At 64.8% G+C, this 114,692-nt stretch carries 97 protein-coding genes and 6 pseudogenes (2 of these 103 only partly in view); 40 read left to right on the plus strand and 63 right to left on the minus strand.

The window, feature by feature from the left end; genetic code table 11:
- Positions 1 to 86: the beginning of a M20/M25/M40 family metallo-hydrolase gene (locus tag NWE53_RS23295; protein WP_265051705.1), read on the minus strand. It extends 1,189 nt beyond the left edge of the window; 86 of the gene's 1,275 nt are visible here — the first part of the coding sequence; the start codon lies at positions 84 to 86; its stop codon lies beyond the left edge, outside the window.
- Between the two features lie 48 nt (positions 87 to 134).
- On the minus strand, positions 135 to 1,067 hold the full coding sequence (locus NWE53_RS23300) for an acetamidase/formamidase family protein (protein ID WP_265051706.1): 933 nt from the start codon (positions 1,065 to 1,067) through the stop codon (positions 135 to 137).
- Between the two features lie 260 nt (positions 1,068 to 1,327).
- Between NWE53_RS23300 and NWE53_RS23305 the strand changes: the two are divergent.
- Positions 1,328 to 2,487, plus strand: a pseudogene (locus NWE53_RS23305) (IS30 family transposase).
- Positions 2,488 to 2,659: 172 nt separating this feature from the next.
- On the opposite strand, the gene NWE53_RS23310 reads toward NWE53_RS23305, so the two are convergent.
- From NWE53_RS23310 to NWE53_RS23350, 9 genes and pseudogenes are all read right to left on the minus strand, one after another.
- Positions 2,660 to 3,958: an ABC transporter permease gene (locus NWE53_RS23310; RefSeq protein WP_265051707.1), complete on the minus strand. Its 1,299-nt coding sequence runs from the start codon at positions 3,956 to 3,958 to the stop codon at positions 2,660 to 2,662.
- The gene (locus NWE53_RS23315; protein WP_265051708.1) at positions 3,955 to 4,656 is read right to left on the minus strand and encodes an ABC transporter ATP-binding protein; all 702 of its coding nucleotides are present in this window, start codon (positions 4,654 to 4,656) and stop codon (positions 3,955 to 3,957) included. Before NWE53_RS23315 ends, NWE53_RS23310 begins: the two co-directional genes overlap by 4 nt.
- Entirely contained in the window at positions 4,634 to 5,095 is a 462-nt protein-coding gene (locus NWE53_RS23320) for a hypothetical protein (RefSeq protein WP_265051709.1), read from the minus strand. Before NWE53_RS23320 ends, NWE53_RS23315 begins: the two co-directional genes overlap by 23 nt.
- 133 nt (positions 5,096 to 5,228) lie before the next feature.
- Positions 5,229 to 6,971 carry an alkaline phosphatase gene (locus tag NWE53_RS23325; protein WP_265051710.1) on the minus strand — a complete coding sequence of 581 codons (1,743 nt, stop codon included), beginning with the start codon at positions 6,969 to 6,971 and terminating at the stop codon, positions 5,229 to 5,231.
- 366 nt (positions 6,972 to 7,337) lie between these two features.
- Positions 7,338 to 8,265, minus strand: a pseudogene (locus NWE53_RS23330) (2-hydroxyacid dehydrogenase).
- A gap of 11 nt (positions 8,266 to 8,276) precedes the next feature.
- The gene (locus NWE53_RS23335; protein WP_265051711.1) at positions 8,277 to 9,605 is read right to left on the minus strand and encodes an NAD(P)/FAD-dependent oxidoreductase; all 1,329 of its coding nucleotides are present in this window, start codon (positions 9,603 to 9,605) and stop codon (positions 8,277 to 8,279) included.
- 55 nt (positions 9,606 to 9,660) lie between these two features.
- Positions 9,661 to 10,548 (minus strand): ABC transporter permease, encoded by an 888-nt coding sequence (locus tag NWE53_RS23340; RefSeq protein WP_265051712.1) that lies wholly within the window; start codon positions 10,546 to 10,548, stop codon positions 9,661 to 9,663.
- Positions 10,549 to 10,552: 4 nt separating this feature from the next.
- Entirely contained in the window at positions 10,553 to 11,503 is a 951-nt protein-coding gene (locus tag NWE53_RS23345) for an ABC transporter permease (protein WP_265051713.1), read from the minus strand.
- A 22-nt stretch (positions 11,504 to 11,525) separates the two neighbouring features.
- Positions 11,526 to 13,178, minus strand: a complete 1,653-nt coding sequence (locus NWE53_RS23350) for a peptide ABC transporter substrate-binding protein (RefSeq protein ID WP_442864888.1) — start codon at positions 13,176 to 13,178, stop codon at positions 11,526 to 11,528.
- Positions 13,179 to 13,389: 211 nt separating this feature from the next.
- Between NWE53_RS23350 and NWE53_RS23355 the strand changes: the two genes are divergently transcribed.
- Positions 13,390 to 14,034 carry a cupin domain-containing protein gene (locus NWE53_RS23355; protein ID WP_265051714.1) on the plus strand — a complete coding sequence of 215 codons (645 nt, stop codon included), beginning with the start codon at positions 13,390 to 13,392 and terminating at the stop codon, positions 14,032 to 14,034.
- A gap of 15 nt (positions 14,035 to 14,049) precedes the next feature.
- On the opposite strand, the gene NWE53_RS23360 is transcribed toward NWE53_RS23355, so the two are convergent.
- From NWE53_RS23360 to NWE53_RS23385, 6 genes are all read right to left on the minus strand, one after another.
- Positions 14,050 to 15,105: an NAD(P)H-dependent flavin oxidoreductase gene (locus NWE53_RS23360; RefSeq protein ID WP_265051715.1), complete on the minus strand. Its 1,056-nt coding sequence runs from the start codon at positions 15,103 to 15,105 to the stop codon at positions 14,050 to 14,052.
- A gap of 58 nt (positions 15,106 to 15,163) precedes the next feature.
- A complete protein-coding gene (locus NWE53_RS23365; protein WP_265051716.1) occupies positions 15,164 to 16,360 on the minus strand; it encodes a YbfB/YjiJ family MFS transporter in 1,197 nt (398 codons plus the stop codon).
- A gap of 83 nt (positions 16,361 to 16,443) precedes the next feature.
- Positions 16,444 to 16,695, minus strand: coding sequence for a tautomerase family protein (locus NWE53_RS23370; protein ID WP_265051717.1), 252 nt, complete (start codon positions 16,693 to 16,695; stop codon positions 16,444 to 16,446).
- An 11-nt stretch (positions 16,696 to 16,706) separates the two neighbouring features.
- Complete coding sequence (locus NWE53_RS23375) at positions 16,707 to 17,417, minus strand: SDR family NAD(P)-dependent oxidoreductase (protein WP_265051718.1); 711 nt, start codon at positions 17,415 to 17,417, stop codon at positions 16,707 to 16,709.
- 145 nt (positions 17,418 to 17,562) lie between these two features.
- Positions 17,563 to 18,498, minus strand: a complete 936-nt coding sequence (locus NWE53_RS23380; protein WP_265051719.1) for a LysR family transcriptional regulator — start codon at positions 18,496 to 18,498, stop codon at positions 17,563 to 17,565.
- A 258-nt stretch (positions 18,499 to 18,756) separates the two neighbouring features.
- Positions 18,757 to 19,677 carry a LysR substrate-binding domain-containing protein gene (locus NWE53_RS23385; protein WP_265051720.1) on the minus strand — a complete coding sequence of 307 codons (921 nt, stop codon included), beginning with the start codon at positions 19,675 to 19,677 and terminating at the stop codon, positions 18,757 to 18,759.
- A gap of 109 nt (positions 19,678 to 19,786) precedes the next feature.
- Here NWE53_RS23385 and psrA point away from each other — a divergent pair, with 109 nt between their 5' ends.
- From psrA to phnE, 4 genes are all read left to right on the plus strand, one after another.
- Positions 19,787 to 20,878: an iron-containing alcohol dehydrogenase PsrA gene (gene psrA, locus NWE53_RS23390; protein WP_265051721.1), complete on the plus strand. Its 1,092-nt coding sequence runs from the start codon at positions 19,787 to 19,789 to the stop codon at positions 20,876 to 20,878.
- 77 nt (positions 20,879 to 20,955) lie between these two features.
- Positions 20,956 to 21,834: a phosphonate ABC transporter substrate-binding protein gene (gene phnD / locus NWE53_RS23395; RefSeq protein WP_265051722.1), complete on the plus strand. Its 879-nt coding sequence runs from the start codon at positions 20,956 to 20,958 to the stop codon at positions 21,832 to 21,834.
- A 30-nt stretch (positions 21,835 to 21,864) separates the two neighbouring features.
- The gene (gene phnC / locus NWE53_RS23400) at positions 21,865 to 22,677 is read left to right on the plus strand and encodes a phosphonate ABC transporter ATP-binding protein (RefSeq protein WP_265051723.1); all 813 of its coding nucleotides are present in this window, start codon (positions 21,865 to 21,867) and stop codon (positions 22,675 to 22,677) included.
- An 18-nt stretch (positions 22,678 to 22,695) separates the two neighbouring features.
- Positions 22,696 to 23,499 carry a phosphonate ABC transporter, permease protein PhnE gene (gene phnE / locus NWE53_RS23405; RefSeq protein ID WP_265051724.1) on the plus strand — a complete coding sequence of 268 codons (804 nt, stop codon included), beginning with the start codon at positions 22,696 to 22,698 and terminating at the stop codon, positions 23,497 to 23,499.
- A gap of 177 nt (positions 23,500 to 23,676) precedes the next feature.
- On the opposite strand, the gene NWE53_RS23410 is transcribed toward phnE, so the two are convergent.
- Positions 23,677 to 24,555 carry a LysR substrate-binding domain-containing protein gene (locus tag NWE53_RS23410; protein ID WP_265051725.1) on the minus strand — a complete coding sequence of 293 codons (879 nt, stop codon included), beginning with the start codon at positions 24,553 to 24,555 and terminating at the stop codon, positions 23,677 to 23,679.
- 108 nt (positions 24,556 to 24,663) lie between these two features.
- On the opposite strand from NWE53_RS23410, the gene NWE53_RS23415 reads away from it, so the two are divergent.
- The 7 genes from NWE53_RS23415 to NWE53_RS23445 all read left to right on the plus strand — a co-directional run bounded on the left by NWE53_RS23415 (position 24,664) and on the right by NWE53_RS23445 (position 33,402).
- On the plus strand, positions 24,664 to 25,809 hold the full coding sequence (locus tag NWE53_RS23415) for a 2-aminoethylphosphonate--pyruvate transaminase (protein WP_265051726.1): 1,146 nt from the start codon (positions 24,664 to 24,666) through the stop codon (positions 25,807 to 25,809).
- Positions 25,810 to 25,820: 11 nt separating this feature from the next.
- On the plus strand, positions 25,821 to 27,074 hold the full coding sequence (gene phnA, locus NWE53_RS23420) for a phosphonoacetate hydrolase (RefSeq protein WP_265051727.1): 1,254 nt from the start codon (positions 25,821 to 25,823) through the stop codon (positions 27,072 to 27,074).
- A gap of 1 nt (position 27,075) precedes the next feature.
- Positions 27,076 to 28,527 (plus strand): phosphonoacetaldehyde dehydrogenase, encoded by a 1,452-nt coding sequence (gene phnY / locus NWE53_RS23425; protein WP_265051728.1) that lies wholly within the window; start codon positions 27,076 to 27,078, stop codon positions 28,525 to 28,527.
- A gap of 109 nt (positions 28,528 to 28,636) precedes the next feature.
- Complete coding sequence (locus tag NWE53_RS23430) at positions 28,637 to 29,656, plus strand: putative 2-aminoethylphosphonate ABC transporter substrate-binding protein (protein WP_265051729.1); 1,020 nt, start codon at positions 28,637 to 28,639, stop codon at positions 29,654 to 29,656.
- Positions 29,657 to 29,787: 131 nt separating this feature from the next.
- Positions 29,788 to 30,879 (plus strand): putative 2-aminoethylphosphonate ABC transporter ATP-binding protein, encoded by a 1,092-nt coding sequence (locus NWE53_RS23435; protein ID WP_265051730.1) that lies wholly within the window; start codon positions 29,788 to 29,790, stop codon positions 30,877 to 30,879.
- Positions 30,876 to 32,591: a putative 2-aminoethylphosphonate ABC transporter permease subunit gene (locus tag NWE53_RS23440; RefSeq protein ID WP_265051731.1), complete on the plus strand. Its 1,716-nt coding sequence runs from the start codon at positions 30,876 to 30,878 to the stop codon at positions 32,589 to 32,591. Before NWE53_RS23435 ends, NWE53_RS23440 begins: the two co-directional genes overlap by 4 nt.
- A gap of 73 nt (positions 32,592 to 32,664) precedes the next feature.
- Complete coding sequence (locus NWE53_RS23445; protein ID WP_265051732.1) at positions 32,665 to 33,402, plus strand: metallophosphoesterase family protein; 738 nt, start codon at positions 32,665 to 32,667, stop codon at positions 33,400 to 33,402.
- 16 nt (positions 33,403 to 33,418) lie between these two features.
- Here NWE53_RS23445 and NWE53_RS23450 read toward each other — a convergent pair whose 3' ends face one another.
- A complete protein-coding gene (locus tag NWE53_RS23450; RefSeq protein ID WP_265051733.1) occupies positions 33,419 to 34,288 on the minus strand; it encodes a LysR substrate-binding domain-containing protein in 870 nt (289 codons plus the stop codon).
- 129 nt (positions 34,289 to 34,417) lie between these two features.
- Here NWE53_RS23450 and pbfA point away from each other — a divergent pair, with 129 nt between their 5' ends.
- Entirely contained in the window at positions 34,418 to 35,779 is a 1,362-nt protein-coding gene (pbfA, locus tag NWE53_RS23455) for a (R)-1-hydroxy-2-aminoethylphosphonate ammonia-lyase (RefSeq protein WP_265051734.1), read from the plus strand.
- Positions 35,780 to 35,790: 11 nt separating this feature from the next.
- The gene (locus NWE53_RS23460; protein ID WP_265051735.1) at positions 35,791 to 36,801 is read left to right on the plus strand and encodes a 2-hydroxyacid dehydrogenase; all 1,011 of its coding nucleotides are present in this window, start codon (positions 35,791 to 35,793) and stop codon (positions 36,799 to 36,801) included.
- On the opposite strand, the gene NWE53_RS29920 is transcribed toward NWE53_RS23460, so the two are convergent.
- The 11 genes and pseudogenes from NWE53_RS29920 to NWE53_RS23515 all read right to left on the minus strand — a co-directional run bounded on the left by NWE53_RS29920 (position 36,751) and on the right by NWE53_RS23515 (position 50,091).
- Positions 36,751 to 37,251 carry a Rossmann-fold NAD(P)-binding domain-containing protein gene (locus tag NWE53_RS29920; RefSeq protein WP_265051736.1) on the minus strand — a complete coding sequence of 167 codons (501 nt, stop codon included), beginning with the start codon at positions 37,249 to 37,251 and terminating at the stop codon, positions 36,751 to 36,753. The two genes, NWE53_RS23460 and NWE53_RS29920, sit on opposite strands and share 51 nt — an antisense overlap.
- A 142-nt stretch (positions 37,252 to 37,393) precedes the next feature.
- Positions 37,394 to 37,696 (minus strand): annotated as a pseudogene (locus tag NWE53_RS29925) (tetrahydrofolate dehydrogenase/cyclohydrolase catalytic domain-containing protein); the annotation flags it as partial.
- A 67-nt stretch (positions 37,697 to 37,763) separates the two neighbouring features.
- A complete protein-coding gene (gene purU / locus NWE53_RS23475; protein WP_265054998.1) occupies positions 37,764 to 38,636 on the minus strand; it encodes a formyltetrahydrofolate deformylase in 873 nt (290 codons plus the stop codon).
- 26 nt (positions 38,637 to 38,662) lie between these two features.
- Positions 38,663 to 41,098, minus strand: a complete 2,436-nt coding sequence (locus NWE53_RS23480) for a GcvT family protein (RefSeq protein ID WP_265051737.1) — start codon at positions 41,096 to 41,098, stop codon at positions 38,663 to 38,665.
- Positions 41,099 to 41,171: 73 nt separating this feature from the next.
- Positions 41,172 to 41,942: a DeoR/GlpR family DNA-binding transcription regulator gene (locus NWE53_RS23485; RefSeq protein ID WP_265051738.1), complete on the minus strand. Its 771-nt coding sequence runs from the start codon at positions 41,940 to 41,942 to the stop codon at positions 41,172 to 41,174.
- Positions 41,943 to 42,278: 336 nt separating this feature from the next.
- Positions 42,279 to 43,247, minus strand: coding sequence for a M14 family metallopeptidase (locus NWE53_RS23490; protein ID WP_265051739.1), 969 nt, complete (start codon positions 43,245 to 43,247; stop codon positions 42,279 to 42,281).
- Between the two features lie 76 nt (positions 43,248 to 43,323).
- A complete protein-coding gene (locus NWE53_RS23495; RefSeq protein WP_265051740.1) occupies positions 43,324 to 44,529 on the minus strand; it encodes an NAD(P)/FAD-dependent oxidoreductase in 1,206 nt (401 codons plus the stop codon).
- Positions 44,530 to 44,548: 19 nt separating this feature from the next.
- Entirely contained in the window at positions 44,549 to 45,646 is a 1,098-nt protein-coding gene (locus NWE53_RS23500; RefSeq protein ID WP_265051741.1) for an ABC transporter ATP-binding protein, read from the minus strand.
- Entirely contained in the window at positions 45,643 to 47,613 is a 1,971-nt protein-coding gene (locus NWE53_RS23505) for a dipeptide/oligopeptide/nickel ABC transporter permease/ATP-binding protein (RefSeq protein WP_265051742.1), read from the minus strand. The genes NWE53_RS23500 and NWE53_RS23505 overlap by 4 nt, the downstream gene beginning before the upstream one ends.
- The gene (locus NWE53_RS23510) at positions 47,610 to 48,536 is read right to left on the minus strand and encodes an ABC transporter permease (RefSeq protein WP_265051743.1); all 927 of its coding nucleotides are present in this window, start codon (positions 48,534 to 48,536) and stop codon (positions 47,610 to 47,612) included. The genes NWE53_RS23505 and NWE53_RS23510 overlap by 4 nt, the downstream gene beginning before the upstream one ends.
- Before the next feature lie 22 nt (positions 48,537 to 48,558).
- Complete coding sequence (locus NWE53_RS23515) at positions 48,559 to 50,091, minus strand: ABC transporter substrate-binding protein (protein ID WP_265051744.1); 1,533 nt, start codon at positions 50,089 to 50,091, stop codon at positions 48,559 to 48,561.
- A gap of 227 nt (positions 50,092 to 50,318) precedes the next feature.
- Between NWE53_RS23515 and NWE53_RS23520 the strand changes: the two genes are divergently transcribed.
- From NWE53_RS23520 to NWE53_RS23585, 14 genes are all read left to right on the plus strand, one after another.
- Positions 50,319 to 51,215 (plus strand): LysR family transcriptional regulator, encoded by an 897-nt coding sequence (locus NWE53_RS23520; RefSeq protein WP_265051745.1) that lies wholly within the window; start codon positions 50,319 to 50,321, stop codon positions 51,213 to 51,215.
- Positions 51,216 to 51,311: 96 nt separating this feature from the next.
- Positions 51,312 to 52,217 (plus strand): LysR substrate-binding domain-containing protein, encoded by a 906-nt coding sequence (locus NWE53_RS23525; protein WP_265051746.1) that lies wholly within the window; start codon positions 51,312 to 51,314, stop codon positions 52,215 to 52,217.
- Between the two features lie 255 nt (positions 52,218 to 52,472).
- Entirely contained in the window at positions 52,473 to 53,390 is a 918-nt protein-coding gene (locus NWE53_RS23530) for an ABC transporter permease (protein ID WP_265051747.1), read from the plus strand.
- Between the two features lie 5 nt (positions 53,391 to 53,395).
- Positions 53,396 to 54,340, plus strand: coding sequence for an ABC transporter permease (locus NWE53_RS23535; protein WP_265051748.1), 945 nt, complete (start codon positions 53,396 to 53,398; stop codon positions 54,338 to 54,340).
- Complete coding sequence (locus NWE53_RS23540; protein ID WP_265051749.1) at positions 54,340 to 55,422, plus strand: ABC transporter ATP-binding protein; 1,083 nt, start codon at positions 54,340 to 54,342, stop codon at positions 55,420 to 55,422. Before NWE53_RS23535 ends, NWE53_RS23540 begins: the two co-directional genes overlap by 1 nt.
- Complete coding sequence (locus tag NWE53_RS23545) at positions 55,415 to 56,449, plus strand: ABC transporter ATP-binding protein (protein WP_265051750.1); 1,035 nt, start codon at positions 55,415 to 55,417, stop codon at positions 56,447 to 56,449. Before NWE53_RS23540 ends, NWE53_RS23545 begins: the two co-directional genes overlap by 8 nt.
- A 25-nt stretch (positions 56,450 to 56,474) precedes the next feature.
- Positions 56,475 to 57,587: an NAD(P)/FAD-dependent oxidoreductase gene (locus tag NWE53_RS23550; protein ID WP_265051751.1), complete on the plus strand. Its 1,113-nt coding sequence runs from the start codon at positions 56,475 to 56,477 to the stop codon at positions 57,585 to 57,587.
- A gap of 47 nt (positions 57,588 to 57,634) precedes the next feature.
- Positions 57,635 to 59,377 (plus strand): ABC transporter substrate-binding protein, encoded by a 1,743-nt coding sequence (locus NWE53_RS23555; protein ID WP_265051752.1) that lies wholly within the window; start codon positions 57,635 to 57,637, stop codon positions 59,375 to 59,377.
- Positions 59,378 to 59,459: 82 nt separating this feature from the next.
- The gene (locus NWE53_RS23560; protein ID WP_265051753.1) at positions 59,460 to 60,548 is read left to right on the plus strand and encodes an NAD/NADP octopine/nopaline dehydrogenase family protein; all 1,089 of its coding nucleotides are present in this window, start codon (positions 59,460 to 59,462) and stop codon (positions 60,546 to 60,548) included.
- A 35-nt stretch (positions 60,549 to 60,583) separates the two neighbouring features.
- On the plus strand, positions 60,584 to 61,687 hold the full coding sequence (locus NWE53_RS23565) for an NAD(P)/FAD-dependent oxidoreductase (protein WP_265051754.1): 1,104 nt from the start codon (positions 60,584 to 60,586) through the stop codon (positions 61,685 to 61,687).
- A 566-nt stretch (positions 61,688 to 62,253) separates the two neighbouring features.
- Entirely contained in the window at positions 62,254 to 64,068 is a 1,815-nt protein-coding gene (locus NWE53_RS23570) for a coiled-coil domain-containing protein (protein WP_265051755.1), read from the plus strand.
- Between the two features lie 65 nt (positions 64,069 to 64,133).
- Positions 64,134 to 65,174: a TAXI family TRAP transporter solute-binding subunit gene (locus tag NWE53_RS23575; RefSeq protein ID WP_265051756.1), complete on the plus strand. Its 1,041-nt coding sequence runs from the start codon at positions 64,134 to 64,136 to the stop codon at positions 65,172 to 65,174.
- Positions 65,171 to 65,698 (plus strand): hypothetical protein, encoded by a 528-nt coding sequence (locus NWE53_RS23580; RefSeq protein WP_265051757.1) that lies wholly within the window; start codon positions 65,171 to 65,173, stop codon positions 65,696 to 65,698. Before NWE53_RS23575 ends, NWE53_RS23580 begins: the two co-directional genes overlap by 4 nt.
- A 25-nt stretch (positions 65,699 to 65,723) precedes the next feature.
- On the plus strand, positions 65,724 to 66,230 hold the full coding sequence (locus tag NWE53_RS23585; protein WP_320109529.1) for a DsrE family protein: 507 nt from the start codon (positions 65,724 to 65,726) through the stop codon (positions 66,228 to 66,230).
- 129 nt (positions 66,231 to 66,359) lie between these two features.
- Here NWE53_RS23585 and NWE53_RS23590 read toward each other — a convergent pair whose 3' ends face one another.
- The 15 genes from NWE53_RS23590 to NWE53_RS23660 all read right to left on the minus strand — a co-directional run bounded on the left by NWE53_RS23590 (position 66,360) and on the right by NWE53_RS23660 (position 84,952).
- Entirely contained in the window at positions 66,360 to 68,009 is a 1,650-nt protein-coding gene (locus tag NWE53_RS23590; protein ID WP_265051759.1) for a dipeptide ABC transporter ATP-binding protein, read from the minus strand.
- A gap of 26 nt (positions 68,010 to 68,035) precedes the next feature.
- A complete protein-coding gene (locus NWE53_RS23595; RefSeq protein WP_265051760.1) occupies positions 68,036 to 68,902 on the minus strand; it encodes an ABC transporter permease in 867 nt (288 codons plus the stop codon).
- On the minus strand, positions 68,899 to 69,849 hold the full coding sequence (locus NWE53_RS23600; RefSeq protein WP_265051761.1) for an ABC transporter permease: 951 nt from the start codon (positions 69,847 to 69,849) through the stop codon (positions 68,899 to 68,901). The genes NWE53_RS23595 and NWE53_RS23600 overlap by 4 nt, the downstream gene beginning before the upstream one ends.
- Complete coding sequence (locus NWE53_RS23605; RefSeq protein WP_265051762.1) at positions 69,830 to 71,503, minus strand: ABC transporter substrate-binding protein; 1,674 nt, start codon at positions 71,501 to 71,503, stop codon at positions 69,830 to 69,832. The genes NWE53_RS23600 and NWE53_RS23605 overlap by 20 nt, the downstream gene beginning before the upstream one ends.
- A 493-nt stretch (positions 71,504 to 71,996) precedes the next feature.
- Positions 71,997 to 73,328: an LLM class flavin-dependent oxidoreductase gene (locus NWE53_RS23610; protein WP_265051763.1), complete on the minus strand. Its 1,332-nt coding sequence runs from the start codon at positions 73,326 to 73,328 to the stop codon at positions 71,997 to 71,999.
- Between the two features lie 250 nt (positions 73,329 to 73,578).
- A complete protein-coding gene (locus NWE53_RS23615) occupies positions 73,579 to 74,169 on the minus strand; it encodes an RBBP9/YdeN family alpha/beta hydrolase (protein WP_265051764.1) in 591 nt (196 codons plus the stop codon).
- A 239-nt stretch (positions 74,170 to 74,408) separates the two neighbouring features.
- Positions 74,409 to 74,951, minus strand: a complete 543-nt coding sequence (locus NWE53_RS23620) for a flavin reductase family protein (RefSeq protein WP_265051765.1) — start codon at positions 74,949 to 74,951, stop codon at positions 74,409 to 74,411.
- Between the two features lie 87 nt (positions 74,952 to 75,038).
- Entirely contained in the window at positions 75,039 to 75,491 is a 453-nt protein-coding gene (locus NWE53_RS23625; RefSeq protein ID WP_265051766.1) for an RrF2 family transcriptional regulator, read from the minus strand.
- 151 nt (positions 75,492 to 75,642) lie between these two features.
- On the minus strand, positions 75,643 to 76,968 hold the full coding sequence (locus tag NWE53_RS23630) for an NtaA/DmoA family FMN-dependent monooxygenase (protein ID WP_265051767.1): 1,326 nt from the start codon (positions 76,966 to 76,968) through the stop codon (positions 75,643 to 75,645).
- A 46-nt stretch (positions 76,969 to 77,014) separates the two neighbouring features.
- Positions 77,015 to 78,670, minus strand: coding sequence for a dipeptide ABC transporter ATP-binding protein (locus NWE53_RS23635; RefSeq protein WP_265051768.1), 1,656 nt, complete (start codon positions 78,668 to 78,670; stop codon positions 77,015 to 77,017).
- Positions 78,667 to 79,539 carry an ABC transporter permease gene (locus NWE53_RS23640; protein ID WP_265051769.1) on the minus strand — a complete coding sequence of 291 codons (873 nt, stop codon included), beginning with the start codon at positions 79,537 to 79,539 and terminating at the stop codon, positions 78,667 to 78,669. Before NWE53_RS23640 ends, NWE53_RS23635 begins: the two co-directional genes overlap by 4 nt.
- Positions 79,536 to 80,552, minus strand: a complete 1,017-nt coding sequence (locus NWE53_RS23645; RefSeq protein WP_265051770.1) for an ABC transporter permease — start codon at positions 80,550 to 80,552, stop codon at positions 79,536 to 79,538. Before NWE53_RS23645 ends, NWE53_RS23640 begins: the two co-directional genes overlap by 4 nt.
- A gap of 62 nt (positions 80,553 to 80,614) precedes the next feature.
- Positions 80,615 to 82,237, minus strand: a complete 1,623-nt coding sequence (locus NWE53_RS23650; protein ID WP_265051771.1) for an ABC transporter substrate-binding protein — start codon at positions 82,235 to 82,237, stop codon at positions 80,615 to 80,617.
- Between the two features lie 55 nt (positions 82,238 to 82,292).
- Positions 82,293 to 83,924, minus strand: a complete 1,632-nt coding sequence (locus tag NWE53_RS23655; RefSeq protein WP_265051772.1) for an ABC transporter substrate-binding protein — start codon at positions 83,922 to 83,924, stop codon at positions 82,293 to 82,295.
- Between the two features lie 23 nt (positions 83,925 to 83,947).
- On the minus strand, positions 83,948 to 84,952 hold the full coding sequence (locus NWE53_RS23660; protein WP_265051773.1) for an MsnO8 family LLM class oxidoreductase: 1,005 nt from the start codon (positions 84,950 to 84,952) through the stop codon (positions 83,948 to 83,950).
- Between the two features lie 116 nt (positions 84,953 to 85,068).
- Here NWE53_RS23660 and NWE53_RS23665 point away from each other — a divergent pair, with 116 nt between their 5' ends.
- Genes NWE53_RS23665 through NWE53_RS23675 form a run of 3 tightly spaced genes read left to right on the plus strand, consistent with a single transcriptional unit; the run spans position 85,069 to position 88,020 of the window.
- Positions 85,069 to 85,695 carry a GNAT family N-acetyltransferase gene (locus NWE53_RS23665; protein ID WP_265051774.1) on the plus strand — a complete coding sequence of 209 codons (627 nt, stop codon included), beginning with the start codon at positions 85,069 to 85,071 and terminating at the stop codon, positions 85,693 to 85,695.
- 18 nt (positions 85,696 to 85,713) lie between these two features.
- Positions 85,714 to 86,715 carry an LLM class flavin-dependent oxidoreductase gene (locus NWE53_RS23670; protein ID WP_265051775.1) on the plus strand — a complete coding sequence of 334 codons (1,002 nt, stop codon included), beginning with the start codon at positions 85,714 to 85,716 and terminating at the stop codon, positions 86,713 to 86,715.
- A 15-nt stretch (positions 86,716 to 86,730) separates the two neighbouring features.
- Entirely contained in the window at positions 86,731 to 88,020 is a 1,290-nt protein-coding gene (locus NWE53_RS23675) for an LLM class flavin-dependent oxidoreductase (RefSeq protein WP_265051776.1), read from the plus strand.
- 27 nt (positions 88,021 to 88,047) lie between these two features.
- On the opposite strand, the gene NWE53_RS23680 is transcribed toward NWE53_RS23675, so the two are convergent.
- From NWE53_RS23680 to napE, 7 genes are all read right to left on the minus strand, one after another.
- Positions 88,048 to 89,154 (minus strand): LLM class flavin-dependent oxidoreductase, encoded by a 1,107-nt coding sequence (locus NWE53_RS23680; protein WP_265051777.1) that lies wholly within the window; start codon positions 89,152 to 89,154, stop codon positions 88,048 to 88,050.
- A gap of 411 nt (positions 89,155 to 89,565) precedes the next feature.
- Complete coding sequence (locus tag NWE53_RS23685; protein WP_320109530.1) at positions 89,566 to 90,288, minus strand: cytochrome c3 family protein; 723 nt, start codon at positions 90,286 to 90,288, stop codon at positions 89,566 to 89,568.
- A gap of 12 nt (positions 90,289 to 90,300) precedes the next feature.
- Positions 90,301 to 90,804 (minus strand): nitrate reductase cytochrome c-type subunit, encoded by a 504-nt coding sequence (locus NWE53_RS23690; protein ID WP_265051778.1) that lies wholly within the window; start codon positions 90,802 to 90,804, stop codon positions 90,301 to 90,303.
- Entirely contained in the window at positions 90,777 to 93,272 is a 2,496-nt protein-coding gene (gene napA / locus NWE53_RS23695; RefSeq protein WP_265051779.1) for a periplasmic nitrate reductase subunit alpha, read from the minus strand. The genes NWE53_RS23690 and napA overlap by 28 nt, the downstream gene beginning before the upstream one ends.
- Entirely contained in the window at positions 93,269 to 93,556 is a 288-nt protein-coding gene (locus NWE53_RS23700; protein ID WP_265051780.1) for a chaperone NapD, read from the minus strand. The genes napA and NWE53_RS23700 overlap by 4 nt, the downstream gene beginning before the upstream one ends.
- On the minus strand, positions 93,549 to 94,058 hold the full coding sequence (gene napF, locus NWE53_RS23705; RefSeq protein WP_265051781.1) for a ferredoxin-type protein NapF: 510 nt from the start codon (positions 94,056 to 94,058) through the stop codon (positions 93,549 to 93,551). The genes NWE53_RS23700 and napF overlap by 8 nt, the downstream gene beginning before the upstream one ends.
- A 10-nt stretch (positions 94,059 to 94,068) precedes the next feature.
- Positions 94,069 to 94,263 (minus strand): periplasmic nitrate reductase, NapE protein, encoded by a 195-nt coding sequence (gene napE / locus NWE53_RS23710; protein ID WP_265051782.1) that lies wholly within the window; start codon positions 94,261 to 94,263, stop codon positions 94,069 to 94,071.
- 397 nt (positions 94,264 to 94,660) lie between these two features.
- On the opposite strand from napE, the gene NWE53_RS23715 reads away from it, so the two are divergent.
- Positions 94,661 to 96,046, plus strand: a complete 1,386-nt coding sequence (locus NWE53_RS23715; protein ID WP_265051783.1) for an IS1182 family transposase — start codon at positions 94,661 to 94,663, stop codon at positions 96,044 to 96,046.
- Between the two features lie 657 nt (positions 96,047 to 96,703).
- Here the strand turns inward: NWE53_RS23715 and NWE53_RS23720 are convergent.
- On the minus strand, positions 96,704 to 97,198 hold the full coding sequence (locus NWE53_RS23720) for a terminase small subunit-like protein (RefSeq protein WP_265051784.1): 495 nt from the start codon (positions 97,196 to 97,198) through the stop codon (positions 96,704 to 96,706).
- 98 nt (positions 97,199 to 97,296) lie between these two features.
- Here NWE53_RS23720 and NWE53_RS23725 point away from each other — a divergent pair, with 98 nt between their 5' ends.
- On the plus strand, positions 97,297 to 97,653 hold the full coding sequence (locus tag NWE53_RS23725) for a hypothetical protein (protein ID WP_265055063.1): 357 nt from the start codon (positions 97,297 to 97,299) through the stop codon (positions 97,651 to 97,653).
- Positions 97,614 to 97,826, plus strand: a pseudogene (locus NWE53_RS23730) (transposase); the annotation flags it as partial. The gene NWE53_RS23725 and the pseudogene NWE53_RS23730, both read left to right, overlap by 40 nt.
- Positions 97,827 to 97,842: 16 nt before the next feature.
- Here NWE53_RS23730 and NWE53_RS23735 read toward each other — a convergent pair.
- Both NWE53_RS23735 and NWE53_RS23740 read right to left on the minus strand, forming a co-directional pair.
- Positions 97,843 to 98,103, minus strand: coding sequence for a hypothetical protein (locus NWE53_RS23735; protein WP_265051785.1), 261 nt, complete (start codon positions 98,101 to 98,103; stop codon positions 97,843 to 97,845).
- An 8-nt stretch (positions 98,104 to 98,111) separates the two neighbouring features.
- Entirely contained in the window at positions 98,112 to 98,876 is a 765-nt protein-coding gene (locus tag NWE53_RS23740; RefSeq protein WP_265051786.1) for a hypothetical protein, read from the minus strand.
- A 424-nt stretch (positions 98,877 to 99,300) separates the two neighbouring features.
- Between NWE53_RS23740 and NWE53_RS23745 the strand changes: the two are divergent.
- From NWE53_RS23745 to NWE53_RS23765, 5 genes and pseudogenes are all read left to right on the plus strand, one after another.
- Positions 99,301 to 99,462, plus strand: a pseudogene (locus NWE53_RS23745) (IS5/IS1182 family transposase); the annotation flags it as partial.
- A 176-nt stretch (positions 99,463 to 99,638) separates the two neighbouring features.
- Positions 99,639 to 100,007, plus strand: a complete 369-nt coding sequence (locus NWE53_RS23750; RefSeq protein ID WP_265051787.1) for a hypothetical protein — start codon at positions 99,639 to 99,641, stop codon at positions 100,005 to 100,007.
- 195 nt (positions 100,008 to 100,202) lie between these two features.
- Complete coding sequence (locus NWE53_RS23755; RefSeq protein WP_265051788.1) at positions 100,203 to 102,230, plus strand: AIM24 family protein; 2,028 nt, start codon at positions 100,203 to 100,205, stop codon at positions 102,228 to 102,230.
- Positions 102,231 to 102,310: 80 nt separating this feature from the next.
- Positions 102,311 to 102,850 (plus strand): hypothetical protein, encoded by a 540-nt coding sequence (locus NWE53_RS23760; RefSeq protein WP_265051789.1) that lies wholly within the window; start codon positions 102,311 to 102,313, stop codon positions 102,848 to 102,850.
- Between the two features lie 65 nt (positions 102,851 to 102,915).
- Positions 102,916 to 104,601: a hypothetical protein gene (locus NWE53_RS23765; RefSeq protein ID WP_265051790.1), complete on the plus strand. Its 1,686-nt coding sequence runs from the start codon at positions 102,916 to 102,918 to the stop codon at positions 104,599 to 104,601.
- 122 nt (positions 104,602 to 104,723) lie between these two features.
- Here NWE53_RS23765 and NWE53_RS23770 read toward each other — a convergent pair.
- From NWE53_RS23770 to NWE53_RS23805, 8 genes and pseudogenes are all read right to left on the minus strand, one after another.
- Positions 104,724 to 104,997 (minus strand): annotated as a pseudogene (locus tag NWE53_RS23770) (integrase core domain-containing protein); the annotation flags it as partial.
- A 2,038-nt stretch (positions 104,998 to 107,035) separates the two neighbouring features.
- Entirely contained in the window at positions 107,036 to 107,554 is a 519-nt protein-coding gene (locus NWE53_RS23775; RefSeq protein ID WP_265051791.1) for a hypothetical protein, read from the minus strand.
- 1,029 nt (positions 107,555 to 108,583) lie between these two features.
- The gene (locus NWE53_RS23780) at positions 108,584 to 109,768 is read right to left on the minus strand and encodes an MT-A70 family methyltransferase (RefSeq protein ID WP_265051792.1); all 1,185 of its coding nucleotides are present in this window, start codon (positions 109,766 to 109,768) and stop codon (positions 108,584 to 108,586) included.
- Positions 109,769 to 110,152: 384 nt separating this feature from the next.
- Positions 110,153 to 112,660, minus strand: a complete 2,508-nt coding sequence (locus tag NWE53_RS23785) for a DUF927 domain-containing protein (protein ID WP_265051793.1) — start codon at positions 112,658 to 112,660, stop codon at positions 110,153 to 110,155.
- Complete coding sequence (locus tag NWE53_RS23790; protein WP_265051794.1) at positions 112,653 to 112,988, minus strand: hypothetical protein; 336 nt, start codon at positions 112,986 to 112,988, stop codon at positions 112,653 to 112,655. The genes NWE53_RS23785 and NWE53_RS23790 overlap by 8 nt, the downstream gene beginning before the upstream one ends.
- 159 nt (positions 112,989 to 113,147) lie before the next feature.
- Positions 113,148 to 113,423 (minus strand): helix-turn-helix domain-containing protein, encoded by a 276-nt coding sequence (locus NWE53_RS23795; protein WP_265051795.1) that lies wholly within the window; start codon positions 113,421 to 113,423, stop codon positions 113,148 to 113,150.
- Positions 113,424 to 113,491: 68 nt separating this feature from the next.
- Positions 113,492 to 114,106, minus strand: a complete 615-nt coding sequence (locus NWE53_RS23800) for a hypothetical protein (RefSeq protein WP_265051796.1) — start codon at positions 114,104 to 114,106, stop codon at positions 113,492 to 113,494.
- Positions 114,096 to 114,692 carry the 3' portion of a tyrosine-type recombinase/integrase gene (locus tag NWE53_RS23805; RefSeq protein WP_320109531.1) on the minus strand. It continues 675 nt past the right edge of the window, so 597 of the gene's 1,272 nt are visible here — the last part of the coding sequence; the start codon falls outside the window, past its right edge; the stop codon is at positions 114,096 to 114,098. Before NWE53_RS23805 ends, NWE53_RS23800 begins: the two co-directional genes overlap by 11 nt.

A 114,692-nucleotide genomic window follows, 5' to 3' on the forward strand; every position in this document is an offset into this window, starting at 1 on the left:
CGGCGCAGCAACTCGACGATTTCGTCGCGACGGTCGTCGATCGCCTGAAGCAGCTCGGCCTTCAGGGCGGCGGTATCCTTGGACATGACTCGATCTTCTTCGTAGCGGAGCAATAGCGGGGAGGGGGATGAGGTTCAGGCGCGGGCGAGCAGCGACATCGGGCGCGTCAACTCCGTCTTCTCCAGCCGGGCGGCGACGCAATAGGCCGGGTTGAAGACGTTGGCGATGTCGTAGCGCACGGCCTGCCCGAGCAGATGGCTCGCCTCGACCGGATCGACACCGAGATCCTCGCCGACCCAGCGCAGCATCTCCGTGGTGGCGAATTGCAAGGGCTGGTCGAGCGGGCGTCCGCTGGCGATCACCAGCAGGTCGGTCGCGGTTTCGCAGCGCGGCCAGCGCAGGCCGAGCTTCTTCACGAGCTTCACCGAGAACTCGACCTCGAAGCTGGTCTCGACGCCGGTGCCGGCGATCTCGCCATCGCCCTGGCAGGCATGGCCGTCGCCGAGGAAAAACAGCGCGCCGGCCTCGAAGACCGGGAAGGCGATGGTCGCCCCTGGGCCGAACAGCCGGTAGTCCATATTGCCGCCATAGGTGCCGCTGGTCGCGGTCGAGATCGCCTGGCCGCGCTCCGGCGCCACGCCGAAGCAACCGAGCATCGGCGCCAGCGGAAAGCTCCAATCCTTGATGCGCGCGGAGGGCTCCAGCAGCTTCACCGTGCCGGCAGCAGCGTCGATTGCCCATTCATGGCGCTCGCGCTTCGGCAGCTCGGCCAGGATCGACGGGTCGAGCACGGCCGGTGCAAGCGGCGAATAGGTCCAGCCGGTCTTCCGGTTCGGCGTCATCCGCTCGATGGTGACGAGCAGCGCATCGCCGGGCTCGGCCCCGGTGACGAAGAACGGGCCGGTCATCGGGTTGCCGCGCGGCGCATGCTGCACGCCGTCGCCGCCGAAGCCGGCGGCATCGAGCGTTGTGGTGACGACGCTGTCGCCTCCGGCTATCTCCAGCACCGGCGGCAGCGTGCCGATCACGTTCGAATAGCTTGTCGGAACGAAGTGATGGCGCGCCATGAAAGCCTTCCAGAGCCGGGGTTTTGCCGATGCGGAGCGAGGCGATGCAGGTCCGCTCGGGCATCGGACCGTAGGGGCTCGCCCCTCGCGTGAGAAGCGCTGGCCGGCGAGGGGGCGCTCTGCATCAGGCTCGCGCCCTGTCGATCAGCGCGATTGCAGGGCAGGTCGAGTCGCCAGCAGGATCACCTGCCGGAATTCAGGGGTGGTCTCAATCGGTAATCGCAACACGCTACTTTTCCTTTGGAGATGGAGCGTGGGTGATGATGCAGCGGCGGCGGATCTACTATTCGGCGGCCCAGCGGGCTGAGATCTGGGATCGCTGGAAGGCCGGCGAGTCGATGAGTTCGATTGGGCGGCGGTTCGATCGGGGTCCTCTTCGGTGTTCTCGGTGCTTTCGCCGACGGGCGGCATTCGGCCTCCAGACCGGCGGCGGGCGCCGCGGGCGCTCACTCTCAGCGAGCGGGAGGAAATCTCCCGAGGGCTCAGCACCCGCCGGTCGCTGCGCGTGATCGCTCGGCAATTGGGCCGATCACCGTCCACGGTCAGTCGCGAGGTTCAGCGCAACGGCGGGCCGGATCGCTACCGCGCGGCGCGCTCCGATCAGGCGGCCTGGGACCGGGCCTTGCGTCCCAAGCCGTGCAAGCTGGCTTGCCGACCCGGTCTGGCCCGGACAGTATCCGGCAAGCTGCAGCGGAACTGGTCGCCCGAGCAGATCGCCGGCTGGCTCAAGCGCACCTGCCCCCGGGAGCCACACAATCAAGTGTCGCACGAGACGATCTACCGCAGCCTGTTCATCCAGACCCGTGGGGTGCTGAAGAAGGAACTGCTGGACCACCTGAGGGCCCGGCGAACGATCCGCCGCTCCCGGCACGCCAGCCTGAAGCGGAACGGCCTGGGCCAGATCAGGGACGCCGTCTCCATCAGCGAAAGGCCGGCCTCCGTCGAGGATCGTGCGGTCCCTGGTCACTGGGAAGGCGACCTGATCGGCGGCTCCCGGAACAGCTACGTCGCCACGCTGGTCGAGCGGCATTCGCGCTACGTGATGCTGGTCAAGGTCGCCAACAAAGACACCGGGAGCGTCATCACCGCCCTGATCAAACAGTCGAAGAAACTGCCCGGCGAACTCTATCAGTCCCTGACCTGGGACCGAGGCAAGGAGTTGGCCGACCACAAGCGGCTGGCCCTCGCTTCGAACGTCGAGGTCTACTTCTGCGATCCCAGGTCACCCTGGCAACGTGGCTCGAACGAGAACACCAACCGGCTCCTGCGCCAGTATCTTCCCCACGGAACCGACCTGTCCCTGCAAAGCCAGGCCCAGCTCAGCGCCATCGCCCGTCAGCTCAACGAACGGCCCAGAAAGACCTTGCTCTATCAAACCCCAGCCGAGAGGTTCGCCGAGTGTGTTGCGGCGATCAGTTGAGCCCGCCGGGTAAACTGGACGATCAGCACGCTCAGGATGTTCGGCAGGATGTGGCGCAGATAGACATGAGGCGGGCGCCCCAGCCGATCACGTGGTGTCAGGACCGTCACGCGCCCGCTCCATATGTGACCACAAACGAGAAGCCCGGGCCGAAACGGGGCCTCCGGGCGTCTCAGTCTCTCAGGCCCTGGATGATCGGGCTGCGGTAGGAAATCAGCGCGGGCAGCAGCGCCAGCAGACTTCCGACGAGACAGAGCAGGCCCGCCTGAGCCAGCTCGCCCGCTCCGATGGCGGGGGAGAGCGAAAGCCCGGTGCGGGCCGAGACGATGCCGGAGATCGCATGGGTCGCGATCACACCCAGCAGCAGCCCGGCGAGGCAGCCGGTGGCGATCAGGACGATCGTGCCGATCCAGGTCACCAGCAGCACATAGGATCGCGGCGCGCCGAGCGCTCTCAGCGTCGCGTAGCGCCGACGGCGCAGCCCGTTCACGGCGATCAGCAGGAGCACCACGCTCGCCAGGATCAGCACGGCGTTGGAGGCCGAGGCGACGACGAGGATGTCCCGCATGTCCCCGAGCGCCCCGTAGAGCGAGACGAGAACCTCGGCCGGGAAAAAGGCCATGGTTCCGCCCTGCCGGTACTGCGCGCGCAGCGCATAGGCGCCGGCGACGCTCTTGGGCTTCACCACGATCGCCGGCACGCCCGGCACGCGCTTGCCGTCGAAGGGCGGGCCGATCCGTGCTTCCTCGGGGCGGCGGCTGTCGCCCACGCTCGATCCCGTACGCCAGAACGGAGAATCGCTGCGCGCTTCTTCGGCATGGCCGTTGCCGAGGCCGTGGATGTCCCAGACGCTTTCGATCGGCACGAGGATGGCGCGGTCCCAGGGAGAGCCGAGGCGCGGCAGCCGGCCGACGGCCGTGTAGCCATGGCCTTCATGCTTGTGGCCGAGCTCTTCCTCATCGACCTGGCCGGGCTTGGGCGCATGGCCCGCGACGCCGTGAGAGGGCGCGATCGTATCGCCCAGCCCGTAGACGACGTCGGCGCCGAGCACGGCTTCGCCCTCTGCCGCGAAGAGCCGACCCTCGCTTGGCTGGACCCGGCCCCAGCGGCCGGCGAAACCGGTGGTCGTGCCGATGACCGGATAGCCGCGGCTGACATCGCCGAAGGCGACCGGCGCGAAATTCCCGACCCGCTCATCCTGCGCGAGTGCCTTGAGGACCCGGCCGTCGACCAGCGGCAGCGCTTCGAGCTGCAGGTAGACCGCGGACATCAGGAGTTGCGTCTGGCTGCCCGGCGCGCCGATGAGCAGATCGAAATCGTCGGCGGCCCTGGCCGAACCCTGCCGCAGCGCCCGCTCCTGCGCGCCGATCGCGATCCCGGTCGCGATCGCGAGAGCGACGAGCAGCACGATCGCCGGCGCCGTCCAGCGCAGCGCCCGCAGATCGGCCAGAATCATCGGCCAGGGATTCATACCGCATGTCCCGCGCTGAGATCGATCCGGCGCGTCATCCGTGCGAGCAGGCGCGGATCATGCGAAGCGCAGATGAGGGTTGCGCCGGTTTGCTCGGCGGCCTCGACGAGCAGTTCGGAGACGCCATCGGCATGATCGGCGTCGAGGCTGGCCGTCGGCTCGTCGGCCAGGATCAGGCGCGGCTGTTTGAAGAGCGCACGCGCGATCGCGACGCGCTGCTGCTCGCCGCGTGACAGAACCGCCGCCCTGCGATGGGGATCCTTCAGTCCCACGCGGGACGCCAGTGCAAGGGCGCGGTCACGGCCGGAGGAACTCAGCCGCCAGGAGGAGAAGCTCGCCGGCAAGGCGATATTGCCGGCGACATCGAGCTCCGGCACCAGATGGAAATCCTGGAAGACGAAGCCGAGGTTCTGCCGGCGCCAGTGGTCGCGCCGGGCCTCGGGCAGGGCGGAGATTTCGGTTTCGCCCCAGCGGATCGAACCGGCGCTCGGCCGCAGGAGGCCGGCGATCAGATGGAGTAGAGTGCTCTTGCCGCAGCCGGAGGGCCCGCTGACGCCAAGCGCTGTGCCGTGCTCCAGGACCAGCGTGGGAACGTCGAGAGCGCGGAAGACCTGACCATCGCCGTCGCGATGGTCGAGCGCGATATCGCTGAGAACGAGCCGCCGCCCGCTCGCTTCAGGCGAGGGAGAAGCCGGCATCGGCAATCCTGATCTGGCTGACGAAGCCGGTATCGGCATCGGTCGCGGAACCGATCTCGAGCCGACCGGCCACCACCACCTTGCGGCCGGCGCTGACCATCGCCGTCTCGTTCTTCATGAACACGACGACGATGTCGACCGGCCAGTCGGCATCGGACTGGCAGAAGGGGCAGATGGCGAGCGGCTCGCGCGTCAGCACGAAGAAACGGCTTTCCGGCTTCAGCGGCGGCGCCATGTAGCCGACCATGCGCACGGGCTTGCCGCGCAGCACCGTCACCCTGTCGGAGAATTCGAAGCCGAGCACGCCGAAGGATTTGTAGAGGCTGTCGAAGGCGATCGTCTCGACATCGGCCGCGGCGGCGCGGTCGAAAAGGCTCGCCGCCGCGAGGCCGAGCACGGCTCCGCGGCGGGTGATGGTCGCCAGAGCATTTTCAAGCAAAGTGGATGCCGGTTCGCGTGAAGAAAATGCGGGGAGGCAAGAAGTTGGAGGATTTTCGCGCTTCGAAGAAACGCTGAAATCCTCCACGGGGGCCTGTCGGCGCATCGATGCCTCCGTTGCCCCGATCATCGGCTCACTTGCCGCCGAGCGCCAGCGCTTCGGTCATGACGCGGAACACGAAGGTGTTCGGCTTGTGGCCGCGGAAGCGCTCGGCGCCGGGGCCCATCGCTGTCAGGATGACGTCGTCGGCCGCATGGACGCCGTTATTGGCATCGAACGGAAGGTTGCCGACCTTGCGCGCCACCAGCGGGCCCGTGCAGTCCTTCTCGTTGGCGATGTTGGTCTTGCCGTCGGGGCCCTTCACGGCCGGAACGCGCTCGCCGCCCATGTTGGGGCGGCCGGTGTCGCAGGTGTCGGGATAGGAGCCGTAGACGACGGCGAGACGGCGCGAGGTGTCGACCTTGGTGGGGTAGCCCTCGACGTCGACCGGGCCGTAATTCGGCGGGGTCGACTCGTTGTAGACGCCGAGCTTGTCGCGCAGCAGCTGGCCCGGACGATCGTCGTCATAGGTGCCGATGATCGACATCGGATGGGCGTGGTCGGGGACGACAATGATCAGCGTGTCGTTGCGGTCGCCGGCGAAGTCCTTCGCGACCTTGACTGCGTTGTCGAGCATGATCGTGTCGAACACCGAGCGCTCCCAGTCGAGCGAGTGGCTGTACTTGTCGATGCGGGCGGACTCGACCATCAGCAGGAAGCCCTCGGGATTGCCCTTGAGCATGTCGAGCGCGGCCCTGGTCTGCTCGACGACATCCGGCTGGTCCGGGAACTTGGAGATCGAGCCCTTCTTGGCGAGACGCAGGTCGAAGGCGCCGTCGATGTTGCCGGTGTTGTAGAGGCCGAGCAGCTTCTTCGAGCCGGCGGCGACCGCCGCGTTCATCTCGGTCTTCGTGGTGGCGAGCGTGTAGCCGGCCTCCTTGAACTTGGCGATGAAGTCCTGCTCGTCCGTGCGCTTCGAGCCGGGGGTGGCCTTGCTCAGGAAGTTCGGCGAGCCGCCACCCATAATCACGTCCGGCTTCACCGCATAGAACATCTCGACGATGTCGTTGAAGTCCGAGCGGCGGCGGGTGTGGGCGACCATCGAGGCCGGGGTCGCATCCTCGATCTCGGAGTTGGTGACGACGCCGACAGCCATGCCGGTCTTGCGCTTCACCAGCTCTGCGATGGTCTCGACCTTCGGATGGTCGAGGGTGAGCGCGTTCTTGGCGCAGTAGACGCCGAGCGCGTTCACGCAGGATTTGTGGCCGGTGGTGTAGGCATGCGCGGCATTGGCGCTGTCGGTAACGATCGAGTCTGTGCCGGAGGTCGAGATCAGCGCCATGTTGGACATGTCGTCCATGGCGAGCTCGCCGTCATATTTGCCTTCCTTCCAGCCCTTGGAGAGGATGCGGGCCGCCGTGCGGTTGGCGACCGTCATGCCGTCGCCGATGAAGAGGATGACGTTCTTGGCGCGGCGCGGCGTCGCCGTCGCGAAGACGTCCCAGTTCACGGTCGACTTGTTGCCGCCTTGGGTGGCTTCCACCACGTAGCGGCCGGCCGGGAGCGAAGCGCCGCGCAGCCACAGCGCCGAATGCTTCTGGCCTTCCTCGCTCTGGATGAAGTTCGTCGGCCGTCCGAAGGCCTCGGCGGCGGGCTTGCCGTTGATGGTGACGTTCACGTCGCCCGAGGTCGGCGCATTCGGGAACTCGACCTTGAAGTCGAACCGCGAGCCTTCGAGGATCTCGGCACGGTCGATCGGATAGATCGTCTGTGCGGTGGCGGATCCCCCCGCCACGCCTGCCGCCAGGACCGCCGCCAACCAGTGATATGCGCGCATTGTCGTTCTCCGCCGGAAAGGGCTCGTGCCGGTGGCCTTCGCCTAAGACCGGAACATGACAGTTTCATCAAACCCGTCCGGACCCGGCGCGACTTCGGGACCTTGGAACGGATCGTCAGACATGCCGAAGGGCCGCCTCTCGGCGGCGCTTCGCGAGTTGCTGTCTATGAAGAAGAGACGACCGGCTAGCGGAGAATGGCCGGCGCGGCTCGGAGATGCCTTGCAACGACGAGCAGCCGGTCCGGTCGCGTTTCCTGCCGCCGGCTCGCCAAGTGGAGCCTTCTCCCTTTCATCGACAATCGAAGGATGAAAGGGGATGCGTGAAGCGCGCCCTGAGCGGCTCGGCAGGCGGCGCCGCCGTCGCGGTCAGTATTCCCGACCGCGCGGGACGAGCCCCTCGATGGGGAGCCCTTTGCGGTGGCGCTCGATCGTCTCGAGCACAAAGGCGGCGCCGCTTTCCGGGCGCGTCATGCTGGCGATGTGAGGTGTCATCACGATGCGCGGGTGGTTCCAGAACGGATGATCCGGCGCCGGGGGCTCGCTTTCGAGCACATCGATCATCGCGCCCGAAAGCTGTCCTGTATCCAATGCGTCCAGCAGGTCGGTTTCGACGAGATGCCCGCCTCGCCCGACATTGATCAGGCCCGCCCCGCGCGGCAGCTGCGAGAACAACCGTGCATCGAGGATGCCTTGCGTGGCCTCGATCAGCGGCAGCAGGCAGATCAGGATATCCGTCTGCGCCAGGAAGGCGGGGAGTTCTGCTGCGCCGGTAAAGCAGGTGACACCCTCGATCTGCCGCGGTGAGCGGTTCCAGCCCGACAAGGGAAAACCGAAGGAACGCAGCTTCGCCAGGCTCGCCTGGCCGAGCTGTCCCAGCCCCAGAATGCCGACACGCCGACCTGCGGGGGGACGGACCTGGATCTCTCGCCAATGCCGCTGGCGCTGCTGGTCGATGAAATCGACCATGTTGCGGTGAAGCATCAGCGTGGCCATGCAAACGAATTCGGCCATGCTTTCGGCGATGCCTGGCTCAAGCATGCGCACGACCGGCAATTCGGGCGGCAATTTGCTGAAATCGAGCTGATCGATGCCGGCACCTACCGAGAAGACCATCTTGAGGTTCGGGAAGGTCTCGGCGATCCGCTCCGGCGGCTGCCAGAGCAGGAGGTTATTCGATGGCCAGCGGATCGCCGATATCCGGCCAGATCCGGAAGGGCGTCTCGGGCGCCTGTCGGGCGAAGGCCGCGGCCCATTGGTCCGCCCGCTCGGCGCTCGCCTTGTAGAGGATGGTCACGGCGGCGCTCCCTAGAACAGCCCGACCGGCGCCAGCGGCCGCCCGTCGACCAGCCGCTCGTAGCTATAGGCGGCGGGATCGACGAAGGACGGGTCACCGCGCACGACATCGGCTGCGAGCTTGCCGGCGGCCGGGCCGATGCCGAAGCCATGGCCCGAGAAGCCGGTGGCGAGGAAGAAGCCCTTCAGGCTGGCGACCGGCGAGATCACCGGCACGGTATCGGGCGTGGAATCGATCGTCCCGCCCCAGGCCTCGGCGATGCGGATGTCCTTGAGCGCGGGGTTGCCGGCGATCAGCGCGGCCAGCGCCGAATTGACCAGCTCCATGTCGGGCGCGGGGTCCTGCACGCGCACTGCCTCGAACGGGGAGGGCTGATCGAACTGCCAGTTGGCGCTGCCGAAAAGCTGCTTGAAGAAATCCGCTCCCAGCCGCAGCTTCAGCCCGGCCCGGCGTTGCTTGAAGGTCGGCCAGAACATCTTGGCGTAGCGCAGGATGTCGGGTGTCAGGTTGACCGTGCCGCGCCCGCGCAGCGCCAGCGTGAAGCCGCCGTCGAGCCGGCGGCGGACGCAATATTCGGTGGTGCCCAGCGCCCCGGCGGTGATCTCGGGCGCCGGCGTGGTGCGGCAGGCGGTGGCGTCGACCAGTCCGATCGGCAGGTCGATTCCGTGGCGCCGGCAGAACAGCGAGGACCAGGCGCCGCCCGCCAGCAGCACGGCCTGGGTGCGGATCGTGCCCTTCTCGGTCACGACTGCGCTGACGGCACCGGCCGTCGTCTCTAGGCCGCGCGCTGCGCAGCCCTGATGGATGGTGACGCCCCGCTTGCGTGCTGCCAGGGCGAGCGCCGGCACGGCCATCGAAGGCTCCGCCCGCCCGTCGCTCGGCGTATGCAGGCCGGCCACCCACTTCTGCGAATTGCCGGGCAGCCTCTCTGCGACCTCGGCCGGGCTCAGCAAGGTGGAGTGGACCTGAAGCTCGCGCGCGATCACGGCCCAGCGTTCCCAATCGGCGGCTTCCTTGGGGTCCTTGGTCAGGAAGAGCACGCCGGTGCGCCGAAAGCCGGTATCGGCCCCGGCCTCTTCCTGCAGCTCTTCCCAGAGGCGCAGAGCTTCGCGCGCAAGCGGAATCTCGGCCCGGGCGCGGCCCTGCTGGCGGCACCAGCCCCAGTTGCGGCTCGACTGCTCGCCCGCGACATGCCCTTTCTCGACCAGCGCGACCGACAAACCCTTGCGGGCGAGATGATAGGCGCTGGATACGCCGATCACGCCGCCCCCGATGACCACCACGTCGACGGCCTCCGGCAGGCGCTCGTCGCTGGGAATGCGGTTGACCGGCGGGGACATGGACGGTGCTCCTGAGGAATGGAGTGGGTAGCCGAGGCGGCGGGAAGGGGTGGCGTCAGTTGATGTCCATGCGCGGATCGAGCGCATCGCGCAGGCCGTCGCCGATGAAGTTGAAGCTGGTCACCGCGAGCGTGATCGCGATGCCGGGGAGGAGCGCAAGCCAGGGCGCGCTCGTCAGGTAGATCTGGGCGTTGTTGAGCATGTTGCCCCAGCTCGAGGCCGGCGGCTGGATGCCATAGCCGAGGAAGCTGATGTAGGATTCGAGCAGGATCGCCTTCGCGACGTTGAGCGTAGCCGCCACCACGATCGGCGCCATCGCGTTGGGCAAAAGGCTCCGGAACATGATGTAGAAATCGCTGGCTCCCACGGCGCGGGCCGCGGCTGCGAAGTCGCGCTCGCGCAGGGAGCGGATCTGCGCCTCGACGATGCGCGCGACATTCATCCAGGACGTCGCGGCGATCAGCAGCGTGGTGGCCAGAATGCCGGGTTCGGTAAGTGCGGCCAGCGCCAGCAGCAGGAAGATCGCCGGGAAGCACAGAACCGCATCGACGAAGCGCATCAGCACCGCGCCGAGCCAGCCGCCGTAGAAGCCCGCGATCACGCCGACCGCGATGCCGATCGCCATCGCCACGGCCATGGCGAGGAAGCCGATCGCCAGCGAGATGCGCCCGCCCATCATCAGCCGGGCGAGGATATCGCGGCCGAGCTCGTCCGTTCCCAGCACATGGACGCCGGAGAACGGCGGCGCGAAGCGCTGCATGATGTCGATATAGGTGTCGTCGAATGGCAGGAGATAGGGCCCGACGACGGAGCCAAGCGCCAGGATGAGGATCGTCACGGAGCCGGCCATGGCGAGCCGATGCCGGCGGAAGCGGCGCCAGGCGGTGTTTCCGGTCGAGGCGGCCACGGGTTCGAGCGAGACGGATGCGGCTTGTGCGCTCATGGCCTCACTCCATCCTGATCCGTGGATCGACCAGCGCGTAGAGCAGGTCGGCGAGCAGCGAGCCGAGCATCACCATCGCGGCCGAGAGCATCAGGATGCCCATCACGACGGGATAGTCGCGATAGGCGATGGAATCGAGGAAGAGCCGGCCCATGCCGGGCCAGGTGAATACGGTTTCCGCGACCAGCGCGCCGCCGAGCAGGGTCGGGAATTGCAGGCCGGCGACGGTGATCATCGGCAGCAGCGCGTTGCGCAGCGCGTGCCGCGACAGCACGTTCCACTCCGGCAGGCCCTTGGCCCGCGCCGTGCGGATGTAGTCCTGGCCGATCACGTCGAGCATGGAGGAGCGCATGAAGCGCGCCCAGATCGCCATCTCGACGAGAGCCAGAACCAGCGCCGGCGCGATCAGGTGATGCAGCAGGTCGAGCACGGAGTCGTCGCCGACCGTGTGGCGGTTGCCGGCCGGCAGCCAGCCGAGCGTGACCGAGAAGACGTAGATCGTGACCAGCCCGAACCAGAAGGTGGGTATCGAGAGCGCGATCATCGCGCCGACGGTCGCGAGCGTGTCGAACAGCGAATAGCGGCGGATCGCACCGAGGATGCCGATCCAGCAGCCGAGCAGGCAGGCGATCAGCGTTGCCGTCGCCATCAGCTCGAAGGTGGCCCGCAGATGCGAGCCTATGGTGACAAGCACGGCCCCGCCGTCGCGATAGGACGTGCCCCAATCTCCCTGCAGCATGCGCCAGAGCCAGTCGGCGTACTGGACCGGCAAGGGCCGGTCCAGGCCGAGCTGGCGCGAGATCCGCGCGATGTCCTCGGGCGACATCTGCGACGACAGCGCGAACTGCGACAGCGGGCCGCCCGGCGCCAGATGCAGGATGGCGAAGCCGAGCATCGAGACGATGAGCAGGAGCACCAGCGCCTGCCCAAGCCGGCGAATGAGATAGGGAACCATCGCAGCGCGACCCGTCCGGCGCTCAGGCCCAGTACCACTCCCGCATGTTCCAGCAATTGGACGAGGTGTTGATGTTGGGCGCGAAGCCCTGCAGCCCGTCCTTGGTGCCTTCGGCGATCACCGACTGGAACAGCGGCAGGATGGCGAGATCGTCGCGGATCAGTTTCTGCAGCGCGCCATAGGTCGCCTTGCGCTCGGCGAGGTCGAACTGCGCCGCGCCTTGGGCCAGCAGCCGGTCGGCCTCCTTGTTCTGGTACTGGTAGGTGTTGTAGCCGCGCCCGCCCTTGGCCGGGATCGCGCTGGAGCCGAAGCGCGGCGTCACGTCGGGGTCGCTGCCCAGCATGAAGTTGACGCCGACGATGACCGACTGGAATTTCGACTGCTGCCAGAAGTCGCCCCAGATCACGGCGGCCGGCATGTTGTTGATGCGCAGCGAGGCACCGATCGCCTTCCAGTCCTGCATCAGGAGCTGCTGCGTCTGCTCGCGCACGGCGTTGCCGCTGGTGGTCGAGTTGGCGAATTCCAGCCGGACGCCGCTCTTCTCGCGGATGCCGCCGGAGCCGCGCTTCCAGCCGGCGGCATCGAGGATGGCGTTGGCCTTGGCGGGATCATAGGCATGGGCCGGCAGGTCCTTGGTGAAGGACCAGGCCTGTTGCGGCACGAAGGATTCCGTCGGCATCGGCAGCCCGTAGTTGAGCGCGTCGATCAACCCCTTCTTGTTGATGCCGAGATAAAGCGCCTCCCGCACCGCCCGGTCGGCGAGCGGGCCGAATTCGAGATTGGGCGCGATATGCTCGATCGATGCCATCGGCGAGACCGTGATCTTGCGGCCCGGCAGGGTCTTCGCCTCCTTGACGAAGTTCGGCAGCACGCCCTGGATGCCGGTGTAGTCGATCTGGCCGGTGCGGAACTGGGTGTAGAGCACGGTCAGATCGGGGACGTATTTGAAGACGATCCGCTCCAGGAACGGGCCGCGCCCGTGATAGCTCTTGTTGGCGAGGAGCTGGATGTGATCGCCCGGCACCCTCTCGCCCCAGCGGAACGGGCCGGTCCCGATCGGCGCATTGTTGAAGGGCGAGGCATTGGGGTCGGACGCCTTCTCCAGCGCGTGCCTGGGCACGATGAAGAACAGCGACAGGATCGACATATAGGGCGAATAGGCGCTCTCCATGCGCCAGTGGATCTCGTCGGGAGCCACCACCTTGATGTCGTGGACGAGGCTGTGCCCGACCCGGTTGCGGGCGCGGAAGGCGGTGTTGTTGACGAGGTCGATGCTGAACTTGACGTCCTCGGCCGTGAAGGGCGTGCCGTCATGCCATTTGGCGTCGTTGCGCAGCTTGACCTTCCAGGTCAGGCCGTCGGCGGAAAGCCCGCCATTCTCGACGGTGGGAACCTCCTTGGCGAGGTCGGCCTGGAAGCGGCCTTCAGGGTCGATGTACCAGAGCGTGCTGAAAAGCTGCCACCAGACGCCCTGATCGACCTCGATGCCGGGCATCAGCGGATGGAAGACCGTCGGCTCCTGCGACAGGCCGGCGACGACCTGGCCCTTCGGCTCGGACGGTGGCTGCGCGGCTCGCAGCGGCAAGGGCACGCTGATGCCCGCCGCCAGCCCCATGCCCATCGCCAGAGCGCCGCGGCGCGTCGGGGCCGTGACTCCAGAATATCCGTCAGACATGATGTGCCTCCTCCTGCGAACCCGGTTCCCGCACTTCGCAACGTGTTTGACACGTTTCCTGCGAACGGAATTTCAATCCCTCTAACTTTTGTTATGCTGACTTCAACATGGCTGAAAAAACCTGTCAATCTTGCCAACGCACTCCGTCGCCGTCATCTCGGGATCGAGCGGCTGTGCTAGGCGTTTCAGGAAACATGCTGAGAGGCGATCGATGAGCAGGCATGATGCTGGACCGGATTCCCTGGACAAGGTGACCAACGAGCCGATCGTCGTTCCCGAGGACGCCGAGCACCGGCTCGGCGAGACGGTCCGGCTTTTGCGCCAGCGCGCCGGCTTGTCGATTCAGGAGGTCTCGCAGCGCACGGGCCTGTCCACCGGCATGATCAGCCAGCTCGAGCGTGCGCTGGCCTCACCCTCGATCAGGAGCCTGCGGCTGCTGAGCATCGCATTGGGCGTGCCGATCTCCTATTTCTTCGAGCCGCATGCCCCCGACCCGTCGTCGCGATACGTCGTGCGCCGGAACGACCGACGCCTCCTCCGCCTCACGGCGAGCGGCGTGCTCAAGGAATCGCTGACGCCGGCCCAGGGCGGCGCGCTCGAGATCTACGAGCTGACGCTCAATCCCGGCGCGTCGTCGGGTGCCGATTTCGTCCAGCATGTCGGAGAGAAGGCGGTCTACGTTCTCGCAGGCCGTATCCGGATCTGGCTCGACCATGAACCCCATGTGCTGGATGCGGGCGACAGCGTCTGCTTCCCCAGCACGGTTCCCCACATGTTCGACAACCCCGAACAGACCGTGGCCCGCGCGATCTGGGTCACGACCTTGCATTCCGGCACGCCGTCGCGGGGCAGCTAAGATCGCAGGCGGATATCAACCGCTCTCGCCCATCAGTATCCTCGTCAAGACGGAAGCCAGCATGGGCTGCGCCAGGGGGAAGGACTGGCCGGCCCAGATCGGGCTGAAATCATCGCTGCCGGCCTTCTCGGCCGCGCTGCGCAGCGGGCCGATCGCACCGCCCGCGGTCGGAAAAGCCGGGGCGTCCTTCGACAACGGCCCAAGCTCGGACATCAGGCGATTGACGATGCCCCGCGCCGGCCGGCCCGTGAACAGATTCGTGACGGCTGTCGGCCGGTCGGGCGAGCCGAGCGCCTGCCGATGGACGTCGGATATGCTGGCCTCGGGCGTCACCAGATAGGCTGTCCCGACCTGCACGCCCGCCGCCCCCAGCGCGAATGCGGCCTCGACGCCGCGCCTGTCGGAAATGCCGCCCGCGGCGATCACCGGCACCGAGACGGCATCGACGATCTGGGGGACCAGCGCGAAGGTTCCGATCTGTTCGGACATCCTGTCAGTCAGGAAGCTGCCCCGATGGCCACCCGCTTCCGCGCCCATCGCGATGACGGCGTCGACCCCGCGCTCGACGAGCCAGCGCGCCTCGGCCACCGTGGTGGCGGAGGCGATCACCACGGCACCCGTGCGCTTCACCCTGTCGAGCAGATCTGCCGGCGGCAGGCCGAAATGAAAGCTGACCACCTCCGGCCGATAGTCCTCCACGACGGCCGCACCCGTCGCGTCGAACGGTGTTCTCCCGCCCGGCGCCTTCGGCATGTCCGGATCGAGGCCGGCTTCGGCATAGTAGCCGGTGAGCTGCGAGAGCCATGCGGCCTGACGCGCAGGGTCGTCGGCGGGGTTGGTGTGGCAGAAGAAGTTCAGGTTGATCGGGCGCGACGTGCCCGCCCGGACCCGGTCCAATGCCGCCCGCAGGCCGCGCTCGTCATATTGCGCGCTCGGCAGCGAGCCCAGCCCACCCACCTCGCTGACGGCTATGACCATCTCCGGCGTCGTCGCGCCCGCCATCGGCGCCTGGATGATCGGCAGCTCGACGCCGAGAAGCGCAGTCAGCCTGGATTGATATGATGTGGTCATCGTCTTTCCTTTCGCGGTTCCTGCCGATTGTCGGGCCTGTTCGGACACATCCATGATCTCAGGCGGGGCTCGATGTCGCCCGCATCGCAGCCTCCCGAGCGGCCGTCTCCGCCAGGTCGACCCGTCGAGGCTCCATCTTGGGCAGGCTCAGTGCAGCCGCAGTCAACAGGACGAGGCCGGCCAGGAGAAGCGAAGCGTCGAAGGAACCGGTCGAAAGATAGAGGGCATTCGCAACGAAGGGGCCGGCGATCTGCCCTGCACCATAGGCGAGCGTCATCACGGCGATCATGTCGAACCGGACGAGCGCTGCGACCTTGCGGGCCGCCGGCAGCGCGATCGTGACGGTGCCGACGAAGGTTCCGCCGACGATGAGGGCGCTGGCGACATAGGCCACGGGATGATGCAGCACCGGCAGGACAACGCCGACAGCCTGCACGCCCAGGTTCGCCGCGAGGCTGATGTTGCTGCCCCAGCGCCGATGCAGCGCGTGCCAGAGGAAGCAGGACGGCACGGCGCCCAGGCCGAAGAGCGCCCAGATATGCGCCGGATCGACCGAGCCCAGCGCATTCCGCACGAGCAACGGCAGGTAGGTTGCAGTGACGATGTAGCCGAAGCCCGCCAGGCCATAGACGATTGTCAGCCGGTAGGGCCCGAGCAGGCCGCCGATCGCGGTCGCATGGGAGGTCGGCGGCGGCTCGTCCCGTTCCGCCCGGGACTGAAGCCACAAGGCGACCGATCCTAGAACAAGCGACACCCCGCCCAGCAGGAGCCAGACCCATCGGCTTGGCAGCGCCGCGGCGTGCCCGGCTGCAATGATTTCCGCGGAAAGCAGGATGCCGATTCCGACGCCTGCGAAAAGTGTCGCGGCCTGATGGGAAAGGCCGCGATCGTGAAGGAGCCACTGCGCCGCCGCGACCATGGCGATCGCGCTCGAGACGCCTGCCAGGCCGCGAACCAGGATAACGAGCGGAGAAGACAAGGGCAGGCCGAGCGGGGCGAGCAAGGCGGCCGTCGTCAGCACCGCCAGCGCACACATCGCCCGGCTCGAGCGGGTCGGCCACAGGCTCAGCAGCAATGCGCCGATCAGATAGCCGGCGTAGTTGGCCGAGGCGGCATATGAGCCTGCCTCGACGCTGATCTGCCGCTCGGCGACCATCAGGGGATAGAGGCCGGTGAACGCAAAGCGCCCGAAACCCATGCCGATCGCCAGCACCAGCGCACCGGCCAGGGCGGTTGTCCGGTCATTGCGAGACATCGATACTCTCCGTGATGGTCAGCTCCGCAAGTCGCCGCCCGGCGGCTCGGCCGTTCGATGCCGAGCCGCGCGGGTAGGGGCGTTCAAGCCCCGGTAGGGCGAGTCTGGCTCGCTGCGCGCCGCTTGCGGTATTCCGGGACAGGCAAGCCGCCCCAGCCCCAGTTATCGAGCTCGACCTCCTCGATCACGACGAAGGTCGAGTCGAGCGGCTTGTTCAGTACGTCGAGCAGAAGCTGGCTGACGCCGGCGATGAGCTGCGCCTTCTCCTCGGCCGTGACAGAGGCGCGGCCGGGGCTGGAGCCTTCCTGCGTGACCTGTATGGTGACGATCGGCATGGCCGTCTCCCTCAGTGCCCGGCGCTCTGGCCGCCATCGACATGCAGGATCTCGCCTGTGACGAAGCCGGCGCCCTCCAGGAACAGCACGGCCTCGACGACGTCCCGAATGTCGCCCATCCGCTTCACTGGATGGAGGTTGGCCAGAAATTCATACGTCTGCGGCGCGTGCATCGGCGTCTTGATCACGCCCGGAGAGACCGCATTCACGCGGATGCCCCTGCCGGCGTATTCGATCGCCAGCGCCTTCGTCGCCGCGTTGATCCCGCCCTTGGTCAGGTTGGCCAGCACGGTCGGGACGCCGGCGATCGCATGGTCGGTGAGGCTGGTGGTGATGTTGACGATATGGCCCGAGCCCTGCTTCAGCATGATGCCCGCGGCCTGCTGCGTGATGTGAAAGAAGCCGGCGAGATTGGTCGCGATCTTGCTCTCGAAATCCGCGAGCGTGTAGTCGGTGAAGGGCTTGGCGATGAAGAGGCCGGCATTGTTGACCAGCGTGTCGACGCGCCCGAAGCGGGCCAGCGCCTCGCGGATCACGGCCTCGGCCGTCGCGGGATCGGCGATATCTCCGGGGATGGCCAGGATATCCTCGTCGCCGCTTTGCTTGATCGAGCGCGACGTTGCGACGACGCGATAGTTGCGGTCACGAAATCCCTTGACCAGCCCGGCGCCGATGCCCTGCGAGGCACCGGTGACGATGGCGACTTTCCGTTCGTTGCTCATGATGATCCTCTGGCCTCCGCCTGTGAAGGAGATGGCTGGTGCCCAGCCCATCTCGTTCGGTGAGGATCATTTTGGAGGTTTCGCGGATCGTTTGAATGCCCGCCGTACGGTAGACATTCTTCCCTGAAGTGGAAGAATGTCCGGGTCAGTCGTCCAGCGCGACCGCTTCTGCCGTGAGCCGTGCAAAATCCGCCCGCAGTCGCGGTACCGCGAAATCCAGGAACGCCCGGACTTTGGGAACCGTCGAGCGCCCCTGCGGCAGCAGCAGATTCACGGGTCTGGCTGGTGGTTCGGTCCCCCGCAGCAGGAGCTGCAACGAGCCGTCCTGAACGCGTTCGGCGACCTGATAGGTGAGGAGACGGGTGACACCCAGCCCGCCGACGGCGGCGCCGAGAGCCGCCCGCACGCTGTTGACGATCAAGCGTGGCTTGAACTGAACGGAACGCGCTATGGATCCGCCCTTGGGCGGCGAGAAGACCCAGCTATCTCGCCCGAAATCGGTGCAGGCGATGATGCTGTGCCGGGTCAGGTCACCCGGCTCGTCGATGCGGGGATGCTGACTCAGATAGCGCGGAGCGGCCACGATCACCGGCCTCACCTCACCGCCGATGCGGATGGCCGTCATCGAGGAATCCGGCAGTTCCAGCACGCGCAAGGCGATGTCGATGCCCTCCTCGATCAGGTTCGCGCTGCGCGCGAACAGGACGAGATTGACCGATACGGCCGGGTAAGCCTCGATATAGGCGTCGATGATCGGGCGCAGGATCTCCTCGCCGCTGACCGTAGGCGCCGTGATCGTCAAGGTTCCGCGCGGCGCGGCCCGTTCGCCGGCCCCTATGGCCTCGGCCTCCTGCAGGTCGACGAGGATGCGGCGGCAGGCGGCGGCGTAGCGCTCGCCGATCTCGCTGAGCTTGATGGCGCGCGTGGTGCGGTGGAGCAGCGTCGCTCCCACCTGCCGCTCCAGAAAGGCGATCGCCCGGCTCACGGCCGCCGGCGACCTGCCGAGCTGACGCCCCGCACCGGCGAGGCTTCCCTCATCCAGGGCGGCAACGAAGACCTTCATCGCCTCTATGCGATCCATGCGGTGTCAGAAGCCTCGTGAGATCAAGCCGAGTCAATTTAGGCGATCGAAGACGCGCTGGGTATGAGCTCTGCTGCAGTCATCGGCAGCAAAGGCGGTGCAACTCCGAGGCGATGAGGAAGGCACGGTCGCCAGCAGCGCGTTGAGGCCTGCGAAACGCTGCCCGAGATCCACTCCACATCGATGTGCACCGGCCCCCCAACGACCGTTGCAGAGGACCGCGATGGCCATCGCTGGAGCGCGCGGTCGTCTGAGCGATCATGGCAGCCGATCGGCGCGTGCCTGTCGATTGATGCGCGCGGCGGCGTCGAACATCTCTCTCATTCCGCGGACAACGGTGAGGAAGGCGGTAATGACCCGGCTGGCTTCCCGCTGCTTCAGCACGACGACATGCGCATAGGTGTAGACTTCGGCCCCCTCGATCGGGATCAGCCGCAAGTTCTCATCGGGCACGAACTCCGCTTCCGAGACGTAGCTGATGCCAAGTCCGCGAATGACCGCCTCCCTCACCGCCTCGCGGCTGCCGATCTCCATCACGAGTCGTGGTTTCGTGTTCGTCCTGGCAAGGGCGTTCTCGAAGGCGCGGCGGGTCGTCGAACCCAGTTCCCGGACGATCATCGGCTCACTTTCCAGCTCCGTCAGTCGGATACTGCTGCGGTCGGCAAAGCGATGATCGCGCCTGACGAAGAGCGCCACCGGATGGCGCCGATACGGAATGGTCAGCAGCCGGTCGTCCTCGTCGATATAGGCGAGGACCGCGACGTCGCATCGGTAGCTGGCGAGGTCATCCAGGACTTCGGTCGAATTGCCGATCTTTACCGCAAGCTCGATGCCCGGATAGGCCTGATTGAAGGCGGCCAGCATCTCCGTGACGTGAAACGGGCCGACGGCGCTGATCGAGAGACGGCCCGTCCGGAGTTCGCGCGTTTCCGACAGGAAGGCGAGCGCCTCGGCCTCCTCGGCGAAGAGGCGGGTGGTGATGGCGAGAAGCTGGCGGCCGGTGTCGCTGAGTTCCCGCCGTCGGCCGCGCTTGACGAAGAGCTCGACGCCGAACTCATCCTCCAGCGCGCCGACCTGCGCGGTCAGGGTCGGCTGGCTGATGTTGAACGTCTCGGCTGCTGCATTGAAGCCTCCGGCGTTCGCGACATTGTGGAAGGAGCGCAGCTGGGTATAACGCATAGCAAATTTCTATCTATAGAGATCAAAAAATCAATTTGTTATGATGGATGAGCTCTGTGAGCATCCTCGAAACGGTGTCGGCAAGGCACCTGTAGCGAGGGCGGAAGGCATGAGCTGGGCGTACTGGAATCCCGTGAAGATCCGGTTCGGGTCTGGCCTCTTCGATGAGGTCGCGAAGCTTGTCGGCACCCGGCGCTGGGCGCTCGTTACCTATGACCAGCCGATCTTCCACGAATTGTCCGCCCGCCTCGCGAAGGCTGCCGGCGCTCCGGTGGTCACGATCAGCAACATCGAGACCAACCCGGACTGCGCGGATCTGGTCGAATCCTGCCGGCAATTCGGCGCGGCTTCGCAGGTGCCCGAGGTCATCGTCGCGCTCGGCGGCGGCTCGATGATCGATGCGGCCAAGGTGCTGGCCGCCAGCGGCGGCGACTTCGAAACGGTGCGGCGCCATCTCGTCGACAAGGTGCCCCTCGACGCCGACACGATCGTCCCGATCATCGCCGTGCCGACGACGGCGGGAACCGGAAGCGAGGTCACCTCCTGGGCGACCGTTTGGGATTCGGCCAACGGCAGCAAGTACTCGCTCGCCCATCCGCGGCTCTACCCCGAGACGGCGGTGCTCGATCCGGTCCTGACTGTCGGCGCACCCCGCGGCCTGACGCTGGCGACCGGGCTCGACGCCCTGTCGCATGCGCTCGAAAGCATCTGGAACGTCAACGGCAATCCGGTTTCAGCCAACTACGCGGTCGAGGCCGCGCGCGAGATCATCGATACCCTGCCGCGCCTGCTGGAGCGGCTCGACGACGTCGAGCTCAGGGCGCGACAGATGCGTGCCAGCCTGCTGGCGGGCCTCGCCTTCTCGAACACCAAGACGGCGCTCGCCCACAACATCTCCTACGACATTACGCTGAAGAGCGGCACGATCCACGGCATCGCCTGCTCCTTCTCGCTGCCGATCGTGATGCGCTGGGCGACCGGCGTGCAGCCGCAATGCGATGCGGCGCTGCGCCGTGTCTTCGGGGCCGATCTGGAGCAGGGCGCCGAGCGGCTCGATGCTTTCCTGCAAGGTCTGGGCGTCAGGACGGACCCCGCCGCCTACGGTGTCTCGCCGGCCGAATGGGACCGTCTGGTCGACAAGGCCATGCAAGGCGAGCGCGGGCGCAACTTCATCGGGAAACTGGCCGCCAAAGCAGCCTGACATTTCGCAGATCCGGGCAATCGCGCCCTTCGTTCACCGGCAAGGTCAAAGACCACCGGCTCATCTGGGAGGATGACATGAACATATCGCGTCGGAAGATCATCACGAGCGCTCTCGCCGGAGCAGGCGCTGCGCTGGCCATGCCGAACATCGGCCGTGCCCAGACGAAACTGATCAAGGTCGGCCTGATTCCCTCCGAGGATTCGCGCGCCATGCTCGAATCCAGCCAGCAGCTTCTGGACGCGCTGGAGAAGAATCTCGGCATCAAGGTCCAGGGCTTCGTCGCCTCGGACTATAACGGCGTCATCGAGGCGATGCGCTCGAGCCATGTCGACGTCGCCTATCTCGGACCGTTCTCCTATGTGCTCGGCACGACGGTGGCGCCGATCGAGGCTTTCGCCACGGCGGAAACGGCGAAATCCGGGCGGACCTTCTACCACAGCCAGATCATCACCCGGAAAGACAGCGGCATCAAAGAGGTCAAGGACCTGAAGGGCCGCACCTTCGCCTTCGTCGATCCGTCCTCGACCTCGGGGCACCTCTTCCCCAAGGCCGGGCTGATGAAGATCGGCTTCGATCCCGAGAAGGATTTCGGGCGCGTGCTCTTCACCGGTTCGCATGATGCGAATGCGCTCGCCGTCGCGAACAAGCGGGTCGACGCCGCGACGATCGCGGACCGCATCTTCGATGCGGCCGTACAGAAGAAGCTGGTCGATCCTGCCGACATCCACGTCGTCTGGCGTTCCGATCCGATTCCGGAGTCGCCGACCTGCTGGCGCAAGAACCTGCCCGATGATCTGAAGCAGCAGATCAAGGGCGCCTTCCTGAACATCCGGGACATCACCTGGGCCGATCAGGGCAAGCTCAACCGCTTCGTCGAGACCAACGACCAAGCCTACGACATCATTCGAGACACGGCCAAGGTGCTGAAGCTCGACCTGGTCAAGATGAAGTAGTCGCCCAGCGCGACCGGCGGAGGATCTCGGATGATCAAGATCGAAGGCCTGAAGAAGTCGTATGCCGGGCGCCCCGTTCTGCAGGGTATCGACCTCACCGTGAAGGCCGGGGAATTCCTCGTCGTTCTCGGCCCGAGCGGCGCCGGCAAATCGACGCTGCTGCGCTGTATCAACGGCCTCGCGCAGCCCGATGCGGGGCGAACCGTGATCGACGGCATGGTGTTCGATGCGAAGCGCCGCGCACGGGGCTCGCGCCCCGTCGCGATGATCTTTCAGCACCATAATCTGGTGAAGCGCCTGTCCGTGCTGAAGAACGTGCTGGTCGGCCGCATGGCCGGCCTGTCGTCCATCCTCACCATGCTGCAGCTCTTCCCCAAACGGGACGTCGAGATCGCGATGGAGGCGCTGGCGCGCGTCGAGCTGCCGCATAAGGCGAATTCGCGCGGCGACCAGCTCTCGGGCGGCGAGCAACAGCGCGTCGGCATCGCCCGCGCGCTGGCGCAGCAGCCGGCGGTGATCCTCTGCGACGAGCCCGTCGCCAGCCTCGATCCGAAGACCTCCCGCGTCGTCCTCGGTTACCTCAAGGCGATCTGCAAGGAGGAGGGCATCGCGGTGATCTGCAACCTCCATCAGGTCGATTACGCCGTCGAATTCGGCGAACGCATCGTCGGCCTGAGCGGCGGCAAGGTGATCTTCGACGACACGCCGGACCAGCTGACGACGGAGATCGTGCACAAGATCTACCCCGGGCTGGAGGATCCCGGCATCAGCCGCGTGCTGAAGCCGCGGCCCGCACCGCAGCCCGCAGTCATCACCCCCATGGTCGCCGTCGCGACGGCTTGAACGAGACAGGATCCGGCCATGTCATTCGGTAGCTTGCAACTCGTCATGCGTCCGCCCCAAGGCCGTTTCGGCTGGTGGGGCGTCGCGCTCGCATCCCTCGCGATCGTCGCCTTCCTCTGGTGGGCGGCGATCGGTTCGCAGATCAACGCGACCAATCTCTGGAACGGAATCCCCTATATGTGGGACTTCCTGGTCCGGATGACGCCGCCCAATCCCGAGTTCCTCGAACGGCTCTGGAAACCGGCCCTCGAAAGCCTGCAGGTCGCCGTCTGGGGCACCCTGCTCGGGGTCGTCCTGGCGCTGCCGATCTGCTTCTTCGCAGCGCGCAACCTGACCCCGAGCCCGGCCGTCTTCCATGCGACGCGGCAATTGCTCAACTGCATGCGCGGCATCAACGAGATCATCCTGGCGCTGATCTTCGTGGCGGCTATCGGATTGGGCCCCTTCGCCGGCGTGCTCGCGCTCGCCATCCACGGTGCCGGCATGCTCGGCAAGTTCTTCGCCGAGGCGATGGAGGATATCGACGAAGGGCCGCTGGAGGCCTTCCGCTCGGCCGGAGTCGGCCCGTTCCAGACCTTCTTCTTCGGCGTGTTGCCGCAGGTCCTGCCGACCTGGCTCGGCACCATCTTCTACCGGCTGGAGACCAATGTCCGGCAGTCGACGGTGCTCGGCATGGTCGGCGCCGGCGGCATCGGCTTCGAGCTGGTATCCTCGATGAAGCTCTTCAAGTACCAGGACACCGCCACCTGCATCCTCGTCATCCTCGCGATGGTGCTGGTGGCCGACCTGGTCTCGTCTCGCGTCCGGGCGCTGATCCGCTGACCGGCGCGGCAGGGATTTCGATCTGAGCCTGCATCCGAGGGTTGGGCGCAAGCGGGCGGACTTATGCCCGTCCGCAGTGCGACGGCCAGCCGCTGCTCGGGCCTCGTGATCGGAATGAGCGGCAGCTTGCCGATCATGGCGCAAACCCGCTGCCGCCGCAGCGGGTTTGAACGTCGCCTAGACCCCATCGATGATTTGCGGGACCGTCTCGAAGAAGCTCCGGACCAGCGGGAGGCGCCGCCGCTCCGCCCGGCAGGCGACATATTCGCCGACGCTGAAATCGGCGCCCGTCAGGATCAGCCGCTTCAGATTCGGCTCGGGCCTGAACTCGGCTTCGAAGACGACACCGATGCCGAAGCCGGCCGCGACGGCCTCCCGGACGGCTTCGCGGGACTGCACTTCGAGCAGGTTCATCGGCTTGACCCCGGCCATCGAAAGCCGGTTCTCGAAAACCTCCCGGGTGATGGATCCCCGCTCGCGCAGGACGATATCCTGGCCGGCAAAGGCCTCGATCGGGATGCTGTCGTGCCGCGCCAGCTCGTGATCCGCCGCGATGAACGCGACCAGATGATCCGATCGCAGCTTGATGCTGTAGATGCGCGGGTCGGAGTTCGGGCGGGCCGTTATGGCGACATCGGCCGCGAAATCCATGATCTGGTCGACCACTTCGGACGAGTTGCCGATGGTGAGGGAAAAGGTCAGGCCGGGGTAATTCGCGCGCATCCTGGCCAGGGCCGGCATGACATGCGTCGCGCTATCGGCCGCGATGCGCAGGTGACCGCGCTGCAGGGTTCGCGTGCCCGCCAGGAGCGCCTGCGCCTCGTCCTGCGCGGTGAACAGCCGTGCGGTAATCACGAAGAGGCTTTGGCCGAGCGGCGTCAGCCTGACGTGCCGCCCCATCCGGTCGAAAAGGCGCACGCCATACGCATCCTCGAGCGCCTTCACCTGCGCCGACAGCGTCGGCTGGCTGAGATTGCGGGCCTTTGCCGCGCCGGTGAAGCTCTCGGCTTCGGCCACGGCATGGAACGCGGCAAGGCCGGAATAACTGACGATCATTGCTATAGATCCTGTCTATAGATGACATGCAAACGATGTATTGGACCTATGTCAAGGCGGCGTTCTAGCGTGGGCCATCCGCTGAAGAAACAAGAGCGAGACCGCGCCATGGCCCAAGTCCGACGCCCCGCAACCTCCGAGACCGGCGATCCGCTGCTTCTGACGCCGGGGCCGCTGACGACCAGCAAGGCCATCAAGGAGGCGATGGTCCATGACTGGGGCTCCCGCGACGCCACATTCGTCGGAATCAACAAGGCCGTCATGGACGAGCTGCCCAAGGTCATCCATGGCGAAGCGGATTTCGTCACCGTGCCGATGCAGGGTTCGGGCACCTTCGCCGTCGAGGCGATGCTGACCACTTTCGTGCCCCGTGACGGCAAGATCCTGGTCCTGATCAACGGCGCCTATGGCCAGCGCGCCAAGCGCATCCTGGAGATCGCGGGTCGCTCGGTGGTCGCTCATGAGACGGCCGAGGACACGCCGCCGGATCTGGCGGAGATCGACCGCATGCTGGTCACCGATACCGGCATCACCCATCTCTTCGCGGTTCACTGCGAGACGACGAGCGGCATCCGAAACCCGATCGAGGCCATCGCGGCGCTGGCCAAGCGCCATGGCCGCCGGCTGCTGGTCGACTCGATGAGCGCCTTCGGAGCCCTGCCGCTCGACAGCCGCGAGATATATTTCGACGCGGTCGCGGCGTCGTCGAACAAGTGCATTCAGGGCGTGCCCGGGCTCGGCTTCGTCATCGCCCGCAAGAACGCCCTCGCCGAGACCCAGGGCAACGCCACCACGCTCGTGCTCGATCTTCACGACCAGCATGCCGGTTTCGAGCGCACCGGCCAGTACCGCTTCACCCCGCCGATCCACGTCATCGTCGCCTTCCACGCGGCGCTGCAGGAGTTCTGGGCCGAGGGCGGCGTTGCCGGGCGCGGCGAGCGCTATGCCGAGAACGCCCGCATCCTGATCGAAGGCATGGAGGGGCTCGGTTTCCGCACGCTGCTGCCGGCCGCGCGGCAGGCGCCGATCATCGTCACCTTCCACATGCCGGAGGACAAGCGCTTCGTCTTCCAGCGCTTCTACGACGCGCTGAAGGACGCCGGCTACGTGATCTATCCCGGCAAGCTCACTGTGGCCGACAGCTTCCGTATCGGCTGCATCGGGGCGCTCGGCGCTCAGGACATGCGGGCCTTCGTCGCCACCGTGTCGGATGTGCTCGCCGAGATGGGCGTCGGCCTGAAGTCGGCCGCTTGAGGGAGGTGATGATGAACATGCATTCGAAGGTCGGATCGGATGTCGTCGCGAACGGCCGGGGCTATGCCCGCCCGCAGCGTCCGACAGTGGTGATCTGCATGGACGGCTCGGAGCCGGCCTATATAGAGGCTGCCAGCGCGAAGGGGCTGACGCCCAACCTCGACCGGATCATGCGGACGGGCGCGAGCACGCATGCCTATTCGGTGATCCCGAGCTTCACCAACCCGAACAACCTCTCGATCATCACCGGCCGTCCGCCGGCGGTCCACGGCATCGCCGGAAACTTCTTCTACGACCGCGAGGCGAAGGAGGAGGTGATGATGAACGAGGCCCGCTTCCTGCGCGCGCCGACCATCCTCGCCGAGTTCCAGAAGTCTGGCCTCAAGGTCGCGATGGTCACCGCCAAGGACAAGCTGCGCACCTTGCTCGGCAAGGGCCTCGACTTCACGGCCGGCACCGCCATCGCCTTCTCCTCGGAGAAGGCCGACAAGGCCAACAAGGCCGAGAACGGCATCGAGAGCGTGCTCGACTTCGTCGGGATGCCCGTGCCGTCGGTCTATTCGGCCGATCTCTCGGAGTTCGTCTTCGCCGCCGGCGTCAAGCTGCTGGAGACCTTCAAGCCTGACCTGATGTACCTCTCGACCACCGACTATGTGCAGCATAAGGCGGCGCCCGGTTCGGAGATGGCTGATGCCTTCTACGCCATGTTCGACGGTTATGTCGGCAGGCTCGACGCGCTCGGCTGCACGCTCGTGATCACAGCCGACCACGGCATGAACGACAAGCATCTGCCCAATGGCGAGCCGGACGTCGTCTACCTGCAGAGCCTGATGGATGAATGGTATGGCAAGGGCACGATGCGCGTGATCCTGCCGATCACCGACCCTTACGTGGTCCATCATGGCGCGCTCGGCTCCTTCGCCACGGTCTACCTGCCTGATGGCGCTGACCAGGTGGAGGTCGCGGCCCGCATCTCCGGCCTCGACGGCATCGCGCTGGCGGTGACGTCCGCCGAGGCTTGCGAGCGCTTCGAACTGCCGGCCGACCGGATCGGCGATGTCGTAGTCGTCTCGACGCGACAGAAGGTCATCGGCACCTCGCCTGACAGGCACGATCTCTCCGGCCTGACCGAGCCGCTGCGCTCGCATGGCGGCATCACCGAGCAGCGTGTGCCGATGATCGCCAACCGGCCGATCACCGTCCCCGAAGGACGGGTCCTGCGCAATTTCGACGTCTTCGACGTCGCCCTGAACCTGGTGAACTGAGATGAACGCGACGGTGAGGCCGCCGGTGCGGCGCGAGGCGATGCGCATCGCCGGCAAGCTGGTCACGACCGACGACATGCTCGAGGTCAAGAACCCCTATGACGACAGCGTGGTCGGGCTGATCCCGGCCGCCCGTCCCGAGCATGTGCGCGAGGCCTTCGCCCAGGCGAAGGCGTTCAAGCCGAAGCTGACCCGCTACGAGCGCCAGCAGATCCTGCAGAAGACGGCCGAATTGCTGCGCGACCGCAAGGAGCTGTTCGCCAAGCTGATCACGGCGGAAGCCGGCCTGTGCTGGAAGGATTCGCTCTATGAGGCCAGCCGTGCGTATGACGTCTGGTCCTTCGCGGCCCAACTCACCATCAAGGACGATGGCGAGATGTTCTCCTGCGACATCTCGCCGAACGGCAAGGCGCGCAAGATCTTCACCACGCGCCAGCCGCTGCTCGGCGTGATCTCGGCGATCACCCCGTTCAACCATCCGCTCAACATGGTCAGCCACAAGCTGGCCCCGGCAATCGCGACCAACAACCGCCTCGTGCTGAAGCCGACCGAGCTGACGCCGCTGACCGCATTGGCGCTAGCCGACGTGCTCTACGAGGCCGGCCTGCCGCCGGAGATGCTCTCGGTCGTCACCGGCAACCCCTCGACCATGGGCGACGCGATGATCACCGATCCCGACGCCGACCTGGTGACCTTCACCGGCTCGGTCAGGGTCGGCAAGCACATCGCCGCCCATGCCGGCTACAAGCGCATCGTGCTGGAACTTGGCGGCAACGACCCGCTGATCGTCATGGAGGATGCCGACCTCGACAAGGCGGCCGAGCTCGCCGTCACCGGCGCGACCAAGAACTCGGGCCAGCGCTGCACCGCGGTCAAGCGCATCCTCGTCGTCGAGAGCGTCGCCGACGCCTTCTCCAAGCTGGTGGTCGAGAAGGCCAGGAAGCTGAAATGCGGCGACCCGATGGACCCCGAGACCGATGTCGGCTGCGTCATCAACGCCCGCTCGGCCACGCTTTTCCAGGCTCGCGTCGACGATGCGGTGAGCAAGGGCGCGCAGGTGCTCCACGGCGAGCGCGCGCAGGGTGCGCTGTTCCATCCGACGGTGGTCGACCACATTCCTTATGACTGCGAACTTGTGCACGAAGAGACTTTCGGCCCGGTGATCCCGATCATCCGGGTGCCCGACGACATCGCGGAAGTCATCCGGATCTCGAACTCGACCGCCTATGGCCTGTCCTCCGGCGTCTGCACCAACCGCTTCGACTACATCCAGCGCTTCATCGCCGAGCTCGAGGTCGGCACGGTCAATGTCTGGGAAGTGCCGGGCTACCGGATCGAGATGTCCCCGTTCGGCGGCATCAAGGATTCCGGCCTCGGCTACAAGGAAGGCGTCGTCGAAGCCATGAAGAGCTTCACCAACGTCAAGACCTGGTCCCAGCCCTGGACCGCCTGAAGGCGAAGAACGACCGAAGCCGGCGGCTCGACCCGCCGGCTTTTCCAAATCCAGGGGAATGAAGCGCCGGAAGAGTGCCCAAACTGAACGTAATGAGGGGATGAGAACAATGAAGAGCTGGCTTGCTTCCTGTGTTATCGGCGCTTTCGCACTCGCACTTCCGGGCGCTGCGCAGGCACAAAAGACGAAGGTGACGATCTACACCGCGCTGGAGAACGACCAGCTCGGGCCGTTCAAGGCTTCCATCGAGAAGGCCGTGCCCGACGCGGAAGTGGTCTGGGTTCGCGATTCCACCGGCGTCATCACGGCCCGTTTCCTGGCCGAGAAGGACAATCCGCGTTCCGACATGGTGATGGGCCTCGCCGCGTCGAGCCTGCTGATGTTCGAGAAGGCCGGCCTGCTCGAAACCTACAAGCCTGCCGGCGCCGATGCGCTGAAGCCGGTCTTCCGGGACGGCAACGCTCCCTACACGTGGACCGGCATGGACGCCTATCTCGGCGTCGTCTGCTACAACACCGCCGAAGCCAAGGGCGTCGCGGTACCGAGCTCGTGGAAGGACCTGCTCAACCCGGCATTCAAGGGCAAGATCGTGATGCCCCATCCGGCGTCCTCCGGCACCGGCTATCTGATGGTCGCGGGCTGGCTGCAGAGCATGGGCGAGGCCGAGGGCTGGAAGTTCATGGACGGGCTGCACGAGAACATCGCGGCCTATCTGCATTCGGGTTCGGCGCCCTGCGTCCAGGCGGCGCGCGGCGAGCGCACCATCGGCCTGGCTCTCGACATGCGCGGCGCCGCCGAGAAGACCAAGGGCGCGCCGATCGAGGTCGTGATCCCGAAAGAGGGCGTAGGCTGGGAGATGGAAGCGAGCGCCATCGTCAAGGGCTCGAAGAACCTCGCCGTCGCGAAGAAGATCGCCGACTGGTCGACGACCAAGCAAGCGAACGAGCTCTACTCGAAGACCTATGCCATCGTGGCTGCGCCGGGCGTCGAGAACAAGCCGACGAACTACCCCGCCAACGCCGAAGCCGGGATGATCAAGAACGACCTGTCCTGGATGGCGGATAATCGTGAGCGTGTGCTCGCCGAATGGTCCAAGCGCTACGAATCCAAGGCCGCGCCAAAGAACTGAAGGCTGCCAAACCGCCCCGACCCGCTGAAGCGGGCGGGGCGGTACGGCTTATGCAAGCGCGGGGGTGACGGACTCAAGCCCTTGCTGGCCCTCCAGGCATAGTGCCGGGCGTTCAGAGGAAGGTCTTTACGATGACCACGAACACGAACCCTTTTCTCTCGATCCGCAAGGTAGCGAAGAGCTTCGGCGCCTTCCAGGCCCTGCGCAGCATCGATCTCGACATCCGTCGTGGCGAATTCGTCTGCTTCCTCGGCCCTTCCGGCTGCGGCAAGACGACCCTGTTGCGGGCGATTGCCGGCCTCGATCTTCAGGACAGCGGCAGCATCCATATGGGCGGGCGCGATGTGTCCCGCGCGAGCCCGGCGGAACGCGATTTCGGGATCGTCTTCCAGTCCTACGCGCTGTTTCCCAATCTGACGGTCACGGACAATGTCGGCTACGGCCTCGTCAACCGCCGCCGTCCTGCGCGTGATATCGCCCGCCGCGCCGACGAGCTTCTGGAACTGGTCGGCCTCACGGATCAGGGGAAGAAATATCCCATCCAGCTTTCGGGCGGGCAGCAGCAGCGCGTGGCCCTCGCCCGCGCGCTCGCGACCTCGCCGGAGCTTCTCCTGCTCGACGAGCCGCTCTCGGCGCTCGACGCCAAGGTCAGGGTGAGGCTCCGCGACGAGATGCGTTCGCTGCAGCAGCGTCTCAGCGTGACCACGATCATGGTCACGCACGACCAGGAGGAAGCGCTCGCCATGGCCGACCGCATCGTCGTGATGAGCAACGGCGCCGTCGAGCAGGTGGGCACCCCCGAGGAAATCTACCGCCGTCCGGCGACGCCCTTCGTCGCGGACTTCGTCGGCCACATGACATTTCTCGATGCGATCGTCACCGGCCCGGGCCGTGTGCGTGTCGATGAGCTCGATCTTCTCGTCGCCAATGCCGCGCCCTTCGCGGTGGGCACGCCGGTGCGGCTCGCCATGCGCCCCGAGGAGGTCCGCACCCGCAGCATCACCGCCGACACGCCCAACAGCTTCGAGGCGCGCATTGGCGATCTCGCCTTCCTCGGTTCGTATTGCCGGGCGCATCTGGAGCCGACCGGTTCCCGCACGACGCGCATCGCGGCCGATTTCTCGACCAATGCGATGCGTGATCTCGGCATCTCGCCCGGGCAGGTGCGCGCGGTCGCCTTCCCGCCGGAAGCCCTGCATGTCTTTGCGGGGAGCGGACGATGAGCGACGCCGCTCGCCCGCTCGCCATGACCGCGCCGGCCGTGAAGGTGTCGCCGCCTCGCATCATCGAGCGTCAGGTCGCCGGGGCGCTGATCCTGGCGCTCTGTGCCGTGCTGGTCCTCATTATCGCCCTGCCGCTCTGGGCGCTGCTGTCCAAGAGCCTCGAGGATGTCGACGGCCGCTTCGTCGGGCTGGCGAACTTCGTCAGCTATGCGACGACGCCGACGCTGCTCTCCTCGCTCACTAACAGCCTGTTCGTTGCCAGCATAACCACGGCGATCGTGGTCCCCGTCGCCTTTCTCTATGCCTATGCCCTGCGGCGGAGCTGCATCCCCGGCAAGGGCCTGTTCTATGCCGCGGCGATGATCCCGGTCTTCGCGCCCTCGCTCCTGTCGGGCCTGGCGCTGATCTACATCTTCGGCAATCAGGGCATCCTCAAATCCTGGATGATGGGCGCCTCGCTCTACGGACCCGTCGGCATCATCGCCGCGGAGGCGCTCTACAGCTTTCCCCACGCCATGCTGATCCTCGTCACGGCGCTCGCATTGTCCGACGGGCGGCTGCGCGAGGCGGCCGAGGCGATGGGCACCACGCGCTGGCGGATCTTCCGCACGATCACCCTACCGGGTGCGCGCTACGGCGTGATCAGCGCCGCGTTCGTGGTATTCACCCTCGTCATCACCGATTTCGGTATTCCCAAGGTTATCGGCGGGCAGTTCAGCGTGCTCGCGACGGACGCCTATCGGCAGGTCGTCGGCCAGCAGAACTTCCCGATGGGCGCCGTCGTCGGCATCATCCTGCTGGTCCCGGCCGTGCTCGCCTTCTTCGCAGACCGCGTGGTCCAGCGGCGGCAGAGCGCAATGCTCTCGGCCCGGGCCGTGCCCTATGCGCCGCGCCCGGACCGGCGCCGGGACCTCACCTTGCTCGGTTTCGTCGCGGTGATGGCGCTCGCCATCGTCGGGCCCTATGCGATCGCGTTCTGGGGCTCCTTCGTCAAATACTGGCCCTACAACCTCTCGCTGACGCTGGGCAATTACGACTTCGCGGCGGTGGAGCCCGACGGCTGGGCCACCTATGGCAACTCGCTGCTGCTCGCCTCGCTGACGGCGGTGATCGGCACGGCGCTGATCTTCACCGGCGCCTATCTGATCGAGAAGGTGAAGCTGTTCCCGCAATTGCGCGCCTTCGCCCAGTTCCTGGCGATGCTGCCGATGGCGGTGCCCGGCCTCGTGCTCGGCCTCGGCTACGTCTTCTTCTTCAACGCGAACTGGAACCCGCTCGGCTTTCTCTATGGGACGCTGACGATCCTCGTGATCAACACCATCGCGCATTTCTACACGGTGGGGCACATCACGGCGCTGACGAGCCTGAAGCAGCTCGACGGCGAGTTCGAGTCGGTCTCCGCCTCGCTGAAGGTGCCGTTCTGGTCGACCTTTCGACGGGTGACCGCGCCGATTTGCCTGCCGGCGATCCTCGACATCGCGGTCTATGTCTTCGTCAACGCCCTGACCACGGTCTCCGCCGTGATCTTCCTCTATGGCGCGGATACCAAGCTCGCCTCGATCGCGATCGTGCATATGGACGAAGCCGGGGCGATGGCCTCCGCCGCTGGCATGGCGAGCGTCATCATGCTCACCGCCATCGCCGTCAAGCTCGCCCATGCCGGCCTCGACCGGCTTGTCTTCGGCCGCCTGCAGCGCTGGCGCGACCGCTAGCGGTGCCGGCGTGACAGGGCGGACGGCGAGATAGATCCTTCGTTTTCTCGACTGTCCAGCTAAGGATCCAAACATGCGCCTTGGCGTCATCGCCGACATTCACGGAAACCTGCTGGCGCTTGAGGCCGTCCTTGCGAAGCTGGATGATCTCGGCGTCGACCGGATCGTCAATCTCGGCGACTGCGCCTCCGGCCCGCTCTGGCCGGCCGAAACCGTGGCGCTGCTCCGGTCGCGCGGGATGAGCCATGTCCGCGGCAATCATGATCGTGCCCTCGGTGCTCCATCGCCCGAGGGGCTCGGAGCGTCCGACGGTTTCGCATGGCGCGCGCTCGACGCCGATGCACGCAGCTGGCTCGCCGGGCTGCCCGTCGAGCTTAGGCTCGGAGAGGCATTCTGCTTTCATGCCGGCCCGGGCTGCGACGACACTTATCTGATGGAGGAGGTCCGGGACGGCCGCCTCCTGCCGGCCCCGATCGCCACCATCGAGGAACGGCTGGCAGGGCAGGCGGCGCCCTTGATGCTCTGCGCCCACAGCCATCTCGCCCGCACGGTGCGGCTGGGCTCGGGAACCATCGTCCTCAACCCCGGCAGCGTCGGAAACCCGGCCTACCACTCGCTGGGGCCGGCCCATGTCGCCGAGAGCGGCATGCCCCATGCCCGTTGCGCCGTGGTCACGACCGGGGCGGGCATCGCGGCGGAACTGCATCTCGTCGGCTATGATTGGGAAAGGGCGGCGCGCCAGGCGGATGCGAACGGCCGCCGGGACTGGGCCTACGCCCTGCGGACGGGCCAGGCGCTGCCTGGGGGCTGAAACCGGCGCGGCGCCGTCAGGTCCGCGTCGCACGCGCCATGTCGAAGAACGCCTTGATGGTCTTGCTGTTGCGGCGCTCGTGCAGGCAGATCAACTTCTCCTGCATCGCGAGCGGAGGGCCGTCGAGCGGGAGCCGGACCAGCGCAGGATCGTCGTCGCCGAACTCGGCAGCCGACACGAAGCCTATGCCTCCACCCGCCGCGACGATCGCCCGCACGGCCTCCCGCCCTTCCGCTTCGACGGCGCAGTGCAATGCGACTCCGCGCTCCGCCGCGCGCTGCTCAAGCAGTTGGCGTGTGCGCGAGCCCGGCTCGCGCAGCACCAGCGGCCAGGCTTCGAGCTCTTCGAGCGAAAGGCTTTTCCGGCCGGCGGCCGGATGGCTGCGGGCGGCGAAGGCGATGATCGGCGAGACGTTGAGCGGCAGCACCTCGAACGGCCTGTCATCGGCCAGCTCTCCGAGGACGCCGACCTCGGCATCGTAGCCGATCAGCGTATCGACGACGCTGCCGGTATTGCCGCGCGAGATGCTGATCTGGATGCCCGGATGGCGCTCGCGGAACGCCGTCAGCACGTCGAGCACGTGATGGACGGAGTCGGCGACGATGCGCAGCGCGCCGGACCGCAGCGAGCGCTCTTCCTGCAACATGTCGAGCGCCTCGGCTTCCGCTCCGAACAGCCGGTGCGTCAGGGCCAGCAATCGCCGGCCGGCCGCCGTGAGCACGACCTGCCGGTGACTCCTGCTGAACAAGGCGACGTCGTACTCCTCCTCCAGCCGCCTGACCTGGTCGGAGATTGCCGGCTGCGTGAGGTGCAGGGCTTGCGCCGCCTTCGAGAAGCCGCCGGCCATCGCGACATGATGGAAGGCGCGGAGCTGGACGTAGCGCATGGAAAATGTCCGGAAGCGATGTATCGTCAAAATTTATAATAGCATCTGAATTAACGATTTTTCAGATCGAAGGGAAATCGGCCATCTTCACCCTCGACCGGCCGCGAGAGCCGCGACAAGGGACACGTCATGCAGGCCGGAACCGCCACGATCATCCATACCGAAGGCGAGTCGAATACCTCTGTTGCGCGCAGCGGCTGGACGGCGGCCATCACCGATACCGGAACGCGGGACCTGCTGGCGCGGGACGCGAACGCCTTCCTGCATCAGAGCCTGTCGAGCCCCTGCCTGACCGCCATCGCGAAGGCGGAGGGCATCTGGATCGAGGATACCAATGGCCGCCGCTACATGGATTTTCACGGCAACAGCGTCCACCATATCGGCTACGGGCATCCGCGCCTGAAAGAGGCGATCAAGGCGCAGCTCGATGCGCTGAGCTTCGCGCCGCGGCGCTTCACCTGCGAGCCGGCAGTCGAGCTCGCCGAGACGCTCGGGCGGCTGGCGCCGGGCAGTCTCGGCAAGGTGCTCTTCACCACCGGCGGCTCGGACGCGATCGAGGTGGCGCTGCGGCTCGCCCGCGCCGCGACCGGCCGGTTCAAGACGCTGTCCTTCTGGGATGCGTTCCACGGCGCCGGCTTCGGAGCTTCCAGCGTCGGTGGCGAGGCGACCTTCCGCTCCGGCATCGCCGGCCCCCTCCTGCCGGGCGCCGAGCATGTCGCGCCCTGGGGCAGCCGCAACTGCGCCTATGGTCATGACAGCCTGGAGGAATCGGCCCGCGCCTGCGCCCGGATGATCTCCTATGTGCTGGCAAAGGAGGGCGATATTGCCGCGGTCGTCGCCGAGCCGATGCGCGCCACGCCGTCGCCGCCGGCACCCGGCTTCTGGAAAAGCGTGCGCGAGGCCTGCGACCGGCACGGCACGCTGCTGATCTTCGACGAAATCCCCACCGGGCTCGGCAAGACCGGGCGCTTCTTCGCCCATGAACATGACGAGGCCGAGCCCGACATGGTCGTCCTCGGCAAGGCGCTGGGCGGCGGCATCCTGCCGATTGCCGCCGTCATCGCCCGGCGCGAGCTCGATGTCGCCGGAGGCTACGCCATCGGCCACTACACCCATGAGAAGAACCCGGTCACCACCCGCGCGGCCCTGACGACGATCAACATCATCCGTGAGGAGGGGCTGACGGAGCGGGCCGCGGAACTCGGCGCATATGCAATGGCGCGGCTGCGGGCTTTCGGTGAAGGCTGCCCGGCCGTCGGCGACGTTCGCGGGCGCGGGCTGCTGTTCGGCGTGGAACTCGTCTCCGACCGTAACGACTTCACGCCGGACAATGGCCTGGCCGAGCGCGCCTATTATCGCTGCCTCGAAGCCGGCCTGAGCTTCAAGATCAGCCAGGGCAACGTGCTGACCCTGTCCCCGCCGATGGTGATTACCCGCGCCGAGCTCGACTGGGCGCTCGGCATCGTCGAGCAGGCTATCCTGGCGGGCTGAGGAGCATGGCGATGAAGGCGGTCCGCACCGACCGGGAACTCGAATGCCCTGAGATCGACGAGGGCCTGCGCGCCCGCGGCGTCGAGCTCGTGACGCTGCCCGACGGCATATCCGAGGAGGCGTTGATCGCGGCGGTTGCCGACGCCGACCTGCTGCTGATGTGCTACACGCCGGTCACGGCCAGGGTGATCGCCGCGGCGAAGCGGCTGAAGGGAATCGTCAAATACGGCGTCGGCATCGACGCGATCGATATCCCCGCCGCGATCGCGCGGGGCATCCCCGTCGTCAACGTACCCGAATATGCCGAGGAGACGGTGGCCGAGGGCGCTTTCGCCCTGATGATCGCGCTGGCGAAGCGGATGCCGGCGATCAGCCGCGCCGTGCAGGAGGATGGCTGGGTCTGGCCGTCCGGGCGTTGGCTCGGCTGCGATCTCACCGGCAAGACGCTTGGCATCGTAGGCGCAGGCAAGATCGGCAGCAGCATGGCCCGCATGGCGGGGCTGGGCTTCCGCGCCCGGGTACTCGGCTACGACCCGCACGTCGATGCGGCGGCCATGGCCATGCGGGGCATGGCGAAGGTCGACGATCTCCACACGATGCTGAGGCAATGCGATGTCGTTTCGCTGCATTGCGTCCTCAACGACGCGACGCGCCATCTTCTCGGCCGCGAAGAACTCGCCTGCCTCAGGCCCGGAGCTATTCTCGTCAATGTCTCGCGCGGCGGGCTGATCGACGAAGCCGCTCTGGTCGAAACCGTCCTCGCCGGCCGTCTCGGCGGGGTCGGGCTCGACGTCTACGGCCAGGAGCCGCTCGCCCGGGAGGGGCATCCGCTCAGCCCGCTGTTCGGGCGCGACGACGTGATCCTGTTCCCGCACCTGACCTTCTTCACCGCCGAGGCAATGCAGCGATTGACGGAAGATACGCTCGCGCGCTGCTTCGAGATTCTCGATGGGCGCACGGTGCGGGTCCGCTCACGCGATCCGCGCCTGCTGGCTCAGGCGGGCAATATTGTCTTTGCCTGAACCGTCGGCTGGCCGTCCGGGCATCGGGCGCGCAGCCGCGCTTGCTGCGATCCGCTCTGCCGCCGAGACCGTGTTGACCAGCAGCATGGTCACCGTCATCGGGCCGACGCCGCCGGGAACGGGCGTGATGTAGGACGCCTTGGCTCTGACGGCGTCGAAGTCGACATCGCCCTGCAGCTTGCCCTGCGGGTCGCGGTTGATGCCGACATCGATCACGACGGCTCCGGTGCGGACCATCTGCGCTCCGATCAGCCCGGCGACGCCGGCCGCCACGACCAATATGTCTGCCAGGATGGTGTACTGAGCGAGATCGCGCGTCTTGGCGTGGCACACCGAGACGGTAGCGTCGCTCGCCATCATCATCAGCGCCATCGGCTTGCCGACGATGTTGCTGGCTCCGACGATCGTGACGTTGCGGCCCTCGACCGGAATCGCAGCGTGATCGAGCATGCGCATCACGCCCATAGGGCGTGCAGGGCGAGAAGACCGTCCTGCCGACGACGAGGCCGCCGACATTGTAGAGATGGAAGCCGTCCACATCCTTGTCGACCGAGATCGCCCGCAGCACGGCGTGGATATCGTGATGGGGTGGCAGAGGGAGCTGGACGAGGATGCCGTGAACATCGGCGGCAGCGTTCAGGCGCTCGATCTCGGCAATGAGCTCGTCGGCCGAAATTCCCGCATCGAATGCGACGAGCGTGGATTGGATGCCGATTTCGGCGCAGGCGCGGATCTTGTTCGCCACATAGACGCGCGAGGCGGCATTGTCGCCGACGAGGATCACCACCAGATGCGGGACAACGCCGGCTCTGGCGGCGAGCGCGGAGACCCGCGCGGCGGTTTCGGCACGGATGTCGCGCGCGATCTCGCGGCCGTCGAGGATCCTGGCGCTCAAGTGAACCTCCGATGGTGGATGGCACTGCGCTGCGGTCGGCGGCGAATTTCACCGGCACGCGCGGCTCCTAGCGGAAGATGACCGTGCGTCGGCCGGCCAGCATCACCCGCCGTTCGATGTGCAGGCGTAGCGCACGCGCTAGGACCACGGCCTCGATGTCACGCCCGACGCTGACGAGATCGTCAGGCGCGAGCGAATGATCGGCGCGGGCGACGTCCTGGTCGATGATCGTGCCTTCGTCGAGATCGGGCGTCACGTAATGCGCCGTCGCCCCGATCAGCTTCACGCCGCGCTCATAAGCCTGATGGTAGGGCTTGGCGCCCTTGAAGCTCGGCAGGAACGAATGGTGGATGTTGATCGCCCGCCCGTCGAGCGCGCGGCAGAGGTCGTTGGACAGCACCTGCATGTAGCGGGCGAGCACGACCAGCGACGCCTCGGTCTGCGCGACGATCTGCAGCAGCTTTGCCTCCTGCTCCGCCTTGGTCGCCGCCGTGACGGGCAGGTGGTGGAACGGGATGCCGTAGTTCTTCGCCAATGGCTCGAAATCGCGGTGGTTCGAGACGATCGCCGGAATCGTGATGTTGAGGTTCCCCGTCGCCTGGCGGAAGAGCAGGTCGTTCAGGCAATGGCCGAAGCGCGAGACCATCAGGACGACCCGCTGCGGGCGCGTTGCGTCGATGGCGTCCCAATTCATGCGGAAGGTGCCGGCGACGCCGTCGAATTCGCGCCGGAAGGCGGCCTCGTCGAAGCGCTCGCCCGCAGCAAAGGCGACGCGCATGAAGAAGCGGCCGTCGCGCGGATCGCTGAACTGCGCGCTCTCCAGGATGTTGCAGCCGTGCCGGTAGAGCACCCCGCTGACGGCGTGCACGATGCCGGGCCGGTCCTCGCAGGACAGGGTTAGGATACGGGCTGGCTTCTGCACGACGATGTCCCGGGGCATGGCGGGCGAGAGCGGCGTGAGATCGGTCATGCCCGCGCTCCGCGTGCCGGCTTGCGATCGAGCGGCGCCGCAAGACTGGCGGTGACGGGTATTGCCGTGCCCGCGAGGTCGATCGCCCATTTGCGCGCGTTGAGCCAGGCCTGGTCGATCGGCCCATCGCTCTCGGCCCAGCCGAGCGCAACGATACCGTCGAGGGTCGCGCCGAACGCCGCCGAGGTGATCTCGCCGACCGGCTTGCCATCGGCCAGGATCGCCTCGCCGCCCCAGGCCATCTGGCCGTCCGGACGAGGGCCGACGAGTGCAATCAGCCGCTTGGTACGCGGCGCGGCGCGGGCGGCGACGAGAGCATCGCGGCCAAGGAAATCGCCCTTGTCCAGCTTCACGGCGAAGCCGAGACCGGCCTCGTAGGGATTGACGTCCGGCGTCAGCTCGCGGCCCCAGGCACGGAAGCCCTTCTCGATGCGCAGCGAGTCGACGGCATAGTATCCGACATCGACCAGGCCGAGATCGGCGCCGGCCTCGTGCAGCGCATCGTAGATGGCGGGCGCGAATTCGATGGGAACATAAAGTTCGAAGCCATCCCCCAGATAGGAGCGGCGGCAGGCCCAGCTTGTGGCATAGCCGATCGTGATCTGCCGGATCGCGTTGGCCGGGAAATCGGCGAGGTCGAAGGAGGCCGGCGAGACGCGGCGGAGTATCTCCCCGACCTTGGGGCCGGCGAGCGACAGCACGGCATAGGCCGAGGTCACATCCGTCAGCGTCACGCCCTCCGGGAGCTGGCGCCTGATCCAGTGCGCGTCGCGGGTCGCCTGGGCCGTGCCGGTCAGAAGGAGATAGGTGTCGGGCCCGATGCGGGCGGCGGTGAGATCGCTCTCGAAGGTGCCGCGCGCGTTGAGCAGGGCGGTGTAGACCGAGGTGCCCACCGGCACGGCGACATCGTTGGCCGCCAGCCGCTGCAGCGCAGCTTCGGCCTGCGGCCCCTGCAGCAGGAACTTGGCGAAGCTGCTCATGTCGACGAGCCCGGCCGCCTCGCGGCAGGCGCGATGCTCGGCCGCGACCGTATCAAACCAGTTCTGCTGCCCGAAGGAATAGCGGATCGTGCGCTCGTCCTCGTCGCGGGCAAAATAGTTCGCGCGTTCCCAGCCCATCTTGGATCCGAAGACGGCCCGCTTGGCCGCGAGGCGCTCATAGAGCGGCGAGCGCCGGAAGGGCCGGGCGGTATCGAGCTCGCGGTTCGGCCAGGGCATGGCGTAGTGGAGGCCGAGCGTCTCCTTGATCCGGTCCTTCAGCCAGGCCGGGTTGTTGTTGAAATCGGCGAAGCGGCGGATGTCGACGGGCCAGAGATCGCTTGTCGCTTCGCCCTCGACGATCCATTCGGCGAGCGCCTTCCCGGCACCGCCGGCCGAGGCGATGCCCATCGAGTTGAAGCCGGCGCCGACATAGATGCCGGCGACCTCAGGGGCCTCGCCAAGAAGGAAGTTGTTGTCGGGCGTGAAGCTCTCGGGGCCGTTGAGGAACGTCTTGATCTCCGCCGTCTCCAGCGCCGGCACCCGCTGCAGCGCGTTCTCCATCAGGATCGAGAACTGGTCCCAGTCATCCGGCAGGAGCTGGAATTCGAACGGATAGGGAATGCCGGCCATGCCCCAGGGCTTCGCATCCGGCTCGAAGCCGCCCATGACGAGGCCGCCGACCTCCTCCTTGTAGTAGGTGTAGCCGTCGGGATCGCGCATCACCGGCAGGTCCGGCGTCACGCCCTCGATCTTGCCGGTGACGATGTACATGTGCTCGGCCGAGTGCAGCGGCACCGACACGCCGCACATCTGCCCGACCGCACGCGACCATTGCCCGGCGCAGATGGCGAGGACCTCGCATTCGACCCGGCCCTGGTCGGTGAGAACCGCCTTGACCCGCCCCTTCTCGGTCTCGACGCCAAGGACGCGCACGCCCTCCCGCACGATCGCGCCGCCTTTGCGCGCGCCGCGCGCCAGCGCCTGGGTGATGTCGGCCGGGTTCGCCTTGCCGTCGCCGGGGAGCCAGACGCCGCCGACGAGATCGTCGGTGCGCATCACAGGCCATTTGTCGCCGGCCTCCTTCGGGCTGAGCTCCTCGATGTCGACACCCTGCGCGCGCGCCGCCGAGATCGTCCGGCGCAATTGCGTCATGCGCTCGGGCGTGCGGGCGACGGAGACCGAGCCGCAGCGCTTCCAGCCGGTGGCGAGTTCGGTCTCCTGCTCCAGCGAGGCGTAGAGCTCGGTCGAGTAGCGGATCAGCCGCGTCATGCTCGACTGGCTGCGCAACTGCCCGACAAGACCGGCCGCATGCCAGGTGGTGCCCGAGGACAGGCGCCCCTGCTCGAGCAGCAGCACGTCGCGCCAGCCGAGCTTGGTCAGGTGATAGGCGACCGAACAGCCGATGATGCCGCCGCCGATGATGACGACGCGAGATTGGGTGGGAATGGACATGAGGGCCTCCACGATAGAGGCACGCTAATGCATCGAGTCACATAAAACAACAAAAACCACAAAAACGGGCAAATTATCCAGCGAGCACGCGGACCCCGTTTTCGGCGAGCTTCGCGGCGATGGAATCGGGCGGAAGCCGGTCGACCAGCAACCCCGCGCAAGCCTCCTCGCCGGCGATCCGGCTGGGCAGGACAAGCCCGAACTTGCTGCTGTCGGCCATCAGGAAGCCCTGTTCGGCGGCGTTCAGCAGGGCGCTTCGGGTAGCGGCTCCGGCGCGGGTGTAGTCGGTGAGCCGCCCTTCCGCATCGACGCCGCCGACGCTGACGAAAGAGAGATCGGCCGAGAGGCGGGCGATCGCCCGCAGGGCCTCGGCGCCCGAGGTTGCATCCTCGTTGCGGTCGAACTCGCCGCCGATCAGGAAGACCCGGGCGTCCGGCAAGCGGCTGATAAGGCGCGCATTCTCGAGCGACGTCGTGTGGACGATCAGCCGCTTGTGGTCCGAGCGCGCCAGCGCGCGCGCCACCGCTTCGGTCGTGGTGCCGGAATCGAGCAGGATCGTCATGCCGTCGCCCAGCATCGAGACCGCCACACTGGCGATCCGCTCCTTGCCCTCGCGGTTCACCGACCGGCGGCTGGCGAAGGATGCTTCCGAACGCTCGTTTCGAATGGCCCCGCCATGGACGACCGACAGCAGACCGTCCGCCGACAAGACCTTGAGGTCGCGCCGGATGGTCTCTCGCGAGACGTCGAGGGCCCGGGCCAGCTCCTCGACGGTGACGGATTCCAGCCTGTCGAGATTGTCGAGGATGGCGCGATGCCGTCGCGCTGCGATGTCGCGTGTCATGGAAACGAGACCAGGGATCTTAGCCGACGGGGGAAACCCCGACTGCCTTATGTCGTTGGCGGGCCCTTGGCAATCGAACGACCATGGCGGGTGCAACACTGGTCTGGCGTGCGAAACCCGCTTCGGCTTTCAAAAGCCGCTCGCATCCGGAAGATCGGATATTCGGAAACAAGATGCTGATGTTGGAGGCCGATGCGTCGCCCGTCCATCGAACGCACCGCCGGTTGCGCTGCGTTCGAGGATCGGTTGCGCGATGAAATGCGCCCGGCCACCTGTCCTTAGGCAGGACGCCGGACGACCCAATAGTGCGTCGCAGTCATCGTGAAGGATAGTGGCTCAGCCCTGTAGGAGACTTCCGATATTCCCTACCAGCTGGCCCTTGGCAGCGAATGCGTGTTCGGTCTGACGCAAAATATAACCTGACGCCGGAGCTGCGATCTCCACTGCAACTGCCGATTGCCCCGCGGTCCGGTGCAATCGAGCGACGCATTGGCCCTTCTCGACCCGGTCCCCGAGCGCCACGCAATGCTCCACAAGGGCGGCAAACGGCGCCAGATACTGCCCTTCGGCGCCCGCAGTGAAATGCACCCCGGTAAACGCGGTCGGCTCCAGCTGCGGCTTGATCGCGCCGAAATCGGCCAGAGCGCGCAAGAGCCCTTCCTCCATGATCGCCAATTCCGCGGACTTCATCCGCCCGCCGCCACCCTCGACCTCGATCGAGGCGAGGCCGGCGAGCTTGGCAGCGCCGCAAGCCGTCTCGTCGATGCCGTCGACATGCTGGACGAAACGATAGCCCCAGGCCTCCATCAGCCGATTGAGCCGGGCATCGTCGACCACGCTTTTATCCGTCGCGAACCCGAACACCATCGGCACAACCGAGACGTCGCCACCTCCGGCATGGACATCGATCAGCAGGTCGACGGCCGGAAAGAGGCGCTTCGTCACGAACGCGCAGAGCCGTTCCGTCGGCGTGCCGTCCTCCTTGCCGGGGAAGTAGCGGTTCATGTTCTGGCCGTCGAAGGGAGAGAGGCGCTTGCCCTTCTGCGCCGCCGGGAAGTTGAGCGAGGGAATGATGATGACGCGTCCGGTGACGTCGGCCGGCTCCAGACGCTCGGCCAGCCGGCGCAGCACGATCTGGGCCTCGTATTCATCGCCATGGATGCCGCCGAGAAGCAGGACCGAAGGCCCTTCGCCATTGTTGATGCAGCAGAGGATTTCACCCTCGATCCCATCCAACGAACCCGCGACCGGGCCGAGATCGTAAACGGATTTGCCGGGGCGGGCGGCGTCGAAGTCGGTGAGCATGAAGTCCAATTCCTGTCCTGCGGGAGATGCGGACAGCGCCGCATCTCCCGGTCTGACGTTGACGATGTGGGAAAGTTCAGGCCGCGGCGCGGCCGAGTGCGGCGGCCTTGAGCAGTTCGGCCGGCTTGTGGAAGCGCAACGGCGAGAACGGCTCAAGCGCTTCCGGCTTCTCGCCCGTCTTGATCCAATCGGCGAACAGCTTGGTGAAGCCGAGCGAGATCGCGAAACCATGGCCCGACCAGCCATAGCCATAGATCAGATTCGACACCGCCTCCGCCTGCCCGATCAGCGGAATCTGATCGACGGCGACGGTCTCCACCCGCGATGCATCGACACTCAGGAAACTGGAATTGTCGATGAAGGGCAGCGTGTGAAGCGCGTCGGTGACGTTCTGCGTCATCGAGCTCAGCGAGCCCTTCCACAGCCCTTCCGGCGTGTAGCCGACATGCGCTCCGCCCGAGAGCATGATCACGCCGTCGGGAAGCTGCTTCACGGCGAGCCGGCGATGCGCGTGGGAGAGCAGATGGTTGACCGTCTTGTTCAGCGGGTTCGAAACGAAATGCATCTGCGGCATGAGGTTCCAGACCGGGCCGAGTTCATGCGGCTTCAGAACCGGCTTCAGCAGGGCCTCGGCACCGGCATTGGCGACCACGACCAGCCGCGAGCCGACGGGAATCGTCTCCCCACTCGCGAGCTTCACGGCCGTTGCGATGCCGCGCGTCTGCACGATCTCGGCGACCTTGGCGCCCGTGCGGATGACGGCACCAGCCTTGGCGGCCTCCTTGGCGAACTGGCGCGTGGCAACGGTGTGGTCGCCGACGCCGTCATGGGGGCACCAGATCGCGCCCAGGATGCCGGGCGCGAGCTCTGGCTCGCGCGCCAGCGTCTCATCGCGCGAAAGAACTTCGGATGGCGAGCCCAGGCTCGACTGGGCAGCCGCCGTCGCCTCCATGCGCCCGCGCACCTCGTGCTCGCGATGGCCGTAGGACACGTCATAGATCTTGAGACCGCCGACGCGCCGATAGCCGACTCCGCCCTCGAACTTCGCCTGATAATCCGCCCAGAGCTGCTGGGCGATGGCGCAGACCGGCAACTCGCGCAGATCGCGACCATTGGCGCGCACGCCGCGCTCGCCAGGGCCGCCCGAGGCGCCACCGGCGATCTCGCCAGCCTCGAGCAGGGTGACGCTGCGGCCGGATTTCGCGAGCTGGTAGGCCAGGCTCGTCCCGTAGATGCCGCCGCCGACGATGACGACCTCGGAGGCGCTATGATGATCGGACATCGATCCTATCCTTCGTCTTTCAGCTATCTTGGATATGAGGGCGTTGATCCGCGAAATGGCAGCTCGCGGCACTGCGGCCCCCGGGCGCAGGGTGGAGGGCAGGGGTGTCTTCTACGCAGATGCGTGGCAGGAGTCCGTCCGGAGTAGCCACGCTCGGCAGCCCCTCGGCGGCACGCTGCCTGGCGAGCGGGCAGCGCGTGTGGAAACTGCAGCCGCTCGGGATGGCGAGTGGACTCGGGATCGAGCCTTCCAGCATGGCGAGCGATTGGCCCCGACCCGACGGCGTTGCGGGCGCGGCGATTGCCATGAGGCTGCGCGTGTAGGGATGACGCGGCGCGCCGCAGACCTCCTCGACATCGCCCTGTTCGACGAAGCGGCCGAGATACATGACCCCGACCGCATCGGCCATGTGGGCAACCAGGGCGAGGTCGTGAGTGATGACGATGTAGGTCAGGGCGAGCCGCGCCTGGAGCTCTGCGAGCAGGTTGATGATCTGCGCCTGGACCGAGACGTCGAGCGCGCTCACCGGTTCGTCCAGGACGAGGATGTCAGGCTCGCAGATGATGGCGCGGGCGATGGCGACGCGCTGACGCTGACCACCAGACAATTCATGCGGATAGCGGGCGAGATGCGCCGCATTCAGCCCCACCATCGCGATGACGGCGTTGATGCGTTCGGACCGGGCGACACGTTCGCGGTGCAGGCCATGCACGGTCAACGCCTCCGCAAGCGTGTCGGACACGGTCATCCGGGGATCGAGCGACGCGCGCGGGTCCTGCAGCACCAGTTGAACCTTGCGCCGAAGCGCGCGCAGGCCCGGCTTGTCGAGGCTCGAGAGACGCGTGCCATCGACGACGACCTCACCGGCGGTCGGCCTCAGCAATCCGACGATCAACCGAGCGAGCGAACTCTTGCCGGAACCCGATTCCCCCACGATGGCGAAACAGCTTCCCCGTCGGACGCTGAAAGACACGCCGTCGACAGCGCGCACCACCGGCGCCGCGACACGGCTCAGAATCGCCTTCCGGCCACCAAAATGCCGGCTGACGCCGTCGACAACGACGACGTCGTCGACCTCGGCGGCCGGGCGGCGCGGCGGGCGGACAGCCGCGTTCATTGCAGGCCCTCCTCGGCGAAAGCGCAAGCGACGATCCGGCCCGCCAATGGACGCGGCTCCGGCTCCTGGCCCGCGCATGCGGGCCGCCCCTGTGTGCGCGGGCAGCGCGGACGGAAGGTGCAGCCATCGGGAAAGCGGCCGACCAGCGGCGGCTCGCCGGGAATGCTGCGCAGGGGTTGGCCACGGCTCTCGCCGCTGCCCGGAGCAGAGGTGCGCAGCGCCACTGTGTAAGGGTGCAGCGGCCGCTCCAGCATGGTTGCGACTTCGCCGCTCTCGACGATGCGGCCGGCGTACATCACGGCCACGTCGTCGGCGAAGCGAGCGACGAGGCCAAGATCGTGCGTGACCAGCAGCACGGCCATCCCGCGTTGCGCCTGGATCTCGCGCAGCAGGACGAGAATCTGCTGCTGGATCGTGACGTCCAGCGCACTGGTGGGCTCGTCGGCGAGCAGAACCTGCGGGTCCTGGGCAAGCGCGATCGCGATAACGATGCGTTGCTTCATGCCGCCCGAGAACTGATGCGGGTACATGTCGAGACGCCGCTCGGGATCGGCGATCTTGACGTCCTTCAACAGCGCGATGCAGCGCTGCCTGACGGTTTGCTCATCGAGACGCGTTCCCGTGCGCACCGCTTCGGCGAGCTGGTCCCCGATCGTCAGCACCGGGTTCAGCGCGCTCGCCGCGTCCTGGAAGACGACACCGATCTTGAGTCGTCGCAATTCGCGCAACGCCTTGGCGGAAAGTCCGAGCGTCGGCTCGCCACCGAGGCTGATGCTGCCTTGGGTGATCGCGATCTCCTGCGGATTGGCGAGGGTGCCGATCGCACGCAGCAAAGTCGATTTGCCGGAGCCGGATTCGCCGACCAGCGCGAGCGTCCGGCCGGATTGGATCGCCAGGTCGACGCCGCGAACGACGTCGAGCAACCCGTCGCCGGTCCGGAACGCCATGCGCAGGGCCTTGACGGAAACAGCGCTCTCATCGGCTGCAGGCTTGTCGCGGATGATGCTGGGTGCCGCGGCAGGTCGGCGGCGCAGGAACGCGAACAGGGGCGCCCGGCGGCCGCTCCGCCGGCTGGTCGGGTCGTAGATCACGCGCAGCGCCTCGCCGAGAAGATTGAAGGCGAGCGCCGAGACGGCGAGGAACAGCCCCGGAAAAGTCGCCAGATAAGGGTGGCTGCGAATGTAGGAACGGCTTTCGCCGAGCATCGTGCCCCATTCCGGGAAAGGCGGCTGCGTGCCGAGCCCGAGAAATCCGAGGCCCGAGGCCGAGAGCAAGGTCGATGCGAAGAGCAGCGTCGAGAGCGTCAACAGCGTGCCGGCGATGTTCGGCAGCACATGGCGCAGAATGATGCGCATCGGACTCGCACCAAGGGCCGCGGAGCCCTCGATATAGGGCTCGGCCAGGATGCTGAGCGTCACGGCGCGGGCCGTACGTGCGAAGACGGGGATCGAGACCACGCCAACCGCGATGATCACGTTCTGCGTGTTGGCGCCGAGTATCGCCACGACCGCCAGCGCGAAGACGATGTCGGGAAAGCTCAGCATGATGTCGATGACGCGCATCAGCAGTGCCTCGATCCAGCCGCGCCGCCAGGCCGCGAGGATGCCGAGCGGCACGCCGATGAGGAACGCGACGGTAACGCCGCCGACGCCGATACCGAGCGTCGCGCGCGCTCCGATCAGCACACGGCTGAAGACGTCCCGCCCGAGCTGGTCCGTGCCGAACCAATGCGCTGCAGAAGGCGGGCGAAGCGTCTGCGCGAAGTTCTGGCGGAAAGCATCCTGCGGAGCCAGCATGGGCCCGAAGATCGCGAGCAGCAGATAAAGCACGACCAATGTCAGGCCGATCGCGCCCTTTGGCTGGGCGAGGATGCGCCGCAACAACGTCCAATGCGGGCGTGGCGCGAGCGCCGCAGGGGCCGGGGGACGGTGGAGGGCGGCAGGCGCCATGTCCTGGACCACGCTCATGCCGGCCTCTCTTGCTCACGCGTGCGCGGGTCGAGCCATTGCGTCAGCAGGTCGGTGACGAGGTTGATGAGGACGAAGAAGACCGCGAACATCAGGATCGCGTACTGTATGACCGGATAGTCCGCGCGCGACACCGCATCGACGAGCAGCCGCCCGACGCCGGGGATGCCGAAGACGGTTTCGGTCACGACCGAGCCGCCGAGCATGCCGCCGAACTGCACGCCGGCGACGCTGACCGCCGCGATCAGCGAATTGCGCAGCGCGTGGGCGAGCACGACACGGGTTTCGCTCAGCCCCTTGGCGCGGGCCGTATCGAGATAGTCCTTGCCCATCGCCTCGGTCAGGCTCGCCGCGACAAGGCGACTGAACATGGCGGCGGGGCGTGTGGCGATCACGAGGATCGGCAGGACGAAATGCGCGGGCGTCGAGGCTCCGGCTGCCGGCAGCCAGCCGAGATTGACCGCGAACAGCCAGATGCAGAGCAGCCCGAGCCAGTAGATCGGCATCGAGATGCCGGCGAGCGTCAGCACGGTGATCGCCGCATCCGCCGCCCCGCCCGGACGCATGGCGCTGACGATGCCGGCGAGCGTGCCGACGAGGACACCGATCGCCAGGCCGCCGATCGAGACGATCAGCGTGTTGGGCAAACGCTCCGCCAGCTCGACGACGACCGGGCGATGGGTGCGGAAGGAGGTCGCGGCAGCCGGATCCCAGATGCCGCGGATGAAATGCCCGTAGCGTGTGAGCAGCGGCTCGTTGAGACCGAGGAACTTGCGAATGCTCTCGATCTCTTCGTTCGACGCGGTCGGCCCGGCAAGGATCTGCGCCGGGTCGCCCGGAATGAGGTCAACGAAGAAAAAGACGAGCAGCGAGACCGCAAACAGCGTCGGCAGCGCTCCGCCCAGGCGTCTGAGGACGAACATCGTTCCGCCTCCGCTTCCGGCGCTACTTGAGGGTGACCTTGTCGAAGACCAGCGTTTCGTTGGGCTGGACGGCGAAGCCCTGCACGCGGTTCGCCACGCCGATCGCCTGGGTTTGGTACCAGAGGAAGAGGAAGGGCTGATCCTTCCACACGATCTCCTGGATCTCCCCGTAGATCTCCTTCTGTTTGGCCGGGTCGGTCGCAGCGCGGCCTTCCTTCAGAAGCCCGTCCACGCGCGGATTGGAATAGCCCGTGCGGTTGGCGCCGACGCCGGTGAAGAAGAGCCGATAGAGCGTGTAGTCCATCCCCGCCGTGGCGCGCCCGACCATGCCCATGTTGTCCGTGCGCTGCGCGGGCTCCATGCCGACGACCTTGGTCCAGGTGCCGCGATCAACGACAAGCGGCGTCGCCTTGATGCCGACATTCCCTAAGGACCCCGCCAGCGCCTGGCAGACCTGGACGTCCTTGATGTAGCGCCCGGTCGGACAGGTGAAGCTGAGCGCGAGCTGGCCCGGCTTGTAGCCGGCCTCCGCCAGCAGCTTCTTTGCGCCTTCGGGATCGAACTGGAGCAAGGGGAAGGTCTTGCGCAATTCATCCTGCGTGCCCGGGCCGACCATGCCGACCGATGGCGTGCCCAGCCCGCCCAGAACGCCCTTGGCGATGCCGTCGCGATCAATCGCGAGGTTCAGAGCCTTCCGGACCTTCGCATCGGCGAGCGGACCGCGCAGGACCATCTCCATGTTGACGGAGAACATGCTCGGCGGCGTCACGACCTTCGCGCTCTTCAGAGCGTTGATCGCGTCGATCGACTCCGGCGGCACACGCTCGACGATGTCGGCCGCGCCGGTTTCCATCAAAGCCATGCGCGAGCCGTCTTCGGGCACGACGCTGAAGTCGATCGCTTTGAGCGTCGCGGGATAGTCGCCCGCATATTTCGGGTTCGGCACGAGCCTGAAACCTTCGCCGCCGACGAAGCGCTCCACCATGTACGGACCGGAGCCGACCGGCTTGCGGCCGTACTCGGCCCCCATCTCCTTGAGCGCCTTGACGTTGACGATGCTCGCTGCCGTGTTGGCGAGCAGCATCAGGATATGGCCGTTGGGTTCGGCGAGATGAAACTCGACGGTGTCTTCCCCGACGGCCTTGATCGTGCCGAGCGAAGCGTAAAGGCCGCGATAGATCGAGCCCGTCTTCTCGTCCAGCATGCGATTGAAGCTGGCGGCGACGGCCTCGGCATTCAGCGGATCGCCGTTGCTGAAGGTCCTGCCGGGCTTGATCTTGACGGTGAACACCTTGCCGTCGGGCGAGAAGGACGAGTCGGTGGCCAGGCTCTTCTGGACGTTGTTCTGCGGGTCGAGCCGATAGAGCCCTTCGAGCACGGCCAGGTCGACCGCGTTGCCCACGGGAAGATCGTTGAAGGCGGGATCGAAGGTCGCGGGATCGGCACCCACCGCCACGCGCAAGACGCCCGCAGGCTGGGCGAAGGCTTGCACGGCGGCCAGAGACAGACCGGCAACGAGTGCCGCCACGGTGGAGGAATGACGAAGGCTGCGCATGTTCTGCTGTTCCCCAAGCTGGCAATTTCGGCGGTCGCGCGAGTGTGGGCGAACGGCTAGGCGTCCACCGCTTTCACGATGCGAAGTCAGTCTTTGGTTTCTTGGTCGCCTTCCTGCTCATCCTGTCGAGATACGGATGGCGGCGACGAAAGCCAGCAGATCACAGCTTTTGATCTATCTCAAATTCATAAATTTACGATCTATATGAATTGAGGTTATGCTCTCCCATGCATTACCGCCAGGTCGAAGTCTTCAAGGCCATCATGGATTCCGGCTCGATCACCGAGGCGGCCAACATCCTCCACATCTCCCAGCCGGCGGTCAGCAAGGCTCTCAAGCTGCTGGAGGCCGAACTCGGCCTGCGCCTCTTCGCCCGCACGACCAAGGGCATCGCAGCTACCGAGGAGGCTCGCCTGCTCTATACCGAGGTTGAGCGAACCTATTTTGGCATGCAGAACCTGTCGCGTTTCGCCGCCAGCCTTGGAGACCGCAAGCAGGGCCGTATCGTCGTCAGCACGATCCCCGCGCTCGGCATCGGCTGGCTTCCAGCGATGGTCGCCCGTTTCTCTGCAGCGCATCCGGACGTGGCGATCACGCTGCATTCGAGCAATTCGGTTGATGCCGCGCGCCTGGTCGGAAGCGGCGAGATCGATCTCGGCATCGCCCAGCTCCGAAGTGAGGAATACAACCTCTCCCGGCGCAAGCTCTTCGATCTCGAAGGCATCATCGCGCTGCCCGAGGGACATCCGCTCGCGCGCAAGCCTGCCATCGAGGCCCACGACCTCGATGGCGAGACGATCGTCGCCCTCGGTCCGGACGACGAATTCCGCCGCAAACTGACCCAGGCCCTCGAAACGGCGGGCCAGCACCCGCGGACCATCATCGATGCGAGTCTCGGCCTTACGGTCTGTGCACTTGTCGCCGCCGGATGCGGAGTCGGCATCGTCGACAGCGAGGCCGCCCGAGAACGCGACAATCGCGGCCTTGTATTTCGCAGCTTCCGGCCTGCTATACGCGTCCCGATCTTCCTTTTCCGCCAGCGCGGCCGGCCCACCAGCAGGCTCGTCGAGGCCTTCAGCGCCGGACTCAAGCCTCCGCCGCCTTTCTCCAATGCTCCGGTCTAGGTCATCGCATTGCGAGACGGCCGCGAATATTCACTGCGCCGAACCGCCTAATCCTGATCACAAATACGCGGCGGACGCATTCCTGCGAGGGGACGGATGGCGATAAATCTCAGGCACGTCGAACTCTTCCGCCACATCATGCGCTTCGGCACGCTGACCCAGGCAGCCGAGATGATGTCCGTTTCGCAGCCCGCCGCCAGCAAGATGCTGTACCAACTCGAACGCGGCACCGGCATCATCCTTTTCCAGCGGACGAAAGGACGGCTCAAGCCGACGCGGGATGGCGAATTGTATTTCGCCGAGGTTCAGCGGACCTGGGAAAGCGTCGAGCGTCTCGAGCGGATGACGAAGGACATCCGCGAGCTCCAATTCGGACGTCTCAATCTCGGCGTCATGCCGATGCTGGCCGGGACGATCGTGCCGCCCTTGCTGACGCGCTTCTGCCGGAAGCACGAAAAGACGGCGGTCAAGCTGCATTCGCGCAGCTCCGATCGCATTATCGAATGGGCCATCGCCGGGCAGATCGATCTCGGTATCACCGAGCATTCCACCCCGCATCCGAACGTGATCTGCCGCATGATCGCGCGCATTCCCAATGCCTGCGTCTTCCCCGACGGCCATCGTCTGGCGAGCCGGGAGAGAATCCGGCCGGAGGACCTCGACGGCGAAAGCTTCGTATCGATCGGGTCGGCCGACCGCCGCGCAGCAATCGAGAAGGTGTTCGAGCAAGCAGGCATCCTGCCGCGCATGTTCATCGATGCGCCGATGGCCAACGTCGCTTGCGCGATGGTGGCTAGCGGAGCCGGGATTGCCCTCGTCGACGAGGTCAATGCGCAGCAATTCGTCGGCCGAGGCCTCGTCGTGAGGCCTTTCGCTCCGGAGATCTTTTCGCCCGTCTGGCATGTGCGCCCCAACAGCCTGATCAGCTCCTCCCTGGCCGAGGCGCTGATGCGGGACATCGAGGACGAATTCGAGCGGCTCGGCTATCGCGTCGATCCATGAGGTGCATGGCCGCGGCGCCGGCGGAGATCATAACCTCAGGGAATGAACTGGCAAAATCATATTCTTTGACGCCCTGATTTTGCGTCCATACGCTGACCTTCATTGACATAGATCAAATAAACCGACCCGGTTTTGGGCGTGCCGAACAGCATGTCTGGAACACAGGAGATCTATGTCAAAAATAAACTGAGGGTGTTGTTCCGGATGCGAATCGCCGTCTTTCTAGCGAGAAGGCTGATCTTTGCGATCTTGCTGATGCTCGGAGTCAGCGCGGCGATCTTCTTCCTGGTCAACGCCATCGGCAATCCGATCGAGTTGATGATGGCCGAGACGCCGGGCATGACTGGCGAGGTGATCGAGCGGATGAAGGCCTATTACGGGCTCGACCATCCCCCGCTCACCCGCTACCTGCTCTGGCTCGGGCGGCTGGCGCGCCTCGATTTCGGCACCAGCATCGTCTACAACCAGCCCGTCGGATCGCTGATCCTGACGTGGGGCTGGGAAACGCTAAAGATCCAGCTACCCGCGATCCTGATCGCTCTCGCTGTCGCAATTCTCTTCGGAATCACGGCCGCGCGCCGCCAGCATTCGCGCTCGGATTTCGCGGTGATGGGCACCGCGCTGCTCGGCCAATCACTGCCGGCCTTTTTCCTCGGCATCCTGCTGATCTTCGTCTTCTCGTACACGCTCGACTGGCTGCCTAGCTACGGCGCCTATTCGACGCGAAACCCGCTGTGGGGCAGCCCCGTGTTCGATGCGCTCTGGCACATGGTGCTGCCAGTGGCGATGCTGACATTCTTCAACACCGCGACGCTGACGCTGCTGATGCGTTCCAACATGGTGGACGTGTTGAAGAGCGACTTCATCGCGGCAATGCGCGCCAGCGGCATTCCCGAACGACGCGTCATCTTCGTTCATGCGCTGCGTGCGGCCTTCATCCCGATGCTGACCTATCTCGGTCTGCTGATCGGCCTGATGCTCGGCACGGCGCCGGTAACCGAATCCGTCTTCACCTGGCCCGGGCTCGGCTACCTCTACATCTCGGCGATCCACCAGCTCGACTACCCCGTGATCATGGGCGCGAGCGCGGTCATCGCCTTCATGCTGATCTGCACGACGCTGCTGACGGACGTCATCTACGTCCTCATCGATCCCCGCATCAGCCTGGAGTGAGCTGCGTGACCGACCAGACGATCACGAGTCAGCCGCCTGTCGCGAAGTGCATCGCCAAGCCGGCCAAGGGCATCTGGCGACAGGGTTGGCAGCGCTTCAGCAGAAGTCGCACCGGCATGCTGGGGCTGGTTCTCGTGATGCTTGTCATCGCAACCGCCGTCGTCGGCCCGTTCCTCGCACCCTTCGATCCGCAGGACCAGAGCCCGATGATCGACCCCGGCGCCAAGGCACCGCCCAGCTGGACGCATCTGCTCGGGACCGATCGCATGGGCTACGATGTGCTGAGCCGCCTGATCTACGGCGCCCCGACAGCTCTCGCGGTCGGCCTCGGCGCCATGTCGATCGCCTCATTGATCGGCGTGCTGGTTGGTGGATTCGCCGGCTATCGTGGGGGCACGACGGATGAAGTGCTGATGCGCTTCACCGACTTCTTCCTGGTCATCCCGGTCTTCGTGGTCATTCTTGCGGTGGTGCGGCTGCTCGGGGTCACGGTCGTCAACACGCCGCTCGAGAGCGTGCCCTATCTCAACCTGAGCGTGATCATCCTGCTGATCGGCGTCTTTTCCTGGGCGCCGATCGCACGGATGACCCGCGCGGAATTCCTGCGGCTCAAGAACCAGGAGTTCGTCGAGGCGGCGCGATGCATCGGCGCGACATCCGGTGACATCCTGTTCCGCCATATCCTGCCCAATGCCTTGCCTTCGCTTGTCGTCATCATCGCGCTTGGCATCGGCGGCGCCGTGCTGTCGGAGGCGATGATCGGCTTCCTCGGCTTCGGGGATCCGGCCGCCGTGAGCTGGGGCCAGCTTCTCTACTTCAACTACGAGGCTTTGAAGGTCGCGCCCTGGGCCTCGCTCAGCCCCGGTGCGGCGATCTTCCTCACCGTTCTCGGATTCAATCTCCTGGCTGACGGCCTGACCGACGCCTTCAACCCGCGGGCGAAAAGCTGATGACGAGCCTCGCTGCCGAAAGACAGGCTGAAGCCGCTTCGCCGGGACGGTCCGAAGCTGCAAAAACACCGGCGCCGGTGCTCGTCTCCGTCGAAAACCTGCGTATCCAGTTCCCGCCCTGGAGCGCGCCGGTGCGGATCGTCGACGACGTCAGCTACCAGGTTCGTGCCGGCGAAACGATGGGCATCGTCGGCGAGTCCGGCAGCGGCAAGACGCTCTCCAGCCTGGCGATTCTCAACCTGCTTCCGCCTCCAGGGCGGATCGCGGGCGGGCGCATCGTCTTCGAAGGCGAGGATCTGGCGGCCAAGTCGCAGCGAGAGATGCAGAAGCTGCGTGGCCGGCGCCTGGCCATGATCTTCCAGAACCCCGGCTATTCGCTCAACCCGCTGTTGACGGTCGGCGCCCAGCTCGCGGAGATCTTGAAGGTCCACGAAAAGCTGCCGCGTGCTGTTGCACTCCAACGGGTAGAGGAGCTGTTCCGCCTCGTCGGAATCACCGATCCGGGCCCGCGCCTGTCGCAATATCCGCACGAGATGAGCGGAGGCATGAAGCAGCGGGTCTGCATCGCACGTGCGCTGCTGTGCAATCCGGCTCTGGTGTTGGCCGACGAGCCGACGACCGCCCTCGACGTCACCATCCAGGCGCAGATCCTCGATCTGCTCGAGGAGCTGAAGCAGCGCCTGGGCATGTCGATGATCTTCGTCACGCACGACATGGGCGTGGTCGCGCGCATCGCCGATCACATCACCGTGATGTATGCGGGGCAGGTCTGCGAGACCGGCGACAAGCACGCCGTTTTCGCCCGCCCGTCCCACCCCTATACGCAGGCCTTGCTCGCCTCGACGCCGCGGATCGACAAGCGCTACGCCATCGACGCCGCGGGGCGCCGCGAAAGGCTACCGACAGTCGGCCTCGCTGCGACTCCGGGGCAAACGCTCAGCGGCGGCTGCCGTTTCGCCGGTCGCTGCCCGGAAGCGATGCCGGAATGCTCCCGTCTCGTGCCACAGGCCGCGGCGATCGAGTCCGGCCGCGTCGTCCACTGCCTGAAGCGCGGCAGCACGGGGGTGCCCGGCCATGGTTGAGACCTTGATCGAACCGATGGCCGAAGCGCGTCAGCGGGTCGCGCAAAAGCCGCTTCTCAGCGTCGACGGGCTGGTGAAAAGCTACCCGCTGCATCGGCGAGGGCTCTTCCGCCAGAAGGTCACGGGCGAGATTCGTGCCGTCAACGACATCAGCTTCGACCTCGGCATCGGCGAGACGCTGAGCATCGTCGGTGAGAGCGGTTGCGGCAAGACGACGGCCGCACGCTCGATCCTGCATCTGGTCGCGCCGACATCCGGGTCGATCCGTCTCGGCGACACCGATGTATGCGAGACGTTCGGCCGGGATCGCCGGCCTGATGTCCTCGCGCTACGCCGGCAGATGCAATATGTTTTCCAGGATCCCTATCTCTCGCTCAATCCGCGCTGGAGCGTCCGGCAGATTCTCTCCGAGCCGCTGCGGGTCCATAGCCTTCTGCCGCAGTCGCAATGGGAGAGCGCGGTCGACGCCCTGCTGGAGCGCGTCGGCCTTCCGGCTGAGCATGCCGACCGCTATCCGCACGAATTTTCCGGCGGCCAGCGCCAGCGCATCGGCATCGCCCGCGCACTGGCGGTCGAGCCGCGTCTATTGATCTGCGACGAACCGGTTTCCTCGCTCGATGTCTCGGTGCGTGCCCAGATCCTCAACCTTCTGGCCGAACTGCAGGAGGAGCTGAAGCTCTCCTATCTCTACATCTCTCACGATCTGAGCTCGGTACGCTTCCTGAGCAACCGCATTGCCGTGATGTATCTCGGCAATCTGGTCGAGGTCGGAGACGTCGACGAGATCTTCGCGCGTCCGCGCCATCACTATACCGCTGCCCTCATCTCGGCGATCCCGGTGCCGGATCCGGTACGGCAGAAGCCACGCGACGCGATCAGCGGCGAAATCCCCAGTGTCGTGAAACGCCCGCCCGGCTGCGTCTTCCATACCCGCTGCCCGGCTGCCTTGCCGGTCTGCTCCCAGCAGGTTCCGCCGCTGTCCGCGCCGGACGGCACCCACGCCTTTGCTTGCCACAATCCGCGCTGAACGCGGACCACCACAGGACCATGCCATGATGAACGTCATCGTCGTCGGAGCCGGAATCGTCGGCAGCTCGGTTGCCTATCGCATCGCGCAAGGCGGCGCGAAGGTCACGGTGCTGGAGGCTGACCGCATCGGCGGCGGTACCTCCGGCGTCAGCTTCGCCTGGACGAATTCCAACAATAAGACGCCGCGTCCCTATCACGACCTCAACGTCGCCGGCATGCGTGCCCATGCCGCGCTGAAGGAGGAATTCGGTGCGACGCCGTGGTTCCATCAGAGCGGCAGTCTCGAATGGCGCGTCGATCCGGCAGATGTCGCGGCGCAAGCCGAAAAGGTCGTGCGGCTGCTCGAATGGGGCTACGACGTCCAGATTATCGACAAGAAGCGGCTCGGCGAGCTGGAGCCCGAGATTGCGCTGGACGCTGTCCCTGATGCCGCGCAGATCGTCTTCTGCCCTGAGGAGGGCTGGGTCGACCCGGTTCTCTATGCCGGCACGATGCTGCGAGCCGCACGCCAGCGCTACGGCGCCGCCATCAGGACAGGGGTCAGGATTACCGGCCTGGAGACGCGCAACGGCCGTGTGATCGGCGCGCGAGACGATAGCGGCGCGCTCCATGAAGCCGATCTGGTCATCAACTGCACCGGGCGCTGGTCGAACGAGACGGTCAGCCAGACCGTGCCGAACATTCCGCTGGCGCCCACGGTCGGTTTCCTGGTCTTCACCCCGCCGGTCGGCGTCGAGCTGCGGCGGCCGTTCCATGCCCCCGATGTCGATGTTCGTCCGGACGGCGCCGGCCGGCTGATGGTGCGCAAGGACTCGCTCGACGACCGCTTCGCGGCGCTCGAAAGCCGCACGCCGGACTGCGAGGAGGCCCGGATCGCCATGGAAAGCGCCGCTGAAATCCTGCCGGGCCTGAAAGGCGTCAAGGCAGAGGCGGTGCGGACGACGGTGCGGCCGATTCCGGCAGACGGGCTCTCGACCGTCGGGCCGGCGCGCGGTGTCGATGGCTATTACGTGGTCGTGACCCATAGCGGCGTCACGCTTTCGCCCTTCCTAGCGCAGGCCGTGGCGGACGAGGTGCTGCACGGGCGCCAGAGAGCCGAACTCGACCAGTTCCGCCCGGCGCGCTTCCAGGCCTGAAGACACCGGGGCTCCGGTTTCCAATCACACAAAAGAAGGGGAAAGCGATGACTGAGAAATCGACGCGACGTGATGTTCTCAAATGGACCGGGGCCGGAGCGGCGGCGCTCGCGGCTGGCGGGCTGCCGGAGCCTGCCTTGGCCAAGCCGCCCTTCTTCAAGCTCTATCTGATGATCTTCAACAACCTGCAGTCGCGCATGATCTGGACCGACCTGATCGGCAAGCAGTTTGCGCGGCTCGGCATCGACGTCAACGCCAGCTACCAGCCTCCTTCCGTCGTGATCGCCAGGCGCGCAAACGACAGCGGCAAGACCCATGTCGAAGGCGGCTTCGACATGTATTCCGAGAGAATCTACTATAGTGGCTTGTCCCCGAGCCCCGAAACGCTGTTTCACAGCAAGAACATTCCGCCCAACGGACAGAATTATTATCGCGTCGCGGACAAGCAGATCGACGAGTCGATTGAGAGATATTCTCGCGCCGTGACGGCGGAAGACCGCAAGGCGGCGATGAATGCGTTCGTGAAGCGCTGGTACGAGATCGAGCCGCTCCATATGGTCTTCTATCCGGAGGAGGTGATCATCACCAACCCCAAGCTGAAGGGCCTGGAATCGACGACCTACAACCCGGTCTTCTATCCGCGCCCCGAGGACTGGACGATCGAGGGCGCCACCGGCGACGTCACCGCCACTTTCGCATCCTGGCAGCCGCCGAGCCAGCTCATCCCGATGTATGGCAGCGGCTACAACGAGGCCAACATCTTCGGCCCCGCCTACAACGCGCTGATGGAATACGACAGCTGGGCCAACAAGAAGCTGGTTCCGGCACTGGCGGAATCGGTCAAGGGCTCGGAAGACGGCAAGACCTGGGTGCTGAGCCTGCGCAAGGGCGTGAAGTGGCATTCCGGCGAGGAGTTCACGGCCGAAGACGTGAAGTTCACCTGGGATACCATCATCGATAAGGCCTATGCGAGCCTGTTCCAGGCGCCGCTCAGCACGGTGATGGGCTCGTCGGACGCATACAAGATCACCGGCACCCACGAGATCACGGTCACGCTGCCGCAGCCGAACGCGATGTTCCTCGACTTCCTGATGCCGGTCATCGCGATCATGCCGAAGCATGCCTACAAGGGCCTGAAGCCGGAGGAGCTGCGTGGCCATGTAATCAGCACCTGGCTGGGCACCTTCCCGGTTAAGACCTCAGACGGCAAGGTCTTCGAAGCCAAAGGCGCCGTCGGCACCGGGCCGTGGATCCCGCAGGGTTTCGATCCTTCCCGCAAGGCCTACAAATACAGCAGGAACGAGAACTACTGGAAAAAGACCGAAGGCAACGTCAAGACCTTCTATGTCGTCAACATCCAGGGTGCGGATGCCCTGCTCAGCGCCATCAAATCCGGCGCCATCGATGCTCACGACCCGATGTATGACGTCGGCGGCCTGCTCGACACGGTCGATGCGTCCTGGGGCAAGGTCAATCGCTTCGACTCGTTCAAGTGGATGCAGACCTGCCTCAACATGGACCATCCGGTGTTCGGAACCGGTGTGGAGACGCCGCTCGGCAAGCAGGATCCCAGCCGCGCTGCCGAGGCCGCCGTGTATGTCCGCAAGGCGATGAGCCACATGATCCCGCGCGAGCAGATCATCAAGAACGTGGTCTCGGGGTTCGGCAAACCAGGCACGGTGCCAATGCCCTTCACCTCCGAATACTACGATCATGATGCGCTGAAGCCGATCTCCTACGACTTCAACCTGGCCAAGCAGTATATGGAAAAGGCCGGCTACAAGTATTGACGCCAGCGGCGTCCAGCAGGCAGGCCGGACATTGATGCCCGGCCTGCCCCGAAACCACCAACAACTCCCAAGGATCAGGACGATGCGTGTCGCAGTGCTCGGTGCGGGCTCGATTGCCTATGGCAATGCCGCTCTTCTTTCTTCTCTCGGCCACGAGCCGGTTCTGTGGTCGCCGTCCGGCAAGAGCGGCCAGAGCATCGCCAAGGGCGAAGCGCTGACCGCGACGGGCAGCCTGTCCGGCAGCTTCAAGGTCGCCATGGCCGCGAGCGCGGCCGAGGCTGTAGCCGGTGCCGGCGCCGTGCTCTTCGCCCTGCCGGCGAACGGCCACCGCAAGGCCATGGACGCCGCGGCCGCCCATCTCGTCTCCGGGCAGGTCGTCATCATCAGCTCCCATACGTCGTTCAGCGGTCTCTACATAGCGCGCAGGATCGCCGAGCGCGGCCTGGACGTACCCGTCGTCGTCTGGGGAACGACCGTGACCGCGGGCCGCAGAACCGGCGATGCCAGCGTCAACGTTTCGACGATCCGCTCGAAGGTCGACATCGCCACAATCCCCGTCTCGGCTTCCGAGCGCGGCATGAAAACCTGCCAGGAGCTGTTCGGCGATCGTTTCGTCCAACGCGACGACGCGCTTGCGATCTCGCTGTCGAATCTCAATCCGCAGAACCATCTCGGCATCGCGTTGTGCAACTTCACGCGCATGGAGCATGGCGAGACCTGGGGCCAGAACGAAAACAACACCGATTCCGTCGGCCGCCTCCTCGAAGCCCTCGACGCTGAGCGCCTCGCGATTGCGGAGGCCGCAGGCTACAAGGTGCGCACCATTCGCGAGCACTATAACCTCTCCTTCCATGTCGAGCCCGGCCCCGTGGGCGAGATGGCCCGTCAGCTTGCCGCGCGCGGCAATGGCGGCAACGGGCCCAGCAACATCGATACGCGCTATGTCCTGGAAGACGCACCCTTCGGCCTGCATCCGACAGTCCTTCTCGGCAAGATGGCTGGCCGCCCCGCGACGCTGCATCAAGCCGGCGTCGACATCTTCTCGGCGCTCTACGGCAGGGATTTCGCGGCGGAGAACGACCTGCTCGCCGATATCGGCCTGGAAGACATGTCGCTGGGCGATCTGAAATCGCTTGTCCGCGATGGCTGGACCAGCAAGCGCGCGGCCTGAGGGCCGACCGCGGCATTCTTGAACGGATAGGGATCATGACTGAGATCATTGTAGTCGGTGCCGGCGTCCTCGGGACGTCGGTCGCCTATCGGCTCGCGCGCGCCGGCGCCAAGGTCACCGTGCTGGAAGCGACCCGCGTCGGCGGGGGCACGTCGGGCATTTCCTTCGCGTGGACGAACTCCAGCAACAAGTCGCCGCGCGCCTATCACGACCTCAACGTCGCCGGCATGAAGGCGCACGCCGCCCTGAAAGACGAATTCGGCGCGACGCCCTGGTGGCATGGCGGTGGCCGTGTCGAATGGAGAGCTGAACCGGAGCAGGCTGCCCTTAAAGCCAAGGTCGAGCGTTTGCAGAGCTGGGATTATGCGGTCGAGTGGATCGATCGCAAGCAGTTGCTCGAACTGGAGCCGGACATCGCGCCCGAGGCGATCGGCGATGCGCCGATCGCCTGGTGCCCGAATGATGGCTGGCTCGATCCCGTGGTCTATGCCCACGCGATGATGAGCGCTGCCCGGCGGCACGGCGCAACCCTGCGCACCCAGACGAGGATTTCCGGTTTGATCGTCGAGAGCGGCAAGGTTAAGGGCGTGCGCAGCGAAGGTGGCGAAAGCTTTTATGCCGATCTCGTTGTGAACTGCACCGGCCGTTGGTCGAACGACACCATCGGCTCGGACCTCCCGAACATACCGCTGGCACCGACCGTTGGCTTTCTCGTTTTCACCCCGCCCGTACCAGCGAGCATCCAACGTGTCGTCGCATCACCGGTCTGCGATTTTCGCCCGGATGGAGCCGGTCGTTTGATGCTGCACTGGGGCGCTGCCGATGCGACCGTCACGCCCGAGATCGGGGTCAACCCCGGAATGGAACAGGCCGCGGATCTCGTCGATCGCCTCACCCGCATCCTGCCGGGCATCGCACCCGTGAAGCCGGAAGCTGCGCGCGTTACTGTGAGGCCGATTCCGAAGGACGGCCTGTCAGCCATCGGACCCGTCCCGGGCGTGGAGAACTATTACGTCATGGTGACGCATAGCGGTGCGACGCTCTCCCCCGCGCTCGGCGCCATGGCCGCAGACGAAATCATCAACGCCACAGAGCGGCCCGAACTCGAGAGCTTCCGGCCCGCCCGCTTCTTTGCCTAGACCCGACGGGTTTTCGACAAGGCTGGCGTAGAGCGCGACGGTTGCGTGCGCTCTGCGCCAAACTTCTTTCGGGGAGACGCGGCCGGTGAAGAATGCCTTGCGACTGGCGGGCTCTGAACGCCGAGATGAGGAGCGGCCTGGCATCGGATTTGAGCAGGAGGTCGCGCCCCGCCTCCACGTCACGAGCCAGCATTGCAAGATGATGAGGATTTCGCCCCCCACAGGACGCGCCGAATCTGCCTCCTGACCCCGCCGCGCTCCGGCGGCCAACTTTCGGGTGATGAGCCGGAATCCGCTCATGGCGCGAGGCTGAACGATCGGCAGATTCGGGCCGAGCGTCGCAACCGGACAAATGGGGTACCTCGTCAGTTCAACGCCTGCCCCGATGCGCGACTTCTAGACTTGGCTGATCTGCGCTCAGGTTTATCGGCAGGAGGCGGATTCGAACGCTCGTCGACTGGCCGGATGTAGATGCCGTTCCCCGACTCTTGGAGCACCAGCTTGCCCCCGGCCCAGCGTGTCGCCGGGCAGTCCCCGGGGCCGCCGACCGAATAGGCACCCGTTAAATGCGCAATACGATCGACAGTGCACGAAACGTTGAGAAAGCAGTCGTCGTCGAGGGCACTGCGGGCTTGGCTGGCGGTGACGTGCACTGGGCTCGCGACTGGGTCGAGGACAACAGGCGGATAGCGCGCCATCAGGCCGAGGCTTCGGCGGGTAACAGCGCCCGACAGGCGGCGGGCGCTAGCCGCGGCTTCTCAAGCAAACACGCCCGTAAGGCCGGGCAGCCGGCGGCGGGGTGGGGTCATGGCGTCGCCTTTCTCGGCGGTGCCGCTGCAGCAATGGTCGTGGCGGTGCTTCTTGCCCCGGGAGACATCGAAAGATCCGGCTCCGCGAAGGGCAGCGCACAACGCAGTACGAGCGCTATCCGGTTGCCGAGTCGCAGCTCCGATATCGCCATCGCGTCGAGCCTGCGAGCCGGCGCCGATCATGCGGACACGCCAGCGCAGGGAAGATCCACTGAACAGGTGCCGGAGATCGCGAAGCTGCCGCAGCCGGACGCGCAACAACTCTGGAACGCACAGCGCGTCGGAATGGAGCAGGAACTGACCGAAGCCCGACGCACCATCAACATGCTGGACGCGCGCATGCGGAATGCGGCAGCAGACAGTGAATCGTCTCTGGCGCAGGAACGCGAGAAAGCGGCGGCTCTGATGCAAGAGGCGGCTGCCGCGCGACAGGGCCTGGCTGCACTGACGGCGCAACAGCAGCAGGCGAGCGCCGAGGAGCGCGGCCGCGGAGCCGGTCTGGCGAGCGAGCTGGCGGCAGCACGGCGAGACATCGAATTGAAGACGGCACAGCTGCGCAAAGCCAATGAAGAGGCGGAGCGATTCAAGCAGGCCGAAGCCGCAAAGGGCGCCGTGGCGCTCGAACAGGAGCGACAGAAGACGGCGGCGCTCGCCGACGTCGCAACAGCGCGCAAGGACCTGAACGCGACCAAAGAGCAGCAGCGCCAATCGCTTGAAGAGGAACGGGCGCGAAGCGCCGGATTGGCGAGCCAGCTGGCAACGGCGCAGCGTGCGATCGAGACGCAGACGGCACAGCTACGCAAAGCCGGCGACGAAACGGAGCGGTTCAAGCAAGCCGAGGCCGCAAAGGGCGCATCTGCGCTCGAACAGGAGCGACAGAAGGCCGCAGCCCTCGCCGAGGTTGCGGCAGCGCGCAAGGACCTGAACACGGCGCGGGAGCAGCAGCGCCAGGCGCTCGAAGAGGAACGCGCGCGAAGCGCGGGACTGGGCCAACAATTGGCGACCGCGCAGCGTGCGACCGAAGCGCAGACGGCTCAGTCTCGTAGTGCCGGTGAGGAATCCGGCAAACTCAGGCAGGCAAGCGAGAGGACGATCGCGGAACTGCGGCAGGCCCTGCAGTCGGAACGCGAACGGATCGCCGTCATGGCCGTGGAACTCGCGGCCGCTGCGCCCGTCATCGCTCTCGCTGAAGCGCCCGCAGCTGTCGCGCAAGTCAACCAGGCGCCCGAACCGCCAATGGCGGCGCCGGTCGTCGTGGCGGTCGCGCCTGTGCAAGCTGCGGCTTCGGATGTGCAAGGCAACCCGGAAGCGACGCGGTTGATCGCGCGGGCGAGCGCGTTGCTCGGTCAGGGCGATATCGGATCTGCGCGGGCCGTGCTCGAACGTGCGGCGGAAACGGGCAGCGCTCGGGCGAGCTTCATGCTCGCCGAGACATATGATCCCGGCATCCTGTCGGCCTGGGGCACCTATGGCACGCGCGGCGAAGTGACGAGGGCGCGCGAGCTTTATGCAAAGGCGCAGGCTGGGGGGATTCAAGAGGCCAAGCAACGCGCCGACGCACTGCTTCGATAGGCGCTCCCGCAGAGCGATGGACGCCGGCTGCGGGATTATTCGCGAATTTGGAAGGGAAGACGAGGATGAACCTGCTCCCGATACGGCGCCTGCTCCTGCTGATCGCATGCGCTGCGCTCGCTCCGGTCTTCGTGCCGACCCATTCGCAGGCGCAGCCATCACAGGTCAGCGCCCAGAGCACAGCCTCACCGCGCCGGACGCGTCCGCCCGAAACGGAGCAGGAGAAGACCAATGCCTGGACGGTCGGCCTCGCCGCAGGCCTGCTGGAGGGCGCGCCGCTTCGCCTGGGCGCCGAGATGGCTCGCGTCGTCGATGACGGGCCGAATCTGCATGTCCTGCCGATCGTCACGCGCGGTGCCACGGAAAACCTGAACTCGCTGCTGTATCTGCGCGGCATCGATACGGCGATCATCAACTCCGACGCGCTGGAAGAGTACAAGATTCAGGTCCCCCAGATCCGGCGCAAGATCACTTACCTGCTCAATCTGTTTCCGTCGGAGCTGCATGTTTTCGTTCGGCCCGAGATTCAAAGCCTGCAGGATCTCGCGGGGAAGAAAGTCAATTTCAACACCCGTGGAACCGCCGCCGCCTATTCGGGGCCGCTGATCTTCAGTCGCCTCGGCATCAATGCGGAGCAGACCTTCATTCCCCATCAGGTCGCGCTCGAGCAGATGCGCAAGGGCGAGATGGCGGCTGTCGTTTTCATCACATCCAAGCCGGTGGACGCGTTCGTGCGCGGGCGCTTCGAGCCCGGCTTCAAGTTTCTCCCCGTCAAATACGACAGCAAATTCGAGGATTACTACCTGCCGGCGGTGCTCGAAGCGGGCGAATACCCCGGCCTGATCAAGCCTGGAGAACGCGTGCCGACGATTGCGGTGCCGACTGCGCTGGTCGCGTTCAACTGGCCGGCGCAGACCAACCGCCATGATCGCGTGGCCCGCTTCGTCGATATCCTGTTCAGCCGCATCGGGAAGCTGCAGGAGCCGGGTTTCGACGAGAAATGGAAGTCGATCAATCTGGCTGCGACGGTCCCGGGGCTCGACCGCTTCGCGGCGGCTCAGGAATGGCTGGATCGCCAGGGATCTGCACCGCGAGTGTCTCGATGAAAGGGATTGCGCTGGTCGCCGCCTTCGAGATTGCGAGCCGGATCGCCCTGGCGCAGGGAGCGGCCGAGTTGGCGGGCGGTGGTGACTGGATCATCAGCGAAACCACCTCACCAGTGAACTATACGCCGATGGTCACGGCGACGACATCGTCCAGCGTTGGTTCCGGGTCTCCGATGCAGCTTTCCATTTACTGCCGCGGGGGCCGAACGGAGATGGTCGTGACGGGACCAGCCATCTCCGGCAGCGGCGCCGATTACGTTTTGTCCTACGGCCTCAATGACGGTCAGCTCGTGCAGGTTGCGGCGGGGCCGCCATTGTTTGGAACCGGCGCCGCATTCAAGGGCGATGTCGCAAGGCTGCTGCTCTCCCTTCCCGATGAGGGGGGCATGGCCATCCGCCTCTCGACACCTCAAGGGGCCGCCTATGACGGGCGCTTTTCTCTCAAAGGACTGAAGGCGGCCAGGGACAGGGTCGCCACGGCCTGCAAATGGCCGAACGCTATGTCCGGAGCACGTCGCGAATAGTCCTCGAACTCAAAGGCGGATTACAATGACAACCAGGATTCGAGCCATTATCGGAGCTGCTCTTGCGGGCGGACTGGGCCTCCTCGTCGCCGTGTCGCCGTCGGCGGCGCAAGACAAGAAGCCCATGCCGGTTCCGACAGCCAAGCTGCAGGCGGCCGACAAGAAGCCGCATCACCTCATCCTGCAGGTGAATACGAACGAAGCCGGGATGATGAATCTCGCGCTCAACAATGCGACCAATGTCGCGCAATATTACCAGGACCTCGGCGAGAAAGTGGAGATCGAAGTCGTCACCTTCGGGCCTGGCCTCCACATGCTGCGGGATGACACGTCACCGGTGAAGGCACGGATCAAGGCGATTGCGGCGAGCACATCCGCGATCTCCTTCAAAGCCTGCGGAAATACCCAGGCCGGCATGAGCAAGGCCGAGAACAAGGACATTGCCCTCATTCCGGAGGCAGCAGTGGTGAAATCCGGCGTCGTGCGCGTCATGGAGTTGCAGGAGAAAGGCTGGACCTATGTCAGGCCGTGACTGACACGGGTCCGCGACTTTCTGGCGCCAGGCGTGTTTCCCCTGCCGATCGCTTGAAGCCCACAGTCCTTCGGCCGGAGGGGTTTGAAAGGGCGTCGGCAGGTTCAGTGTTTCAGGCAAGACGAGCAGCTACAGCCGAGGAACCGCTTCGAGGAGGCGGCGCGTATAGGCGTGTTTAGGCGCGCTGAACACGTCTTCGGCTGGGCCGGTCTCGACGATGACGCCGTCCTTCATCACCGCGATGCGGTCGCTCATATGGCGGATCACGCCGAGGTCATGCGAAATGAAGAGCATCGCCAGCCCGAGCCGGTGCTGAAGCGAGATCAGCAGGTCGAGCACCTGCGCCTGCGTCGTGACATCGAGCGCGGAAACGGGTTCGTCGCAGATCAGCAGATCGGGCTCGCTGGCCAGCGCCTGCGCGATCGAGACGCGCTGCCGCTGGCCGCCCGACAATGTGGTCGGCCGCCGGCCGAGGATATCCGGCGGCAGATTGACCAGCCGAACCAGCTCCTGCACGCGCTCCGCTCGCTCGGCCTTGCCAAGGCCGGTGTGAAGGCGAAGCGGCTGCTCGATGATCCGCTGGACGGTATAGCGCGGGTCGAAGGAATTCAGCGGGTCCTGGACGATCGTCTGGATGTGCCGGCGCAAAGGGCGACGCAGGCGTTCGGATGGCTGGCTCCAAGGAAGCCCGCGAAAGAGGACTTCACCCTCATCCGGCCTGCGCAACGCGAGCGCGACCTTGCCGATCGTCGTCTTGCCGGAGCCCGATTCCCCCACGATGCCGAGGGTTTCGCCCCGGTAGACTTCAAGCGAGACACCATTCGCGGCATGGGTCACGCCGCGATCCGGGCGTGCGAAGCTGACCGCGATGTCGTGCATGGCGAGGATGGGTTCCAGGCGGTCGGGCTGCGCCTTGACCGGCCGCAGGCCGGGCGCGGACAGCCAGCGGCCTCGCGTCGCCGCGCCCGGCACGGCCGATAACAGGCGTTGCGTGTATTCATGACGCGGGTTCCGGAGAACCTCGCCGGCCGGGCCGGTTTCGACCAGCTCGCCGTTCTGCATCACGGCGATCCTGTCGGCGAGCTGTGCCGCCACCGCCAGATCATGCGTGATGAGCAGGATGCCGTGCCCGGCCTTGGCGAGCCCGCCGAACACCGTCAGAATCTGCTGCTGGACAGTGACATCCAGCGCGGTTGTCGGCTCATCCGCGATGAGCAGGCGCGGGCGGGCGGCCAATGCGGAGGCGATGAGCGCTCGCTGCCGCAGCCCACCGGAGAGCTCGTGCGGATACTGCGCGGCACGCATCGCCGGATCGGGGACGCCGACGCGAGCAAGCAGGGTTTCGACCTCCTTGCCGACCTCGCTTCGCGGGACCAGCGCGTGGGTCAGGATCGGCTCGCCGACCTCTCGCCCGACCGTGCGAAGGGGATCGAGCGAGACGAGCGCATCCTGCAGCACGAAACCGATCTCCCGGCCGCGAATCCCGGACCACTGGCGTTCTGTGAGACCGAGCAACTCGACGGATTCGCCGCCATGGCGCGAGAGGCGCAGCGCTTCGGCGCTCACCTGCGCTCCCGGTCCCGCCAGGCCGACGAGCGCGCGTGCGGTCACCGATTTTCCCGAGCCGGATTCGCCGACGATGGCGAGGATTTCGCCTGAGCCGACGGCAAAGGAGATGCCCCGCACGACCTCCGTCGGTCCGTGCCTGCCGGGGAAGGCTATGCGCAGGCCCTCGACTTCGATGATGGTTGGTCGAGAAGCCGGTGCTGCCGCGGTCAAGTCTTGCCGCCCTGCGAGCTGGACGTTCACGGCACGTCTCCCTGTGACAACAGGAGCTGCAGGCGACGCCCCAGGATCGTGATCGCGATGACCGACGCTGCGACGACGGTTGCCGGGAGGAAGCTGACCCAGGGAGCGATGTCGAGGAAGTTGCGGCCATCGGCCAGAAGCGCCCCCCACTCGGCGGCCGGAGGCACCACGCCGAGGCCGATGAAGCTCAGGGCCGAGGCCGACAGCACGGCGTTGCCGACGCCGATGGTCGCGAGGACGACGAGCGGCCTGACGGCGTTGGGAACGACATGACGGGCGATGATCGCCTGCGTCGGTTCGCCGAGCGCCACGGCATGCTCGATGTAGCCGGATTGCCAGACGCGGAGCACCTGCGAGCGCACCAGCCTCGCATAGCCCGCGATGCTGGAAAGCCCTACGGCGAGCAGGGTGTTCGTGGGGCCTCGGCCGAGCACAGCGATGATCAGCAGGGCGAGCAGGATTTCCGGAAAGGCGAGCAGGATGTCGATCAGCCGCACCAGTAGGCGCTGCAGTCCGGGCGGTGCGAGACCCGCCGCCGTCCCCAGCAGCACGCCCCCCGCGCAGCCGATGAGCGTCGCGCCGATGCCGATGCCCAGGGACTGCGAGGTGCCGTAGACCACGCGAGTGAAGACGTCGCGGCCGAGCTGATCGGTTCCGAACCAGTGCGCGAGGCCGGGTGGCAGCAGGATCGCATCCGTATCGACCGCATCGGGCGCCAGCGACGTGAACCAGTGCGGCGCGCCGGCGGCGGCCAGAAGAAGCAGGACGAAGGCGAGCGGGACGAGCAGCCCCGGCGCGCGCCACGGATTCCCGGCACGCCTGCCGCCGCGGGTGCGGGCGGTGATATCGAGAACCTCGCTCATCGCGTCGCCCTCCGCAGGCGCGGATCGATCAGCAGATAGAGCGCATCGACGAGCAGGTTGATCAGCACCGAGACGAGAGCCGACAGCATCACCAGCCCGAGCAGGAGCGGCATGTCGCGCGTCTTGATCGCCTGCAAGGTGATCTGGCCGATGCCGGACCGTCCGAACACGGTCTCGGTCAGGATCGAGCCGGCCAGAACACCGGCGAAGAGCGTGCCGGTGAGCGTCGAGACCGCGAGCGCGGCATGCCGCAGCGCATGACGCAGGCGCAGCTGCGTTTCGCTGACGCCGCGTGTCCGGACGGTCAAGGCGAAGGGTTGCAGGAGCGCTTCCTCCAGCCCGTCCCGCAAGACCTGGCTCAGCAGCGCCGCGAGGGGCAGGCTGAGCGCGACGGCGGGCAGAACCAGGGCATGGATGCCCTCTCCGCCGATGATCGGGAACCAGCCGAGATAGAAGCTGAAGACCGTCAACAGCAGAAGGCCGACCCAATAGACCGGCGTGCTCAGCACGGCGAGCTCCAGGCCGGCAAGAAGGGTCCGCAGGCCCTTGCGCCGCCCGGCTGTAGCCAGGGCGTTGACGAAGGCGAGGCCGAGAGCCAGCGCCATCGCCGTGCCCGCGAGCTGTACCGTCGGCCCGGCCGCCTCGCTGACGACGTCCACGACGGGCTGCCGGTATTGATAGCTCTGGCCGAAATCGCCGAGCAGCGCATGGCCGATATAGCGCGCATATTGCACCGCCAATGGCTGATCGAGCCCGAATTGTTGGATCAGCGCCTCGCGCTCGGCCGCGTCGACGATGTTCTCGCCTCCGGTGAGAACCGCGACGGGATCGCCGGGAATCGCCTTGACCGCCACGAAGGTGATCGTGGCCGCGCCCCAGAGCACGGCGACGACCACCCCAAGGCGCCTCAGCCCGACGGGCAAGACCTTACGGAGCCAGCCAGGCATCGTAGAAGTTCGGCTTCGCGTTCGTTGCCCAGCTGATGCCTTGCAGCTTCTTCGAGGCGCCGAGCTGATAGGCGGCGACATAGAGCGGCACGGCATAGGCCTGGCCGATGATCTCGGCCTGCGCCTGGCCGTAGAGTCGCCGGCGCTCGTCGCCGGTGGCGCCGATCGCCTTCGTCAGGATGTCGTCGAGGCTCTTCACGCGGGCGTTGTTGGAGCCATTCGGAGGAATATAGGCCGAATGGAAGACGGTCCGCAGGATGTCCGGCTCGGCGCGCACATAGTATAGCGAGGTGAGATCATAGTCGTTCGCCCCCGTGCGGGCCGTGTAGCCGCCGGCATCGACCGGATCGAGCTGCAGGTCGAAGCCCGCCTTCTTCACCGAGAACTGGACGGCCTGGGCCAGCGTCAGGTCCGAGGCGCCCCAAGCGGCCGCGTCGTAGACGAAACGGACGGCGAGCCGTTCTCCGCCCTTCGCGCGAATGCCTTCGGCATCCCTGGCGCTCCAGCCGGCCTCGTCGAGCAGCCTCGCGGCCTTCTGCGGGTCGAAGCCCCAGCCCGATGCGATCTTCGGGTCGTGGTAGAGCGTCGAAGGGCCGAGGATATTGTCGGCCGCCTTCAGGCTGCCGAAGAAGGCGGCCTTGACCGCGGATGGCGCATCGACGGCGCTCTGGAAGGCCTGGCGGACGCGGGCATCGGCGAAAGGCCCCCGGCTCGTGTTGAGGAAAAGCGCGCGGTTCACGCCGGGGTTCTCCCGCGTCACGACCTGAAGGCGATTATCCGCCTGGACCGTTCGGAAATTGGCCGGCGGCACCTCGTCGATCGCTTGTGCCTGCCCGCTGCTGAGAGCGCCGAGGCGAACGGAGGATTCGGGCAGATACCGGAACACGATGGCGTCGAGATGGGCCGGCCCCTGATGCGCCGCATAGCCGGGGCCCCAGTTGTAGTCGCCACGCTTGGTCAGCCGGCTGCCGCTGCCCTTGGTGAAGCTTTCGAGCAGGAACGGGCCTGAGCCGATGACGGTATTGGTCGTGCTCTTGGCATTGCGCAGATAGGTCGGCGACTGGATGCCGAGATAGGGCAGGCTGAGCCCCTGCAAAAGTGGCGCGAAGGACTGCTTGTAGGAAATGACGAGGGTCCCGGAATCTGGGGCCGCGATGCTGTCGACCGGCCCAAGCAGCGATTTCGCGTAGCTCGACGTGGTTTTGGGGTCGAGGATGCGGTCGAAGTTGAACTTCACCGCTTCGGCATCGAGCGGAGTGCCGTCGCTGAAGGTCACGCCGCGTCGCAGATGGAAGGTGTAGACGGTGTTGTCGGCGTTCACCTCCCAGCGTTCCGCCAGCCAGGGCGCGAAGCGATTATCCTCGGCCTGGCCGACAAGGGAGTCGACGAGATTGCGCGTGATGAGCGCCGTGATGGAGTTGCCCGTGATCGAGGGGTCGATGATCGCTGTGTCGCTCGCCAGGCCCACAGTCAGCGTACCACCAGCGACCGGCTTGCCTGCGGGCTGGTTGTCGGCGGCGAATGCCGGGCTGCCCGTCGCAAGCAGGGAAACGGCAACTGCCGCCGCAAGCAGGCGATGTACACGAGCAGGAGCGGCGTTATGAGGGGATGGGCGCCACGCGCGGCGGACAGTGTGGAGTTCGGCCTGATTCATTGAGAAACCTTCAGATGAAAAGCAGCATCGGCGCGGGCCTGCGATGGCCGCGACCTTGAGCCTTTGGCGCGTTGAAAATCGGTGTTTGGTCGAAGCTGTGCCGGTGAGGTCGGCGGTCTACTTCCCGCCACGACGAGGCGTTTCGCCGGTGCGGGTCCAGTGCAGAAAAGCAGACAGGCGCAGCAGAGCGTGGACGATGAAATTGAAGGGCACAATCATGGGCTTTCCTCAAAATAAAAGGAGCCCACGGCTATGCTCGTGGTGCTTTTAGCATTGGTGACGCGGTGCAAGCTGCTCCAACAAATCCCGCGAACGTCATGGTCGGAACCACGGCGATATCAGTAATAATCGTTTGGTGACGGCGCTCCGTCAATCGAATGGCTTTTCAAATACATTCGATCGCAAGCAAAAATCCGCTTCGGCCGGGCTCCGGGACGGAATGTTCGACCCGCGCGGCTTTACCGGGAGCTATTCGGCGCGATGCGCCGCGCCGCTACCGCCCGGCGAAGAAGCGGTTGGCCGGGCGTGGAAGGCCGAGATGGTCGCGGAGCGTGGGACCGGTGTACTCGGTCCGGAACAGCCCCCGCCGCTGCAGTTCCGGAACGACCTTATCGACGAAATCGTCGAGCCCTGCCGGCAGGTAAGGGAACATCACGTTGAAGCCATCGCTGCCGCGTTCCACCAGCCACTCCTCCATGGCATCCGCGATGGTCTTCGGCGTGCCGACGAAGGCGAGCCCGCCATAGCCGCCGAGGCGCTGGGCGAGCTGGCGCACCGTCAGGTTCTCGTCGCGTGCGAGTGCGATGGTGCGCTCGCGGCCGCTCTTGCTCGCATTGGTGTCGGGAATTTCGGGCAGCGGCAGATCGGGATCGAAGCCCGAGGCGTCATGGCCCAGCGCGATCGACAGCGAGGCGATGGCGCTGTCGTAATGGACGAAGGAATCGAGCAGCGCCCGTTTCTCGCGGGCCTCATCGACACTGTCGCCGACAACGACGAGGACGCCCGGAAGGATCTTGAGATGGTCGGGGTTGCGTCCGAACTTCGCCATCCGTCCCTTGACGTCGGCGTAGAAGGCCTGCCCCTCGGCCAGCGTGCGATGTGCCGCGAAGACCGCCTCCGCCGTCTCGGCTGCGAGCTGGCGTCCGGCCTCCGAGGCTCCGGCCTGGACGATGACCGGCCAGCCCTGCACGGGCCTCGCTATGTTGAGCGGGCCGCGCACCGAGAGATGCGGGCCCGTATGGTCGAGCACATGCATCTTGTCGGGGTCGAAATAGAGGCCGCTGTCGCTGTCGCGGATGAAGGCGTCGTCGGCGAAGGAATCCCACAGGCCGGTGACGACGTCGTAGAACTCGCGCGCCCGGTCATAGCGTTCGCCATGCTCCCGATGCTCGGTGAGGCCGAAATTGAGGGCGGCATCGGGATTCGAGGTCGTGACGATGTTCCAGCCGGCGCGCCCGCCACTGATATGGTCGAGCGAGGCGAAACGCCGGGCAACGTGATAGGGCGCGTCGAAGGTGGTCGAGGCGGTGGCGACGAGGCCGATGCGCTCTGTCACGCCGGCGAGCGCCGAAAGCAGCGTGAACGGCTCGAACGAGGTGACCGTATGACTGCGCTTCAGCGCCTCGACCGGCATGTTCAGCACCGCAAGGTGGTCGGCCATGAAGAAGGCGTCGAACTTGCCGGCTTCGAGCTTCCGGGCGAAGCGCTTGAGGTGCCCGAAATTGAAGTTGGCATCCGGAAAGGCGCCGGGATAGCGCCAGGCGCCGGTGTGGATGCTGACCGGGCGCATGAAGGCGCCGAGATGAAGCTGGCGGGGGGACGTCATGGGGAACCCTGCTGGCAAGCCATAGCAAAACGCCCCGCTCAGCTAAGCGTCAGCGGAGCCGCGCGCCATGCTCAGGGGTCAGAAAACGATAATCCGTGCGAACCCCGAGCTGTTCGGAGAAGGACCGTCTCCCGAGGCTGTCTTCAGGAGCAAGCGGTTGCCAGGCGAGTGTTTGGTTGCCGGTTAGGAGTTGCCGGTTCATTCCAAGGAGGGCGTCGGTCGGTATCCTGCATCTTCCTAGCGGGCAGCTTCAATGCAATCGGGATGTGGTGCCCGAGCGACCGACACGGTGCTCCGGCGCGATGCTCCCGCGACGCCAGAGAAGCTGGTCGAGCAAGCGCAGCCCCTCGGCCCAGTTGCCATGGCCGCTGGCGACGTTGATGTGTCCGGCGTTCCCGAGATCGACAAAGGCGGCGTCCCACATGTTCGCGATGATCCGCGCGCGATCGATCGCCATGTAGGGGTCCGTTCGGCTGGCCACGACAATCGCCGGGAACTGAAACGGCACGTCCGGCAGGGGGCCGAACGAGGTGATGCCCTGAACCCTCGAGATTCTCAGTTCGGGATCCGCCGGGGCCACCACCAAAGCACCGCCAATTGGAAGATCGGGATAGCGGGCTGCCAGGTGAGCGATGAGCGTCGAACCAAGGCTATGCCCGACGAGGACGGCGCCGGGGCGCCGCATCACATGCCGATGGATCGCGCTGATCCATGCTTCCAGATCCGGCGCATGCCAGTCCTTCTGTTGAACACGCTCGGCCCGGTCGATTTCGGTTGCCCATCGGCTTTGCCAATGAGCGGGCTCGGAATCGTGGAGGCCTGGAACGATGAGGACTGACATGGGGCTGCTCCCTCGTGCAGCCCTGATGATCTGCCTGTTGGCTTCGTTCGGTCAATGAAACGGATTGGCAAATTTGGACTGATTTAGAGGACGGTCCTCTGCCGGGGCGACGGTTTCAAGAACAGCCGCCTTCGCCGGCAGTGTCTCGCGGACGGAGTCCGGGGCCAAGCGCGCGCTGGCTTTGCATGGAACAATCAGCGGTTCGCCTTCGAAATCTCTCTCGCGCGAATCGGTGCGCCTCAGATACCGGCGCCGTACTGCAAGCTCTCGTCGAGCTTGCCATAGAGGCCTCGCCAATAGAGCAGGGCGCCCTCATCCTGCGCGTGCCGGATCGCCTTGATGCGGCCGATGAGGATGGTGTGCGAATGCCGCTCGATCGCTTCCTCGGTTTCGCAATCGAGCACCGCAAGGGCGCCGTCGAGCGTCGGCGCGCCGGTTGCCAAGCGAGCCCAGTCGCCTTCTTCGAAGCGCGCCTCGCCCTTGAAGCCACCACGCCCGGCGAAACGATCCGCGATGCTCTGGTGCCGGGCCGCGAGCACGTTGATCGCGAAGTGGCCGGCGGCTTCGATCGTCGGCCAGGCTGAGGCGTTGCGGTTGACGCAGACGATGACGGTGGGCGGGTCGGCGGACAGCGCCGTCAGCGAAGTGGCGGTCAAACCTGCACGGCGCCGATCATGGCTCGCGGTGATGACGCTCACGGCGCCCGCGACATTTCTCATCACGGCCTTGAACGCATCGGCGTGAATGTCGCGCGCCGCGATAGGCGAAGCTTGTTGGTTCATCCGTCACCGCATTCTTTGTGCGGCTCCGAATGCCGCAGGAATTTGTTAAGCGGCGAGGGTTCTATTGTCTATATAATTAGTAGATAATTAGATTGCGTAGTCAGCCTGAAGCGGCCTGCTCGTCATCGACCGCTGAACCAGATCGGCGATCGTTGTCGTATCGACGACGCCTGCGATGGCATCGCGGACGTCGCTCATGACCGAGCGAACAGGGCAGGAGTCAATGTCGCCGCAATCTTCACAGGCGCGAAAGGCAGAGCGGCTGGCGCAGGCGATCGGCGCGATCGGCCCCTCCAAGGCGCGGATCACGGCCCCGACCTTGATCGAGCGAGCCGGCTTGGCGAGCGCGTAGCCGCCGCCCGGCCCCTTCTTGCTGCGCAGCATGCCGGCATTGCGCAGATCGAGCAGGATGGCGTCGAGGAACTTCTTAGGGATGTTGTTCTTCAGGGCGACGTCGGCGACCTGCGCGGTTTCGCCGGCTTCCAGCCGGGCGAGATGCACGATCGCCTTGAGACCGTATTTCCCCTTGTTGGTCAGCACCTGATCCACCCATGCGTTGAATGTATACTTTCTCTATCAAGCTTTGGGCTATTAGCAACATCTTCTCCGCAATGGTGGATGCGGGGAATAATGATCTCGGCGGCAGGAGAGAAATGGAACGGGCAGATGGTGCCCGTTCCAAGAGACGGCTTCAGGCGCTGCGAGCGATCGAAGGGGCAGCTGAATTCGATGCCACGGGCGGCAGCTGAAGGTTGGAGCGGAAGTCGCCTCCGACATAGTCGGTGTCGATCAGCGCGCGGCGGCGCAGCTCGGGCAGCAGGCCGTTGAGCAGCAGGTCTTCCTGATCGGGGTTGCCGAGGCCGTGCAGGGTGAGGACATCCAGCACGCCCGCCCGGAAGCGTTCTTCGATCGCATCGGCCAACTGTTCGGGCGTTCCCGCGACGGACCAGTGACCGGTCTCCTGCGCTTCGATGATGAGCTCGCGCAGCGTCAGCCCCTGCTTGGCATAACGGCTGAAGATTTCCACGCGCCCGCGCCGCCGGTTGGTGCTCGTCACCTCCGGCAGGAGGCTGTCGGGCAGGGGTTTGTCCAGCGGCAGCCCGGACAGGTCGACATCGCCTCCGAGCATGTCGGCAAGCTTGAGGCGTCCCAGTTCGTAGTCGATGCGCTCATGCTTTTCCTTCAGGCGCCGGGCGACGTCCGCATCGGATTCCCCGATGACCGAATGGAACGAGTTCATCACGAAGGGCAGGCTGTCGCCGCGTCCGAAGCTTGCAGCCCGGCGGCGCAGCTCGGTCACGAAGGCGATCGCGCCCTCCAGCTTCGGCTGCGAGGTGTAGACGACCTCGGCATAGCGAGCCCCGACATTGATGCCGGCTTCGGATTGGCCGGCCTGAAACTGCACCGGGCGCCCCTGCGGCAGCGGCGGCACGTTCAACGGTCCCTGGACGCTGAAATGCCGGCCCCGGTAGTCGATGCGATGGAATTTCGTCGGGTCGAGCGTGATCGCTCCGGAGGCCTTGCGCGCGAAGGCGTCCCGCTCATTCGCATCATAGAGCGCGTTGACGATCTCGATGAACTCCGCGGCGCGCGCATAGCGATCTTCCGGGCTGAGCAGCGCCTCGCCGAAATTCTCCTCGCCGACCGAGGAGGTCACGGCGTTCCAGGCGGCGCGGCCGCCGCTGGCGTGGTCCAGCGTGCCGATCAGGCGTGCCAGATTGTAAGGGTGGTGAAACGTCGTCGAGACCGTCGCCACGAGGCCGATCCGCGACGTCACCTGGCTGAGCGCGGCGAGCGCAATGATCGGGTCCTGCACTCCGGCGGTTCCGGCGAGGCCGGCGGGGTCGATCTGCAGCAGGTCGGCCGTGAAGAGACCGGTGATCTTCTCGGCCTCCGCCCTGCGAGCGAATTCGACGGCTCGCTTCGCCCCTGCCGCCGGATCGGCATCGTTCGAAGCCGTGATGACATTGGAGGCCCCCATCAGGGTCTTGAGGCGGCGGCGAGGGGCGGACGACATGGGGAACTCCTTCTCTTGGGTCTATCGTTGAGCGGTTGCGTCGAGCTCAGGAGAGAGTGGACACGGCATCGAGCAGGGCGCGCGTGTAGCTGTGGCTCGGCTGCGCGAAGACCGTCTCGACCGCGCCGGCCTCGACGATCCGGCCGTCCTTCATCACCAGGACACGATCCGTCAGATGGTGGATGACGCCGAGATCGTGGGAGATGAAGAGCAGGGCGGTGCCCGATGCCGCCTGCAGCTCGGCCAGCAGATCGAGCACCTGCGCCTGCACGGAGACGTCGAGCGCGCTGACCGGCTCGTCGGCGATCAACAGTTTCGGACGCGGGGCAAAGGCGCGCGCGATCGCGACGCGCTGGCGCTGTCCGCCGGAAAGCTCGCGCGGATAACGGTCGAGGAAGGCGGACCCCAGGCGTACGGCGTCGAGAACCTCGACGACGCGCCGGCGTCGGTCGCGGCCGAAGATGCCGACCGTATCGAGGCTTTCGCCGACGATCTTCTCGACGGTGTAGCGCGGATCGAAGGAACTCAGCGCGTCCTGCGCGATCAGCTGCATGCTGGCGCGCCGCGAACGGCGCTCGGCCTCGCTGCGATGGCTCCAGGGCTGGCCGTCGACGAGAACCGCCCCACTATCGGGCTCGACGAGCCCGAGCACGATCTTCGCCACGGTGGTCTTGCCCGAGCCGGACTCGCCGACGATGCCCAGGGCCTCGCCGGCAGCCAGATCGAAGGAGACGTTGTTGACCGCGAAGGCGCCGCTCGGACCACCATAGCGCTTGACGAGATTGCTGGCCGCGAGCACGCGCTGAGCCGGGTCGATGCGCTTCGGCGGCAGCGGAATGCGTTGGCGCTCTGCTGGCGATTGCGGGGAGGGAGTGCCGGTTTCTGCCGGCGAGGCCGGCGATAATCGAAAGCCTCGGGAACCAGCGGAAGGCACGGCATCGAGCAGCTGCCGCGTATAAGGATGTACCGGCTGGGTGAGAATCTGGTGCGTCGGTCCTTCCTCGACGATGCGGCCCTGCTTCATCACCAGGACGCGGTCGGCGAGGCGCGACACGACGGCGAGGTCGTGGCTGATCAGCAGCAGCGTGTGCCCGGCCTGCTTCCGCTCCGCCAGCAGGTCGAGAATCTGCTTCTGCACGGTCGCGTCCAGCGCCGTGGTGGGCTCGTCGGCGATCAGCAGGGACGGCTGCCGGGCGATGGCCGTGGCGATCAGCGCCCGCTGCCGCAGCCCGCCTGAAAGCTGGTGAGGATATTGCGGCAGGCGCCGCTCAGGATCGGGAATGCCGACCGAGCGCAGCAGGGCACGGCTCTCGTCGCGGATGTCGCGGCGCCTGAACACGCCCGGACTGCCGAAGGCGTCCGCGAGCTGTTGGGAGACCTTGCGCAGCGGGTCAAGCGAGACGAGCGCATCCTGCAGGACGAAGCCGATCGTCTCGCCGCGCAGGCGCCGCCAGTCGCGCTCGCGAAAGCCGACCACGCCGCCGCCGGCAATGTCGAAGCGGCTGGCGCCGATGACGGCGCCGGGGCCGGAGAGCCCGATCAGCGCGCGGGCCGTCACCGACTTGCCCGAACCGGACTCGCCGACCAGAGCGACCGTCTCGCCCGGATGGATCGTCAGGTCGATGCCATGAACGAAGCGATTCTCTTCCCGGCCGTGACGGAAGGCGATGGTGAGGTCTCGGATCTCGACGAGCGGTGTCATCCTGCCCTCCTGCCTTCGAAGGCGGCCTGCCAGCGCCGCCCGAGGACGCTGATCGCGATGACATTCAGAGTGATGGCGAGGCCGGGCCAGACCCCGATCCACCAGGCGACCCGCAGGTAGTTGCGCGCCTCCGCCAGCATCGCCCCCCATTCCGGCGCCGGCGGCTGCGGGCCCATGCCGAGGAAGCTGAGGCCGGCGGCGCCGATGATCGCGGTGCCGAGGCCGATAGTGGCGAGGATCGGCACCTGCGCGACGGCATGCGGCAACACATGGCGCAGCACGAGGACCGTTCTGCTGAGGCCGAAGGTCCTGGCCTGCTCGACATAGCCGCTTCTGGCGATGACGAAGGTCTGCGCGCGGACGACGCGGGCAAAGCGCGGGATGAAGGCGACCCCGAGCGCGAAGATCAGGTTGGTCGTGCCGGGCCCGGTGAAGGAGATCAGCACCAGCGCCAGCAACAGGTCCGGAAAGGCCGAGACCACATCGAGAAAGCGGGTGATGATCTCGTCGACGAGGCCGCGGGACAGGCCGGCGAGGAGGCCGAGGGCAGAGCCGACCGTCGCGGCGAGGGCGACGGCGCTGACGCCGATCAGGATCGAATAGCGCGCGCCGTGGACGACGCGCGAGAAGACATCCCGCCCGAGATGATCGGTGCCGAACCAATGCTCCCATGAAGGAGGAAGCTGCGCTTGCAGCGGATCCGCGGCGATGGGGTCGGCCATGGCCAGAAGCGCCGGCCAGAAGGTCGCGACGGCGACGAAGGTCAGGAAGAGACCAGCCAGGCCGATACCGGGATTTGACGAAAGGAAGCCCAGTAACGAGCGGCGGCGCTCGGCTTCGCCCTCCACAGATGCCGGAAGCGCGCTCATCGGGCGCTCTCCCGGCTCTCGTCACGCAGGCGGGGGTCGAGCAGCAGATAGAGCACGTCCACCAGCGTGCTCAGCGTCACATAGGTGAAGGCGGAGAGGATCGCGACGGCCAGCACCACCGGCATGTCGTGGCCGAGGACGGCCTCGACGGTGATGCGGCCGAGCCCTGGCCGGCCGAACACCGACTCCGTGATGACGGCGCCCGACAAAAGGCTGCCGACCAGCCAGCCCGTCAGCGTCACGGCGGGCAAGGCCGCGTGGCGCAGCCCGTGCCGCAGCCGCAGCACGAGGCCGCTCGTGCCCCAGCTGCGGACGGTCAGCGCGAACGGCTCCTCGAGCGCGCGCTCCAGCCCTTGCCGCAGCACCTGTCCCACCACCGCTCCCAGCGGCAGCCCGAGCGACAGCGCGGGCAGCACCAGCGCCGAGAAGCTTCTGTCGCCCGATACGGGAAAGAGCTTGAGCGTGAAGGAAAAGAGATAGAGCAAGAGGATGCCGAGCCAGAAAGATGGCGTCGAAACAAGCGTCAGCTCCAGTGCGCCGGCGACGCTGCGTGGAATGCGCCGGCCGGCCGTCAGGACCGCGCTCACCACCGCGAACACGATCGCGACGACGAGCGCGGCCGCGGTCAGCTTCAATGTCGGCAGGATCTGCGAAAGCACGAGCTGCGAGACATCGGTCTGGAGGATGTAGGAGCGCCCGAAATCGCCGTGGAGGATACGCGTGAGATAGCTGAGATACTGCGACAGCAACGGCTCATCGAGGCCCCATTCGGCGCGGATCGCCGCTTCCACTTCGGGCGTGCGCAACTGCTCGCCGATCAGCAGGCTGACGATGTCGCCCGGCGCCAGATGCAGGCTGACGAAGCTCAACGTCACGGCGGCCCAGAGCACGAGCAGGCCGGAACCGACCCGGCCCGCGATCTGCGCCGTCAGGCCGTTGCGCCGCAGCCGGAACGGGCGGGATGCGCCAAGGGCGGGCGCGGGGTTGATGGCCGAGGTATTATGGGAATCCATGCTCTTCCGTTCCTGCGATCATCGGCCGGCATGCACCGGCCGAAGAGGAGTCGAGAGATCGGCTATTCGCTGCGCCAGAGGTCGTAGGCGCTCTCGGGCATCTGCTTGAACGGACGGAAACCGATACCCTTGACGTAGCTCGCCGCCGCGACCTGATCCTCCGGCTCGTAGAGCGGCAGGGCATAGGCCTGGTCGAGGATCGCGAAGCGCTGCAGCCTGGCGTAGAGCTCGAAGCGCTTCTTGTGATCGAGCGTCGAGGCGGCTTCCTTCAGCCACTGCGACAGTTCCGGCGCGGCCGCACGGCTGTAATTGATCGAGCCACCCCGATCGACCGGCAGATAGTGATACTCGATGTCGATGGCGTCGGTCGGCGTGTTGGAATTGGCGATCGATCCGAACTGACCGGTCTTGCGCCGCTCCGTGTAGGTGCCGGCGTCGACGAAGACGATGGCGAGATCGATGCCGGCATTCTGCCGTGCCTGCGCCTGCAATGCCTGCAGCAACACGTCGCGCTGGTCGCGCACGGTCGCCTGGGCCTGCACGACTTCGATCGTCAGCCGTTTTCCATCCTTCGTGCGGAAACCCTGCGGGTCGCGGCTGGTCCAGCCGGCCTCGTCGAGCAATTGGTTGGCGCGTTTCGGATCGGCGCCGTAGCTCTTCTCGATGGTCTTGTCGTAGAACTGCGTATCGACGGGCGAGGTGATGCCCCAGGCTCGGGTGCGCTCGCCGCGATAGACCGATTTCAGGACGCCATCGACGTCGATGGCGGCGATCAGGGCCTTGCGGACCCTGACATCCTCGGTCGGTCCCCAGGTGACATTGAGGAACAGCGAATAGGGCGTGCCGGTGTTGAGCGCCGTCTGGTAGCTGAAATCGGCATGGCCCTTGAACAGGCCGGCATCGTTGCCCGAGACGCCCTCGATCACATCAACCTGACCGGAGCTGAGGGCGCCCGTGGGCACCGACGATTCCGGCAGGAAGCGATAGGTGACCTCGTCGAGATAGGCGGGTCCCTGATGGCCTGCATTGGCGGGCGCCCAGTTATAGTCGGGATTCCTGGCGAACCGGATTTCCTGCCCCTTCGCATAGCGCTTCAGGATGAAGGGGCCGGTCCCGGCGATCTCCGGCCCGCCTGATTTGAGCTGACCGGATGCGAAGGCGCCGGGCGAGAGGAGTTCGAGCCCGGCCGCGTAGTCGAGAAAGGGCGCGTAGACCCGGTCGAGCGTGAAGGAGACGGTGCGCTCGTCTGGTGTCTTGATGTCGATGATGCGGGCGACGGGGCCGGCGCTCACGCTCCCGGAATAGGTCGCGTCCTTCAGCCTGGCGAAGTTCGTCGCGACGGCGGCGGCATTGAACGCCTGGCCGTCCGTGAATGTCACGCCGTCGCGCAGCCTGAACGTGTAGGTCCGCCCGTCCTCGGAAATATCGTAGTCGGTCGCGAGCCAGGGCACATAGCCGCCCTCAGCGGTGCGAGCGAGCAGCGATTCATAGGCGTTGCGCAGCAGGAGCTTGGTCTTGTCCTGTCCGTTCAGCTGCGGGTTGAGCGTGGCGGGCTCGGTCTCGACACCCCAGGTCAGCTTGCCGCCGCTGACGGGCTTCCTGTCGCTCGCCAGGGCGGGCGCGCAAAGGGCAGTCGCCGCCAGGAGCACGGCGCCCAGGCTCAGAAAATGCCTGCGTACGAGCATTGCAGTTCTATCTCCGTATCGATCGGCGGCGAGCGCGGGTTTCGGCAATGCGGGCTCAGCCCTGCAGCCAGATGTCGTAGGCGTTCTCTGGAAGGCGCTTGAACGGGCGGAAACCCACGCCCTTGACCCGCGCGGAAGCCGCGATCTGATCGTCGGGCACATAGAGCGGCAGGCCGTAAGCCTGCTCCAGCAGGGCGAAACGCTGGAGGCGAGCGTAGATTTCGAAGCGCTTCTTCGCGTCGAGCGTCGAGGCCGCTTCGTCAAGCCATGCCGATATCTCGGGGGCTTCGGTGCGGCTGTAGTTGATCGAGCCGCCCTTATCGCGGGGCAGGTAGTGGAAATAGATCGTGACGCCGTTTTCCTGCGTCGTGGTCGAGTTCGGGATGATGCCGTACTGGCCGTCGTTCTGCCGGGTCGTGTAGGTGCCGGCGTCGACATAGCGCAGCACCAGGTCGAGCCCGGCATTCTGTCGCGCCTGGGCCTGCACGGCCTGAAGCAGGATGTCGCGCTGGTCGCGCAACGTCGCCTGCGACTGGACGATCTCGATCGTCAGGCGCTTGCCGTTCTTCGTGCGGAAGCCCTCCGCATCGCGGCTGTTCCAGCCGGCCTCGTCGAGCAGCTGGTTCGCGCGCTTCGGGTCGAAGCCATAGCTGCCTTCGATGCTGCGGTCGTAGAAATCGGTGTCGGCCGGGGTGAGGATGCCCCAGGCGCGCTGGCGTTCGCCGCGATAGACGGAGCGGATGACCCGCTCGACATCGACGGCGGCGAGGACGGCCTGCCGGACCCGGACATCCTCGCTCGGTCCCTGGGCCACGTTCAGGTAGAGCGTGTAGGGCGTGCCGGTATTGAGCGCGCTTTGATACGTGAATTCGGGATTGTCCTTGAACAGCCCGGCGTCGTTGCCGGATATGCCCTCGATCACGTCGACCTGGCCCGAGGTCAGCGCGCCGGTCCGCACTGCGGCTTCGGGCAGGAACCGGTAGGTGACGCTGTCGAGATAGGCGGGCCCCTGATGCCCGGCATTGGCCGGCGCCCAGTTATAGGCGGGGTTCCTGACGAAACGGATCTCCTGGCCCTTCACATAGCGCTCGATCCTGAAGGGGCCTGTTCCGGCGATCTCCGACCCGCCGGCCTTGAGCTGCGCCGAAGCAAATGATTTCGGCGACAGGATCTCGATCCCCGCCGCGCCGTCGAGGAAGGGGGCGTAGACCCGGCTGAGCTTCAGGACGAGCGTGCGGGCGTCGACGGCGATGGCCTCGGAGACATGCGAGACATGGCCGGCGCTGATGCTGCCCGAATAGGTCGGTTCCTTCAGCTTGGCGAAGTTCAGGGCGACGGCGGCGGCATCCAGCTTCTCGCCATCGTGGAACGTCACGTCGTCCCTGAGCGTGAAGGTGTAGGTCCTGCCGTCTTCCGAGATGGCGTAGTCCTTCGCCAGCCAGGGCACGTAGCCGCCATCCGGCGTGCGGGCGAGCAGCGTCTCATAGGCGTTGCGCAGGACGAGCTTGGCCTTCGCCTGGCCGTTGAGATGGGGGTTGAGGGTGCTGGGCTCGGTCTCCACCCCCCAGGTCAGGGAGCCGCCCCTGACCGGCGCTCCCTTTGTCTGCGCGCTGGCCTGACGCAGGCCGGTGGCCGCCGACAGGGCTGCCGCTCCCGCCCCGCCCAGAAGCGTTCTTCTCGTGACCATGGCGTCGTTCCTTTTTTGCAGCGTCAGGCGGCGAGGGAGGCTTGGGCCGCGGCCGCCAGCAGTTCGATCGTCTTCAGGCGCCAGGCGCCTTCGGTGACGGGGCAATCGACGATGAACTCGTCGATGCCGAAAGCCCGGTGCAAACGCTGCAACCCGGCATGGACCTGCGCCGGCGCGCCGCGCAGGAGGAGCGAGCTGCGCTCCTCGATGCGGTATTGCCGAGAGCCCGTTTGCCGGACGTATTCGAGGGCCTGCTCCCGGCTGGTGACGTTGACGCCCTGGCCGTTCTCTATGTCGACGCGGAAGCGGCGCGTGTCGGGCGCCAGACTCTGGGCCAGATCATCCGTTTCGGCCGTGACGACACCTACGGCCAGCAACACCGAGGTGCCGCCGGCATCGCGATAGGCCGCAACGGCTTCGCCGATGGCGGCTTCGTCGCCGTGGATATGGCCGGGATAGACGAAGCTCCAGCCGAGACGGGCCGCGAGCCTCGCGCTTTCGCTGCTCGCACCGAGCAGAAAGCGTTCCGCAGGCTGCGCCGGCGCCGGAAAGGCGGCGAGCTGGTTGCCGGCATCGCTGCCGTCATGATGTTCGCGAAGGAAGCGGTCGAGCTCGGTGAGCTGCGCTTCGAAACCGGGCTTGCGGGCGGGGTCGTAGGCGCCCTGCAAGGCGTGGGTCGAGAGCGGCATGCCGCCGGGCGCCTTGCCGATGCCGATGTCGACGCGGCCGGGCGCCAGCGCGGCCAGGAGGTTGAAGTTCTCGGCCACCTTGTAGGCGCTGTAGTGCTGGAGCATCACGCCGCCGGAGCCGATCCTGATGCGGTTGGTATGCGCCAGCAGAAAGCTGATCAGCACCTCCGGAGACGAGCTCGCCAGCTTCGCAGAGTTGTGATGCTCGGCCACCCAGAAGCGGGCGAAACCCAGCTCCTCCGCCGTTTTTGCCAGCAGAAGCGTCCGCGAAAGCGCTTCGCCGGCGGCCTCCTTCGCCTGCAGGGGACTCTTGTCGAGGAAGCTCAGTTTGTAGGGCATCCGTGCTCGCCGGCGGCATTGACAGTCGGTAATGTTCGAATAGTCTATAGAATTAATAGATTGATTGATCAAGCGGCGTCGGACCTGGGCTCGCTGCGGTGACTTCGGAGAATGCTATGGCTGACCTGTTCGTGCGGTCGTCACCCCTGGACCCCGCCGCGGAGGCGCTTCTGGAGGGGCTCGTTGCGGAGTATGACGGGCGATATGGCCCGGCGAGCCGACCCGGTGGCGCCCGCTCCGAGATATTGCGCTACCCGCCAGAAGCTTTCGCGCCCCCGTTCGGCAACTTTCTGCTTTTGCAGCGCGATGGCGAAACGATCGCGGGCGGGGCGTTCATGAGCCATGACGACGAGACGGCGGAGTTCAAGCGCATATGGACGCGCCCGGACCTTCGGCGCCAAGGGCTCGCTCGGCAGATTGTGCTGGCGCTCGAGGAGAGTGCCGGGGAGCTCGGCTATACCCGGGCCTACCTGACCACCGGCTTCCGGCAGCCCGAAGCGTCAGCGTTGTACATCGCCCTCGGCTATCGGCCGCTCTTCGACACGGCCGTGGATCCGACGCTCTACCGCTCCTTGCCCTTCGAGAAGCATATCGGCGCAAAGGCGGGACAGGTCGGCACCTATCCGATCTATGCGCCCGCTGCATCCCTGGAAGAAGCGACGAAGCGGGTCGCAGCGATCAAGGCCGAGCAAGAGGCGAAGGTGTCCTACCGGCTCGCGACCTATCGGGCTTCGGCGGCTTAAGCAGATCGGAATGTGACGATGACGCAGAAACCTCCCTTGTTGCTCGGTCTCGGATTGGATGCCGGCGCCCATCGCGAAGCAGACCGGCCCGACTGGCGCGAGTTCTGGAACGACCTCATCGCGCGGCTCGATGGGGTCGCGGAATTCCTGACTTTGGAAGATGGCTTTGCCCGTCCCGGCGACGACGGTCTCGACGCGCTCCTTCTGGCCAATTGGCTTGCGCCCCGAAGCCGCGAGATCGGCATCATTGCGGGAGCGCCGATAAACTTCGTCGAGCCTTTCCACGTCTCGACGGCGATCGCCACGCTGGACTATGTGAGCGACGGCAGGGCCGGGCTTCTGGCCCAGCGCTTCGACGAGAAGCGCAGCCTCGAGGCCAGCAGCGCGATCGGCACGCTGAAGGGCTTTCCAACTGTCGACCAGTCGTCGCTGGACCGCGACGCGCTGGACGCCGTGGATGTCGTCAGGCGGCTCTGGGACAGCTGGGAGGTCGACGCGGTCATTCGCGACACGGAAAGCCAGCGCTTCGTCGATGGCGCGAAGCTCCACTACATCGACTTCCAAAGCGCCGAGTTCCGCGTGCTCGGCCCGTCGATCACGCCGAGGCCGCCCCAGGGCCAGCCTGTCGTCGCGGTAAGCTGGACGGCGGAAACGGATCCGGCCTTCGCGCGCGCCGCCGACGTGGTCTTCGTGTCGGCCAAGGGCGATTTTGCCGAAACGGTCGCGAAGCTTCGCAACAGCGATGCGGTGAAGGGACCTGTCGTCATCGCCGATATAGGGATCGGTCCAGATCGGAGCGCCGCCGAGGATCTGGTCGCCGCCGCCGCGATCGCAAGCTCGAGCGGAGCCCAAGGTGTCCGCCTCGTTCTGTCCCATCCCCACTCGCAGATTGAGCGTGTCATCGGCACGCTGGTGCCAGCTCTTCGCGCGGCAAAACTCGTCGCGCCACCCGTGGGCGGACATCTGCGCAGCCGCTTCGGCCTGCCGGCTGCTCGCAATCGCTACGCCGCGGCGGCTTGAGCTCGGAGGAATGCCATGACCAAGAAACAGATCATCCTTGGAGCGCAGTTCCCAGGGGTCAACAACTTCACGGTGTGGAGCGATCCGGCTGCCGGCAGCCAGATCGAATTCTCGTCCTTCCGGCACTTCGCCGAGACGGTCGAGCGCGGCAAGTTCGACTTCATTTTCCTGGCTGAAGGGCTGCGGGTCCGGGAGCAGAAGGGGCGCTTCCATGAGCTGGATGTCGTAGGCCGCCCAAATACGCTGGCTATCCTCACGGCGTTGGCCTCGATCACCGATCATGTCGGGTTGATCGGGACGCTGACGACGACATTCAACGAGCCTTATCCGCTCGCACGCCAGCTCGCGACGCTCGATATCCTGTCGGGGGGACGCGCCGGCTGGAATGTCGTGACTTCGCCCGGCGCCTTCACAGGGGCGAACTTCCGTCGCGGCGATCATCTGCCGTTTCGCGAGCGCTACGAGCGTGCGCGGGACTTCCTCGAAACCGCGCGATCGATCTGGCGAGGCGGCGACTTCTATGCCCGCTCGCCTTACTTCGATATCGCGGGGCGCACCGGCCCAGCTCCGTTGCCGCAAGGCGCTCCGGTCATCGCTCAGGCCGGCGACTCCGATGAGGGCAGGGAGCTCGCTGCGGGGCATGCCGACCTCATCTATTCGCGCCACGGCACGCTTGAGGAGGGCAAGGCCTTCTATGCGGATGTGAAGCAAAGGCTCGCCAAACATGGCCGCAGCCGCGAGGCACTGAAGATATTGCCGGGCGCCAACTTCGTTCTGGGCGACACGCTGGAAGACGCTCTGGAAAAGCAGAAAGCCATACGGCTGCAGCAGGTGAGCCCGAAGAACGCAATCGTCTTCCTCGAGCAGGTCTGGAATCGCGATCTCTCGACCTATGATCCGGATGGCCCACCCGAGGTGGACCCCGACGTGGCGATCGAGCAGCTCTCGCAGGGGCGCGCGGCGCGCTACGACAATCGACTTGAGACCGCGCGCGCCTGGCGCGAGCTGGCCGAGCGGGACAAGCTCAGCATACGCGAACTCATCATCAAGGTGACCGCACGCAAGCAATTCGTCGGGACGCCTGCGCAGGTTGCCGAGGAAATCGATCGCTATGTCCAGGAAGATGCCGCGGACGGCTTCGTGTTCGCGCCCCATCTCACGCCCGGCGGCTTCGACGAATTCGTCGAGACGGTCATTCCGATCCTGCAGGAGCGCAAGGTCTTTCGACGGGACTACGCCACGTCCACACTCCGCGGAAACCTCGCTCTTCCCGAGGCATGGCAGCCGGTCGCCAAGGCGGTGTAGCCGGCGCCCCGTTGCTCCCGGCGCCGCTCAGTGCGGCGCCGGAAGTGCCTGCGATCGCGGTTGCTCATCGCGAAGAAGCGGCAATAGCTGCAAGCCCTGGCGTTCGATCTCGGCGAGATACGGCGTGTCGGACAGAATGAACTTGGTGATCCCGAGATCGCGATACTTCTTCAATGATCCGGCAACGTCCGCGGCCGAGCCGACGAGCCAAGTCGTCCCCGCGCCGCCGCCGCCGAATTTGCCGGGAGCGGTATAGAGGTTGTCGTCCAGCACCTCGCCCCGTTCGGCAAGTTCGAGCAGCCGTCGCTGGCCGACGGCGACGAAGTTCTGGTGGTCGTGCCAGCCTGCGCCATTCTTCTTTGCCATAGCCGCGACCTTGGCCTCCGCATCGGCCCAGGCCTGCTCCGTCGTGTCGCGGACCAGCGTCGTGATGCGCAATCCGAACTCCAGCGGGGCAAGCTCTCGGCCGAGCTGGTCGCCCAGCGAGTTGAGGCGCTCGATCCGCTGGGCGATCTCGGCGAGCGGCTCGCCCCAGAACAGCTGGACATCGGCCTCGGTCGCCGCGACGTGCTCGGCCGCTTCCGACGCGCCGCCGAAATAGAGCTGGGGGTGCGCCCTGCCTTTGCTAGGCTGGAATCGGGGTTCGACGGTTGAGTTCGAGACCGAAAAATACTGTCCGCGAAAACTGACGCCTTCCTCGGTCCAGAGCTTGCGCACCAGCTGCATGAACTCCTTGGTCCGGGCGTAGCGCTGTGTCTGGTCGCCTTCCTCGTCTCCATATGCGGCGAGGTCGTCCTGACCCGAGACGATATTGATCCGCACGCGACCACCACTCAGATGGTCCAGCGTCGCGGCGGCCGAGGCCAGATTGGCAGGTCGCCAATAGCCCGGGCGGATCGCGATCAGCGGTTCGAATGTTTTCGTTCGCGCAGCCAGGGCGGTCGCCACAGAAAAGGTATCGGGCCGTCCCCAGCCGGTGCCGATCAGGGCCCCTTTCCATCCGAACCGCTCCAGCGCCAAGGCATGGCTGGTGAGGGCTTCGAGGCTGTTATGGTCAAGGGTGGTGGTGTCGCCTCGGTGACCGGACTTAACATCGTTTGGAATGTACCAAAGAAATTCTTGGGCTTTTGTCATCGGTTCGGACTGTCAATTCAACCGCGCGCGAATATGGACGTGCGAGACGCATTATATTCAGCAAGCAATGGAATTTGGGGCCGAAAGAACACGGAATTCGTAGATCTATTGCTATTGTGGGCCGGTCAGGGAGATGGTTCTTCTCAGCGTCGATTCAGCAGGCGGCCGTGGAAGAACTGGCTATCCGCAGCAATCATCGCCGGTCCGGCACTCTGCAACTGCTACACTCGGCTTCCGGGGGAGGGGCCCGATCTTCGCTCCCGCATCGACCGGCTCGGTGTCGGCTGGCATTGGCCCGCGCCGTGAAACTGGGATGATCTCGGAAGAGGCGCAGTGGAGCGTTGATCGAGCCTGAATCGGGGGGCGTCACCCCTTTCCGCATCGAGCGGTGCTCAAGCTCCCGCCGGCACCTTATTCGCCCTGGCGCGTCTCGATTTCCGCCAGATAGTTCCGCACAGCCCGCTCTGGCGCATGCCAGAGGGCGCTGCCCTTGCCCTGCAACTCCGGGGCGTCCTTCCATCCCGGCTCGATGCCGGTCATGTCTGGCAGGAGATGGGCGATGCCCTTGTGGCAATCGATGCAGGTTTTCTCTTTCGGTATCAGGTAGCGGCTATGGATTTCGGCCGCGCGGCGGGTTTGCTTTGTGAAGTCCATCGCCACGGAAGAATGGCAGTTGCGGCATTCCAGGGAGTCGTTTGCTTTCAGCCTCGCCCATTCATGCTTGGCGAGCTCGAGCCGGTGGTCGAGGAATTTCTGCCGCGTCGAGATCGTCCCGAAGATCTTGCCCCAGACTTCTTTGGAGGCCTGCATCTTGCGGGCGATCTTGGCGGTCCATTCGTGCGGGACATGGCAGTCGGGACACGTCGCGCGCACGCCCGAGCGGTTGGAAAAATGCACCGTCGACTGCAGCTCCTGGTAAACGTTGTCATGCATCTCGTGACATGACGTGCAGAATTTCTCGGTGTTGGTGATTTCCAGCGCGGTGTTGAAGCCGCCCCAGAAGATCACGCCGCAGATGAAGCCTCCGAGTGTGAGAAACCCAAGGCTGAGATAGGCGCTCGGCCGGCTGACGATGTGCCAAAAGCGCAGGACGAAGCCCCACAGCCGCAGGATGAAGGATTTGATCCTGGCCATCGTCTCGCCCCGCTATGGCTTTCGGCCGATGTCTTTGGCGTCCTGAAACTGGTTCTGGACCAGCGGCGGGACGTCGGTCTGCTGAACGTGGCAGGCGGTGCAGAAATAGCGCCGCGGCGTCACGTCGGAGAGCACTTGCCCATCCCGGTCCTGGAAATGGGTGATGCTGATCATCGGCGCGCCCGAGCCTTCCGTGAACTCGCGCTTGTGGCAGTCCATGCAGCGGTTGGTGTTGACCGTGAGCTGGTAGCCATCGATGGCGTGCGGGATCACCGGCGGTTGCTCCGGATAGTTCCGCATGCGCTTGACGTCGTCGACGATCGGGCGGCCGAGGGCGGGCACCCGGTCGAGCGCCATCGGATCGGAGGTGCCGGTCAGGCGTGGGACGATCTTCACTGGCGCGCCCTCCTGCGAGAGCGCGGCACCGAAAGCGAGGACGAGGCACGCCGCCAGGGCGGCCCCAAGGACGGCCCGCGAGCGCATCACGCTCAGACCGCGAGGATCTTGACCGCGCATTTCTTGAAATCCGTCTGCTTGGAGATGGGGTCAGTGGCGTCGAGCGTCGTCTTGTTGATGAGCTGGCTTGCGTCGAACCAGGGCACGAAGACCACGCCTGGCGGCATGCGGTTGCGTCCGCGCGTCTCGACGCGGGTGCGCATCTCGCCCCGGCGCGAGATCACTCGGATCTCGGCACCCTGGTTGAGCCCGCGTTTGCGGGCGTCCTCGGGGTGCATGAAGCAGCGCGCACCCGGGAAGGCTTTGTAGAGCTCCGGCACGCGCATGGTCATCGAGCCTGAATGCCAATGTTCCAGCACGCGGCCGGTGACGAGCCAGAAATCATACTCGCCATCGGGCGATTCCGCCGGCGGCTCGTAGGGGACCGCGATGATCCGGGCCTTGCCGTCCTTGTTGCCGTAGAACTCGACGCCCTTGCCCGGTTTCACATAGGGGTCCAGCCCCTCGCGATAACGCCAGAGCGTCTCCTTGCCGTCCACCACCGGCCAGCGCAGCCCCCTGACCTGATGATAAAGATCATAAGGACCGAGGTCGTGGCCATGACCTCGGCCGAACGTCGCATACTCTTCAAATAACCCCTTCTGGACATAGAAACCGAAGTTCTTGGCTTCGAAATTGTCGTATTCCGCATCGATTTCGCTCGCTGCGAACTGGTCGACCTGGCCGTTGCGATACAGCACGTCGAACAGCGTCTTGCCCTTATAGTTCGGGTTGGCGTCGAGGATCTCCGCGGGCCAGACTTCGTCGGTGGTGAAGCGCTTCGAGAACTCCATGAGCTGCCAGAGGTCGGAGCGCGCCTCGCCTGGCGCCTGGACGAGCTGGTGCCAGACATGGGTGCGCCGCTCGGCATTGCCGTAGGCGCCTTCCTTCTCGACCCACATCGCCGCCGGCAGAATGAGATCGGCAGCCATTGCCGTCACTGTCGGATAGGCATCCGAGACGACGATGAAGTTCTCCGGATTGCGGTAGCCGGGATAGGCTTCGTTGGCGTTGTTCGGTGAGGCCTGAAGGTTGTTGTTGACCTGAATCCAGTAGAAATTCAGCTTTCCGTCCTTGAGCATGCGGTCCTGCTCGACGGCATGGTAGCCGGGCTTCTCCGGGATGATGCCGTGTGGAATGCGCCAGATCTCCTCGGCATGCTTGCGGTGCTCGGGATTGGTCACGACCATGTCCGCCGGCAAGCGATGCGCGAAGGTGCCGACCTCGCGCGCCGTGCCGCAGGCCGAGGGCTGGCCGGTGAGCGAGAAGGGGCTGTTGCCCGGCTCCGAGATCTTTCCGGTCAGCAGATGCAGGTTGTAGACGAGCTGGTTCGCCCAGACCCCGCGCACATGCTGGTTGAAGCCCATCGTCCAGAACGAGGTGACCTTGCGCTTGGGGTCGGCATAGAGCTCGGCAAGCTGCTGAAGGAAGCCGGGTTCGACCCCGGTCAGGGACGAGACCTTCTCCAGCGTGTAGTCCTTCACGAAGGCGGCATAGGCCTCGAAATCGATGGGCGTCGTGGCGCCGACATCGGCCGCCTTCTTCGCCTTGACCTCGCGCGGATCGTCCGGCCGGAGGCCATAGCCGATCTCGGTCGCGCCCTTCACGAAGGTCGTATGCTTGTCAACGAAGTCCTTGTTCACCCGGCCGGTCGAGATGATGTGGTGGGCGATGTAGTTCAGGATCGCCAGGTCGGTGCCCGGCTTGAAGACGATCGGGATGTCGGCGAGATCGGAGCTCCGGTGGGTATAGGTCGAGAGCACCGCGACCTTCACATGCGGCTGGCCGAGGCGGCGATCCGTCACCCGCGTCCATAGAATCGGGTGCATCTCCGCCATGTTGGAGCCCCAGAGCACGAAGGCGTCGGCATGCTCGAAATCGTCGTAGCAGCCCATCGGCTCGTCCATGCCGAAGGTGCGCATGAAGGCGTAGGCGGCCGATGCCATGCAGTGGCGGGCGTTGGGGTCGAGATTGTTGGAGCGGAAGCCGGCCCGCATCAGCTTGGTCGCGGCATAGCCCTCGAAGATCGTCCACTGGCCGGAGCCGAACATGCCGAGCGCGGTCGGGCCCTTGGCCTTGAGCGTCTCCTTGGCCTTGGCGGCCATGGTGTCGAAGGCCTCTCCCCATGAGACCGGGGTGAACTCGCCGTCCTTGGAGTAGACGCCGTTCCTCTTGCGCAGCAGCGGCTGGGTCAGCCGGTCGCTGCCGTACATGATCTTGGAGAGGAAATAGCCCTTGATGCAGTTCAGGCCGCGGTTGACGTCGGCCTTCATGTCGCCGTGCGTGGCGATGACACGCCCTTCCTTGACGCCGACCATCACCCCGCAGCCCGTGCCGCAAAAGCGGCAGGGCGCCTTGGACCATTTGATCTGCAGGCTGTCGACGCCGCCGGTCACCGGCTGGGCCTCGGCGGGAACGCTCATATTGGCGGCGAGCGCGGCAACGCCGGCTGCATGCGCCTTCAGCATCTCGCGACGGGACAGGGTCATGGGTCTACTCCAATGTCGTCGAGGCTTTCGAGGTTTTCGATCTGCTCGAACACCATGTTGGCCGACAGCACCCCGTCGATCAGGCTGATGGCAGCCAGGCGGTCGCCGATCACGCCGGTGCTCGATCCCTCCAGCACGATCACGATTTTGCCGTTCTCGACTCGGTGCACCTCGGTCTCCGGCAGCTCGCGGATGCTGGTCAGCACGGCATCGACGCGCGCCGGCAGGGCCGAGACCACGGCGCTCGATATGTGATGGAAGCGGCGGCCCGACTCTTCAGCCATCTGCTGCCTCCTGGCTGCGGGGTGATACGGCGACGGCCTGCGCCGGGCAGACCGCGATACAGGCGCCGCAACCGCTGCAGCGATCGGCCGCCAACTCGGGCAATGGAGGCCCGCCGAGCTGCGGGCGGAAGCGGATCGCCGCCTCCGGGCAGACATCGCCGCAGCTCTGGCAGACGATGCCGCGGCTCGCGAAGCATTCCGGGCCGATCACGGCCAGATGCTCAAAAGCGGGGATGGCACGGTCGAACACCGGCTCGGGACAGGCATCGGCACAGGCGCCGCAGAAGCTGCACTCGCTCCCGGTGAAGTCGATGGCGGCCCGGCCGGCCTCGTCGAGCGCGATGATGTGCTGCGGGCAAGCAGGAACACAGGCTCCGCAACCGGTGCAGGCCGCCGCGATCGACGCCGTACGGGACCAAGGCGGGCGCACCTTGTCGGGCAGTGAGAGGCGCCGGCCTGTCAGGAAGTTGCGGCGTCCGCGATCGATGACAACCCGTTCCATCGGCCCGTCCTCAATGTGGCGGGCCAGGTGGGCCGAGAATGATTTGGAACATCCACACCAGGAAGCCGTAACCGCCGACCACTCCTACCGCGATGATCGGCCAGATCAGCACCGCCAGGGTCAGGAAAGCCAGGAATTCGGCTCGCCTCGTGGGCTCTTCTGTGGTGGTCGCCGGGCCGCTCGCCCGTGCAGACTCGGTCGCCATCTCCGGTCCTTTCGCGTTCGGGCGTTCATAAATCGCGCCGTCGCCAGATTAGAGATCGAAAAAAGAGAATATGGATTTGGCGGAGCTTGTCTACACAGTTGTGGCGTTCGGAATGCACGCGCATCGCTAGGTTTGATTTAGCGCAAATGCTTCAGGAAATGGCTGAACCCGAAGTCGGATGCAGTGCGCCCGACTTTCCGCTGGGGTTCGTTTTGATGCCAGAATGACAAGCCGACTGACGTCATCTGCGGGGTCGCGATGGCTTTCGCGGCCAGAGCTTGAGTGCGCGTTTCCGGATTCGGTCTCAATGTCCGCCGATGGCGGATGTCGTTGAAAAAGTCGTCGTTGCTGCGGGTGTGAAGTCCTGATTCAGTCGTCTTGGGCGGAGGGCGGCGCGATGATGGGTGAACGGCGGGTGGCGCAGGAGGCGCTGTTCTACGAGTTCAGTCTTGAGCGTCACGTGCCGGACGATCATTGGGTGCGGTCGATAGACCGGTTCGTCGATCTTTCCGAGATCCGCGCACATCTGCGGCCGTTCTACAGCGAGATGGGTCGGCCCTCGATCGATCCGGAGCTGATGATCCGGATGCTGCTCATCGGCTATTGCTTCGGCATCCGTTCCGAGCGGCGCCTGTGCGAGGAGGTGCACCTGAACCTCGCCTATCGCTGGTTCTGCCGGCTCGGGCTTGAGGGCGACGTTCCCGATCACTCGACCTTCTCGAAGAACCGGCATGGCCGCTTCCGCGAGAGCGATCTTCTGCGTGAGCTGTTCGAGACGACCGTCCGGCGTTGCATCGAAGAAGGGCTCGTGGGCGGAGAAGGCTTCGCGGTCGATGCCAGCCTGATCAAGGCCGATGCGAACAAGCAACGTTCCGCGGACGCCTCAGAGCTGGTCGACTGGCACGATCTCGCCCGGACGCGTCGCTCGGTGCGCGAATATCTCGATACGCTCGATGAGGCCGCCTGGGGCGCGGCGAGCGAGGCGAAGCCGAAGTTCGTGTCGCGCGCCGATCCGGCCGCGCAATGGACCGGCGCTTTGAAGGGGCATGCCTTCTTCGCCTACGCCACCAACTACCTGATCGACCTCGACCACGCCGTCATCGTCGATGTCGAGGCCAGCCGCGCCATCCGGCAGGCCGAAGTCGGCTCGGCCCGGACCATGCTCGACCGAACGCAGGAGCGTTTTGGCCTCTGGCCGGCCAGGCTAGCCGCCGACAGCGCCTATGGCTCGGCCGAGAACCTCGCCTGGCTGGTGCATAAGCGCGGGATCGAGCCGCATATCCCGGTCTTCGACAAATCCCAGCGCAGCGACGGCACCTTCAGCCGCTCCGACTTCGCCTATGACCACGCGCGCGATCGCTACACCTGCCCGGGCGGGAAGGAGTTGAGGCCGCGCCAGAAGGCCTATCGAACCGAGCGGCCGCTCGTCGATGACGAGGGCATGATGCGTTACCGCGCCAGCAAGTTCGACTGCGACGCCTGCTCGCTGAAGCCGCAGTGCTCACCCAACATGCCCGCTCGCAAGATCCTGCGCTCGATCCATGAGGGCGCCCGCGACATGGCCAGGGACATCGCCGAGACCGACGCCTATGTCACCTCGCGGCGCGAACGGAAAAAGGTCGAGATGCTGTTTGCTCACCTCAAGCGCATCTTGCGGCTCGACCGGTTGCGACTGCGCGGACCGAATGGCGCCAGAGACGAGTTCCACCTCGCCGCAGCAGCCCAGAACCTCAGGAAGCTCGCCAAACTCAAGCCAAACGGGCCGCAGGTCAGGCCTGCCTGACCAAGCGAAGCCCTACTCTGCTAAATCCGCTCCCGCCAGCGCCGATCTCAGGGCCGACTTTTTCAACGGTATCGGCGCAACCCGGACTTTGAGATGCGCGCAATCGCGCGTGCGGGCGCAACGGGTTCACCCGATCGCAGTCGCGGAGGCATGCAGATATTGCTGCCTCGTTTGCAAATTTAATTAAATCAATGATTTGCTTGGGTATTGCTGGCGGACAGGGCGTCCGCCACGATACGTTTAATATCAATGCGTTATGTATAGACTGTCCAATTTTCCCATCATGCGTCCCATCTCCAGACGGCAGCATGGGGGCGTTGGGGATGGTCAACGCCGGGACATCGTGTCGGGCGCACCCTTAGACGAAAGTTCTAGCCAATAGTCCCCTGTTCGTTGGACGCCACCCAACAATCAGCCCTGACGCTCGATTGTGCCGATAAAGGTCTTCTCCAGCAAGGTCATTGCCGTCGACCCAAGCACCGCATCGAGGCCGGCGAGAAGCCTGGGTGAGCGGCAGCTGCCAGCCCGCCTCCGAGCCTGGCGGAATCCGCCCACACGCCTTGGCGCTTGGCGAGAGCCGCTCCCGGCTGCACGATCACTGCGGCCACTTGCGCCTCCGTCCGACGACCGACGCGTCACGCTCCCCAGCGGTCAGCCCTAACGCAAGACGGTCTTCATCAACGCCTTCTCGAGCGCCAGCATCTCGGGCACGTCTAATCCGCTTACGTCGCGTGTTCGGGTGTGGGAGGTGTTTACCGTGGCGGTGGACTCAATCGTCGTCTTGGCGCCGTAGCTTCTGGGGCTCAGCTTCATCACGCGCCATTGGTAGGCCTGGATCTTCACACGGGTCGCGTTGACGTTTTCCTCGGTGCAGTTTTCGATCAGCTCGTTGATCTTGTCGAATTCCACATGGGCCAAACACTCGCGCGCGCGCGCCAATTGCGCGGCAAACTCGGGATGGTGCACCCTCCAATAGCCAACCTGATACCGGCTCGGCATGCCCGGACGCTGGCAAATTGTTCCAAGGTCATGACCCTCGATCATAAGGCAACAGATTTCGTCCCCGATCTCCTCGGAGTATGGGAAGGATGGTGGCCGCCCTGCGCGTCTGGGGATGGAAACAACTTCCGCGCGTCTTGCGGCGGTCTTCATGCCGCAGTCTCCAGCTGAGACACCTTGGCGATCTCGGCCTGCAGCCACTCCGCCGTGACAAGACCATCCTCGAAGGCCCGTAGGATCAGGATGGCGCTTTGGGGCGCGGGATTCATGCCAGCGCGCCAGTACCGGACCGCACGTTCAGTGACGCCAGCCAGAAGCGCGACATCCTCATCGGTGATCCCGATCCGATACAGGAGCTGATGAAAGCCTGTCTGCATATTGTGCCCCGTCGTATGCGCAGGCACTATATATGCGATCGCTCAGCAGTGGAATTGATTTCCGAGGACGGTGCGCCGTCGCACGCCGCGAGCAACACGCCGCACTCGGCGACTTCGCCTTCACTACCGACCGATTTGGCAGCAGTGCATCTGGCCGAGCGCGGCCCACGCGAGCTGGCGGCCCCGCTGCCTATCGCGACTTCGTTCTTGAGAGCGTTCGCCGAACCGTGAATTAACTCGGCTTCAAGGCGCTGCCCAGACGCTGGGTGGTCGAGCAGATCTTCGGCTGGTTGACGCGCTGGTGCTGCTTCGTGCGCCCCTACGAGCAGCGTCTCGACATGGTCGAGGCCATGATCCACGTCGCCATGGGCAGCCTGCTACTACGCCGCATCGCCCATCCGTAACATTCTCAAACGGGTCCTAAGCCTTAGCCTTCTTCTCATGATAAAATTCGGCGCGCATTTCTTCTTTTGCGCTTTCTTCCCACGAGTACCACTCAGTAAGGTCAAAAAAATCCGCAGCGGCGCGACGAGCCAAGTCATCGACTTCCCGAAGTTGACGCGCTCTGTCCAACTTGTCACGGATTATTTCGTTCTTTTTCTGTTTGCGTATGGCTATAGCAAATAAAAATGCCAGTATCGCGACGACGATGATTATTACCATAGGGATATGGATGCTCATCTCTACACCTACTTCGTTGTACGTGGCGTAAATGCATCGCCTACATCGCCAATTATCGATCTGTACATTTTAATTCCACTAAATTTTTCCTTTACTGCGTCATTGTATGCTGTAAATAATCGGTCATATTCACAATCAAGTCTATAAAATTGATCTTTATATCGGAATCGCACGGCGCGAACGCGGTCTTTAAAGTTCATTTTTAACGATGGAAGGCGAGATTCAATTTCATATTTTAATTCTATTAATCTATATTCGTATGAAAGTGCATAATTATTGATGCGCATTTGAGTATCGTAAGCTAAATCTACAAGATTCGCCTTATATTCTTCCATTAGAGCCAATGTCTCCTGCCCTACTTTCAGCTCCAAGTCACCTATGCGCTTGGAGTTGTTTTGCAATTCAAGCCACGCCTCCCCCTCAACACGTTCCAGTCGCGCCCACTCCTGCCAAGCGGCGTCAACGCGCGCCTTGTAAGCCGGGTCATCAGCATACTGGCGCTCATGTGCGGCTTCCGCAGCGGCGTGCCCGATGGCGGCGGCTTTATGTTTTTCGGCCCAATAGCTCGCGGCTTCGTCCGTGTTGCCACGGCGCTCTATTTCCGCCTGCACCACCTCTAGCCTGCGGTCAATTTCGGCGTTTGCTATCCCCTCAGCGCTGGTTGAATCCCAATTCCTAAAGAGACTGAAGGGACCCATTATTTGACGGTTAAGCTCCTCGCTCAACGCCACCAGTTCCCGGTAGCTGATTTTGGACAAATCTTGTGCTGCCATTACTCACCCGCCTCCGCCTTGGCCACGCCTTATCCCAAAGCTTTTCGAGGGGCGCGGTCTCGACATCAAACTCCTCCAATTCAGCCGCGCCAAGGTTAAGGCCGTGACTGCCTTTCGAAGGTCATCAAAAGTCAACGCCACCCGCAAGCGCAAACCCCGCGGGCGACTACATCCCCAGCGCACAGCGCACGACAAGCTCGTCGGCCCGGTGCGCCTGTCGGATCCGCACGCATAATCAGGTCGAGGAGGTTCTTGTCGCTCGCACGCGTGGGAGTCAGCGACCGATCCCGACGTCTTCACCATAAATGGCGACGGGGAACAGCGCCCTCGCTCCAGGAGCAAGACTAGCTAGCAGGCTGTTGAAAAAGCGGCTCGCGGATCCGGCCTTGACGTGATTCACTCCTCTGCGCTGGGGAGGGGCGGGATGCGCGGGACGGACGAGAGGACAGGGGCGCTTTTCAGCTACGTGGACCTGGAGGCCCGGGTGCCGGCGGGTCATCCGCTTCGGGCGATCCGGTCGCTGGTGAACGAGGCTCTTTCGGCGATGGGGAGCGACCTCTCGGCGCTCTATTCGGGAAGGAAGCGGACCTGCCCCACGAAGCGTACGCCGAGGCGGCGGTCATCCCGGTAGAAGCCTTGGAGCGGACATTAGAGTCGGCGGACAAGGCTCTGGCAGAGCACAGAGCCAAGGCAGCGGCCGCCTCTCGCCGCGCCGCCGTGATGAAGGGACTTGCTGGCCTCGGTTACGAGGTCCGAGAGGGAATGACGACGACGTTCGCCCAAAGCGGCAGGCTCGTGGTCGCCGATTCCGCCAGGCCAGGCTACGGCGTCGAACTGAGCGGTTCCGTAGATGGCCGTCAGATGCAGATGCGTCCAGTGGCACTCGAGGCGCCTGGGCAGGCCTCGGACCCGTCCCGCGACCGGGACGCAGAGACCATTTGGTGTGGCCAGGTTACCCAACTTGCGAAGACGCTTGCCGATGCGGCGTTAATTAGCAAAGATCACCCGGCGAGGGTGCACGCACGAAGAGCTGATCGCGACAACGGGAAAGGTAAAGTGAAACCCGCCGGGGGCTGCCTGAAGACGCTGACTATGCTTGGGTGGCTTTGCCTAATGCCGGAAAAGTATTGAATTCGCTTTGCCGCAGAGCCACCTCACGGAGGCAGACCGCAGCTTGCTAGATTAATAAAGCGTGGTACGAGTACAGGTCACTTCGCCGTAACGAGTGGAATTTCCATGTCGCTTCTGAAGTACGCCCCGGATGTTCCATCCACGTGGCAATTTCTCCGCCCGCGAATTCCGAAGAGAGCGGAGTTGAAGGCGAGGATGACCAAGCCGGCAATCATGGTCTTCTGGTTTCTCGTGATGACGTCATGGCTACCGATGATTGCCGGGCTTCAGGACGTGCTTATCCGGCTAAGGCTGGGAAGTGGCCCCGATGCTTTTGCCATCAAGCCCGACGCGGGATCATTTTTCCTGATTGCCATGGGCATTCTATTCACCGGCCTGTTCAGGTTTAGGTTCATCGCCGTTCTCTGCATGCTGCCGGCAATGTTGGCAGTCCTGCTCGGCGTCCAGGATCTCGGAAGTCTGAACGAATATCGCTCGTGGCTTTTCCCCCTTGGACTGGGCTTGGTTACGCTCTCCGCACTCTTTCTGGTAACCTATGGTCGGCTGCGCAGTCCTGCAGTCGGAATTTTCCTGCTGCTCGCGGCGATCGAGGCCATCGGCGGCTTCTTTCCTGTCGCGCCAGAAGACGGCGCGCCTCCGATCCCGCCGGCGCCCAGCCAACCGGGTGCAACGACTCCGGCCGTCTTTCTCACCTTCGGTCGCTTATTTCACTCCTACCACCTGTCGGTCCTAGACCTCCTGATCGTGTCGTCCCTGATCGTCTTTGGACGGTTCGTGGTCTTGCTTTACCGGCACAATAAGCCGGGTTGGGACGGCCTGAAGGGGGAAATCAACATAGTCCCGGTCCTGAAGCAGACGCTCCTGCTTTCAATCCCATTCTTCATCATGATCCTATCACTCGGGTGGTTCTGGAACCAGGTTGGAAGCCGGGCAGAAGCCTATGCGATTGAAATTCTTCGGACTCCTGGGCCTACTGGGACAATCCTTCCCCCAATAACCCTCGAACAAGCCCTGGCTGAGGCTAATGATCGAGAGCAGAAGGAGATCGCCAACAAAACAACCGCGGCACTTGCAGATGCCACAACCAACGCACAGGCGGGCTCGGCGGATCTTGTTAAAACCATCATGCCGAAACTCCGGGCATCATTCCCATCGTATCTGATGAAGCTGAAAGGGTGTAGCTGGTATGATGTGCTCTGCCACGTGGTGAACGGCATCAAATCCGTGGTGAATTCGATTTACCGGAAGGCACGGGACGCGGCATTGAACTCTCTCGAGGCCTCACTTCGTGATGCCGACAAATTCAACCAGAGCCAGCTAGTCGAGAAGCGGGACAGAGCGACCAAAGCGGTTGCCGCGTTTTCGCAGGAGAGTACCAGGTGGTCGCAGACCGCGATCTATAAAGCTTTCGAAACTGCCCGCTGGTTGGGCCTCATTTTGTCGATCTACGGGATCATGGTGGCCGTGAAGACGGTCATGGTTATCATGTCCCGCATCGTCTACCGGGATGACGGGCTTAATCGTCATTTCGCGTCACTCAAGCCGGGGGCGGTCAGTTCCGCATTCTCCAGTCCGGGGACGGGCAAGGCGGAGATCGAGATCCCAGCCGGGTCCACCGACACCTATGTTGTACTGCGCTATGAAATCCGAAATGCGGTCGCCAACGTGTCGGTCCCGCAATTTGGCACTGGCATCCTCGGCAGGATTTTCAGCGGCAGCTATATTCTGGCGCGGCTGAAGGGTTCCAACATTCCCGAATTGGGGGCTTCGATCGTTGTCAATGCACCCGCCGAGCTGCTCCAGTGGAAGCTAAAACAGGGCGAGGAGATCATCGTCCGATACGAGGACCTTGTGGCCTTTTCGAGCACGGTTCGGCTCGCGACCGAAATCAACCTTTCCATACAGGCGACCTTATTCGGACGCTTCATGTTTCATAAGATGATTGGTCCCGGCTTCGTGATCGTGCAGACGAAAGGTGAGGCCGTTGCCGGAAAGGAACCCGAGGCGGGCTGGTCTCGCAGGGCAACATCGCTCAAGGCATGGCAACTTCAGGCGGGCTTTCAGGTTCAGTCAAATCTCGACTGGCTGGGGGTCTATCTTGCCCCCTTCAATATCCGAAAACAGGAAGGTTCCATGCTGATCTACGATGCCGCGCCCGAAAATACCCGCTGGTCGTCGTTCGGACTTATCCGGGCAGTCCGAACGTTTCTGCTGCCGTTCTAGGCGTCGCCTGCAGGATAATGTGAGGGTCGCTTTGGCATTAGGTAGAGCTAGTTTGCATCCTATGTCGAGCATATCGACATTTGGTCAGCCTGCTGTCAGTTGTTACCGACGCTCAACAACGTTCGGAAGTTCACGTGATGAGAATTCTGTGGTGGACTCTTCCCGTTCTGGCACTGGTGGCTGCGGCCGAAGCGTCGGCACAGTGTTCTTGCGGCCCAGACTTCTGCCTTGGCGACGCTCGGGTTCCGAAACGCCTATCGGCGAAGAAAAGCGATCTCACGCAACGGGGGTATCCTGCCGAACTGATGGCTCTCTTGGATAAAAGCGACGCCTGCTATGCCGCCATCGACCGGGCTCCCGACGGCTTCAGCCTTATGACAGTAAAGTCCAATGGGAGCATTTTGGTCACCCAATGGGATGCTGACAACCATGACGCTGCAAGGCGCGGTGTTCTGGCGGGCGATCTGAAAGCCTATTACTCATTCAACGCCCGGAAGGCCTTCGCTTGTTGCGAAAGGCCGAAAGCAGAGGATCGATCAGATTGGAACCAGAGCCTCTCACTGAGCACTGGACAGGCTATCTCATGCGAGAAGCAGGGCTCGGCAGTGGCGTGTCGCTAATTTGTGCCTGATCGCTCGACCAGGGCGTCCCAGAGGCTGGAATGCGAATGCTAGTGAGGAATAGGATGTCGTCGCTCACAAAGTTCCCCCCCCGATTGCTGGCGGTTGCGCTGATGGGGTTGGCTCTGACAAGCGCCCAGGCTGGCGAGTTTCGCGTACCATGGCTGAACGGAGCGCTCCTTGGAATGGGGTACGATGCGTCGTCCGGCAATCTTACAAGGGAAGTCTGCGCCAAGGTCAGCGCCGAGGATCGGGATATCAACGGCGGCGGTCCAAACGATGGGCTGCGTTTCGAACGCATCGAAAGTCGGGAACAGTTTATCTCTAAGATGCTTGCGGAACTGAGTGGTGAGGCAAAGTACGCAGCCCTCACCGCGTCAGCTCGAATCAGCTTCGCAAGAAGCATCAATATTACTCAAAAGGACCAGACGATGTTCATTCAGAACATCGTGTCGACTGTCGAGACTGGGTCGACCCGGGAAGGGCTGCTTCCGATTTACGGAGACATGTCGTCTGATGTAAGCCAATTTCGCCGTCGATGCGGAACACATTATGTCAGCACAATCATGTATGGCGGTGAGCTACTCATGACTCTCCAGTCCTCAGATCGCGACGAGCAAAAAAGATCGAAGTTCGAAGCCAACGTCCGAGCTGCAGGTGCGGCTGGCAAGGGTAGCGCCACATATACGCAGTCTGTCACTGAGCTAAAAAACCATGACGAGTTGCGGATCGTTGGTCGCAAAGCTGGCGGCGGGAGCACCACTCCTTACAGCGTCGATACTTTCGTCGATGAGGTCTCCGGTTTCAGATCACAAGTGCTCGCGAATAGGAAAGCCAACGTTCTCTACGCGATCGTCTCGCCTTATCCTGAGCGAAGAAGCGATCCTAAAAGCGATATGGTTGATCTGGCTTCCGATAAGCTCCTAGCGTTTAACGAGAAGTTGGAGCGTATGCAGGACGCGACCGAAGACCCTGAGATGTACGACATCGACAGGTCTACTCTCCCAGCTGCGGTGAGCGAGCGGGATCGGCTGCGCAAGATACGAGACCGGCTTCGTACCTCAATCGAGGCTTGTATATATCCTGTCAATACCGATGGAGATGGCCCGAACCAATGCAGAAGCATGCAGGGCTTTATTACTCCTCCTAGCGCGGCATTGGACGACTTTACGCCGAAGCGTTTCGCCTCGGATTGCCGAATTGGGCCGATACAGCTTCCAAAGCAGCAATTCCGCGGGAAGGCGGTTATCAAAGGCGACAATCTCGTGGGCGGATGGATGAATATTCAATTCGAAGCTGCGCCCATTGTTTCGGATGAGCGACATGTTTTGCGTATGAAGGTTATGAAGCGTGCCACTGAGCCTGGAACCTCGAAGAAGTCCTCCGAGGAGGACGTACATGAGACGATCAAGGAAATTCCGATTTGGAGTTCATCTGGTTGTGTGATCAACAAGCTCCCAGAGTTCGCCGCAACCGAGGTGATCCGTTTCGAAGGTGATTTCGGAAGGCCGGCGACGCACTCATTTCGAAAACTTGTCGATCAAGCATCGTGTGGACGCGTGGGTAGCGGCGGTGGCGGTGGCAGAGGATTCAGGGCAGCTCCATCAAGCTCGTTTGACTGTGACGTAACATTACAGCCTATTCGCGGACTTGATCCTGTTCATGAAGAACTCTTCCAGGGCGTGAATAAGATACGTGCTCGCAAACCCTTCAAGGGCCTTCTGTGGTTGGGAGCTGCTGGTCCGGAGTAAGCGGAATTTTGAGCCAATCCGTCGACGGGATTTCGGCGGGTAGAGCCGGCTCGGTTTGTCTGAACAGTTTGCGGGCTGTCGCTAAGTGGATTTAGGGCCTGATTATGCGCAACCGGGATTGGCTGCAGCGCGTTGAAGTAGGCGTGATTGGGCGTCTGCCGTTCCCGGCTCTGGTGAGGTCGCCGGCTGTGAAGACCAGATACCGCCCGATTGAAGCGCGCGCATCGGACACGCTGGCATAGGCGCGCAGGTAGACCTCCTCGTATTTGACCGATTTCCAGATGCGCTCGACGAAGACGTTGTCGCGCCAGGCGCCCTTGCCGTCCATGCTGATCCTATGATGCCCGCGCCGATCAGCAGGGTGGTGAACTCGCTGCTGGTGAACTGCGAGCCCTGGACGCCCTTCTGTTTGTCAAGCGGCGATACGTGAGCAAATTAAACTGTGACGCGACCTGGAAGAGTGCACCAGCGTACTCCGGCGCCTGGTGCAATTTGCGGACATTGCCCTGGACAATATCGACACTGAAACGCCCTTGCCGTCCAGAAACCGACCTCGCCCGATCTCGCAACTCGACAAGCGAAGGCAATTCAAGTCGGCCGATTCCATACGGCCTGCCGTTGACGAGAGAATGCAGACGGTCCCCTTCAAGGCGGAGCCGGGAATGCGTGCCTTCATGATCTCTTTCTTGAAAACCGGTTAGACGTTCGAACCAATCCATCAGCACATTCTCTCGAATTGGCGCTGCTTGGGAGCGGGCTTTGCGCAGCCATTGAGCGCGCACCTGATTCCAGCGGGCGCTTTCCCCACACAGGCAGCTTCTTCGACGACCAGGCTCATTGCGCGCCATTCGCAATGCGGGCCATGCAGCAATCCCTAGCATGACTGACGTGCCGGCGCTTCGCCCCGTTTCGTTCGGAATGACGTTGTTGTTCTCCGCTTCAGCTATTCTTCAATGGTCGCCTTCCCGGACCTGTGAGCGGGAGCCATCGGCGCTCATACCAAAGGTCGTCGGCTCTCTCATAAAGTTGTTCGGCCCGCCAGACTCCAGAGAGTGGCCCTTCAGCCAGCTTTCGAAGCGCACGGAGGACGGCGACCCGCTGCTTCTTATCGACGGCAGGACGACCATACACGGCCCGGCAAAGTTCCGTGGTTGAAAGCGCCTCGCCGCGTGAGGCTGCGAAGACTTCCAACAATTTGCGCTGGACATGGCCGGGGCCCCTGCTCACGGACCCATTTCCCCTAAGTGTTTCCCAATAGGGGGTACTCGGACATAGGGGCGGGCACTCGTCAAGAACCCTCAGGAGAACGCCAACAGGCGAAGATTGTTTCGGTGCTGAACGTCACGGTTTGGCGACATAACTCGCTACCAGCGGACTATTTTGAGAAGGCAGAAAGTCATATGAAAACTAAGTCTCGCCGAAATCATCGTACCTTCACTGTGTTGCCTTCTCTGATTTTATCGCGACTGCCAAAATTGCCAAGCACCGGCCATTCCTCATCCCCATGCAGCAGAGATATCCCTTCTCACTCGACGTTCTCTTCCCACCGCTGTGTCATGAGCAAATGGTCTCGCATTGATGAGAACGGTTTCAGTTAACTCGGGCAGGCCACGCCTCTTCGACTTCGTTTGGCGGTCACTCTGAATGCAGGCCCGCCGGCCGGTAATACACATTACCTTGCCGCCACGGTCCTATGCGACGAATTGTCTTGAACGCAATGTCGCGGGCCGAATCCAACTTCAAATGCTTTCCGATCGATGTCGGCGACGGCGGTCCCACGGCATTTTGTTCATCAACATCTGGAAGTCACAATGGGTATCTCATACCGCTTCGAATGCTCGAACTGCGGCTACTCCTGCCGGACGTCGCAGGGTGGTTCGCGTGCCAGCTTTCAGACCTTCTCGGCACACCCGGTCTATTGTGGCGTGTGCGAGGATGTTGAGGTAACCAACACCGTTAAGAGCCAGACAACCTGCCACAAATGCGGGAATACATTCGCCATTCCCTATGGAAGCTCGAAGGTCAGCGCGTCAGTCGAGGTGACCCCAAAACGCGGAAAACGCTCCGACGAAATTTACCTCACAGTGCCTGCCGATCGAAATACCTGCCCCAAATGCAAGGAATTCTCTGGGAAATTCAGTGCGGAGGTTTTTTTTGATTAGCCCGCATTAGTGTGGGTCCAGGAATTCATCAGGTTTGCATACAGGCCCGCGCCCGCCATAGAGGGCCAAGGAAGCTGTCTCACGGTTTTCAGGCTCGGCATGACCGGCGATGGGCTGAATGCGGCCCACCGGCCTCCAGAAGCGCTGCGCGAGCAGGCGACGAGCCTCCTCGCTGGAGCGATCGACTTGGCGGATTGTTGACAAAGTTGCAGAGATCCGTGCCCGCGCCGTTGGTAAAACTGAGAAATGATATCCTCAATTGGCGAGGCGGTTCAGGCAGGCCAATTCCGCCGTGCCAAATTTCCTTTCCGGAATAGCTCAGTCAGCTTCTTTGCGGTCTCCCCCGCACCCATCCCTACTACGTGGGAAGCCAGACATAACTTCCTCATTTGGTCCATTCCGTTCGGCGCGACCATGGCTACAGGAACACTCACCTCGGCAAATAAAGGCATTCCACCTTCGCGGGCGACTTCTTGCAAATACGACCAATCCGAGCCAGCATCTTCAGTCCAGTCTTTCTGCCACACTAGGAGCGCTGCAAAAGGAACGACGACGCCCATTGCTTTCAATGCGGAAATCTCGGCCGAGAAGATTTTTACACGATTCTCTGGAACAATTTCTGGATTAGCATCGTACAGTATTTTGAGGCAGCCCCACACGGCGCTTTCGTAGTCAGTTTGACCCTGCAGGAGTTGATTGATTAAACTAAGTTTTTCGGAATGTTTGCGTTCAATGGCTTCCTGAAATGGATTGCTAACTGGTACTGGTTTTTTTCGCAGCCACGAAAACATGATCACCATCCCTCTAGAACGACGATGCAGCGACCTCAATTTTAAAGCCGCGGCTCATTTTCGCAAGTTGAACGTGCGAGGAGCCCGCCTGACAGCGCCCTCCGGACAAGGGGGCTCCTTCAATCACGAGCGGCCTCTTGGATCGGGCAAAAATAAGAGCAAAGCGGCGAGCTGACCGGAGGCCCGGGGAAGAGCCGCCATCTCAAGAGTTGGATCGTCCTCGTCCTCAACATCTGGGCGAGGCCCGAGGCGATCAACGACTTCAGCCCGGCCGCGCAATATGACCGGCGCCGCGGGCCGATCGATCTTAACCCGCCCGCTCCGCCGCGCCACGACAAGCGCTGTCCGGTGCTGCAGTTGACGCACGGCCTCGCCGATTGGCTCGCGCTGGCGGAGAAGGAGCGCGCGCTGATCGGCGCCCGGACCAATGCAGCCCTACATCTTGAGAATTCTCAACCGGGCTCCCAAGCTCCCCCGCGGATTCCGGACAGGACGCCTCGGGCACCCGAATGCACTAGCCGCCATAGACGGCCCAGGAAGGCTGCCTCACGGCTTCAGGCCCACAGGACCGGCACTGGATGAATGCCGCCCACGGGCCACCAGAAGCGCTGCTCGAGCAGGCGACGGGTCTCCTCGCTGGGGCGACCTGGCGGATTGTTGACGACGTTGCAGAGATCCGTGCCCGCGCCGTTCAGGACTTGGCGAGGGCTGGGATCTGCGCCATCCCCAGCGCACGGCGCCCGCACGATGCGGGCGGGCAGACTCTGCGCGCCTGATAACGTCAAGGGGCTCTTGTCGCCCCGCCCGCGTTGGAGAGTCTGCGACCGCCATGCGTCGTCTTCACCCCGCGCTGTGCTTCTGCGGCGTGTTGGCCCTGAACTGATCAGAAGGCCGCAGACTTCTTCGCCGGCCAACCCGGCGCCTCTATCCACGTCGCGCGGCCCGCCGTCGCTGCCCACGAAGCCAGCTATATCGTGGACATGGCGCTGCAGGGCCGGCGCAGCATGAGGCTTCCAGGTGCGACGTGATTCATGGCCTCGGCGACGTCAAGACGCGCAGCATCGCGCTTAGGGCGCGTCCGGCGGGCGTCAGCACTGGCCAGCCAGCCCGTGCGGACCAAAGGTTGAGCATCGCGCCGTCACGCAGCAGGTGAGCCCGTCTGCCGCCAGCGCCGCAAGGTGGCGCTGGAGCGGGGCTGGCTTCCGCCTCATTGCCCCATGAATCCCAGCCCGGACGAGCCGGGCCGCGCCGGTTAAGCTCGATCTTCGGCAGGTTTGGGAAATAGGCGTCGATCATCTCAAGGAAGATCTCAGGCTTGGCCGAGTGCTCGCCGACCGGGGCGTCGATCACCGACGCCATCTGAGTCCCCATCGCCGGACAGGGAATATTGCCGCGCGTGCCGATTAGCAGCAGCTCGTGCTTGTTGCGCGACCAGTAACCGGTGCCGATGCGGTCCTTGTTCCAGACGTAGTGCGACACGTAGCGGAATCCCCACGCCGCTATGACATCCAGAGCCGACAGCAGCATCGGGGCGGTTGCCCAGAGGAAGAGGACGCAATCCGGGGTGGCAATCGAGGGGACGTCGCGCTGCTTGATCTCGTCCAGAACGCTGGTCGGATAGTGATTCTCGGCGGACCGGTCCATTCCGGTCTCGCGTGACCAGACTTCAAACCGCCACTCCGGATCGGCGAGGATGACACCATAGCGCCTGTCCGGCAGCGCCGCCTGCTTGACTCCCAGCTCCTGCTCACGCTGGGCGCGGCGCCCCTTCTTGTCCCCGGTCCGCAGCGCCGCCTTGATGACATTGCCCGCCGCATCGCGCGCATTGGCGACCGCCGCCGTGAATTCCTCGTCGTCGAGCGCGCCGAGCTTACGGCCTTCATTGGCAAGGCGCTTGCTGATCCCGGCATCGGCGAGCGTGGGCAACGGAGACCCCACCGGGTTCCCAGCGGACCCGGTAGACTTATTGCCTTTGTAGGGTGTTCCCCCCTTCGCCAGCCCGACCATCGCTTTCTGCTCCTGCCGCATCTGATCCATGCGGCGCGTCGCGCGCATGCGGATCTCGATTGCGTCGGCCTCCATCTCGCGGTTCCCCGCCTGCCGGGCGTAGGCCTTCATGGCGATACTGACATCGCGGATCTCCTTGATCTCATCGATGTTCTTCGCGTCGGCAATCGCGCTGCATGCCGCCTCGTATTTGACGAGTTGAGTCATCGCAGTACCCCAGAGAGAGGAATGTGAACGGTGCGCAACGCAGCCCAAAGGGTTCCAGGTGCCGCACGAGCGCGCCTTCGCTGCAGCACGGTTCCACGCTCCGCCGGAGCAAGACATCAGGACTTGGCACGACGCCATCACCGGGGACACAAAGCCATCGGCCAGGCCCGCGAAACGGACCATATCGTCTGGATTCACATGATCGCGGTAACGCCTCTGGCTACGCCTCCGAAACGCCTGACATTTCAATTTTGGTGCTGGACGAAAATTGGGCGTAGCGGGCGTAACTGGCGTAGCAGCAAGGGTTTTATGACGTAGCCGCGGTTCGTCCGCTACGCCCTCTCGGGCGTAGCTACGCCGCTACGCCTATTTTTGGCGAAGTGTTCACCCGAAATCACATTCGTCGGAATCCGCTCGCTGCGATGGGGTTTTTGCGCCGTCGAATATGCCGGAGGTCAAAACATAGACGCGGTGGTTGCGGCCGCAGATCTTGCGCACCGGCTGGTATCCATCCTTCGCCTTTTCCAACATGCCCCGGTCATAAAGCGTCTTGGCAACAAATATCGGATCGAGGCCAGCGCAGATTTCCTGCTTCCAAACCTGTGGCAGGATCATCAATTCAAGGTCGTCGCCTTTCCCTTTGCGCCAGCCTGCGCGATTATTGACTGGGTGCGCATCGGGCAAGTCGAGATCCTCGAAGCGGCTGCCGCCATGGCGTTCGATAAACAGGCGCACCTGTTCGATGGCCTGGCGGACCTCCGCAGGCTCTGAGCCGCCGCGAAATTCGATCCATTGGACAAGAGCCCAAGCCGCCGCCGCTGTCGCCTCGCCGCGCTTCCAAGGCGTCACGCCCAGTTCCGTCGCCAGTTCGCCAGCGGCGGCGATCAATCCAAGCCGTTGCGCGGCGCGCTCGACCTGGCCGTCGGAACCGACGGGAACATGAGCGGCCGTGAAGTCAGCAATGCGCTTGCCGATGTCATCGCCCGTAATCTGACGATCGATCAGGCGGCGGACAAATTCCGGCCCCGCCGTCCCGTACGCACTGATCGCCGCCTGCTTGCAGGACCGCGCCAGCTTGCCAGCATCGCCTTCGGGTCCCGCATCATCGAATACGCCGAAACCACGCCCCCGGTCGGCAGGCACATCGATCATCCTGACAAGCTGACCGGCGCGCGGCTTGGCGGCGCGATGCTCCGTCAGCTTCGCCTCAAGCGGAATCTCGCCGCTCGATAGGGTCAGGACGCGCCAGCTTTTTGGCTTACGCAAATCGCCCGTGCGGCCCGCGCGCTGCTTGCCGGAGCCATTCGACAATGAATAGATCGAAGCTCCGGCTTCGCGCGCATCGACCGTCCCCATCTCATCAAGGACAAGTACGGTGTCGCTGGCGCCCGCCGCCGCGCCCTCCAGGCCGTTGGCCGTCGCCCGCCAGGCCTGGAGATAACCCGGCGACGCGCCGCGCCCCCAGACGCTGGCGCCCATTTGAAGGAGCGTCGTCTTGCCCTTGGACGAAATCCCAAAAATATGGACACCTCCACCCTCTTGGCCGGCCAGATGCAGCAGCGGGCCAGCCAATGCGGTCGATACGGCGATGACAGGCAAGGCGTGACCGCTGGCAAGCGCGCCGACGCCGCCCTGCCAGTCCTTAAGCGTCCCGTGCTTCGCATAGGGACCGCTCGCCGCGCTGTCGAGAATGACCGCTTCGGAGCCGCGCGGGCCGATGGTTTCTTCCGGCAGGACAAACACGAGGCTGCCGCCGATGTCGTGCCAGCCGGTGCAATCGACCAGCGTGACGCGGCCTTTGACCTGTGCTCCCGACAAATAGCCTGCGAAGAGAGGCTGATGCTCTCGGCTGATGGCCAAGCCGTCATCCGCCAGCGCGGCGCAAAGCGACGCCGGATTGCCCTGAAGAACCGCATCGGTCACATGCCGGACGTGAACGCGTCCGTCTGCGTCCGGCCAGCGCAGAATTTTTCCCCAGCAACGGCCATGCGGATCCCGACAAGCGCCAAGGATTTCGAACGGCGCCGAGAGTCGGACATCGACGACGCGCTTGGTATTTCCGCGCCTTTTCTCGACTTGGGCGGTCAGACCACCGGCGGTCATCGTGTAGTTATCGTAAGACACATAAGATGGGCCTGAATCGAACGCCTTGGCGGCCCCGTTGGCAGCCTTGAGCAGCGCGACGAGGTCCGACCATTCGGCAAGGGCGTCGGCGGCGTCCCAGCCCTGCGCAGGGCCGCGCTGATCGCCATCAGGGCCAGCCGACGCCAGCGCCTCGGCGTCGATTATCATCACGGCGCAGCCAAGCCCGTGCAGAGTCTTGGCGACGGCCTGCGCATATTTCCGACCTGGCTCATCATTGTCGGGCCAGATCAGAACCTTGCGGCCAGATACCGGCGACCAGTCGGATTTGGCCGCAGCGTGCGAGCCGCCGCTTGAGGTGATGACGACGCTCTTCGGATAGATTTTTGCAGCTGCATCAGCCGCCTTTTCACCCTCACATACCACCACTGCGGCGTCAGGGCGGGCCGCAAGCTGGTCGAGGTTGTAGAGGCCCTTGGGTGCTGGAATATCCTTCGCGTGCCATTTGAGAACGCCGTCCTTGCGCCAGACCGTGTAGGGCGTGAACATCTTGCCGCCGCCACCAAGGTCAAAGCGGAAGACATAGCGGGTCACAGCGCCGGCTTGATCGCGATACACATAGATCGCGGTCGGCTCACCATGGACGGGGTGCTTTGTCGGCAGCGGCGGCGCGTCACCCGGCACCGGCGAAACGAGATCGCCGTAATCGTCTGGGGCAGAACCTTCCGCGGTTTTGGCGGAGCCCGCATCGCGCTCATCATCGTCGATCGGGCGGAATGGATCTTCGCCAGTGTGATGTTGGTCAGCCATGGATATACGCCTCAACGTTGAGCATGCGCGCCAGTGCAAGGGCGGCGTCTGTCTGTGAGATGTCCTGGAGATAGGCGATCAAGCTGATTGGATCGCCGCCTGCATCGCCGACCGCGAAATCAGCCCAGCGGCCCGAGCGGATGTTGACGCGGAAGGAGCCAGCGTGACGGTCGGCGCGGCGAGGATTCCGCACTATGTACTCGCCGTGTCTGACGACGCCGCCGGGCAAGAAGCGCTGCAGGATGATGCGTAAATTGTGCAGCGCCGCTGCATTGATGCTGCCGAAATCAATCCGCTTCGGCATGGGCTGGTCTTTGAACAGGGCCATCTCAACGGACCTCCTCAGGACAGTCGGCGCGCCCAGGCGCCGTGGCCGCCAGAATCGTGTTGGAGCGATTGCCGGGCCAAAACGCGGCGCAGGGGCGAGTGGCCGAAGCCTCATCGTCGCAACACTGGACCGGTAAATCCGGCCGACATTGAAAGCCGTTCATTTCGAGACCGGCTCAGGAGCGGGCGCATCGGCAGCGGCGCGCTTCATCGCCGCATCCGCAAAAAGGTTGCCGAAGCCGCGGTTACGCTGCACATCGACCAAGGGCCGGGATGCGATGTACCGTTCGATTTCGGTCTGAGGAATTTTCGTTTGGCCGCCGACCTTGATGGCCAGGATCTCGCCAGCGGCGATTTTCTCGTAAAGCTTCGTGGGGCCGCAATCCAACTGACCGCACGTTTGCTTGATGGAATTCAACAGGCGTTCAACGGCCATGTCTTCGTCTCCAGTTTTGACCAACTGGAGACATTCGGACGGATCCGGGAGTTCATATCAAACTAGGGCTATTTGAACTTTTCCCTAAAGCTAATTGATTTCAATCGGTTGACCGTCGGGGGTTTCACTCCGATTGTCCCGCCCGCGCTCTTCATGCCCGCTACGAGATGGTTAGCGGCTTCGATCCAAGTTTTGTAATTGAAACCCAGCTTCAAGATCAGGACAGCCTCGACCAAGACCTTCCGCTTGTAGGATTCCTTCGCCGTCAAGGAGGCCGTCGCGCCATGGGAATACAATTTCAGCGATGGATGGGTCTTACCGTTCTGCAGGTCGCTGATGATGCCCGCCAATTCAACGAGGAAGCCGACGCAAGGATGCTCGACCGCGACATTCCTGCCGATCGGTATAGCCACAGCCGAGCTCATCGCCTCAGCAACGCCCTTGAGCATGGCGACGATTTCGGGACGCGTCATGTCTGTCGCACACTTGCCGCCAGACAACGCCTCGAAACCGGCGCGTATGTCGCGCATCGATGCGGCGTCAGCCTCGAGTTCTGGGATGCGCGCCACCTCAGCCTCAAGCCTCAGTAGACGCTCCGCTTCAATCTCTTTAGCGAGGGCTAGCGCTGCGTCGATGACAGCTCCGGGTGGCACGAGGCCGGGAATCTTATCCTCATCCGGCATCGCTGGCCTCCTTCAGCGCGAAAATGTTGGTACCCTTTGATGACGATGGCGCCGAACAAGCGCCGCCCCAGTCAGCCATCAGGCGAATGCGCTTCTCGAACAGGTCGCCGCGCCGGTATGCCGCCTCGACCTTGCTGCCGATGGCGTGGGCTAGCGCCATTTCGACGACATCACCTGGGTATGCGGTCGATTCGGCTGCCCAATCCCTAAAGGTGGACCGAAAGCCGTGACAGGTCAGGTCTTCGCGGTTCATTCGACGAAGGCAGGCGGTCAAGGTCATGTCGGACAGCGGGCGCTGGCCGTCGGCGCCCGGAAAGACCAAAGCGTCGGCGTCGGTGGTGACCCGCAATTCGAACATTTCGGCCAGCACGGCCATGGCGGAGTCCGACAGCGGCACCCGATGCTCGCGCTTCGCCTTCATGCGCGCGGCGGGGATCGTCCATGCCTTCGCGTTAGCATCGATCTCGGACCAGCGTGCGCCGCGCGCTTCGCCAGAGCGGGCCGCGGTCAGGATGGAAAAGCGCAGGCATGCGGCGCCAAAGCCTTGCTGCTTCTTCAATTCGCGCATGAAGGCGTTGATTCCCTG

It is taken from the genome of Bosea sp. NBC_00550 (assembly GCF_026020075.1).
Classification (GTDB): domain Bacteria; phylum Pseudomonadota; class Alphaproteobacteria; order Rhizobiales; family Beijerinckiaceae; genus Allobosea.

Excerpts from the sequence above, each read along its gene's own strand:
- NWE53_RS23300 (WP_265051706.1), bottom strand. The coding sequence starts at position 1,067 with ATGGCGCGCCATCACTTCGTTCCGACAAGCTATTCGAACGTGATCGGC.
- NWE53_RS23310 (WP_265051707.1), bottom strand. The coding sequence starts at position 3,958 with ATGAATCCCTGGCCGATGATTCTGGCCGATCTGCGGGCGCTGCGCTGG.
- NWE53_RS23315 (WP_265051708.1), bottom strand. The coding sequence starts at position 4,656 with ATGCCGGCTTCTCCCTCGCCTGAAGCGAGCGGGCGGCGGCTCGTTCTC.
- NWE53_RS23325 (WP_265051710.1), bottom strand. The coding sequence starts at position 6,971 with ATGCGCGCATATCACTGGTTGGCGGCGGTCCTGGCGGCAGGCGTGGCG.
- NWE53_RS23335 (WP_265051711.1), bottom strand. The coding sequence starts at position 9,605 with ATGTCCCCGCCGGTCAACCGCATTCCCAGCGACGAGCGCCTGCCGGAG.
- NWE53_RS23340 (WP_265051712.1), bottom strand. The coding sequence starts at position 10,548 with ATGAGCGCACAAGCCGCATCCGTCTCGCTCGAACCCGTGGCCGCCTCG.
- NWE53_RS23345 (WP_265051713.1), bottom strand. The coding sequence starts at position 11,503 with ATGGTTCCCTATCTCATTCGCCGGCTTGGGCAGGCGCTGGTGCTCCTG.
- NWE53_RS23350 (WP_442864888.1), bottom strand. The coding sequence starts at position 13,178 with ATGTCTGACGGATATTCTGGAGTCACGGCCCCGACGCGCCGCGGCGCT.
- NWE53_RS23355 (WP_265051714.1), top strand. The coding sequence starts at position 13,390 with ATGAGCAGGCATGATGCTGGACCGGATTCCCTGGACAAGGTGACCAAC.
- NWE53_RS23360 (WP_265051715.1), bottom strand. The coding sequence starts at position 15,105 with ATGACCACATCATATCAATCCAGGCTGACTGCGCTTCTCGGCGTCGAG.
- NWE53_RS23365 (WP_265051716.1), bottom strand. The coding sequence starts at position 16,360 with ATGTCTCGCAATGACCGGACAACCGCCCTGGCCGGTGCGCTGGTGCTG.
- NWE53_RS23370 (WP_265051717.1), bottom strand. The coding sequence starts at position 16,695 with ATGCCGATCGTCACCATACAGGTCACGCAGGAAGGCTCCAGCCCCGGC.
- NWE53_RS23375 (WP_265051718.1), bottom strand. The coding sequence starts at position 17,417 with ATGAGCAACGAACGGAAAGTCGCCATCGTCACCGGTGCCTCGCAGGGC.
- NWE53_RS23380 (WP_265051719.1), bottom strand. The coding sequence starts at position 18,498 with ATGGATCGCATAGAGGCGATGAAGGTCTTCGTTGCCGCCCTGGATGAG.
- NWE53_RS23385 (WP_265051720.1), bottom strand. The coding sequence starts at position 19,677 with ATGCGTTATACCCAGCTGCGCTCCTTCCACAATGTCGCGAACGCCGGA.
- psrA (WP_265051721.1), top strand. The coding sequence starts at position 19,787 with ATGAGCTGGGCGTACTGGAATCCCGTGAAGATCCGGTTCGGGTCTGGC.
- phnD (WP_265051722.1), top strand. The coding sequence starts at position 20,956 with ATGAACATATCGCGTCGGAAGATCATCACGAGCGCTCTCGCCGGAGCA.
- phnC (WP_265051723.1), top strand. The coding sequence starts at position 21,865 with ATGATCAAGATCGAAGGCCTGAAGAAGTCGTATGCCGGGCGCCCCGTT.
- phnE (WP_265051724.1), top strand. The coding sequence starts at position 22,696 with ATGTCATTCGGTAGCTTGCAACTCGTCATGCGTCCGCCCCAAGGCCGT.
- NWE53_RS23410 (WP_265051725.1), bottom strand. The coding sequence starts at position 24,555 with ATGATCGTCAGTTATTCCGGCCTTGCCGCGTTCCATGCCGTGGCCGAA.
- NWE53_RS23415 (WP_265051726.1), top strand. The coding sequence starts at position 24,664 with ATGGCCCAAGTCCGACGCCCCGCAACCTCCGAGACCGGCGATCCGCTG.
- phnA (WP_265051727.1), top strand. The coding sequence starts at position 25,821 with ATGAACATGCATTCGAAGGTCGGATCGGATGTCGTCGCGAACGGCCGG.
- phnY (WP_265051728.1), top strand. The coding sequence starts at position 27,076 with ATGAACGCGACGGTGAGGCCGCCGGTGCGGCGCGAGGCGATGCGCATC.
- NWE53_RS23430 (WP_265051729.1), top strand. The coding sequence starts at position 28,637 with ATGAAGAGCTGGCTTGCTTCCTGTGTTATCGGCGCTTTCGCACTCGCA.
- NWE53_RS23435 (WP_265051730.1), top strand. The coding sequence starts at position 29,788 with ATGACCACGAACACGAACCCTTTTCTCTCGATCCGCAAGGTAGCGAAG.
- NWE53_RS23440 (WP_265051731.1), top strand. The coding sequence starts at position 30,876 with ATGAGCGACGCCGCTCGCCCGCTCGCCATGACCGCGCCGGCCGTGAAG.
- NWE53_RS23445 (WP_265051732.1), top strand. The coding sequence starts at position 32,665 with ATGCGCCTTGGCGTCATCGCCGACATTCACGGAAACCTGCTGGCGCTT.
- NWE53_RS23450 (WP_265051733.1), bottom strand. The coding sequence starts at position 34,288 with ATGCGCTACGTCCAGCTCCGCGCCTTCCATCATGTCGCGATGGCCGGC.
- pbfA (WP_265051734.1), top strand. The coding sequence starts at position 34,418 with ATGCAGGCCGGAACCGCCACGATCATCCATACCGAAGGCGAGTCGAAT.
- NWE53_RS23460 (WP_265051735.1), top strand. The coding sequence starts at position 35,791 with ATGAAGGCGGTCCGCACCGACCGGGAACTCGAATGCCCTGAGATCGAC.
- NWE53_RS29920 (WP_265051736.1), bottom strand. The coding sequence starts at position 37,251 with ATGCTCGATCACGCTGCGATTCCGGTCGAGGGCCGCAACGTCACGATC.
- purU (WP_265054998.1), bottom strand. The coding sequence starts at position 38,636 with ATGCCCCGGGACATCGTCGTGCAGAAGCCAGCCCGTATCCTAACCCTG.
- NWE53_RS23480 (WP_265051737.1), bottom strand. The coding sequence starts at position 41,098 with ATGTCCATTCCCACCCAATCTCGCGTCGTCATCATCGGCGGCGGCATC.
- NWE53_RS23485 (WP_265051738.1), bottom strand. The coding sequence starts at position 41,942 with ATGACACGCGACATCGCAGCGCGACGGCATCGCGCCATCCTCGACAAT.
- NWE53_RS23490 (WP_265051739.1), bottom strand. The coding sequence starts at position 43,247 with ATGCTCACCGACTTCGACGCCGCCCGCCCCGGCAAATCCGTTTACGAT.
- NWE53_RS23495 (WP_265051740.1), bottom strand. The coding sequence starts at position 44,529 with ATGTCCGATCATCATAGCGCCTCCGAGGTCGTCATCGTCGGCGGCGGC.
- NWE53_RS23500 (WP_265051741.1), bottom strand. The coding sequence starts at position 45,646 with ATGAACGCGGCTGTCCGCCCGCCGCGCCGCCCGGCCGCCGAGGTCGAC.
- NWE53_RS23505 (WP_265051742.1), bottom strand. The coding sequence starts at position 47,613 with ATGAGCGTGGTCCAGGACATGGCGCCTGCCGCCCTCCACCGTCCCCCG.
- NWE53_RS23510 (WP_265051743.1), bottom strand. The coding sequence starts at position 48,536 with ATGTTCGTCCTCAGACGCCTGGGCGGAGCGCTGCCGACGCTGTTTGCG.
- NWE53_RS23515 (WP_265051744.1), bottom strand. The coding sequence starts at position 50,091 with ATGCGCAGCCTTCGTCATTCCTCCACCGTGGCGGCACTCGTTGCCGGT.
- NWE53_RS23520 (WP_265051745.1), top strand. The coding sequence starts at position 50,319 with ATGCATTACCGCCAGGTCGAAGTCTTCAAGGCCATCATGGATTCCGGC.
- NWE53_RS23525 (WP_265051746.1), top strand. The coding sequence starts at position 51,312 with ATGGCGATAAATCTCAGGCACGTCGAACTCTTCCGCCACATCATGCGC.
- NWE53_RS23530 (WP_265051747.1), top strand. The coding sequence starts at position 52,473 with ATGCTCGGAGTCAGCGCGGCGATCTTCTTCCTGGTCAACGCCATCGGC.
- NWE53_RS23540 (WP_265051749.1), top strand. The coding sequence starts at position 54,340 with ATGACGAGCCTCGCTGCCGAAAGACAGGCTGAAGCCGCTTCGCCGGGA.
- NWE53_RS23545 (WP_265051750.1), top strand. The coding sequence starts at position 55,415 with ATGGTTGAGACCTTGATCGAACCGATGGCCGAAGCGCGTCAGCGGGTC.
- NWE53_RS23550 (WP_265051751.1), top strand. The coding sequence starts at position 56,475 with ATGATGAACGTCATCGTCGTCGGAGCCGGAATCGTCGGCAGCTCGGTT.
- NWE53_RS23555 (WP_265051752.1), top strand. The coding sequence starts at position 57,635 with ATGACTGAGAAATCGACGCGACGTGATGTTCTCAAATGGACCGGGGCC.
- NWE53_RS23560 (WP_265051753.1), top strand. The coding sequence starts at position 59,460 with ATGCGTGTCGCAGTGCTCGGTGCGGGCTCGATTGCCTATGGCAATGCC.
- NWE53_RS23565 (WP_265051754.1), top strand. The coding sequence starts at position 60,584 with ATGACTGAGATCATTGTAGTCGGTGCCGGCGTCCTCGGGACGTCGGTC.
- NWE53_RS23570 (WP_265051755.1), top strand. The coding sequence starts at position 62,254 with ATGCGCAATACGATCGACAGTGCACGAAACGTTGAGAAAGCAGTCGTC.
- NWE53_RS23575 (WP_265051756.1), top strand. The coding sequence starts at position 64,134 with ATGAACCTGCTCCCGATACGGCGCCTGCTCCTGCTGATCGCATGCGCT.
- NWE53_RS23580 (WP_265051757.1), top strand. The coding sequence starts at position 65,171 with ATGAAAGGGATTGCGCTGGTCGCCGCCTTCGAGATTGCGAGCCGGATC.
- NWE53_RS23585 (WP_320109529.1), top strand. The coding sequence starts at position 65,724 with ATGACAACCAGGATTCGAGCCATTATCGGAGCTGCTCTTGCGGGCGGA.
- NWE53_RS23595 (WP_265051760.1), bottom strand. The coding sequence starts at position 68,902 with ATGAGCGAGGTTCTCGATATCACCGCCCGCACCCGCGGCGGCAGGCGT.
- NWE53_RS23600 (WP_265051761.1), bottom strand. The coding sequence starts at position 69,849 with ATGCCTGGCTGGCTCCGTAAGGTCTTGCCCGTCGGGCTGAGGCGCCTT.
- NWE53_RS23605 (WP_265051762.1), bottom strand. The coding sequence starts at position 71,503 with ATGAATCAGGCCGAACTCCACACTGTCCGCCGCGCGTGGCGCCCATCC.
- NWE53_RS23610 (WP_265051763.1), bottom strand. The coding sequence starts at position 73,328 with ATGACGTCCCCCCGCCAGCTTCATCTCGGCGCCTTCATGCGCCCGGTC.
- NWE53_RS23615 (WP_265051764.1), bottom strand. The coding sequence starts at position 74,169 with ATGTCAGTCCTCATCGTTCCAGGCCTCCACGATTCCGAGCCCGCTCAT.
- NWE53_RS23620 (WP_265051765.1), bottom strand. The coding sequence starts at position 74,951 with ATGAACCAACAAGCTTCGCCTATCGCGGCGCGCGACATTCACGCCGAT.
- NWE53_RS23630 (WP_265051767.1), bottom strand. The coding sequence starts at position 76,968 with ATGTCGTCCGCCCCTCGCCGCCGCCTCAAGACCCTGATGGGGGCCTCC.
- NWE53_RS23635 (WP_265051768.1), bottom strand. The coding sequence starts at position 78,670 with ATGACACCGCTCGTCGAGATCCGAGACCTCACCATCGCCTTCCGTCAC.
- NWE53_RS23640 (WP_265051769.1), bottom strand. The coding sequence starts at position 79,539 with ATGAGCGCGCTTCCGGCATCTGTGGAGGGCGAAGCCGAGCGCCGCCGC.
- NWE53_RS23645 (WP_265051770.1), bottom strand. The coding sequence starts at position 80,552 with ATGGATTCCCATAATACCTCGGCCATCAACCCCGCGCCCGCCCTTGGC.
- NWE53_RS23650 (WP_265051771.1), bottom strand. The coding sequence starts at position 82,237 with ATGCTCGTACGCAGGCATTTTCTGAGCCTGGGCGCCGTGCTCCTGGCG.
- NWE53_RS23655 (WP_265051772.1), bottom strand. The coding sequence starts at position 83,924 with ATGGTCACGAGAAGAACGCTTCTGGGCGGGGCGGGAGCGGCAGCCCTG.
- NWE53_RS23660 (WP_265051773.1), bottom strand. The coding sequence starts at position 84,952 with ATGCCCTACAAACTGAGCTTCCTCGACAAGAGTCCCCTGCAGGCGAAG.
- NWE53_RS23665 (WP_265051774.1), top strand. The coding sequence starts at position 85,069 with ATGGCTGACCTGTTCGTGCGGTCGTCACCCCTGGACCCCGCCGCGGAG.
- NWE53_RS23670 (WP_265051775.1), top strand. The coding sequence starts at position 85,714 with ATGACGCAGAAACCTCCCTTGTTGCTCGGTCTCGGATTGGATGCCGGC.
- NWE53_RS23675 (WP_265051776.1), top strand. The coding sequence starts at position 86,731 with ATGACCAAGAAACAGATCATCCTTGGAGCGCAGTTCCCAGGGGTCAAC.
- NWE53_RS23680 (WP_265051777.1), bottom strand. The coding sequence starts at position 89,154 with ATGACAAAAGCCCAAGAATTTCTTTGGTACATTCCAAACGATGTTAAG.
- NWE53_RS23685 (WP_320109530.1), bottom strand. The coding sequence starts at position 90,288 with ATGGCCAGGATCAAATCCTTCATCCTGCGGCTGTGGGGCTTCGTCCTG.
- NWE53_RS23690 (WP_265051778.1), bottom strand. The coding sequence starts at position 90,804 with ATGCGCGGTCAAGATCCTCGCGGTCTGAGCGTGATGCGCTCGCGGGCC.
- napA (WP_265051779.1), bottom strand. The coding sequence starts at position 93,272 with ATGACCCTGTCCCGTCGCGAGATGCTGAAGGCGCATGCAGCCGGCGTT.
- NWE53_RS23700 (WP_265051780.1), bottom strand. The coding sequence starts at position 93,556 with ATGGCTGAAGAGTCGGGCCGCCGCTTCCATCACATATCGAGCGCCGTG.
- napF (WP_265051781.1), bottom strand. The coding sequence starts at position 94,058 with ATGGAACGGGTTGTCATCGATCGCGGACGCCGCAACTTCCTGACAGGC.
- napE (WP_265051782.1), bottom strand. The coding sequence starts at position 94,263 with ATGGCGACCGAGTCTGCACGGGCGAGCGGCCCGGCGACCACCACAGAA.
- NWE53_RS23715 (WP_265051783.1), top strand. The coding sequence starts at position 94,661 with ATGATGGGTGAACGGCGGGTGGCGCAGGAGGCGCTGTTCTACGAGTTC.
- NWE53_RS23720 (WP_265051784.1), bottom strand. The coding sequence starts at position 97,198 with ATGAAGACCGCCGCAAGACGCGCGGAAGTTGTTTCCATCCCCAGACGC.
- NWE53_RS23735 (WP_265051785.1), bottom strand. The coding sequence starts at position 98,103 with ATGAGCATCCATATCCCTATGGTAATAATCATCGTCGTCGCGATACTG.
- NWE53_RS23740 (WP_265051786.1), bottom strand. The coding sequence starts at position 98,876 with ATGGCAGCACAAGATTTGTCCAAAATCAGCTACCGGGAACTGGTGGCG.
- NWE53_RS23750 (WP_265051787.1), top strand. The coding sequence starts at position 99,639 with ATGACGACGACGTTCGCCCAAAGCGGCAGGCTCGTGGTCGCCGATTCC.
- NWE53_RS23755 (WP_265051788.1), top strand. The coding sequence starts at position 100,203 with ATGACCAAGCCGGCAATCATGGTCTTCTGGTTTCTCGTGATGACGTCA.
- NWE53_RS23765 (WP_265051790.1), top strand. The coding sequence starts at position 102,916 with ATGTCGTCGCTCACAAAGTTCCCCCCCCGATTGCTGGCGGTTGCGCTG.
- NWE53_RS23775 (WP_265051791.1), bottom strand. The coding sequence starts at position 107,554 with ATGTTTTCGTGGCTGCGAAAAAAACCAGTACCAGTTAGCAATCCATTT.
- NWE53_RS23780 (WP_265051792.1), bottom strand. The coding sequence starts at position 109,768 with ATGACTCAACTCGTCAAATACGAGGCGGCATGCAGCGCGATTGCCGAC.
- NWE53_RS23785 (WP_265051793.1), bottom strand. The coding sequence starts at position 112,660 with ATGGCTGACCAACATCACACTGGCGAAGATCCATTCCGCCCGATCGAC.
- NWE53_RS23790 (WP_265051794.1), bottom strand. The coding sequence starts at position 112,988 with ATGGCCCTGTTCAAAGACCAGCCCATGCCGAAGCGGATTGATTTCGGC.
- NWE53_RS23795 (WP_265051795.1), bottom strand. The coding sequence starts at position 113,423 with ATGGCCGTTGAACGCCTGTTGAATTCCATCAAGCAAACGTGCGGTCAG.
- NWE53_RS23800 (WP_265051796.1), bottom strand. The coding sequence starts at position 114,106 with ATGCCGGATGAGGATAAGATTCCCGGCCTCGTGCCACCCGGAGCTGTC.